This window comes from Actinomadura craniellae, assembly GCF_003289645.1.
Classification (GTDB): Bacteria; Actinomycetota; Actinomycetes; order Streptosporangiales; family Streptosporangiaceae; genus Actinomadura_D; species Actinomadura_D craniellae.
The window spans coordinates 57,672-171,492 of record NZ_QLYX01000012.1; the positions used below are offsets into that span (position 1 = coordinate 57,672).

At 71.5% G+C, this 113,821-nt stretch carries 98 protein-coding genes (2 of these 98 only partly in view); 42 read left to right on the forward strand and 56 right to left on the reverse strand.

The annotated features are described in order from the left end of the window. Window positions 1–692: the 3' portion of a hypothetical protein gene (locus tag DPM19_RS23670; protein WP_146778973.1), read on the forward strand. It extends 94 nt beyond the left edge of the window; 692 of the gene's 786 nt are visible here — the last part of the coding sequence; the start codon falls outside the window, past its left edge; it ends in the stop codon at window positions 690–692. A 65-nt stretch (window positions 693–757) separates the two neighbouring features. On the opposite strand, the gene DPM19_RS23675 is transcribed toward DPM19_RS23670, so the two are convergent. The 5 genes from DPM19_RS23675 to DPM19_RS23695 are packed head-to-tail and all read right to left on the reverse strand — an operon-like array spanning window position 758 to window position 5,804. Next, a complete protein-coding gene (locus tag DPM19_RS23675; RefSeq protein WP_111870208.1) occupies window positions 758–2,551 on the reverse strand; it encodes a gamma-glutamyltransferase family protein in 1,794 nt (597 codons plus the stop codon). Between the two features lie 33 nt (window positions 2,552–2,584). Then, complete coding sequence (locus DPM19_RS23680; protein WP_111870209.1) at window positions 2,585–3,466, reverse strand: PhzF family phenazine biosynthesis protein; 882 nt, start codon at window positions 3,464–3,466, stop codon at window positions 2,585–2,587. Continuing rightward, entirely contained in the window at window positions 3,463–4,362 is a 900-nt protein-coding gene (locus DPM19_RS23685) for an LLM class flavin-dependent oxidoreductase (protein ID WP_111870210.1), read from the reverse strand. Before DPM19_RS23685 ends, DPM19_RS23680 begins: the two co-directional genes overlap by 4 nt. A 12-nt stretch (window positions 4,363–4,374) precedes the next feature. Beyond that, the gene (locus tag DPM19_RS23690; protein ID WP_111870211.1) at window positions 4,375–5,316 is read right to left on the reverse strand and encodes a hypothetical protein; all 942 of its coding nucleotides are present in this window, start codon (window positions 5,314–5,316) and stop codon (window positions 4,375–4,377) included. Further along, window positions 5,316–5,804 (reverse strand): VOC family protein, encoded by a 489-nt coding sequence (locus DPM19_RS23695; RefSeq protein WP_199485252.1) that lies wholly within the window; start codon window positions 5,802–5,804, stop codon window positions 5,316–5,318. The genes DPM19_RS23690 and DPM19_RS23695 overlap by 1 nt, the downstream gene beginning before the upstream one ends. A gap of 572 nt (window positions 5,805–6,376) precedes the next feature. Between DPM19_RS23695 and DPM19_RS23700 the strand changes: the two genes are divergently transcribed. Continuing rightward, window positions 6,377–7,636, forward strand: a complete 1,260-nt coding sequence (locus DPM19_RS23700; RefSeq protein WP_158566873.1) for a glycosyltransferase — start codon at window positions 6,377–6,379, stop codon at window positions 7,634–7,636. Continuing rightward, on the forward strand, window positions 7,633–8,859 hold the full coding sequence (locus DPM19_RS23705) for an MFS transporter (protein WP_111870213.1): 1,227 nt from the start codon (window positions 7,633–7,635) through the stop codon (window positions 8,857–8,859). Before DPM19_RS23700 ends, DPM19_RS23705 begins: the two co-directional genes overlap by 4 nt. An 11-nt stretch (window positions 8,860–8,870) precedes the next feature. On the opposite strand, the gene DPM19_RS23710 is transcribed toward DPM19_RS23705, so the two are convergent. After that, complete coding sequence (locus DPM19_RS23710; RefSeq protein ID WP_325050278.1) at window positions 8,871–9,269, reverse strand: ATP-binding protein; 399 nt, start codon at window positions 9,267–9,269, stop codon at window positions 8,871–8,873. A 128-nt stretch (window positions 9,270–9,397) separates the two neighbouring features. On the opposite strand from DPM19_RS23710, the gene DPM19_RS23715 reads away from it, so the two are divergent. The 4 genes from DPM19_RS23715 (at window position 9,398) to DPM19_RS23730 (ending at window position 11,475) form a co-directional block, all read left to right on the forward strand. Next, on the forward strand, window positions 9,398–10,216 hold the full coding sequence (locus DPM19_RS23715) for a helix-turn-helix domain-containing protein (RefSeq protein WP_158566875.1): 819 nt from the start codon (window positions 9,398–9,400) through the stop codon (window positions 10,214–10,216). Further along, window positions 10,213–10,404, forward strand: coding sequence for a DUF397 domain-containing protein (locus tag DPM19_RS23720; RefSeq protein WP_111870216.1), 192 nt, complete (start codon window positions 10,213–10,215; stop codon window positions 10,402–10,404). The genes DPM19_RS23715 and DPM19_RS23720 overlap by 4 nt, the downstream gene beginning before the upstream one ends. 102 nt (window positions 10,405–10,506) lie before the next feature. After that, a complete protein-coding gene (locus tag DPM19_RS23725; protein WP_111870217.1) occupies window positions 10,507–10,698 on the forward strand; it encodes a DUF397 domain-containing protein in 192 nt (63 codons plus the stop codon). 93 nt (window positions 10,699–10,791) lie between these two features. Then, window positions 10,792–11,475: a hypothetical protein gene (locus DPM19_RS23730; RefSeq protein WP_146778975.1), complete on the forward strand. Its 684-nt coding sequence runs from the start codon at window positions 10,792–10,794 to the stop codon at window positions 11,473–11,475. Between the two features lie 105 nt (window positions 11,476–11,580). On the opposite strand, the gene DPM19_RS23735 is transcribed toward DPM19_RS23730, so the two are convergent. Together DPM19_RS23735 and DPM19_RS23740 are read right to left on the reverse strand one after the other, a co-directional pair. Further along, window positions 11,581–12,762, reverse strand: coding sequence for a cytochrome P450 (locus DPM19_RS23735; protein WP_111870219.1), 1,182 nt, complete (start codon window positions 12,760–12,762; stop codon window positions 11,581–11,583). Between the two features lie 62 nt (window positions 12,763–12,824). Then, the gene (locus tag DPM19_RS23740) at window positions 12,825–13,658 is read right to left on the reverse strand and encodes an SAM-dependent methyltransferase (RefSeq protein ID WP_111870220.1); all 834 of its coding nucleotides are present in this window, start codon (window positions 13,656–13,658) and stop codon (window positions 12,825–12,827) included. Window positions 13,659–13,913: 255 nt separating this feature from the next. Between DPM19_RS23740 and drmC the strand changes: the two genes are divergently transcribed. Further along, a complete protein-coding gene (drmC, locus tag DPM19_RS23745; protein ID WP_233510710.1) occupies window positions 13,914–14,600 on the forward strand; it encodes a DISARM system phospholipase D-like protein DrmC in 687 nt (228 codons plus the stop codon). Between the two features lie 31 nt (window positions 14,601–14,631). Here drmC and DPM19_RS23750 read toward each other — a convergent pair whose 3' ends face one another. The 10 genes from DPM19_RS23750 to DPM19_RS23795 form a co-directional block, all read right to left on the reverse strand. Continuing rightward, window positions 14,632–15,207 carry a hypothetical protein gene (locus DPM19_RS23750; protein ID WP_146778976.1) on the reverse strand — a complete coding sequence of 192 codons (576 nt, stop codon included), beginning with the start codon at window positions 15,205–15,207 and terminating at the stop codon, window positions 14,632–14,634. Further along, window positions 15,188–21,478 carry a fibronectin type III domain-containing protein gene (locus tag DPM19_RS23755; protein WP_111870222.1) on the reverse strand — a complete coding sequence of 2,097 codons (6,291 nt, stop codon included), beginning with the start codon at window positions 21,476–21,478 and terminating at the stop codon, window positions 15,188–15,190. The genes DPM19_RS23750 and DPM19_RS23755 overlap by 20 nt, the downstream gene beginning before the upstream one ends. 389 nt (window positions 21,479–21,867) lie before the next feature. Next, window positions 21,868–22,314 carry a nuclear transport factor 2 family protein gene (locus DPM19_RS23760; protein ID WP_111870223.1) on the reverse strand — a complete coding sequence of 149 codons (447 nt, stop codon included), beginning with the start codon at window positions 22,312–22,314 and terminating at the stop codon, window positions 21,868–21,870. Between the two features lie 30 nt (window positions 22,315–22,344). Then, complete coding sequence (locus tag DPM19_RS23765) at window positions 22,345–23,223, reverse strand: TIGR03619 family F420-dependent LLM class oxidoreductase (protein WP_111870224.1); 879 nt, start codon at window positions 23,221–23,223, stop codon at window positions 22,345–22,347. A 92-nt stretch (window positions 23,224–23,315) separates the two neighbouring features. After that, window positions 23,316–24,059, reverse strand: a complete 744-nt coding sequence (locus DPM19_RS23770) for a copper homeostasis protein CutC (RefSeq protein ID WP_111870225.1) — start codon at window positions 24,057–24,059, stop codon at window positions 23,316–23,318. 7 nt (window positions 24,060–24,066) lie between these two features. After that, entirely contained in the window at window positions 24,067–25,008 is a 942-nt protein-coding gene (locus tag DPM19_RS23775; RefSeq protein WP_111870226.1) for an asparaginase, read from the reverse strand. Between the two features lie 23 nt (window positions 25,009–25,031). Continuing rightward, the gene (locus DPM19_RS23780; RefSeq protein WP_111870227.1) at window positions 25,032–25,868 is read right to left on the reverse strand and encodes an amino acid ABC transporter permease; all 837 of its coding nucleotides are present in this window, start codon (window positions 25,866–25,868) and stop codon (window positions 25,032–25,034) included. Continuing rightward, the gene (locus DPM19_RS23785) at window positions 25,865–26,509 is read right to left on the reverse strand and encodes an amino acid ABC transporter permease (protein WP_111870228.1); all 645 of its coding nucleotides are present in this window, start codon (window positions 26,507–26,509) and stop codon (window positions 25,865–25,867) included. Before DPM19_RS23785 ends, DPM19_RS23780 begins: the two co-directional genes overlap by 4 nt. 19 nt (window positions 26,510–26,528) lie before the next feature. Beyond that, window positions 26,529–27,467, reverse strand: a complete 939-nt coding sequence (locus tag DPM19_RS23790) for a glutamate ABC transporter substrate-binding protein (RefSeq protein WP_111870371.1) — start codon at window positions 27,465–27,467, stop codon at window positions 26,529–26,531. A 30-nt stretch (window positions 27,468–27,497) separates the two neighbouring features. After that, complete coding sequence (locus DPM19_RS23795; RefSeq protein WP_111870229.1) at window positions 27,498–28,226, reverse strand: amino acid ABC transporter ATP-binding protein; 729 nt, start codon at window positions 28,224–28,226, stop codon at window positions 27,498–27,500. Window positions 28,227–28,342: 116 nt separating this feature from the next. On the opposite strand from DPM19_RS23795, the gene DPM19_RS23800 reads away from it, so the two are divergent. After that, window positions 28,343–29,500: an ROK family protein gene (locus DPM19_RS23800; protein WP_233510673.1), complete on the forward strand. Its 1,158-nt coding sequence runs from the start codon at window positions 28,343–28,345 to the stop codon at window positions 29,498–29,500. Between the two features lie 159 nt (window positions 29,501–29,659). On the opposite strand, the gene DPM19_RS23805 is transcribed toward DPM19_RS23800, so the two are convergent. From DPM19_RS23805 to DPM19_RS23815, 3 genes are all read right to left on the reverse strand, one after another. Further along, window positions 29,660–30,253 carry a hypothetical protein gene (locus DPM19_RS23805; RefSeq protein WP_146778977.1) on the reverse strand — a complete coding sequence of 198 codons (594 nt, stop codon included), beginning with the start codon at window positions 30,251–30,253 and terminating at the stop codon, window positions 29,660–29,662. Further along, complete coding sequence (locus DPM19_RS23810) at window positions 30,253–31,461, reverse strand: DUF2515 family protein (RefSeq protein ID WP_146778978.1); 1,209 nt, start codon at window positions 31,459–31,461, stop codon at window positions 30,253–30,255. The genes DPM19_RS23805 and DPM19_RS23810 overlap by 1 nt, the downstream gene beginning before the upstream one ends. 427 nt (window positions 31,462–31,888) lie before the next feature. Continuing rightward, window positions 31,889–33,037: an NDMA-dependent alcohol dehydrogenase gene (locus DPM19_RS23815; protein ID WP_111870232.1), complete on the reverse strand. Its 1,149-nt coding sequence runs from the start codon at window positions 33,035–33,037 to the stop codon at window positions 31,889–31,891. A gap of 466 nt (window positions 33,038–33,503) precedes the next feature. Here DPM19_RS23815 and DPM19_RS34940 point away from each other — a divergent pair, with 466 nt between their 5' ends. The 4 genes from DPM19_RS34940 to DPM19_RS23830 all read left to right on the forward strand — a co-directional run bounded on the left by DPM19_RS34940 (window position 33,504) and on the right by DPM19_RS23830 (window position 37,584). Further along, window positions 33,504–33,761: a hypothetical protein gene (locus tag DPM19_RS34940; RefSeq protein ID WP_146778979.1), complete on the forward strand. Its 258-nt coding sequence runs from the start codon at window positions 33,504–33,506 to the stop codon at window positions 33,759–33,761. Window positions 33,762–33,992: 231 nt separating this feature from the next. Then, on the forward strand, window positions 33,993–35,405 hold the full coding sequence (locus DPM19_RS23820) for a family 2B encapsulin nanocompartment shell protein (protein ID WP_111870233.1): 1,413 nt from the start codon (window positions 33,993–33,995) through the stop codon (window positions 35,403–35,405). Window positions 35,406–35,436: 31 nt separating this feature from the next. Beyond that, window positions 35,437–36,270: a geranyl diphosphate 2-C-methyltransferase gene (locus DPM19_RS23825; protein WP_111870234.1), complete on the forward strand. Its 834-nt coding sequence runs from the start codon at window positions 35,437–35,439 to the stop codon at window positions 36,268–36,270. 87 nt (window positions 36,271–36,357) lie between these two features. Beyond that, window positions 36,358–37,584, forward strand: a complete 1,227-nt coding sequence (locus tag DPM19_RS23830; protein WP_233510674.1) for a family 2 encapsulin nanocompartment cargo protein terpene cyclase — start codon at window positions 36,358–36,360, stop codon at window positions 37,582–37,584. A 71-nt stretch (window positions 37,585–37,655) separates the two neighbouring features. On the opposite strand, the gene DPM19_RS23835 is transcribed toward DPM19_RS23830, so the two are convergent. The 5 genes from DPM19_RS23835 to DPM19_RS23855 are packed head-to-tail and all read right to left on the reverse strand — an operon-like array spanning window position 37,656 to window position 44,175. Beyond that, window positions 37,656–38,315: an isochorismatase family protein gene (locus tag DPM19_RS23835; protein WP_233510681.1), complete on the reverse strand. Its 660-nt coding sequence runs from the start codon at window positions 38,313–38,315 to the stop codon at window positions 37,656–37,658. Next, the gene (locus tag DPM19_RS23840; RefSeq protein ID WP_111870235.1) at window positions 38,312–40,183 is read right to left on the reverse strand and encodes a hydantoinase B/oxoprolinase family protein; all 1,872 of its coding nucleotides are present in this window, start codon (window positions 40,181–40,183) and stop codon (window positions 38,312–38,314) included. Before DPM19_RS23840 ends, DPM19_RS23835 begins: the two co-directional genes overlap by 4 nt. Window positions 40,184–40,185: 2 nt before the next feature. After that, a complete protein-coding gene (locus DPM19_RS23845; RefSeq protein WP_111870236.1) occupies window positions 40,186–42,258 on the reverse strand; it encodes a hydantoinase/oxoprolinase family protein in 2,073 nt (690 codons plus the stop codon). A 46-nt stretch (window positions 42,259–42,304) separates the two neighbouring features. Beyond that, window positions 42,305–43,513 carry a CaiB/BaiF CoA transferase family protein gene (locus DPM19_RS23850; protein ID WP_111870237.1) on the reverse strand — a complete coding sequence of 403 codons (1,209 nt, stop codon included), beginning with the start codon at window positions 43,511–43,513 and terminating at the stop codon, window positions 42,305–42,307. Then, entirely contained in the window at window positions 43,510–44,175 is a 666-nt protein-coding gene (locus DPM19_RS23855; RefSeq protein WP_111870238.1) for a GntR family transcriptional regulator, read from the reverse strand. Before DPM19_RS23855 ends, DPM19_RS23850 begins: the two co-directional genes overlap by 4 nt. A 123-nt stretch (window positions 44,176–44,298) precedes the next feature. Here DPM19_RS23855 and DPM19_RS23860 point away from each other — a divergent pair, with 123 nt between their 5' ends. Next, complete coding sequence (locus DPM19_RS23860; RefSeq protein ID WP_111870239.1) at window positions 44,299–45,237, forward strand: hydroxymethylglutaryl-CoA lyase; 939 nt, start codon at window positions 44,299–44,301, stop codon at window positions 45,235–45,237. Window positions 45,238–45,334: 97 nt separating this feature from the next. On the opposite strand, the gene DPM19_RS23865 is transcribed toward DPM19_RS23860, so the two are convergent. The 3 genes from DPM19_RS23865 to DPM19_RS23875 are packed head-to-tail and all read right to left on the reverse strand — an operon-like array spanning window position 45,335 to window position 46,820. Beyond that, the gene (locus DPM19_RS23865) at window positions 45,335–45,952 is read right to left on the reverse strand and encodes a Uma2 family endonuclease (protein WP_158566876.1); all 618 of its coding nucleotides are present in this window, start codon (window positions 45,950–45,952) and stop codon (window positions 45,335–45,337) included. A gap of 58 nt (window positions 45,953–46,010) precedes the next feature. Next, window positions 46,011–46,505, reverse strand: coding sequence for a PIN domain-containing protein (locus DPM19_RS23870; protein ID WP_111870241.1), 495 nt, complete (start codon window positions 46,503–46,505; stop codon window positions 46,011–46,013). Window positions 46,506–46,508: 3 nt separating this feature from the next. Then, a complete protein-coding gene (locus DPM19_RS23875; protein WP_111870242.1) occupies window positions 46,509–46,820 on the reverse strand; it encodes a hypothetical protein in 312 nt (103 codons plus the stop codon). Between the two features lie 207 nt (window positions 46,821–47,027). Between DPM19_RS23875 and DPM19_RS23880 the strand changes: the two genes are divergently transcribed. Continuing rightward, a complete protein-coding gene (locus tag DPM19_RS23880; RefSeq protein WP_111870243.1) occupies window positions 47,028–48,518 on the forward strand; it encodes an aldehyde dehydrogenase family protein in 1,491 nt (496 codons plus the stop codon). A 396-nt stretch (window positions 48,519–48,914) separates the two neighbouring features. After that, the gene (locus DPM19_RS23885; protein WP_111870244.1) at window positions 48,915–49,394 is read left to right on the forward strand and encodes a hypothetical protein; all 480 of its coding nucleotides are present in this window, start codon (window positions 48,915–48,917) and stop codon (window positions 49,392–49,394) included. 142 nt (window positions 49,395–49,536) lie between these two features. Here DPM19_RS23885 and DPM19_RS23890 read toward each other — a convergent pair whose 3' ends face one another. Both DPM19_RS23890 and DPM19_RS23895 read right to left on the reverse strand, forming a co-directional pair. After that, complete coding sequence (locus DPM19_RS23890) at window positions 49,537–50,730, reverse strand: cytochrome P450 (protein ID WP_199485253.1); 1,194 nt, start codon at window positions 50,728–50,730, stop codon at window positions 49,537–49,539. Window positions 50,731–50,969: 239 nt separating this feature from the next. After that, window positions 50,970–52,826 (reverse strand): substrate-binding domain-containing protein, encoded by a 1,857-nt coding sequence (locus DPM19_RS23895; RefSeq protein ID WP_111870245.1) that lies wholly within the window; start codon window positions 52,824–52,826, stop codon window positions 50,970–50,972. Between the two features lie 258 nt (window positions 52,827–53,084). Between DPM19_RS23895 and DPM19_RS23900 the strand changes: the two genes are divergently transcribed. Next, window positions 53,085–53,525, forward strand: a complete 441-nt coding sequence (locus DPM19_RS23900; RefSeq protein WP_146778980.1) for a luciferase domain-containing protein — start codon at window positions 53,085–53,087, stop codon at window positions 53,523–53,525. A 226-nt stretch (window positions 53,526–53,751) separates the two neighbouring features. After that, window positions 53,752–54,924, forward strand: coding sequence for an amidohydrolase family protein (locus DPM19_RS23905; RefSeq protein ID WP_111870247.1), 1,173 nt, complete (start codon window positions 53,752–53,754; stop codon window positions 54,922–54,924). 146 nt (window positions 54,925–55,070) lie between these two features. Here the strand turns inward: DPM19_RS23905 and DPM19_RS23910 are convergent, their stop codons facing one another. Next, entirely contained in the window at window positions 55,071–56,555 is a 1,485-nt protein-coding gene (locus tag DPM19_RS23910) for a CoA-acylating methylmalonate-semialdehyde dehydrogenase (RefSeq protein ID WP_111870248.1), read from the reverse strand. A gap of 172 nt (window positions 56,556–56,727) precedes the next feature. Between DPM19_RS23910 and DPM19_RS23915 the strand changes: the two genes are divergently transcribed. Further along, window positions 56,728–57,888, forward strand: coding sequence for an aromatic ring-hydroxylating oxygenase subunit alpha (locus tag DPM19_RS23915; RefSeq protein ID WP_111870249.1), 1,161 nt, complete (start codon window positions 56,728–56,730; stop codon window positions 57,886–57,888). Window positions 57,889–57,909: 21 nt separating this feature from the next. Here the strand turns inward: DPM19_RS23915 and DPM19_RS23920 are convergent, their stop codons facing one another. Then, complete coding sequence (locus tag DPM19_RS23920; RefSeq protein WP_111870250.1) at window positions 57,910–59,412, reverse strand: aldehyde dehydrogenase family protein; 1,503 nt, start codon at window positions 59,410–59,412, stop codon at window positions 57,910–57,912. Window positions 59,413–59,670: 258 nt separating this feature from the next. On the opposite strand from DPM19_RS23920, the gene DPM19_RS23925 reads away from it, so the two are divergent. The 5 genes from DPM19_RS23925 to DPM19_RS23945 are packed head-to-tail and all read left to right on the forward strand — an operon-like array spanning window position 59,671 to window position 66,759. After that, window positions 59,671–60,897 (forward strand): cytochrome P450, encoded by a 1,227-nt coding sequence (locus tag DPM19_RS23925; RefSeq protein ID WP_199485254.1) that lies wholly within the window; start codon window positions 59,671–59,673, stop codon window positions 60,895–60,897. 57 nt (window positions 60,898–60,954) lie between these two features. Further along, window positions 60,955–62,205: a metal-dependent hydrolase family protein gene (locus DPM19_RS23930; RefSeq protein WP_111870252.1), complete on the forward strand. Its 1,251-nt coding sequence runs from the start codon at window positions 60,955–60,957 to the stop codon at window positions 62,203–62,205. Beyond that, on the forward strand, window positions 62,202–65,702 hold the full coding sequence (locus DPM19_RS23935) for an indolepyruvate ferredoxin oxidoreductase family protein (RefSeq protein WP_111870253.1): 3,501 nt from the start codon (window positions 62,202–62,204) through the stop codon (window positions 65,700–65,702). The genes DPM19_RS23930 and DPM19_RS23935 overlap by 4 nt, the downstream gene beginning before the upstream one ends. Further along, window positions 65,699–66,409: an EthD domain-containing protein gene (locus DPM19_RS23940; protein ID WP_111870254.1), complete on the forward strand. Its 711-nt coding sequence runs from the start codon at window positions 65,699–65,701 to the stop codon at window positions 66,407–66,409. The genes DPM19_RS23935 and DPM19_RS23940 overlap by 4 nt, the downstream gene beginning before the upstream one ends. A 29-nt stretch (window positions 66,410–66,438) precedes the next feature. Beyond that, a complete protein-coding gene (locus tag DPM19_RS23945) occupies window positions 66,439–66,759 on the forward strand; it encodes a DUF4286 family protein (RefSeq protein ID WP_111870255.1) in 321 nt (106 codons plus the stop codon). Window positions 66,760–66,772: 13 nt separating this feature from the next. Here the strand turns inward: DPM19_RS23945 and DPM19_RS23950 are convergent, their stop codons facing one another. Then, window positions 66,773–67,111, reverse strand: coding sequence for a hypothetical protein (locus tag DPM19_RS23950; RefSeq protein WP_146778981.1), 339 nt, complete (start codon window positions 67,109–67,111; stop codon window positions 66,773–66,775). Window positions 67,112–67,185: 74 nt separating this feature from the next. After that, window positions 67,186–68,664, reverse strand: coding sequence for an aldehyde dehydrogenase (locus DPM19_RS23955; protein WP_111870257.1), 1,479 nt, complete (start codon window positions 68,662–68,664; stop codon window positions 67,186–67,188). Window positions 68,665–68,830: 166 nt separating this feature from the next. Between DPM19_RS23955 and DPM19_RS23960 the strand changes: the two genes are divergently transcribed. Next, window positions 68,831–70,471, forward strand: a complete 1,641-nt coding sequence (locus tag DPM19_RS23960) for an N-acyl-D-amino-acid deacylase family protein (protein ID WP_111870258.1) — start codon at window positions 68,831–68,833, stop codon at window positions 70,469–70,471. A gap of 105 nt (window positions 70,472–70,576) precedes the next feature. Further along, complete coding sequence (locus DPM19_RS23965; RefSeq protein ID WP_111870259.1) at window positions 70,577–71,797, forward strand: cytochrome P450; 1,221 nt, start codon at window positions 70,577–70,579, stop codon at window positions 71,795–71,797. A 60-nt stretch (window positions 71,798–71,857) separates the two neighbouring features. Here the strand turns inward: DPM19_RS23965 and DPM19_RS23970 are convergent, their stop codons facing one another. The 4 genes from DPM19_RS23970 to DPM19_RS23985 form a co-directional block, all read right to left on the reverse strand. Then, entirely contained in the window at window positions 71,858–73,060 is a 1,203-nt protein-coding gene (locus DPM19_RS23970) for an amidohydrolase family protein (RefSeq protein ID WP_111870260.1), read from the reverse strand. 82 nt (window positions 73,061–73,142) lie between these two features. Beyond that, window positions 73,143–73,985 (reverse strand): SDR family NAD(P)-dependent oxidoreductase, encoded by an 843-nt coding sequence (locus DPM19_RS23975; RefSeq protein ID WP_111870261.1) that lies wholly within the window; start codon window positions 73,983–73,985, stop codon window positions 73,143–73,145. 35 nt (window positions 73,986–74,020) lie between these two features. Then, the gene (locus DPM19_RS23980) at window positions 74,021–75,205 is read right to left on the reverse strand and encodes a thiolase family protein (RefSeq protein WP_111870262.1); all 1,185 of its coding nucleotides are present in this window, start codon (window positions 75,203–75,205) and stop codon (window positions 74,021–74,023) included. Beyond that, window positions 75,202–75,633: a Zn-ribbon domain-containing OB-fold protein gene (locus DPM19_RS23985; protein ID WP_111870263.1), complete on the reverse strand. Its 432-nt coding sequence runs from the start codon at window positions 75,631–75,633 to the stop codon at window positions 75,202–75,204. The genes DPM19_RS23980 and DPM19_RS23985 overlap by 4 nt, the downstream gene beginning before the upstream one ends. Window positions 75,634–75,758: 125 nt before the next feature. Here DPM19_RS23985 and DPM19_RS23990 point away from each other — a divergent pair, with 125 nt between their 5' ends. The 5 genes from DPM19_RS23990 to DPM19_RS24010 all read left to right on the forward strand — a co-directional run bounded on the left by DPM19_RS23990 (window position 75,759) and on the right by DPM19_RS24010 (window position 81,918). After that, a complete protein-coding gene (locus tag DPM19_RS23990; protein ID WP_111870264.1) occupies window positions 75,759–76,721 on the forward strand; it encodes an LLM class flavin-dependent oxidoreductase in 963 nt (320 codons plus the stop codon). 8 nt (window positions 76,722–76,729) lie between these two features. Continuing rightward, window positions 76,730–79,006, forward strand: coding sequence for a CaiB/BaiF CoA-transferase family protein (locus tag DPM19_RS23995; RefSeq protein ID WP_199485255.1), 2,277 nt, complete (start codon window positions 76,730–76,732; stop codon window positions 79,004–79,006). A gap of 19 nt (window positions 79,007–79,025) precedes the next feature. Next, the gene (locus tag DPM19_RS24000; RefSeq protein WP_111870266.1) at window positions 79,026–79,457 is read left to right on the forward strand and encodes a nuclear transport factor 2 family protein; all 432 of its coding nucleotides are present in this window, start codon (window positions 79,026–79,028) and stop codon (window positions 79,455–79,457) included. 91 nt (window positions 79,458–79,548) lie between these two features. After that, window positions 79,549–80,778, forward strand: a complete 1,230-nt coding sequence (locus tag DPM19_RS24005) for an amidohydrolase family protein (RefSeq protein WP_111870376.1) — start codon at window positions 79,549–79,551, stop codon at window positions 80,776–80,778. 51 nt (window positions 80,779–80,829) lie between these two features. After that, window positions 80,830–81,918 carry a zinc-binding dehydrogenase gene (locus DPM19_RS24010; protein WP_111870267.1) on the forward strand — a complete coding sequence of 363 codons (1,089 nt, stop codon included), beginning with the start codon at window positions 80,830–80,832 and terminating at the stop codon, window positions 81,916–81,918. 10 nt (window positions 81,919–81,928) lie between these two features. On the opposite strand, the gene DPM19_RS24015 is transcribed toward DPM19_RS24010, so the two are convergent. Then, window positions 81,929–82,315 (reverse strand): nuclear transport factor 2 family protein, encoded by a 387-nt coding sequence (locus tag DPM19_RS24015; RefSeq protein ID WP_111870268.1) that lies wholly within the window; start codon window positions 82,313–82,315, stop codon window positions 81,929–81,931. Between the two features lie 148 nt (window positions 82,316–82,463). Between DPM19_RS24015 and DPM19_RS24020 the strand changes: the two genes are divergently transcribed. Further along, entirely contained in the window at window positions 82,464–83,675 is a 1,212-nt protein-coding gene (locus tag DPM19_RS24020) for an amidohydrolase family protein (RefSeq protein WP_111870269.1), read from the forward strand. Between the two features lie 58 nt (window positions 83,676–83,733). Here DPM19_RS24020 and DPM19_RS24025 read toward each other — a convergent pair whose 3' ends face one another. Both DPM19_RS24025 and DPM19_RS24030 read right to left on the reverse strand, forming a co-directional pair. Next, entirely contained in the window at window positions 83,734–83,922 is a 189-nt protein-coding gene (locus tag DPM19_RS24025) for a ferredoxin (RefSeq protein WP_111870270.1), read from the reverse strand. A 44-nt stretch (window positions 83,923–83,966) separates the two neighbouring features. Further along, complete coding sequence (locus DPM19_RS24030) at window positions 83,967–84,782, reverse strand: SDR family NAD(P)-dependent oxidoreductase (protein ID WP_111870271.1); 816 nt, start codon at window positions 84,780–84,782, stop codon at window positions 83,967–83,969. Window positions 84,783–84,992: 210 nt separating this feature from the next. On the opposite strand from DPM19_RS24030, the gene DPM19_RS24035 reads away from it, so the two are divergent. Continuing rightward, window positions 84,993–86,699: an N-acyl-D-amino-acid deacylase family protein gene (locus DPM19_RS24035; protein WP_111870272.1), complete on the forward strand. Its 1,707-nt coding sequence runs from the start codon at window positions 84,993–84,995 to the stop codon at window positions 86,697–86,699. A gap of 209 nt (window positions 86,700–86,908) precedes the next feature. Here DPM19_RS24035 and DPM19_RS24040 read toward each other — a convergent pair whose 3' ends face one another. Together DPM19_RS24040 and DPM19_RS24045 are read right to left on the reverse strand one after the other, a co-directional pair. Continuing rightward, window positions 86,909–87,790 (reverse strand): alpha/beta fold hydrolase, encoded by an 882-nt coding sequence (locus tag DPM19_RS24040; RefSeq protein WP_111870273.1) that lies wholly within the window; start codon window positions 87,788–87,790, stop codon window positions 86,909–86,911. A 148-nt stretch (window positions 87,791–87,938) separates the two neighbouring features. Beyond that, the gene (locus tag DPM19_RS24045) at window positions 87,939–88,622 is read right to left on the reverse strand and encodes a TetR/AcrR family transcriptional regulator (protein ID WP_111870274.1); all 684 of its coding nucleotides are present in this window, start codon (window positions 88,620–88,622) and stop codon (window positions 87,939–87,941) included. Between the two features lie 394 nt (window positions 88,623–89,016). Here DPM19_RS24045 and DPM19_RS24050 point away from each other — a divergent pair, with 394 nt between their 5' ends. After that, on the forward strand, window positions 89,017–90,387 hold the full coding sequence (locus DPM19_RS24050; RefSeq protein WP_111870275.1) for an ABC transporter substrate-binding protein: 1,371 nt from the start codon (window positions 89,017–89,019) through the stop codon (window positions 90,385–90,387). Between the two features lie 67 nt (window positions 90,388–90,454). Here the strand turns inward: DPM19_RS24050 and DPM19_RS24055 are convergent, their stop codons facing one another. Beyond that, the gene (locus DPM19_RS24055) at window positions 90,455–91,672 is read right to left on the reverse strand and encodes a CaiB/BaiF CoA transferase family protein (RefSeq protein WP_111870276.1); all 1,218 of its coding nucleotides are present in this window, start codon (window positions 91,670–91,672) and stop codon (window positions 90,455–90,457) included. Window positions 91,673–91,990: 318 nt separating this feature from the next. Between DPM19_RS24055 and DPM19_RS24060 the strand changes: the two genes are divergently transcribed. Then, the gene (locus DPM19_RS24060; protein WP_111870277.1) at window positions 91,991–92,920 is read left to right on the forward strand and encodes a metal-dependent hydrolase; all 930 of its coding nucleotides are present in this window, start codon (window positions 91,991–91,993) and stop codon (window positions 92,918–92,920) included. Continuing rightward, window positions 92,917–94,041, forward strand: a complete 1,125-nt coding sequence (locus DPM19_RS24065) for a hypothetical protein (protein WP_111870278.1) — start codon at window positions 92,917–92,919, stop codon at window positions 94,039–94,041. Before DPM19_RS24060 ends, DPM19_RS24065 begins: the two co-directional genes overlap by 4 nt. A gap of 59 nt (window positions 94,042–94,100) precedes the next feature. Here DPM19_RS24065 and DPM19_RS24070 read toward each other — a convergent pair whose 3' ends face one another. Beyond that, on the reverse strand, window positions 94,101–94,748 hold the full coding sequence (locus DPM19_RS24070; RefSeq protein ID WP_233510687.1) for a TetR/AcrR family transcriptional regulator: 648 nt from the start codon (window positions 94,746–94,748) through the stop codon (window positions 94,101–94,103). 67 nt (window positions 94,749–94,815) lie between these two features. Continuing rightward, the gene (locus DPM19_RS24075) at window positions 94,816–95,319 is read right to left on the reverse strand and encodes an isochorismatase family protein (protein WP_199485256.1); all 504 of its coding nucleotides are present in this window, start codon (window positions 95,317–95,319) and stop codon (window positions 94,816–94,818) included. A 303-nt stretch (window positions 95,320–95,622) separates the two neighbouring features. Between DPM19_RS24075 and DPM19_RS24080 the strand changes: the two genes are divergently transcribed. After that, window positions 95,623–95,829, forward strand: coding sequence for an MbtH family protein (locus DPM19_RS24080; protein WP_111870281.1), 207 nt, complete (start codon window positions 95,623–95,625; stop codon window positions 95,827–95,829). A gap of 119 nt (window positions 95,830–95,948) precedes the next feature. Here DPM19_RS24080 and DPM19_RS24085 read toward each other — a convergent pair whose 3' ends face one another. The 3 genes from DPM19_RS24085 to DPM19_RS24095 form a co-directional block, all read right to left on the reverse strand. Further along, window positions 95,949–97,763, reverse strand: a complete 1,815-nt coding sequence (locus DPM19_RS24085) for a PhoX family protein (RefSeq protein ID WP_111870282.1) — start codon at window positions 97,761–97,763, stop codon at window positions 95,949–95,951. Between the two features lie 218 nt (window positions 97,764–97,981). Beyond that, the gene (locus tag DPM19_RS24090; RefSeq protein WP_111870283.1) at window positions 97,982–98,659 is read right to left on the reverse strand and encodes a response regulator transcription factor; all 678 of its coding nucleotides are present in this window, start codon (window positions 98,657–98,659) and stop codon (window positions 97,982–97,984) included. 82 nt (window positions 98,660–98,741) lie between these two features. Beyond that, on the reverse strand, window positions 98,742–99,962 hold the full coding sequence (locus DPM19_RS24095) for a sensor histidine kinase (RefSeq protein WP_111870284.1): 1,221 nt from the start codon (window positions 99,960–99,962) through the stop codon (window positions 98,742–98,744). Between the two features lie 281 nt (window positions 99,963–100,243). Between DPM19_RS24095 and DPM19_RS24100 the strand changes: the two genes are divergently transcribed. Further along, on the forward strand, window positions 100,244–102,445 hold the full coding sequence (locus DPM19_RS24100; protein WP_111870285.1) for an MMPL family transporter: 2,202 nt from the start codon (window positions 100,244–100,246) through the stop codon (window positions 102,443–102,445). A 97-nt stretch (window positions 102,446–102,542) separates the two neighbouring features. Here DPM19_RS24100 and DPM19_RS24105 read toward each other — a convergent pair whose 3' ends face one another. Then, window positions 102,543–103,271, reverse strand: a complete 729-nt coding sequence (locus DPM19_RS24105; RefSeq protein WP_158566877.1) for an alpha/beta fold hydrolase — start codon at window positions 103,269–103,271, stop codon at window positions 102,543–102,545. A gap of 143 nt (window positions 103,272–103,414) precedes the next feature. Here DPM19_RS24105 and DPM19_RS24110 point away from each other — a divergent pair, with 143 nt between their 5' ends. Beyond that, window positions 103,415–103,867: a nitroreductase family deazaflavin-dependent oxidoreductase gene (locus tag DPM19_RS24110; protein WP_111870287.1), complete on the forward strand. Its 453-nt coding sequence runs from the start codon at window positions 103,415–103,417 to the stop codon at window positions 103,865–103,867. Between the two features lie 117 nt (window positions 103,868–103,984). Here DPM19_RS24110 and DPM19_RS24115 read toward each other — a convergent pair whose 3' ends face one another. The 4 genes from DPM19_RS24115 to DPM19_RS24130 all read right to left on the reverse strand — a co-directional run bounded on the left by DPM19_RS24115 (window position 103,985) and on the right by DPM19_RS24130 (window position 109,643). Next, a complete protein-coding gene (locus DPM19_RS24115) occupies window positions 103,985–105,181 on the reverse strand; it encodes a cytochrome P450 (RefSeq protein WP_199485257.1) in 1,197 nt (398 codons plus the stop codon). A 279-nt stretch (window positions 105,182–105,460) separates the two neighbouring features. Beyond that, window positions 105,461–105,937, reverse strand: coding sequence for a (2Fe-2S)-binding protein (locus DPM19_RS24120; protein ID WP_111870288.1), 477 nt, complete (start codon window positions 105,935–105,937; stop codon window positions 105,461–105,463). A 12-nt stretch (window positions 105,938–105,949) separates the two neighbouring features. Further along, entirely contained in the window at window positions 105,950–108,244 is a 2,295-nt protein-coding gene (locus tag DPM19_RS24125; protein WP_111870289.1) for a molybdopterin cofactor-binding domain-containing protein, read from the reverse strand. 151 nt (window positions 108,245–108,395) lie between these two features. Continuing rightward, entirely contained in the window at window positions 108,396–109,643 is a 1,248-nt protein-coding gene (locus tag DPM19_RS24130; RefSeq protein WP_111870290.1) for an oxygenase MpaB family protein, read from the reverse strand. 196 nt (window positions 109,644–109,839) lie between these two features. On the opposite strand from DPM19_RS24130, the gene DPM19_RS24135 reads away from it, so the two are divergent. The 3 genes from DPM19_RS24135 to DPM19_RS24145 all read left to right on the forward strand — a co-directional run bounded on the left by DPM19_RS24135 (window position 109,840) and on the right by DPM19_RS24145 (window position 113,210). Next, a complete protein-coding gene (locus DPM19_RS24135; protein ID WP_111870291.1) occupies window positions 109,840–110,490 on the forward strand; it encodes a TetR/AcrR family transcriptional regulator in 651 nt (216 codons plus the stop codon). Window positions 110,491–111,319: 829 nt separating this feature from the next. Beyond that, a complete protein-coding gene (locus DPM19_RS24140) occupies window positions 111,320–112,405 on the forward strand; it encodes a sensor histidine kinase (protein WP_111870292.1) in 1,086 nt (361 codons plus the stop codon). Beyond that, window positions 112,398–113,210 carry a response regulator transcription factor gene (locus DPM19_RS24145; protein ID WP_111870293.1) on the forward strand — a complete coding sequence of 271 codons (813 nt, stop codon included), beginning with the start codon at window positions 112,398–112,400 and terminating at the stop codon, window positions 113,208–113,210. The genes DPM19_RS24140 and DPM19_RS24145 overlap by 8 nt, the downstream gene beginning before the upstream one ends. Here the strand turns inward: DPM19_RS24145 and DPM19_RS24150 are convergent. After that, on the reverse strand, window positions 113,163–113,821 hold the 3' portion of the coding sequence (locus DPM19_RS24150; RefSeq protein ID WP_111870294.1) for an aldo/keto reductase. The gene runs 304 nt beyond the window's last position; only the last 659 of its 963 coding nucleotides appear in the window; its start codon lies beyond the right edge, outside the window — the gene reads right to left on this strand; its stop codon occupies window positions 113,163–113,165. The two genes, DPM19_RS24145 and DPM19_RS24150, sit on opposite strands and share 48 nt — an antisense overlap.

The following is a 113,821-nucleotide window of genomic DNA, read 5'->3' on the forward strand; positions in this document are numbered from 1 at the left end:
GGACCGCCCTGGAAGGCGCGCTGCGCCGCCTGCCGGCACTCCACCACGACTGCGCGAGCCGGCTCGGCGGCTCGCCCTCGCCCCCCTGGCGGGAGATCCCCGGCGGCCCGCGACCGGACATGCCGTTCAACACCGCCGCCGCCGACTGCCGCTCGGCCATCGTCGGCGTCCTGTCCTCTTGGTCCGCCCTGGTCGCCGACGAGCGCGGGGTGGCGCCACCACGCCGGGCGGCCCCGCACCTCGGCACGTTCCTGCGCCGCCACCTGGACTGGCTGGCCCGCCACCCCGGCGCGGGCGACTTCGCGGCCGAGGTGGCCGCCCTGGAACGCGCGGCCCACCGGGTGACGAGCCCCGACCCCACCCGCCGCCTCCCCGTCGGCCCCTGCGTCGAGCCCCGCTGCACCGGCTCGCTCACCGCCCTCGTGACCCGCGACCGGCACCGCCCGGCGGAGATCCGCTGCGACGCCGACCCCGCCCACACCTGGACGGGCCACGAATGGCTCGCCCTGGGCGACCGGCCGACCGAGGCCCCTCGCTGGCTCAGCCCCGCCGACATCGAGTGCCTGTGGGACATCCCCCGAGGCAGCGTCTACCGCCTGGCCAGCGAACAGCGCTGGCGCAGGCACCGCCGCGCGGGCCGCGCCTACTACGCCGCGGCCGACGTCCAACGCACCCTGGTCCACCGCCACTGACCCCGGCCCGCGCAGCGGATCGGCCCGGCTCCCCAAGAGCCGGGCCGATCCCTCCAGCGGGCCGTTCAGTGCGCGACCGCGTACGCCTGGGCGCCGCGGGGGCTCGCCGCGGCCAGGGCGCCGCCGTCGGGGGTCGGGCCGGCCATGCAGACCTTGCCGAGGGAGTAGGGCTCGGCGTCCTCCACCTCGTGCCCGCGGCGGCGCAGTTCCGCCAGCACCGCGGGGTCCCAGCCGCGCTCGGCCACCAGGGAGCGCGGGCGGGAGCGGCGCGGCGTGAACGACGACGGGACGTGGTCGGTGTGGAAGGCCGGCGCCTCCACCGCGGCCTGCGGGCTCATCCCGAAGTCGACGTGGTTGAGGAAGGCGTGCAGCGTCCACTGGTCCTGCTGGTCGCCGCCGGGCGTACCGAACGCCAGGTGCGGGCGGCCGTCCCGGAGCACCAGGCTCGGGCTCAGCGTGGTGCGCGGCCGCTTGCCGGGGGCGAGCGCGTTGGGGTGCGCGGCGTCCAGCCAGGCCATCTGCCCGCGGGTGCCGAGCGGGAAGCCCAGGCCGGGCACCACCGGGGAACTCTTCAGCCAGCCGCCGCTCGGCGTGGCCGCCACCATGTTGCCCTCGGCGTCGGCGGCGGTGACGCAACAGGTGTCGCCGCGCGCCGCGGTCCGCCTGACCACCATCGGGATCCCGTTGTCGAGCTGTTCCAGCCAGCCGTGCTCCCGCCGCCGCGCCACCCCCTCCGGGACCCGCGGCAGCCGCGCCGGCAGGCCGCCGGGCCAGCCCGGCCGCAGCCGGCCGGACGCCTCGGCGCCGACGAGCGTGCGGCGCCGGGCCGCGTACCCGCGGTCGAGCAGCTCCGCCAGCGGGACGTCGGCGTGCGCCGGGTCGCCGTACCACGCCTCGCGGTCGGCGAACGCGAGCTTGGTGGACTCGACGACGGTGTGCAGGTGGTCGGCGCTGCCGAACCCCATGCCCGCCAGGTCGAACCCCTCCAGCAGCGCGAGCTGCTGGAGGAAGACGGGGCCCTGCGACCACGGGCCGGGCTTGTGCACCACGTGCCCCCGGTAGTCGAAGGAGCACGGCTCCTCGACGGCGGGACGCCAGGTCGCCAGGTCGTCCCCGGTGAGCAGCCCGCCGTTGCGCCGACCGGTGGCGTCGATCATCTCGGCGGTGGCCAGGAACTTGTCGACGGCCTCGGCGACGAAACCGTCGTAGAACGCGGTGTGGGCGGCCTCGATCTGGGCCTCCCGGTCGTCCCCGGCCGCCCGCGCCGCGGCGACCAGCCGCCGGTACGTCCGCGCCAGCACCGGGTTGCGCAGCCGCTCGCCCGGCGCCGGGGCCCGCCCGTCCACCAGGTAGGTGCGCCCCGACTCGGCCCACTCGGTGCGGAACAGCGGGGCCATCGCCTCGATCATCGCGGCGGCCTTGGGCAGCACCGGGTAGCCCTCCTCGGCGTACCTGATCGCCGGGGCGAGGACGTCGGCGAGCCGCAGCCGGCCGTGCCGCCGCAGCAGCAGCAGCCACGCCCCGACGGCGCCGGGGACGCAGGCCGCCAGCAGGCCGGAGCCGGGAACGGCGTCCAGGCCGCGCTCGCGGAACCGCTCGATACCGGCGGCCCGCGGCATCGGCCCCTGCCCGCAGATGACCTCGACCTTCTCGCGCCGGGCGTCGTACACCATGATCGGGACGTCCCCGCCGGGGCCGTTGAGGTGCGGTTCGACGACCTGGATCACGAAGGCGGCGGCCGCCGCCGCGTCGAACGCGTTCCCGCCGCGCTCGGACATCGCCAGGCCGGCCGCCGAGGCCAGCCAGTGGGTGCTGGCGACCGCCGCGCGGGTGCCGTGGAGTTCGGGCCGGAACAGCATGGAAGACCGCCTCTCGTCTCGGGTCGTCTCGGGTCATCTCGGGCCGGGAACGGTGCCGGGGTGCGCCGGCAGGACGAGGTTCCCGCGGACGGCCGGGACCACCCGCCCGGTCACGGAGGCGGTCACCGACCCGTCCCCGCCGATGGTGAGCGCGCAGTCCAGCCGGGCCGGCCGGCCCATCTCGGCCCCCTGGTCGATGCCGTAGCCATGGGTGCCGGCGTCCGCCGGAAGCGCGCCCTCGGCGACCAGCCAGAGGCCGAGCCCGAGGGCCACGCCCGCGCAGGCCGGGTCCTCGGGGATGCCGTAGCCGGGCGCGAACAGCCGCCCGTGCGCGGTCCGCCGGGCGGCGTCCCAGCCGAACACGAAGACGTCGGGGAGGTCCAGCCGCGCCATCCTCCCCAGGTCGGGCCGGGCGGCTCGCACCGCCTCGTCCCGGACCGGCAGGTAGTGGAACAGCGGGCCGAAACCCGCCGCGCGCGCGGTGCCGGCGAGGTCCGCGCGGGCCAGCCCGGTGGCCTCCAGCAGCGGTTCCGGGTCGATCTCGCCGCCGGGCCGCGGCCCGGCGGCGGACATCGTGGCGCGGGTCCGGTCCGCGGACAGCCGGTGCAGCCCGGGGCCGCACTCCTGCACCACGTCCCCGGCGGGCAGCAGCCCGTCGCGGACCAGCGTCACCGCGGTCCCGATGCAGGAGTGGCCGCCGAACGGCGACTCGCCGCCCGGGGTGAAGATCCGGACCCGGTGCGTCGCGCCCGGCGCCGCCGGTGGCAGGACGAAGGCGGTCTCGTCGGTGTCGAGCGCCGTGGCGACCTGCCGCATGCGCTCGTCCGACAGGCCGCGCGCGTCGGTCACGACCCCCAGCGCGCTGCCCGCGCACGCGCGCTCGGCGAACATGTTGACGATGGTGAAGCGGATCATTTCGCACCTCCCTGCGGGCGCACCACGGTGGCGGCGACCTCCTCCAGCACGTCGAGGCTCCCCTGGTAGGGGAACTCCGGCCGGGGCCAGTGCACGGCGAGGTCGGTGAAGCCGGCCCCGGCGAACAGCCCGGCCGCGTCCCGGTAGGTCTCGGCCGAGTCGAGCACCCCGCCGACGGCCGCGTCGGTGATCAGCAGCCGGTCTAGTTCGGTGGGGTCGCGGCCGGCGGCCTCGCACGCCGCGTCGACCGCCGCGTTCTGCTCCTTCAGCAGCGGCAGCGCCTGGTCGTAGCGCTCGGCCTCGAACGCGTTGGGCTTCCCGCTGGTCACCCAGATGTCGGCGAAGCGGGCCGCCAGGGCCATGCCGCGGGGCCCGGTCGCCGCGACGGCGAGGGGCACCCGGGGGGACTGGACGCAGCCCGGCTCCATGCGCACCCCGACGGCCCGGTAGTGGACGCCCTCGTAGGAGGTCACCGGCCTGCGCAGCAGCCGGTCCAGCAACTCCACGAACTCGGCGAACCGGATGCCCCGCTCGCGCGGCGACAGCACGGCGTCGCCGCGGATCTCGGCGTCGTAGCCGACCGGCGACCCGGCCCCCACCCCGCAGACCAGCCGGCCCGCGGAGATGTCGTCCAGCGTCATGAGCTCCTTGGCCAGGTTCACCGGATGCCGGAAGTTGGGGCTGGCGACGAGGGTGCCGAGCTTGATCGTCGAGGTGGCGGTGGCCGCCGCCGTCAGCGTCGGGACGGTGGCGAACCAGGGCTTGTCACCGAGCCACCGCCACATGAGGTGGTCGTAGGTCCACGCGTGCTCGAAGCCCAGCCGCTCGGCGGCCGACCAGATCTCCCGGGCCCGGCTCCAGCGGTGCTCGGGCAGGATCACCACGCCGTGACGCATCTCGTTCGCCTCCTACGTGTGGGCGGGCACGAGCCCCGCGGCGGTCTCCCCGACCCGGGAGAGGATCTTGAAGAGGCCGTACTCGCAGGCGATCACCTCGTCTTGGCCGTACTCCGCCGGCATCCGGGGGACGCCGTGGCCCAGCGGGTAGAGGTCGTTGGCGGCGACGTCCAGGGCCACCGCCCGCAGCCGGCGCAGCAACTGGTCGACGATGCGGTCGGCCCGGGTCGGGGCCCGCAGCGTGAGGAAGTAGTTGTCGTAGAGGACGGCGGTCTTGGCGGAGCTCTTGACCGACGTCTCCGACATGGACTGCTGGAGCAGCGACCGCCCGCTCGGCACGAGCTTGGCCGCGATGCCGTCATGGATCGTTTTGTGTGTTTCCACCGCGGCGCGCAGCCCCGCGGCCTCCGGGCCGTCCGTCCACGGCTGCGGGCGGCCGCGGAACAGCGCGCGCACCGGGCCGAAGTCCGGGGCCCACGTGCCGCTGAAACCCGGGTGCTGGAGGAACATGCTCGGCCTGATCAGGCCCGTGTAGACCGGGCGCGGGCAGGAGCCGGTGTAGAGCAGCATCGCGCAGTACCCGTGCGTGTAGGCGGTGAGCGCGTCCAGCTCGGCGGCGCTCGCCTGGCCGCGCTCGGCCACCGGCTTGATCAGCCGCCCCATGAGCTGCCAGACGGCGAAGGTGAGCTGGTGGCCGGTGATCCAGCGGAACCAGAACAACCGGTCGTAGGACTGGAACGGGTCGGCCTCCACCGGGGTGTCCCAGGCGCCGGTGAACGCCCGCAACTCCCGGCAGACCGCCGCGAAGTCGCCCTGCGGCGGGTCGCCCGCGGCCAGCGGCGCCATTCCGGGGACGGGCAGGGTCAGCGGTTCCAGCGCGTAGGGGAAATCGCCGAAGTCCCAGGACTCCAGGCTGGTGCGTTCGGTGAACGTGGTGTCGAGTCGGATTCCCATCAGTCGCCGCCCGGAATATAGGTGAACTCGAATTCCAGGCCGTTCACGTCGAGGACGTAAAGGCTCTGCACGCCTTCGGCATCGGTCACGATGTCGGTGGGCCCGTCGGGGCGGGCGAACGCGTACCGGCCGGAGCGGAACAGCTCGATCCACCGCTCGCGCACCTCGTGCAGTTCCGCCGGTGAATCCACTTCGACGCACACGTGCTGGAACAGCGTCCCCCATCCGTCGGGGAGCGTGCGGGTGTGGCCGTCCCGGTCGAACAGGTGGAAGCGGACGCCGCCCGCCTCCACCTCGACCAGCCGGCGGATGCCGGGCAGCCGGCTGAGCGTCAGCTCAGAGAACCGGTCCAGCGACCAGTTCGGCTCGGCCCCGAAGAAGTCCCGGTACCAGGCCAGGCAGTTCTCCAGGTCGGCGGTCTGGATTCCCAGATGGTGGAATCCGAGGGCGACCTTCTCCCGGCCGGGAAGGGTGGATGTCTCGGGCACGGCAAAGCCTCCTCACATCAGATTGAGGTCCATTGCCCAGTGCGGGAAGTCCGGCCGGGACTTTCGCTCGATCGATCAACCGGGATCAGAAAACGAAGTCACGAATACGGCGGACAGTAGAAGAAACTACCTTCGCCCGCCCCGGCCTTCAACCGGGGTGACTTCAGATGATTCATAGCCTTCCGTCAGGCGAACGTTAAACGCCGCGCGGCGGCTGATTTTCGGGGCGGCCGGCTCCCGGGACCGTCCCGCCGCCTCCGCCGCGGCTCCGCCCGGCCGGTCGAGCCGGCTCGGGCGCGGTCGTTCGCGGGGCTCCGGCGGCGGGTGCGATCGACCCTCCAGCGCCCCTCGTCACGACTGTCTACATAACGGTATTGGACATCTCCAAGACGGGAGGGGGCAAGGAATAGGACGATCTGTCCGGGATACGTTTCGGTACCGGTGATTCACCAGAGCGTGTGGGCCACGCCCACGGGCCGCTCAGGATGAGCCGGTTCCCGGCGCTGATCTCGATGTCCCTCCGGTTGACCCCGGTGCAGACCCGACCACGAAAGCGTGGAATGAACGACCCCATGCGCGTACTGATCGTCTCTGACAGCTATCCGCCGCTCCCGGACGGGGTCGCGCAGTCGACCGCCGCGCTGCTGGCGGGCCTCACCGAGATAGGGCACCAGGCGGCCGTCGTCGCCCCCTCGCACCGGAACACGGCGAACGACTCCCCGCGGGTCCACCGCGTCCGGTCGGTGCCCGCCGTGATCGCCGACTACCCGCTGAGCCTCATCACCCCCCGCGGCTTCCGGCCGCTGGGACACCGCTTCCGACCGGACGTGGTCCACATCCAGACCCTGGCCCCGCTCGGGTTCGCCGCCGCGGTGTACTGCCGCCGGTACGGGGTGCCCGCGGTCCTCAGCTGGCACACGGACGTGATCGAGTACCGGACGGCGCACCGGGCGCTGAACTTCGCCATCCCCGCCCTCCACGGGCTCTGGAACTGGCGGGAACGGCCCGGGCGCACCGCCGCCGAGGTGGGGGCGGTCGCGGCGAAGTCGCTGGCGGGCCGCGACGTCACCCCCGAACACGTGCGCATGCTCGACTCGGCCGTCGGCTTCTTCGACGAGGTCATCGTCCCGTCCCGCAAGTGCCTGCTGCGCCCGCCGCTGCACGAGACGGACCGCCCGGCCGCCGTCATCCCCACCGCGGTCGCCGGTGACGTGCCGATGACGGCCGCCGACCTCCCCGCCTACCAGGCCGCCCAGGCGAAACTCGACCCGGCCCGGACGACGATCGCCTTCGTCGGCCGCCCGTCCCCGGAGAAGGGCCTGGAGGATCTGTTCGAGGCGCTGCAACGCTTCGTGCTCCCCGCCCACCCGCGGATCCAACTGGCCGTCATCGGCTCCTACCGGGGGGACGAGCGCTACCGGCGGCTCGCCACCGAGATGGGCCTGGAGGACACCGTGCGGTTCCTTGGCGCGCTGCCGAACTCCGTGGTGCGGGCGCTGCTCCGCGACTGCGCGCTCCTCGCGCACCCCTCGCTGACCGAAACGCAGGGCATCGTGCTCACCGAGGCGGCACTGGCCGGGATCCCCGCCATCGTCATGGACACCGACCTGGGCGAGACGGTGCGGCACGGCGAGACCGGCATCGTCGCGGAGACACTGGAGTCCTTCGGCCACGGGATCACCGGGCTGCTGTCGGACGAGCCGCTGCGGCAGAAGCTGGGCGACGTCGCCCGCGAGCAGGCGCTGGCCTACACCCCCGCGGTGTTCGCCGGCCGGGTGGCCGAGGTCTACCGTTCGGCGTTGGCCGCGAAGAGACCGGGCACCGCCCGGTGAAACAGGCCGAGGGGGTGGCGGCCCCCGCGCCCTTCCGGGTCCGGGGGCCGCGGGTGCTGTCCCTGGTGACGGCGAACGTCGGCGTCGTGGCGGTCTTCTACGCCGGGCTCGCCAACCTCCTCCCGCGCAAGATCGAGGAGATCGCCGGGGCTTCGGACAAGGTCGTGGTGCTGGGCCTGGTGACGGCGGTCAGCGCGGTGGTCGCGATGCTGTCCAACGTGGCGGTGGGCTGGGCGTCGGACCGGTGGCGCACCCCGCTGGGCCGGCGGCGGCCCTGGATCATCGCCGGGTCGCTGGTCGGGGCCGCGGGCCTGGTGGCGGTGTCCGTCCAGGAGACCGTCCCGGGGATCTTCGTCACCTGGGCCGTCACCCAGGCGGGCACCAACTGCGCGCTGGCCGCCCTCTCGGCCTTCATCCCCGACCACGTCCCCGCCCGGCACATGGCGGAGGTCTCGGCCCTGGTCGGGCTGGGGCAGGTGATCGGGATCGTGCTCGGCGCCGGCTCCCTCGTTCTGACGGAGGACGACACCGGCGGCGGGTTCGTCCTGCTCGCCGGCCTCTACTTCCTGCTGCTGCTCCCGTCGGCCATCTCGCAGTCGGACGGGCACGCGCCCGCACCGGTGCAGGCGGGCCCGGACCGGCCGGCCGCCCCCGGGAGGTCCTACCGGGACTACTGGCTGGCCTGGTCCACCCGTTTCATCGTCACCTTCTCCAACGCCATCGCCTTCCTGTACCTGTTCTACTACCTGACCGACGTGCTGGAACTGCCCGACGCGACCCGGCGTCAGGGCCTGCTGATCGGCGTCGCCGCGGTCTTCCTGATCTTCAGCACGCTGCTCGGCGGCAGGCTGTCCGACCGCTCGGGCCGGCGCAAGGTCTTCGTCGTCTGGGCGATCCTGCTGATGACGGTCGCGGCGTTGCTGCTCGGCGTGCTGCACACGTGGAACACCACGCTGCTCGCCGCCGCCGTGCTGGGCCTCGGCTACGGCGTCTACCTGTCCGTCGACCAGGCGCTCTGCGTCCAGACGCTGCCGAACCCCACCACGTACGCCCGCGACCTCGGCATCATGAACCTGGCGAACGCCGCCCCCCAGACGGCGGCCCCCCTGGCGGCGGCGGCGATCCTGGCCACCCCGTTCGGGTACTCCGGCCTGTACATCGCCGCCGCGCTGATCAGCCTGCTCGGCATCGTCTTCGTGTTCCCCATCCGCGGGGTGCGCTGAGGGGTGCGTCCTCAGGGGACGAGGCGGGCCCAGGTCCACTTGCCGCCCCTCGGGTCGCGGGTGCAACCGCAGGCACTGGTGAGGGACTGGACGATGAGGAGGCCACGGCCGCCGTTGTCGTCGTAGGCGTCCTCGGCGAGGTCGAGGGTGTCCAGGGTGAGTTCGACGGCGGGCCGGGGGCGGGGCAGCCGGGGGCTGGAGTCCCAGACGGCGACCACGACGTCCCCCGCTTCGCGGGCGAGCCGGAACCGGATCTCCCTGCGCGGGGTCTCTTTGACCGCATTAGTGATCAATTCAGTGACGACGAGAAGTGTGTCGTCCAAAATGCGAAAACAGTCCCATTTGCGAAGTCGTTGGTCGGTAAGGGTGCGCGCCAGTCCGGCAGCCGCCGGCGATCCGAGCAGGGACATGAGCAGGGCGTCAGTCGTTGTGGCCACCGATGTACCGTCCTTGGCGAGTTTCCGATTTCCTCACCAAGAGTGACGGGTTGGTTCTAGGGTTTACCTGTTGTCGTAACAGCGCCAAACAAGGAGTGCAAATGCCCATCGTTCGCGATCCCCTCAATCCCAAGATCTCGATGTGGCACTTCCTGGCCTTCTATCTACGCTTCTGGCGGGAGAAGGAAGAGCTGTCACTGACGCAGTGCGGGAAGATCATCAGCGTGGCCCGCTCGACTGTTTCCAACATGGAGGCCGGCAGGCAGCGCCCGCAGGACGACCAGATGCGGGCACTCGACGAGAGGTACGGAACGGGGATCCTGTTCCAGTTACTGCTCTGGTACGCCCGCATGGCACACGACCCCGACTGGGGCCGCCAGCTCGTCAAGTACGAGGAACAGGCCAACCTGATCAAGATGTACCACGGCCAGGTGGTCCCCCTGGTACTCCAGACCGACGACTACACCTGGGCGTACGTTAAGTCCGGCACCCCTAAGGACTTCGAAGCGGAGATGGCGGAGAGGATCGCCCGGAAGAACAATGCCTTCCTGAGCAGGAAAGACTCCGTCGAGATCTGGGCCGTGATCGATGAGAGCGTGCTCGCTCGGGTCGTCGGTGACAACCAGGTGATGCGGGGGCAGCTTGAGCATCTGCTCACGGTGGCGGACATGCCCCAGGTGATTCTGCGGGTCATCCCGTTCTCCTCGGGCGCGCACCTGGGCGTTGACGGGTCTCTGCAAATCCTCAGTTTGGAGACTCGCGACATTGCCTACTCCGGGGCGCAGAACGGTGGACGGCTGATCGAAGGGCCGATCGAGGTGAGAGAGCTGTCCGTTAAGTACGATCGCATAGGTGCAAAGGCTGCCTCCGAGGAAGCCTCTCGCGACATCATCAAGCGGTACCTGGAGCGATACTCATGACCGTGCAGTGGCGTAAAAGTTCTCACAGCGGCGGAGCGGACGATCAGCACTGCGTTGAGGTGGGGCGTCTCGTGCGGGGGGTCGGGGTCCGGGATTCCAAGAATCCGTCCGGCGGTCATCTCACCTTGACCGCCACCCAGTTCTCCGCTCTGCTGGACCAGATCAAGCACACCTCCCCAGCCCCCTGACCTCCCCGCCTGCCATTCCACGCCCGCTCCTGGCCGGACCCGGCCAGGAGCGGGCGAACGCCGCTCTTCGTGCGAAGCGCACCGGCACTTACGCTGGTGCGCATGACCGTGCAGTGGCGTAAGAGTTCCCACAGCGGCGGAGCGGACGACGAGCACTGCGTCGAGGCGGGACGTCTCGCGCCGGGGATCGGGGTCCGGGACTCCAAGAACCCGTCCGGCGGTCACCTGACCTTGACCGCCGCCCAGTTCACCGCTCTGCTGGATCGGATCAGGTACGGTTCCCCGCCCTCCTGACCCCACCGCCGTCGGTGCCCGACTGGCGAGGTCCGCCCGTCCCGCTGCAAAGATTCGTGATCTTTCGGGCCTGCTGCGTCTATGCTCCGCCTCATGTCCCTGCTGCGCAGGCCGAGAGGCCGGGTGGACGTGCCCTTCGCCGACATCGCCGACCAGCTGGCGGACCTCACGACCGCCCGGCTGGAGGAGACGGCTCTCGTAGAGGGGCGCTGGCGCCGCCCTGTCGAGATGCGGCTGACGACCCTGGTGGACTTCCGCGCCGGAACCAGGTTCTCCATCGTGGAGACGAACGGCGAACAGTTCGAACAACTGCAGACCGGCGGGCAGGTGTATCACCGACTCACGCAACAGGAGCAGCGTGAGACCGGGCGGATCTGGCGGCAGGTCCCGGTGGAGTGCCCGTACTGCCCGCACTGGGAGCGGCAGTGGGCCGGGTTCATCGTCGCCCTCCGCACCGTTGCCAGACCCGTCGCCCACGCGGTGGAAGCCGGGAACGACCGTTACACCTTCCTCATCCGCCCGCGTAAGAGCGCATCCGATCCGATGCTCGCCGAGCTGTACAAACATCTGCGGTATCACTACACAGCCCGGGTGATCTACGACGTCTGGCTGGACGCCGAGGGCCGGCTGACGGGCTTCCGGGAAAGCTGGACCATGCTCCGATTCGGACGCTGGGAGGGCAGCCTGCGCTCGGTCGTCGTCGACTTCCGGGAGTTCGGAACGCCCGTGGAATTCAGCGCCCCGACCCCGGACGAGGTCCTGCACGACTCCGCCTGACGTCCACCCCGGGCCCCACCCATCCTCAACGATCACGCGAGCAAGGGGTGGAGGCGGGCGTTGGTGGTACCGCCGGGGGCTGTCGGTCTCACTTGGAGACAGGCCTCAGGTCCAGGTGAGGGGGAGGGTGTCGAGGCCGATGACCTGGCCGGAGTGTTCGGTGACGGGGGCGCCGTCGGGGATGCGGTAGTCGGGGATGCGGGCGTGCCACTCCTGGAGGGCGATCTGGAGTTCCTGGCGGGCCAGGTGGGAGCCGAGGCAGCGGTGCGGGCCGGCGCCGAAGGCGATGTGCTTGTTGGGGGAGCGGTCGAAGTCCACCGCCTGCGGGTCGGGGAAGGCGCGCGGGTCGCGGGTCGCGGAGCTGATCGGGAGCAGCACCATGTCGCCGGCCTTCATCGGGCAGCCGTGGAACTCCACGTCCCGGGTGACCTTTCGGCCGGGCAGCACGAGGGAGTGGGCGCGCAGCAGTTCCTCCACGGCGGCGGGGACGACGCCGGGGTCGGCCGCGATGCGCGCCCGGTCCGCGTCGTGCCGGGCCAGGTGCCAGAAGGAGTAGGAGAGCGCCGCGGTGACGGTGTCCAGCCCGGCCAGGAAGAGGAGGACGCACAGGGACAGCAGTTCCTGGTCGGTGACCGGCCGGCCGTCGATCTCGAAGTCCAGGGCGGCGCTCACGATGTCGTCCTGCGGGGCGCGCCGCCGCTCGGCGATGAGCTCGGTGAAGCACGCCGCGACCTCGCCCATGGCCGCGCGCCGGGCGTCCAGCCACTGCGGGGAGGGCGGCTGGTGCAGGATGGTGTACTCCCAGCCCAGGAACTCCTGGAGCCGTTCGGTAGGCAGGCCCATGGTCTCCAGGAAGATCGTGGTCGGGAACACCCGGGCGAAGTCGGTGACGAAGTCGCACGAGCCCCGCTCGGCGAGCTCGTCGACGAGCCGGGCACAGCGCCGCCGGATCTGATCGCTCATGGCGGTGGCCCGGGCCGGGGTGAACAGCGGGCGCAGCAGCCGCCGCCAGGTGGTGTGCTCGGGCGGGTCGAGCATCACGGGGATCCACTGGTAGGGCGGGTCGGCGTCCAGCACGGTGATCGCCCGGCTGGAGAACAGCTCCGGGTCCTGGTACGCCGCCAGGATCGCGTCGTGCCGGGTGAGCACCCAGAACCCCTGCCCGGCGTCGCTGCGGAACGCCGCGTGCCGCTCGCGCAGCTCGTCGAGGTTCGCGTGCGACGTGCCCGCCGCCTGCTCGCCCGAGACGGGAGTGAAGTCGATCGTCGGGATCGGGTTCTCGGGCATGGGGCCCTCCTCGTCCGCCGGGCACGCCCCGGGTGGTGGATCGGATCGCTGGTGGTACCGGGTCAGGGCAGGCGGCCCACACCGCACAGGAACCAGATCGGCAGGGGTCCCCGGCGCGGCTTGGGCGGCGGGGCGACGGTCGCCCCGAACGGTGTCTCGGGCCGCCAGTCGGGCAGCGGGACGAGCCCCGGCTCGACGAGCTCGAACCCGTCGAACAGGTTCATGAGCTGCGCCCGGTCCCGCAGGGTCATCTGCGTCGTGGCGCCGACCCGCCGGTAGACCTCGGCGCCCCGCTGGGCCGTCTCGGCGTCCTCCTGGGCGGTGATGTGCGAGATGACGAGGTGGCTGCCGGGCGCCATCCGCTCCTGGAAGCGCGCCACCACCCCGGCGGGCTTGTCGTCGTCGGTGAGGCAGTGCAGGGCCGCGACGAACAGCACCGCCACCGGCCGATCCAAGTCGATCAGCCGGCGCAGCTCCGGGTCGTCGAGGATGTCGTCGGGCCGGCGCATGTCCGCTTCGACCACGGCGGTCTGGGCGTCGGTGGCCAGCAGCGCCCGGCTGTGGATGAGCACCACCGGGTCCCGGTCCACGTACGCCACGCGCGCGTCGGGCGCCGCCCGCTGCGCTGTTTCGTGCACGTTCTCCCGGGTGGGCAGGCCGCTGCCCACGTCGATGAACTGGCGGATCCCGGCGCCCACCAGGTACCGGACGGCCCGGCCGAGGAACGCCCGGTTCTCCCAGGCCAGCCGGGGTGTCTCCGGCGCGACGGAGAGGACCTGCTCCGCCGCCTGCCGGTCGGCCCGGTAGTTGTCCTTGCCGCCGAGGTAGTAGTCGTAGATGCGGGCGGTGTTCGGCGTGGCGACGTCGACGCCGGGTGGTGCCTGCTCGCCGTCCACGATGCCTCCTCGGCCGTCCTGCCGCGCTCCATGTTGCGCTGCCCGAAACAGTGCGCAGGGTCGCCCCTGTGTGAGGAGCGGTTGGGCGCCGACATGGCGCAATTATATGCCTATCAAGTTGGTTTTTTCGTAGCTTACTGACTTGCATGCGGGAGACTTGGTCGCCCCGGAGGACGGCCAGACCGGGTCGGTTCGTCATTTGAACCGGTTTGAGGCGACCGTCGCCGAACACGGATACGGCTGAGGCCGCCCCGGCTGCGCACCTTCGCCGAACGCTTCGAGCAGCAGAGGTTTTACCGGCTCCGGCAGTGCGTGCCGGACTTTCCCGACGAGGTGAACGCCATCGTCAACGCGGCGTTCGACGAGGACGACCTCTCGGCCCACGCGGCCGCCGCCTACCTGCGCGGCGTGGCGATGGCGCTCGCCCACCAGGAGGCGGCGGTACGGATCGAGACGGTGTGGAGCGGGCCGACCAGCCACGCGGTGCCGGTGCGCGCCACGGCCCGGGTGCTCACCGAGATCGTCGGACGCGCCGCCCGCGAGCTGCTGCTGATGACCTACTCGGCCAAGCCCCACCCGCCGCTTCAGGAGGCGCTCGCCGCCGCGGTCGCGCGGAAGGTGACCGTGCGAGTAGTGGTGGAGACCTTGCAGGGAGCCGGGAGCGCGCTCTCGGGGGAGGAACCGGCGGTGGCCTTCCACGGGCTGGGCGTGGAGCTGTGGCACTGGCCGGTCGGGCGGCGCGCCGAGGCGAAAGGGAAGATGCACGCCAAGCTCGCGGTGGCGGACCGGCGGGAGCTGCTGGTCTCCAGCGCGAACCTCACCCAGGCGGGAGTCGAGAGCAACATCGAGGCCGGCCTGTTCGTCCGCGGCGGCACCGCCCCCGAACGGGCGGCCGAGCATTTCGACGCCCTGCGGTCGGCCGGGGTCCTGGAACGGATGTGACCGGAGAGAACGTGCCGTATGGAGATCGACGTCAGGGGCATTCGTAGATGTCGGTGATCGACCATTCTGCAGGAAAAGGGTCGAGTAGCGGGCATGTGAATTTTTCACCGAGGACATCGACGAGAAATCTGGTCATGGAACCTTGGTAGTGCCACCAACCCCAGACGTTGTCTCCGATGACCACCGTCCACATTTCGGGGTTCTCGTGAGTGAGCCAGAGGCATTTCTGGGCGTTTACTGTCACACCCCATGAAAGCAGCCCGCCGGGTTCGGGGTAGATGGTGTAGTCGACGCGGATCGTTGGGTCTGCGGGTATGACCGTTGCTGTCTCGGGGTCATAGCCTCCCGCGAACTTCTGCGTGCGCTCCAGGTACGAGTTGACGTCCTCGGCCTGCGGCCTCCTGCCAGAGAGTAAGTTCCCCGATGCTGATGCTGGATGGTAGATGAAAAGAAACTCATGGATATCAAGCGCCGTATAGCGTTCGGTCAGAGCCTTGTAGTCGGAGGGAAAGACGATCCCGTGTTCGGTGGCGATCGTGTTCCAGTCCGGCTGAACCGGAGTAACGGTCGGTGGGCCGATGATCCGTTCAAGCGAGGCAAGGGTCATCATGGACCACCGTAAGTGTTCGATCCTGGGTGTTCGGGATGCAGACGTCCTCGAAATAACCGTCCGTTCCCTGGGCAATGATGTGGATCTTGTTGGGCATGGGGTATTCCTTGCTGGGGAACGCCCCGACCCAGTTCGCGCCGCCCGCGGTGTCCACGGTGGGAGTCTGCGGGGCGTCCAGATCAGAGTAAACGGGTATCGCGTAATAATATATTTCTTCGCCTGAACTCTCGATATGCCTGGCGATTTGACCTTCGAATGGGTTCTGGAGATTATTGTTGGAGTATCCGAACTGTGTGACTAGATTGGAGAATATTCTTTTTCCTCCGAATTGCTTTCCGATAAGGTGGCCTCGCTGGAAGATGTGATTATTGTCAGATCCCGGTGTATTTCTGGTTGGCCAAGAACTGGGCACCTTCCATTCTGGCCTGTAGGTCCTCAGGGGCCATCCGGGAGGTTTGCGATCGCCCGCAGTCTGTCCGTCTTCAGGAAGGGGGCGGCACAGTTTGGCCCGTGCGCCGGTGCGTCGGCCATATTGGCCAATCGAGCCGTAATCCGGGTTATTGCACACCTGCGTGCCCAAGTTTCCCCGCGGGATGTGGAAGCGCTGATACCACACGCCTGGTGGGCAGGGCCCGCCGCAGGCCGTGTTGGCATGGACGCCGGCACTTCCGTCATGGGCGAGGCGGGTTGGCCCGTAGGTCGCCAGGAAACCGCCAGTCAGCCGATCATAGATTCCGGACTGGGGTGTGGCCGAGGGCGTGCGCATGCCGCCGCTGACGAAGCGTCCTTCGTTGCTGAGGTTGTGAGCCTCCCAGGCGATGGGGCCCACCCGGGTACCGATGCCGAGGTCGGGAATTTTCTTGACGAGTGTGTCGCGCCCGCCGCCATCGCGACGCAGCGGGAAATAGGCGATCGTAGTTCCGTCAGGGGATATTTTCGGGAGGATGGGGTTTTCGTAGGTCGGGTGGTTCGGTTCGAGCGTGGCTGCCACTTCGTACGTTCCCGTACTGATACGAGCCACCCGCATTTCTGATCGCAGGGCGCCACCACTGGAGACTGCACTGCTGTAGGTGATCAGGTCGCCGTCGGCGTCCATGCTCAGGGAGAAATTATGGAAAGTCCCGGGGCCCCGGTTGACAAGGGTGTAGTCGCCACCACGTTGGGCGTGGAACATTTGATACTCGGGGATCCCTCCGGGGTAGTAAACGAGGTAAGCGATGGAATCCCCGGTGTCGCTCAGGCTGATGGAGACGTACGGATAGGCGTGTGCGCTGCCGTCCATGACCAGCCAAGCGCTATTTCCGTCCACGTCGTTGACGATGAGGTCACCGTCGGTGGTGCCCGCCGACGACAGCGTGACGTAAGCGACGCTGGTGCCGGCCCGGGCGCCCTCGTAAGTGACGTAAGCGAACGACAGGGGATCGACAGGTGCCGGCGTGCGGCCGTCGGCCTGACGTGAGGCGAGCACGAGCTCGCCGGTCTCCATGTCCTTGCGGAGGATGTAATAGGCGCTGCTGTTAGGGTCGGCGGCCTCTGGCGGCATGAGGTTGCTGTTGCCGGTGGTGAGGAAGAAGACGTACCTGCCGTCCGCGGAGATGCTGGATATGTAGTCCTGGGAGTTGCCGGTGCTGTCAGGGATGCCGTTGACATCGACGGCGGCGTTGACGGCGCCGCCCTCGGGAGAGAGCCCCTGGTTCGGAGTGACGGTGGCGGGCGGGGACGGAGGCCCGGAGCCGCCGGCGTTGGTGGCGTAGACGCGCACGTCGTAGGAGACACCCGCCTCCATGTAGGGCAGGTCGAAGGTCCGGGCCGAGGCCGGGGTGTTGCCGGTGACCTCGGGGTGTTCCGGCTCCCGCGGGGTCGCCACGATGGTGTAGCCGGTGATGCCGACCAGGGTGTCGGCGGGGGGTTGCCAGCTCACATGGGCAGCCAGCGGAAGGGGCGTGGCCCTGACGTCGGTCGGGGCTTCGGGAATGTTCGGGTCTACCACGATCTGGGCCTCGGCGTCCGGATCCTCCAGCCCGCCGCTCTGAGCCGTGGCGCGGACGACGGCGACGCCGGGGGTGTCGGAGACGTAGACACCGTTGTCGTCGATGCTTCCCGGGCCGGAGACGATGTTCCACCGCACCTGCGGCTGGGGGATGCCGAACGCGGCGGCGTTGAAGTCGACCGCGCGGCCGCGCAGGGTGCGGGCGTGGGCGGGTTCGATCACCAGGCCGCGGAAGGGCCCGTCGGCGCTCAGCAGGGTGACGGAGAAGTCCCTGGAGACGCCGGCGGGCGTGCACTGGTCGAACCAGGAGACGCAGCCGCGGATGGAGGAGTCGGCGCGGACCGTCCACCAGGGGTTGGCGTTGACGTCGGCTTGTGCCGTGACGTGGGAGTTGATTTCGGCGCCGAGCCCGACGGTGCCGGCCAGCGCGACGAAGTGGTCGCCCGTGAGACCGGCGCGGGCGAGGGCCGTACCGTCCAGGATGGGACGGTCCGCGGTGGTTCGGTCCTGGTGGAAGGGCGTCCAACTGGTTCTGAACCCGTCGAGCTGAGCGGCCACGCCGGTGTCGACGTTGGGCTTGGCACCGAACGTCACCTTGCCTGAGGCACGCGCTTCGGCATTGGCGGTCAGGGACGTCGTCAAGGTGATCGGGATGCGTGCTCTGCCCGCCTTGACGTACTTGAGGTGCTTCCATTTGCCGAGGGTGAACTGCTTGCTCCACTTGTCCTGCCGGGTCGCGGTGACCTGGATGTGGCCCGACAGGTTGTTCTGCACGGCAACGCGGCCGGAGATCCTGCCGGCGCGGATCCGCAGGTTGTAGACCAGCGTGGGCCGCAGGATCAAGTCGGCGTCGAAGCGTCCGTGGGAGCCGATGCTCTGGTGCAGCGGGAAGTGCAACGGCGGGCCGAGAGGTGTCTCCGCCCTGCGCTTGCCCGCTCTGGGGGGTGGGGCGAGGAAGCCGGCGGCCCCGGAGACGTCGTTCCTGTCCAGCGTGACCTGGCCGGTGAAGTCTCCGTCAGTGATGAAGTCGGTCAGATTCGCCTGGGTGGTCGTGATGACGGTGCGGGTCCCGACCGTGCTGACCTTGACGATCTTTTTGAGTAGGCCTTCCGGCGCGGCCGGAGTCGCGGGGGCGATCAGGATCTGCCCGGCGGTCAGGTCGGTGACCTCGGCGGGTGGGCTGCTGAACACCAGCGTGCCGTCGCTACGCACGGCGGTGAGTGTGTTCGCGGCGGGCACCGACAGGTTCCGCGGGGTGGCCTTGGCGGTGAGGCGGAGGTGGATCGGCTGGGTCGCCTGGCTGGCCGGTCCCGTGCCGGCGGAGTTCCGGGCGGTCACGGTGAAGGTGTAATCGGTGTCGGGGTCGAGGCCGGTGAGGGTGCCGGTGCAGTTCGGTTGCTGGGGGTCGCAGTCGTTCACCGTCACGGTCCGTCCTCCGGGGGAGGCGGTGACGATGTATTCGGTGATCGCTGCTGTTCCGGGATCGGCGGGCGGCTGCCAGGAGATCTCGGCCTGGCCGGCGGCGACGGCGGTGGCCTCCAGGTTGGTCGGCTGGCCGGGAACGCGATCCGCGGCGGGCGTGACGTTGGGCGTGGTGGCGGCGGTGCTGGTGCCCCGCCGGTTGATGGCGGTCAGCCGCAGCGTGTGGGCGGTGCCGTTGGTCAGCCCGGTCAGCGTGGCCTCCGTCGCATTCCCGGGCACCGTGACCTCGGCGCCGCCGGGATCGGCGGCCAGCGTGTAGCCGGTGATCGGCGAGCCTCCGTCCTGGGGAGGCAGCCAGCGCACCGTGACCCGCCCGCCGGACGGCAGGACCTGGAGGACGGTCGGCGGCAGCGGGGCGATGGCCGGGCGCGGGGCGACCTTGGCCGGCAGCGACGCAGGTCCCGCCCCGTTGGCGTTGGACGCGACGATGGTGAAGGTGTACTCGGTGCCGTTGTCCAGGCCGTCGATGGTGGCGGTCCTGGTCTCGGGCGGGGTGTCGACCGTGCGGTTCCCGGGCTGCACGGTGATCCGGTACCTGGTCACCGCCCGGGCACCGGTGTCGGGCGGGGCCCAGGCCAGTTCCACCTCGCCATCGTCGGCGACGGTGTCGGTGATGAACGGGCGGCCCGGTACGGGTGACTCCTGTGGCGTCACCGTGTTGGACACGGTCGACCAGGCGGACTCGCCTGTGGCGTTGGTGGCTTTGACGCGGAAGCTGTACTGCGTGCCGTTGTCCAGACCGGTGAAGGCGGCCCAGGTCTCGCCCGCCGTGGTGACGCTGTCCCCCGACGTGACCTCGGTGACGGTGTACTTGGTGATCGGTGAGGTGCCGGTGTCGGCCGGAGCCGTCCAGGTGATGCTGGCGCTCCTGTCCGCAGCCGATGCGATCACGTTCGTTGGTGCTCCCGGGACGCGTCCCGGCACCACGGCCGCGGAGGGCTGGGACGGGTCAGAGCCGCCCACGGTGCTGGTGGCGACGACTGTGAAGGTGTAGGAGGTTCCGTTGGTCAGGCCTGGTACCTGAGCCTGCAGGGCGGGGGCGTTGACAGTGACGGACGCGCCGCCCGGGCTGGCGGTGACGGTGTAGCTGGTGATCGGTGAGCTGCCGTCGGCGGGTTTCTGCCATCGCACGGTGGCGGTGGCGTCCCCCGGTGTGGCGGTGACGTCCGTGGGCGCTCCCGGTCTGACGTTCCCTGGGGCAGGGGTCACCGGGGCGGACGCGGCCGAGGGGGCCGATGTGCCCGCGACGTTGGTCGCGGTCACGGTGAAGGTGTAGGCCGTGCCGTTGGACAGCCCGGTGAAGGTAGCCTCGAGCGTGGATCCGTCGGTGGTGACCCGGGCGCCGCCGGGACTGGCGGTCACCGTGTACCCGGTGATCGCGGCGCCGCCGTCAGAGGCGGGCCGCTGCCATTGCACCGTCGCGGACCTGTCCCCACCGGCGGCGGTGACGCTCGTCGGGGCGCCCGGAGGGCCGGGCGTGGTGAAGTAGGTGAAGGTGTCGACTGAGAGGTTGACCGTGGCGGATCCGGTGTTCCGCACGGTGAAGGTGCCGTCGGGCCCGAGCTTCACCGGTACGAAGTTGGCCCAGGTGCCGGCCTGGAAGGCGATGGATCCCCCGCCAGGGACGTTGGCCTGGCCGGTGGGATGGACCCGCAACAGGCCGCTGGCGGTGCTGCTGGCGGCGCTGAGGTTGACGCCCACCGCGCCGACACCGGTGGCGGGAACGCCCGCCTTACCGCGCGGTGCCACCACGTAAGTCGCGCCGGCCGCGACCGGCGTGCTGTTGACGATCCTGGACGGCGTGACGGGCGTCGCGGCGGACGCCGCGACCGGAGCCGACGGGTCCGCGAAGTAGCCGGTGACGTCGGCGTACACCGTCAGTGGCGTGGAGCCGTAGTTCCTGATGGCGACCTTCCCGTCGGATCCCGGCGGGACGATCACCAGATTGGAGAGGAAATCCGGGGGACGGTAGTTGATGTTGCTGGCGGTCGGCGCGGTCGTCCCTGACGGGTAGGCCATCACCTGGCCTGATCCCGTGCTCCTCACGACCAGAGTGAAGGCGACATGGGCGACGCCGGTGGCGGGGATACCGCCGACGCCCGTTGCGGTGAAGGCGGCGCTGGAGTTCGCCGGTATCGTCTGGCCGCCGATGATCCGCGCGGTGGGGAGCGGGACGTAGTTCGAGCCCGCCGCGGTCCCCGCGGTCGTGAAGTAGCCGTGAATGTCGATGTACACGGCGACCGGGACAGTTCCGGTGTTCCTCACCTTGATATGACCGTCGGTGCCGACCTTGAGCATCAGCAGATGGTCCTCCCACACGCCCGACCGGTACCGCGCTCCCGTTACTCCGGGGGCGGTGGCCTGCTCGGACGGGTAGGCGATGATGCCGCCCGTCCCGCCTGTGCCGGCGATGGCGAAGTTGACTGCGACGGTCGATACCCCTGTGGCCGGCACCGATCCCACATCGGTGACTTTCACTGTCGAGGTGGCGCCGGCTGCGATCGTCACGTTGCTCAGCACCCGGACCTTGAGGCCACCCACGTACTGGCCCGTCCCTTCGGCCAGCTTGGCTGATGGAGCAGGTGCCGATGGCACGTTCCCAGCGCGGGGACGTGAACTCTTGGAAGGCTTGGGAGTGAGCATCGAGGCGGGCGGTTGCAGTGGCTCGGGACCCTTGACGGTCTGCGTGCTTCGAGGTTTCGGCTTCGGCTCCGCCAGGGCGGGATTCCCTGACACCACCAGCAGTGAAGGCATCGTCATCACCAGTACCAGTGCCAACGACCAGCGGCCGAGCATCTGCCCTCCCTAACGCACGTTCGGTGGGACCTTGGTGACAGAAGCGGGACAAGCCACTGCGACAAAAGAGGCATATGCAGCTTGCAGGGAGAAGCTACGTAAATGTTTGAAGATCGGAAAGGGGGTGGGGCTTGGCCGGGAGCGGATGGGAGCCATTCATCCAGCTCACGGTCGGCTGTCCATGATCGGTCAAGGGCAGGGGTTGCGAACGGCGCCGCCATGAGAGCTCGTTATTGAACGCTATGGACAATTACGTCTTGGGTGGACACCTCTTCGTGGCTGTCCCTTGGCAACGACCTTCAGGGGAGCGGCATGTGATCTGGCCGGGGCATGGAGCCCTGAGTCGATAAATCCGCCCGCCGGCTCGGGCGGTACGGCTGGCGTCGGAGCTACGGCCTGGTCATGGTGGCCAGGGCGCGGTCCGGGTCCCAGTGGGCGCGGAGCGAGGTGATCAGGCCCTCGTCGTCGACCGTGTAGATGATTACGCAGTCGACCGTCATGGTGCCGCCGCCGTTGAACGTCATGGCGATGGACGCGACGTTGGCGCAGCACGGGCCGTTGGCGAAGGAGTCCGTGACCTGGAAGCGGAACTCGCTCACCACGCCGAAGTGGCCGTCCCAGAACGCCTCGATCCCCGCGCGGCCGCGGTGACCCTTGCCCTCGGGGTCGAGCATCGAGGGGCCGACCGGGTCCTCGATCAGGGCGTCGGGGGCGAACAGGGCGAGCCAGTCCGCCTTGCGGCCGGCGGCGACCGTGGCCATGGACCGCTGCCCGGCCCGGCGCGCGGGGTGGTCGGCGTCGGGGGCGTCCCAGCTGATGGCGGGGGAGTCGATCATATGGAAAATGTAACCTGTTCTCGTTTCTGGTCAAGGGCCGACTTTGGCGATCACCGACTCGGCGAAGCGCTCCAGCTTCTCGATCTTCTTGGCCAGCGGTTCGGTGTCCGGCCCCTTGATGTACGGCATCCGGAACCCGACGATCAGGTCGGTGACGCCCTTGTCGGCCAGCCGCTTCACCCCGTCCACCGAGTAGGCGTCCAGGGAGATGGCGTGGATCTCGAAGGGGCGGTCGGCGGTGCCCTCCTCGGCGCGCAGCGCGGCCAGCCGGGTCAGTAGCGCGTCCAGTTCCTCGGGGCCGCCCCCGCCGTGCATCCAGCCGTCGCCGAGCCGGGCGGCCCGGCGGAGCGCCGGCTCGCTGTGCCCGCCGACCAGGATCGGGATCGGCTCGGTGGGGACCGGGGACATCTTCACCGGCGGCAGGTCGTAGCACTCGCCGTGGTACTCGAAGTAGCCGCCGCCCGTCAGGCCGCGCAGGATCTCGATGGCCTCGTCCATCCGCTTTCCGCGGCGCGCCCACGGCACGCCCATCGCGGTGAAGTCCTCGGGCCACGGGCTGAGGCCGACGCCGAGGCCCAGCCGGTTGCCGGTCAGGTGGGCGATCGAGCTCGCCTGCTTGGCGACCAGCACCGGCGGGCGGACGGCCAGCTTGAGCACGAACGGCGTGAACCTGATCGTCGAGGTCACCGCCCCCATGGCCGCGATCAGGGTGAACGTCTCGATGAAGCTCTTGTCCTCCAGGAACTCCCGGCTGCCGTCCGCGGTGTACGGGTAGGTCGCGTCCGACTCCTTCGGGTAGATCAGGGAGTCGGCCACCGCCATGCTCGTGTACCCGGCGGCCTCGGCGGCCCGGGCCAGCGGCAGGTGGTAGGAGGGGTCGGTCATGGCCTCGGCATAGGTGAACCGCATGACACCGGAGCCTAATAGAACCTGTTCCATTTTTATATGGGGATGTGGCGCGGGGTCCCGGCGCCGGGACCCCGCGCGCCCCCGATCGCGGCTCAGCCGGCGGCGCGGATCACCGAGGCGATCCCGCCGGTGGTGGTGACGAGCCGCTGGTACTCCGGCCGCCGCAGCTCGCCGCCCATGAACGGGTACGGGTTGCGGAAGACGGCCGGGCTGGCCTCCTCGCTCAGCGCGGCGAAGTGGAACTCCCGGGCGCCGGTGGCCGCCACGACCCGGGCCGCGTTGCGCGCGTTGAGGCCGCCGCCGGGCATCACCGCGATCCGGTCGCCCGCCTGCTCGACCAGCCGGGCGATCAGCGGCGCGCCCTCCAGCACGCTCACGTCGTGGCCGGAGGTGAGGACCCGGTCCACGCCGAGGTCCACCAGGGTCTCCAGCGCGGCGAACGGGTCGGCCGTCATGTCGAAGGCCCGGTGGAAGGTGACCGACAGGCCGCCGGCCGCGGCGACGAGCCGCCCGGTGACGGCCTCGTCGATGTCGCCGTCGGGGGTCAGCGCCCCGACGACCACGCCGTGCACCCCGGCCTCGCGAAGCAGGGCCACGTCGTGCTCCATGGCCGCGATCTCGTGCGCGTCGAAGATGAAGTCGCCGCCGCGCGGCCGGACGATGACGTGCACCCGGATCGACGACACCGCCGCGAGCGCGGCACGGATCGTGCCCAGGCTCGGGGTGAGCCCTCCCTCGAACAGCGCCGCGCACAGCTCCACGCGGTGCGCGCCCGCCTTCTCGGCGGCGATGGCGCCCGCCACGCTGTCGATGCAGATCTCGTAGGTGAGGCTCACGGAACTTCTACTTCCCTTCGGTGACGCGGATCTCGCCGACCGGGCGCCCGCCGCCGAGGACCGGGACGGTGCCCAGCGGCTCCGCTGGGGTGGTGTCGGCGCCGAGCGCGGCGAGCGCGCGCAGCGCGATGGCGGTGGTGGCGCGGGGGCTGCCGTCGATGACCTTCACCGCGACGGCGTGGCCCTGCGCGGTGGCGGCGATGAGCACGCCCTCGGCGCCGCCCTTGGCCACGGAGCCGGGCAGCGCCCGCATGAACTCGGTGTTGACGTGGCCCGTCCCGGCGACGTACTCGGGGTGGGCGCGCATCGCGTCGGCAACCGCGCGGCCCGGCCCGCCCGCCGCCAGGACGAGTGACTGCGCGGCGCGCGCCAGGCCGGCGAGGGTGAGCCCGAACAGCGGCGCGCCGCAGCCGTCCACGGCCACCGGGGCCGGCTCCTCGCCCGCGGCGTCGCCCAGCGCGGCCCGGACGCCCCGCTGCAGCGGGTGCCCGGGGTCGAGGTAGTCGCCGGTGGGCCAGCCGGCGGCGACGCAGGCGGCGAGCATGGCGGCGTGCTTGCCCGAGCAGTTCATCCGGATCCGCGACTCGCCCTCGCCGGCCCTGATCAGCGCGGCCCGGGTGGGCGCGTCCTCCGGCCAGGCCGGCGGGCACTGCAGGGCGTCCGCGCCGAGCCCGGCCGCGGCGAGGATCGCCGCGGTGGCCGCGACGTGGAAGTCCTCCCCGGTGTGGCTGCCCGCCGCGATCGCCAGGTGCTCCCCGGCCAGCGGCGCGCCCGCCGCCAGGCAGGCCAGCGCCTGGAACGGCTTGGTCGTGGACCGCGGCAGCACCGTGGCGTGCACGTCGCCGCGGGCGTAACCGAGGGTGCCGTCCGGGGCCAGCCCGGCGACGCTCCCGTAGTGGCGGCTCTCGACGAAGCCGTTGCGGACGACCTCGGCCAGCACGTCGTACATCTCGTTCCTCGAAGGTGTGGGGGTCAGGAGGAGGTGGTGGCGGCCCGCGCCGGGCGGGTTCGCTGCCGGGCCTCCAGGGTCCGGGCGATCTTGGCCAGCGTCGCGTTGATGACCAGGTAGATCAGCGCGATCACGATGTAGGTCTGGATGAGCAGGTGGTTGTAGTTCGCCAGCACCTTGCCGCTGTAGAGCAGCTCGGCGTAGCTGACGACGTACCCGAGCGAGGTGTCCTTCAGCAGCCCGGCCGACTGGCTGACCAGCGACGGCAGCACCCGCCGCGCCGCCTGCGGCAGGACGATCAGCCGCATCGCCCGGCCGCGGGTCAGGCCGACCGCCAGCCCCGCCTCCAGCTGGCCGCGCTCCACCGACCGGATGCCGGCCCGGAAGATCTCCGCGAACGCGGCGGAGTTGGACACCGTCAGCGGCACCACGAGCTTCCAGAACAGCGGCAGGTCCACGCCGTACCGGGGCAGCGCGAACAGCACCACGTACACCAGGAGCAGCGCCGGGATCGTCCGGACGACCTCCACGTACGCGGCGCAGGGCAGCCGCAGCCACCGGGACGGCGACATCCGGCCGAGCGCCAGCGCGACGCCCGCCGCCGCGGACAGCGCGATGGCCACCACCGCGGCCTGCACGGTGGAGCGCAACCCCTCCAGCAGGTAGCGCCACATCGGCCAGGTGCCGTACGGGCGCCAGCGGTCGGCCGCGAGCTGGCCGTTGTCGGCGAACTGCCGCAGCGCCAGGGCGACGAGCGCAACACCCGCCAGGACGGCGAGCGCGGTCGCGATCCGGATGCGCCGGCGGGCCCGCGGCCCGGGCTCGTCGAACAGCAGGCGCGCGGCCGGGAGGTTCTTCATCGCAGGATCGCCAGCCTTCGTTCGAGCGTTCCGGTCACCAGGCCGAAGACCGCCGACAGCGCCATGTAGGCCAGACCCGCCGTGACGAAGATCCAGATCGGCTGGGCCTCGGCGAGGTTGACCCGGTTCGCGGCGGCGGTCAGCTCGACCACGCCGACCGCCGCGGCGAGCGCGGTGTTCATCAGCGTCATGATCGCGATGTTGCCGAGCGGCTGGATGACCGTCCGCAGCGCCTGCGGCAGGATCACCAGCCGCAGCGACTGGGTGAAGGTCAGCCCGAGTGCCCGGGCGGCCTCGCCCTGCCCCGCCGGTACCGCGTTGATCCCCGAGCGGATCGCCTCGGCCGCGTACGCCCCCTGGTAGAGGGCGATCACGACCACCGCCGTGGTGAACAGCCCGGCGATGACGCCGACCTCGGGCAGCCCGAAGACGGCCAGCACGAGCCAGACCAGCAGCGGCACGTTCTGCAGCACCTCGACGTAGGCCATCCCGGCGGCGCGCAGCACGCGCACCGGGCTGACCCGCAGCGCGGCCACGACGACTCCCGCCGCGAGCGCGCCCGCCAGGGACAGCAGGGTCAGCCCGACGGTCAGCAGCAGGCCGTCGCCGAACTCGGCGAGGTGGTCGGTGATGACGTTCATGGCAGGGCGAGGCCGGGGGTCACTCGGAGCCCGGGGCGGACCCGATCGCCGGCGGCTGCGGGGCCTCGCCCTGCACGACCGTCCCGATCGAGTTCTTCCACACCTTGGCCCACAGGCCGGACGCCTGGATCTGCTTGAGCCAGTCGTTGACGAACGCCTTCATCTGCGCGTCGCCGTGCTTGAGGCCGATGCCGTACGGGTCGCTGGTGAACGGCTTGCCCTGGATCTGGACGGTCGGGTCCTGCTTGGCGGTGGCCAGCAGCAGCGCCTCGTCCTGCACGTACGCCTGGCCGCGGCCCTGCTTGAGCGCCTGGACGCACTCGGGGTCGGTGCCGAACGTCACGATCTTGGCGTCCGGGGCGGCCTGCTTGATGGCGGGGATCGCCGGGGTGTTGGCGCCCGCGATGACCGTCTTGCCCTTGAGGTCGGCGGGGGCCTTGATGCCGGTCTCGTCCTTCTTGGTGGCGATGACCAGGCCGGAGCTGTAGTACGGGCCGGCGAAGGCGACCTGCTTGGCGCGTTCCGGGGTGATGCTGTAGGTCTGGAACACCACGTCCACGGTGCCGTTGGCCAGCAGCGCCTCGCGGGTCTCCGACGCCGAGTTGACGATCTTCACGTTCGGCTTGCCGATGATGTACTTGGCCAGCAGCCGGCCGAAGTCGGCGTCCAGCCCCTCGACCTTCTTGGTGGCGGGGTTCTGCTGGGACAGCAGGGGGGCGTCCAGCGAGCCGCCCACGATGAGCTGCCCGCGCTGCTTGATCTTCTCCATGGTGGAGCCGGGGATCAGGCTCGCGGCGACCGGCGCCGCGGCGACCAGGTCGTCGGCCGGCGCGGTACCGCCGGCGCCGGGCACGGCCGGGTCGGCGTCGTCGCTGGAGCAGGCCGCCAGGCCGGTCAGCGCCAGCGCGGCGACCGCGGCGACCGCGGCCCGGCGCACCCCCGTGGGGACAAGCGTCATGATCATCAACCTTTCTCGGGTGTTGCGTCGCTAGTGGCTGAGGACCTTGGCCAGGAAGTCCCGGGCCCGGTCGGTGGCGGGGGAGGCGAAGAACTCCGCGGGGGTGCCGGTCTCGACGACTTCGCCGTCGGCCATGAACACCACGCGGTCGGCGACCTGGCGGGCGAAGCCCATCTCGTGGGTGACGACGACCATGGTCATGCCGTCGCGGGCCAGGCCCGTCATGACGTCCAGCACCTCGCCGACCATCTCGGGGTCGAGCGCGGAGGTCGGCTCGTCGAAGAGCATCACCTTGGGCCGCATGGCCAGGGCGCGGGCGATCGCCGCGCGCTGCTGCTGGCCGCCGGAGAGCTGGGCGGGCAGCTTGCCGGCCTGGTCGCCGATGCCGACGCGGTCCAGCAGTTCCCGCGCCCGCCGCTCGGCCTCGGCGCGGGAGTCGCCGCGCACCTTCGTCGGGCCGAGCGTCAGGTTCTCCAGGACGGTCTTGTGGTGGAAGAGGTTGAACGACTGGAACACCATGCCGACGTCCGCGCGCAGCCGGGCCAGCGCCCGGCCCTCGGCGGGCAGCGCCGCGCCGTCGACGCGGATCTCGCCGGAGTCGGGGGTCTCCAGCCGGTTGAGGCACCGGCACAGCGTGGACTTCCCGGACCCGGAGGGGCCGATCACCACGACCACCTCGCCCCGGGCCACGTCCAGGTCGACGTCGCGGAGGGCGGTCTGGTCGCCGAACCGCTTGTGCAGGCCGCGAACCGCGATCATAAGGTCATCCACGATCTAACTTCCTTTGATTTCGAAGTCAAACGGGACGATAGAACGTCAAATCAACGTAAGTCAACGTATTGATGAAGTAAGTTGGTCCGTGCTATTCATCTGGGGTGCGCACCAGCAGAGACGACGGACCGGCCGCGCTGCTCCGGCTCGTGGCCACCGGCCAGGCCGAGTCGCGGGCCGAGCTCGCCCGGCTCTCCGGGCTGGCCCCCTCCAGCGTCTCGCTGCGGGTCGAACAGCTCATCGAGGCCGGCCTCTTCGCCGAGGAGGGCGCCGGGGCCTCGCGCGGCGGGCGGCGCCCCCGCCGGCTGCGGCTCGCCCGCCAGGCGGGCGCCTTCCTCGTCGCCGACCTCGGCGCGCACCACGCGCGGCTGTCGGTCGTGGACCTCGCCGGCGCCCCCCTCGCGCTGGACGAACTGGCGTGCGACATCGCCGTCGGCCCCGAGGAGACGCTGACCGCGGTCATCGCCAGCCTCCGCTCGCTCGCCCACGCGCACGGCCTGCGGGACGTCCCCGTCCGCGGCGTCGGCATCGGGCTGCCGGGCCCCGTCGACCCGGCCACCGGGCAGGTCGTCTCACCCTCGCGGATGCCCGGCTGGAACGACTTCCCCGTCCGCGACTTCGTCGCCGACCACGCCGGCGTCCCCGCCCTGATCGAGAACGACGCCAACCTCATGGCCGTCGGCGAGCACCGGCACTCCTGGCCGGCGCTCGACAACCTCATGGTCGTCAAGCTCGGCCGCGGCATCGGCTGCGGCGTCATCGTGGACGGCCGGCTGCACCGGGGCCGCGGCGCCGCCGGCGACATCAGCCACGTCCGGATCCTGTCGGAGGCGACCGTCGACTGCTCCTGCGGGCACCCCGACTGCCTGGAGGCGCACGCCAGCGGGGCCGCGCTCGCGGCGGCGCTCGGCGCGCACGGCATCGAGGTGGAACGGCCGGCGCAGATCGTCGACCTGGTGACCGACGGGGTGCCGCAGGCCACCAGCGCGGTGCGCACCGCGGGCCGGCTCATCGGCGATGTGCTCACCGGCCTGGTGAACTTCTTCAACCCCGACGCGCTGGTGATCGGCGGCAGCCTCTCGGAGGCGGAGACCCTGGTCTCCACCATCCGGGGCGTCATCTACGAGCGCTGCCTGCCCCTGGCCACCCGCAACCTGGAGATCGCCACCTCCCGCGCCGGGCGCGACGCCTGCATCCTCGGCGCGGGCCACCTCCTGCTCGACCGGTCCGACGCCTGGATCGACCACATCCTGGACCGCTGACCGGCCGTCCCGCGTGCGGGGACGTCACGACCAGCGGGCCCCGACCCTGGGCCGCGCGCCGGGACGTCCCGCGCACGGGGACGTCACGCCGAGCGCGGGCCGCTGACCGAACGGGAACAGGGACGTTCCGCGCGCGGGGACGTCACCCGGCGCGGCGGCTCAGCCCTGGCGGGGCCAGACGAAGGACAGGTTCACCACCACGGGGCGCTTGTCGTCGAAGGAGTTGAGCACCTCGATGGCGGGGGCCGGGCCGTCGGGCCCGCCCAGCGGCCTGCTGTGCGGGTCGCCGGTGAAGGCCGTGTCGGACAGATCCTCCCGGCCCTTGCGCCGCTGCTCCATGCGCCGCTGGTACCAGGCGTCGATGTTGCGCAGGTCGACGGCCCACTGCGCGCCGAGCCGCTTCGCCTGGGCGTAGGCGTCCTCGGTCGTGGTGGCCTTGTAGAACAGGTCGAGGTTACGGACGGTCTCGTCCTCGCGCCGGCCCATGACCCGCTCGACCCGGCCGTCGAAGCTCCGGCCGGCGGGCAGGGTGAGGCGCACCCGCACCCCGCCGGACATCTCGAACGCGGACAGCTTGTTGGGCCAGCGCACGTTCTTCGTGGTGTGGCCCTTGCTCAGGTCCCAGTCGAGCCCGCCCCGGACCGGGCCGCCGGGGGTGGGGGTTCCGGCCGCCTCGCCGCCGCCGTCACAGCCGGTCGCGGAGACCGCCAGCAGCCCGGCGAGCAGCGGGGCGCACAGTGCGCGGAGGTTCATCAGCACACACCGTCCTCGGGGTCGTAGCCGATGGGGATCAGCCGGGACTCGTCCGCGAGTTCGTGCGGTGGCCGGCCGATCTCCTCGCGTATCCGGTCGGGTTCGTGTTCCAGCAGGTACTGGTAGCGCGGCAGCATGTCCTCGGTGATCCATTTCCAGCGCGAGTCGAACGTGGCGATGTTGCCGGTCGCGAACGGGGCGCGCACCGTGATGTCGCCCAGGCTCTGGCAGGGGCCCCACGGGGTCAGGCAGATCTCGTCCGGCAGGTTGATGGTGCCCACCTCGTTGACCACCTCCCGGAACGGCTTCCCACCGGGGATCGGCGACTCGGTGGTCTGTCCCATCATGTACGTCATGGCCAGCCCCACCAGCCCGTGGTGGCCCTTCATCTCGTCGTAGTCGTCCTGCAAGATGATCTTCTGTTCCCGGTAGAGCAGCGCCTCGTTGCCGTTCGCGATGCGCTCGGGGTCGCCGGACGCGATGTCCTCCCAGGCGTCCAGCTCGGCGCGCGGCAGCTGGCCCGCCGCGGCCAGCCGGCGCATCTCCTGGATGCCGCCCCGGTCATAGGCCATGTGCTGCCAGCCGAGGTCCCGGAAGATCTGCTTGTGCATCGAGACGAACTTGTCCTCGAAGAACTCGAACTCGGCCTCGGTGGCCCCGACGAGGGCGTCGAGCAGGACCGCCGGCATCTGGGGGAAGTGCCGGCGCAGGATCTGCTCCCGGACGTCGCGGGACGCCTTCCGTAACACGTGCATGTCCTGCATGCCGCCGTAGACGTGCCCGCCGGCGAGCGCGGCCATGCCCGCCCACTGCAGTTCGGGATGCCGCATGTACAGGTCGGAGTAGTACTCGTAGACCGTCACCACGTTGTGGTCGTTGCACGACAGCCCCCGGCTGGTGTCCCAGTCGTCGCAGTGCAGCCCGAGCTCGCGGCAGAGCATGTCCCAGTAGTCCTCGGGGTCGGGCGCCGGCGACCCGACCGGGGTGGGACTGTGCGAAATCGGGGTGACGCCCGGCGTCTCGCATCTCCCGTTGGTGAGGACCTTGCCGACACTGCAGGTGAGGGCGGAGGTGACGCGCTGGCCTATCCCGGTCTGGCCGACGCCGACGAGCGTCCCGGCTAACAGGACGATGACGGCGATGTACGCCAGTGCCGATTCCCCGCGATCTCCCCGATCTCCCCGGGTGCCTGTTCGTGACAATCCCATGAAGAAGAGTTTTCTTTTGGGTGTCCTGAGGGGCCAGGGTCCTGGGCCCTATCCCGGTCCTTTGTCTGGGCCCTGTCAAGGGCCCATCAATTCAAGATCGAGTTTTTCTCTGAGCCGGGAATCGCATGTTTTGGCTGTATGGCCACAGTAGGGGGCGGAAGTGCGCGGGGCTGCTGGGAGGTTCTGCTCCTGGCTTTGGAGCCGGTGTTGCTGGTGCCGATATTCGGAGTGTCAAAGCTGGTCATTTGCTAGATCGCAAATCGTGGCCGACTGTTTGTTGTGTTTTAAGCCATTGGTGTGCTGCGGGGTTGTCAACGGGAAACGGCCTGGCGTTCGACGGGGCCCGCCGGTAGGGCGGGCCCCGTCGTCGTCGAGCCGGGCTGCGGCCGGGACGGCCACTCCTTCCGCCCCGGCCCCGCCCGCCGGCTCAGTAGGTGATCAGACCGCGGATGTTCTTGCCGTCGCGCATGTCCTGGTAGCCCTGGTTGATCTCGTCCAGGGTGTAGGTGGTGGTGATCAGCTCGTCGAGCTTGAGCCGGCCGTCCTGGTAGAGGTGCAGCAGGCGCGGGATGTCGCGCCGGGGGTTGGCGTTGCCGAAGATGCAGCCGACCAGTTCCTTGCGCATCATCGACAGCTCGAACAGGTTGAGTTTGACGTCCTCTTGGGTCATCGGCGCGACCGCGGTGACGACCCCGCGGCCGCCCTTGGCGACCATCGACATCATCGGGGCGATGAGGTCGCCGGTGGCGACACCGGTGGCGAGGATGGCCTTGTCGGCGTTGGCGCCCCAGGTGAGCTCGCCGACCATGGCCATCGCCTCCTCGATCGAGGCGGCGGAGTGGGTGGCGCCGAACGTCGAGACCGCCTTCTCGCGCTTCCACTCCACCGGGTCGACCGCCACGACATGGCGGGCGCCGGCCATGGCCGCGCCCTGCACGGCGTTCATGCCGATGCCGCCCACGCCGATCACCACGACGGTGTCACCGGCCTGCACGTCCGCGGCGTTGACGGCCGAGCCCCAGCCGGTGGTGACGCCGCAGCCGACGAGGGCGGCCTTGTCCATCGGGATCCACTCGTCGATCTTGACGCAGGACGACTCGTTGACGACGGTGTACGGGGAGAACGTGCCCGTGCAGCACATGGTCCCCAGGTCCTTGCCGCTCTTGGAGTGGTGCCGCGCGGTGAAGTCGCTGATCTGGCGCCCGGCCAGCAGGACGGCGCCCAGGTCGCACAGGTGCTGCTGGCCCCGTGCGCAGGAGGGGCAGCGGCCGCAGGCCGGGATGAACGACAGGACGACGTGGTCGCCCTCCTGCAGCGTCGTGACACCGGGGCCGACCTCGACGACCTCGCCCGCGCCCTCGTGCCCGCCGATGACCGGGAACTGCTCCAGCGCCACCAGTTCCGCGAACTCCGGGGGGACGACCATGTCGCCGGTGACCATGTGCTCATCGGAGTGGCACATGCCCGACGCGGCGATTTTGATCTTGACCTCGCCGGCCTTCGGGTCGTCGAGTTCGATGTCCTCGATGCTCCAGTCGGTGTGGGATTCCCACAGGATCGCTGCTCGGGTTTGCACTGGTGCCTCCTCGGGTCGAGAGGTGGGGGGGAACGAAGGTTCGGCTCGCGCCTACCGAAGCTGTTCAAGGAGGCCCGAGCCTGCCCCTGACTCGGGCACCCGTGACAGATCCCGGCGAACACGCTCATGTGCGAGGGTCGCCCATGCCGTGTTCCTCACCGATAAGACCGAATCCGTTTCTAGCTATTAGTACTAGAATCTAATTCGGAAAGCTATGGGTTACAGGTGCGGTTCGGCGATCATGCCGGGCCCGCATCGCATCGTCGTCCGGCTCCGCATCGTGGCTCCGGGGGTGCCGTCGCATCCGGCTCGGTCAGCCCGTGCGCAGTGGTTGATCGGTCATCGCGTGTCCTCCCGGCCGCCGGAACCGCGGGCCCCGGTCGGGTGCCCCCTGGGCTCTCGCACCATGCCCGGAGGGTACTCCCAACCTGGAGAAGTCTCCAGGCTCCTGTCCTGCCCACCGGGAGTGATCGTTGCAGCGCTCGAAGCGGGGCTCGCCGTGGCGGCCGCACCCGCCTGGTGCGGCGGTTTCCGCGCCGTCCTGCCGGGCGAGGGAAAGGCGAGAATTCGGTTTTATCGGTTTTTGGTGTGGCGGGCTAAGGGTTATATCCTATTTGTGGTGATTAAAGTGGTGCGTCATCTTTGCGGGGTGGGCCTGGGTGCGCCCGCAGGTGATTCGCGAAGTTCGCAGCTCATGGCCGGTGGCGGCGAGGTTCTGGATTGATCTGCATATGTGGAGGAATGTCTATTTGTGGCATTCCTGCCGTTCGGGTCGATCGCTTGACTCGACCTATCCCTGCCGTGACAATTTCCCTAGCGGGGCGTTTGTTTTCTGTGGTGATCGGTTCCTTTTCCGGGGCGAAGCCTGGCGGTTAGTGTCCACTTCCGTGACGCCGGGTGTTCGTCGCGTGACCGTTCGTCCTGGCCTGGGAAACCCGCCAGAGGGGAGTTCTGCATGACCGGAGAGGCCACCGCCCAGTCACCGGACGACCAGGGCCGGCTGAGCCTTGGCACGCGGGCGGCGCAGCAACTGGCCACCACCGCCAAGACCGTGCCGCAGATGCAGGGCGTCACCCCGCGGTGGCTGCTGCGCAAGCTGCCGTGGGTCGACGTCCCCGGCGGGACCTACCGGGTGAACCGGCGGCTCACGCTGACCGCCGGGCGGGGCCGGGTCGAGTTCGTCCAGACGGGCGCCGACGACGTGCGGATCATCCCCGGCACCCTCACCGAACTCCCGCTGCTGCGGGGCTTCGCCGACCCGGCACCGCTCGCCGCGCTGGCCGGGCGGTTCGCGCCCCGCGACTTCCGGCCCGGCGACACCATCGCCGCGGCCGGGTCCCCGGTGGCCGAGGTGCTCATCGTCGCGCACGGCCGGATCGAGCAACTGGGGACGGGCGAGTACGGCGACGCCCAGAGCCTCGGCGTGTTCGTCGGCGGAACGCATCTGGGCGACGGGGCGCTGCACCGGCCCGACCCGGTGTGGCCGCACACCTACCGGGCCGCGACCGCCGGCACCCTCCTGGCGCTGCCCTGGCCGGACCTCCAGCGGCTCCTCGACGAGGCGCCGGAGCTGCGCGCGCACATCGCCGCCCGCGCCGCCGCGGCCGGCCGCCCCGCCAACCGCAAGGGCGAGGCCGAGATCGCGCTGGCCTCCGGGCACCACGGCGAACCGGTGCTGCCGGGCACGTTCGTCGACTACGAGCCGGCCCCGCGGGAGTACCAGCTGGGGGCCGTGCAGACCGTCCTGCGCGTCCACTCGCGCGTCCACGACCTGTACAGCGAGCCGATGGACCAGGTGCGGGAGCAACTGCGGCTGGCCGTCGAGGAGGTCCGCGAGACCCAGGAGTGGGAGCTGCTGAACAACCGCGAGTTCGGGCTGTTGCACAACGCCGACTACGACCAGCGGATCAGCACCCGGACCGGCCCGCCGACCCCCGACGACATGGACGACCTGCTCACCCGCCGCCGCGGCACCCGGATGTTCCTGGCCCACCCCAGGGCCATCGCCGCGTTCATGCGCCAGTGCAGCCGGCGGGGCCTGTATCCCGGCTCCCTCCAGGAGGACGGGCACGCCCTGCACGCCTGGCGAGGGGTCCCGATCTTCCCCTGCGACAAGCTCCCCATCAGCGAGGCGAACACCACCTCGATCGTCGCGATGCGGCTCGGCGAGGACGCGCAGGGCGTCATCGGCCTGTACCGCGCGGACCTTCCCGACGAGTACGAACCGGGGCTGAACGTCCGGTTCATGGGCATCGACGAGCACGCATTGATCAAGTACCTGGTCTCGGCCTACGCGTCGGTCGCGGTCCTCGTGCCCGACGCGGTCGGCGTCCTGGAGAACGTCGACGTCGCTGCGACCGGCGAATGAACAAACCCCCGCATCCGGAAAGGGATCGAGCATGACCATCGTCAGCAACTACCAGAACGACGTGGCCAACTACTGGAACGCCGAGCGCAACCCGGTCAACCTGCGGCTGGGCGACGTGTCGGGGATCTACCACCACCACTACGGCATCGGCGAGGCCGACCGGTCCGTCCTCGACGCCGCCCCCGAGATCCGCGAAGAAGCGATCATCACCGAGCTGCACCGGCTGGAGAACGCCCAGGCCAACCTGCTGCTCAGCCATCTCGGCGGCATCCGGCCCGCACACCGCCTGATGGACGCCGGCTCGGGCCGGGGCGGCTCCAGCATCATGGCCAACGCCGCCTTCGGCTGCCAGGTCGACGGCATCTCCATCTCCCAGTCCCAGGTGGACTTCGCCAACGACCAGGCGGCCCGGCGCGGGGTGGCCGACAAGGTCCGGTTCCACTTCAAGAACATGCTCGACACCGGCTTCGAGACCGGGGCCTTCCAGGCGATCTGGAACAACGAGTCGACGATGTACGTCGTCCTCGACGACCTCTTCGCCGAGCACTCCCGGCTGCTCGCCCGCGGCGGCAGGTACGTCACCATCACCGGCTGCTACAACGACGTGTACGGGCTCCCGTCCAAGGCGGTCTCCGCCATCAACGCCCACTACGTGTGCGACATCCACCCGCGCAGCGCCTACTTCCGCGCCATGGCGGCCAACCGGCTCGTGCCCGCCAGCGTCATCGACCTGACCGCCGACACGATCCCCTACTGGGAACTGCGCCGGAACGCCGCGGTCGCCACCGGCATCGAGGACACCTTCCTGGAGGCGTACCGCGACGGCAGCTTCCAGTACCTGCTCATCGCCGCCGACCGGGTCTGAGACCGCACGGCCGCCGGATCCCGCACACGTCCCTCCCCGGAGCGCCCTCGGGGCGGAGCCCGACCAGAGAGCAGGTGGACAAGACTGATGCCCACGACACACCACGGACCGTGCGGGGCCGGCGGCAGGCGTCCCCTGCCCGCCGCACCGGCGGACGCGTGGCGGGGAACGCCGCCCGGACCGACCGGCCTGGGGACCGCCGCGGCGCTGGTGCCCGCGCACCTGGCCGCCGCGCGTCCCAGCCGCGACACGGTCGTCCCGCTCCCCTCCGGAGCGCGGCCGGGCTCCGTCCGGGGCGGTTCGGTCTACGTCGAGCGGTCGTGGGGCGACGGGTCGCACACCCCGCTCTACTGCCCGACCCCCGAGCGCATCGACGACGGCCTCGCCGAGGTCGTGGACGCTCTGCTGGTCTCCTGGGCGCGGGAGTGCGGGTTCGAGGAGCACGAACTCGACGCGCTGGGCAAGGCCAGGTTCGGGCAGTTGGTCACCCTCGCCCACCCCGACACCGACGACCCCGACGCCCTGCTCGTCGCCGCGCAGATGAACGCGGGCTGGTGGGCGGCCGACGACTACTACGCCGACGACACCGCGCTGGGGGCGGTGCCGGCGCAACTGCCGCAACGGCTCGCCCTGGCGATGTCGGCGATGGACCCCGTTCCGCCCGCCGGCGACCTCACCCCGCCGCTCCAGCAGGCCCTGCAGGACGACCTGGTCCTGCGGATGCTCGACTCGGCCGTCGCCCACCTGCGCCGCCACGCCACCCCCGCCCAGGTCCAGCGCATCTGCTACTCGACTTTCGCGATGTTCGTGAGCTGGACCGCCTACGCGGCCTGGCGGGAGGCCGGCGAGCACCCGCCCGCCTGGGAGTATTTGGCGGCCCGCCAGCACGACAGCTTCTACACCTCCATGACCCTGATCGACGTCGTCGGCGGCTACGAGGTCCCCGCCAACCTCTACTACGACCCCGGGGTCCGCAACGCCGCCTTCCAGGCGGGCACCGCGAGCGTGATCGTCAACGATCTGCACTCGGTGGAGAAGGACGCCGCCGACGAGAAGCCGGTCTGCAACCTGGTCCTGCTGGTCGCCGCGGACCAGGGCTGCTCCGTCCAGGAGGCGACCGAGATCGTCGTCGCCCTGCACAACGACATCGTGCGCGACTTCGAGGCCGCCCACCGCAAGCTGGCGGCCATCCCCTCCCCGGAACTCCAGCGGTTCCTGCGCGGGCTGCGCGCCTGGATGGGCGGTGGCGTCGAATGGCACGCCACCAACCCCCGCTACGCGCAGCAACCACAGGCCGGCACCGCCACGGGATGACCGGGCGGGGCCGGTCCCCGCCGCGGTGCGGACGAGGCCGTCCCGCGCCCGGCCGGTGCGGGACGGCCTCCCTATGGCGGCGTGCCCTTCAGCCGGTCGATCGTCTCGGCCTCGTCGTAGACCTCCGCGTACTTGGCCGCCAGGTCGAAGAGGCTGCTGTGGTGCGGCCGGGGGTCCCGGTCGCCGACGGCCTGGCGCACGACCACCGGCAGGTAGCCGTGCGAGATGGCGTCCACCGCGGTGGCGCGCACGCAGCCGCTCGTGCTCACCCCGCAGATCACCAGGGTGTCGATGCGCCGGGCGGCCAGGGTGGCCGACAGCGAGGTGCCGAAGAAGGCGCTCGCGTACTGCTTGACCAGCACCAGTTCGTCCGGGCGCGGGGCGACCTCGGGCATGATCTCCCCGAGGTCGCCGCCGGCGTCGGCCACGAAGTGGCGCAGCGCCGCCACCTTGCGGAAGAACAGCCCGCCGTCCACCCCGCCGGGGCCGTAGGAGACCCGGGTGTGCAGCACCGGCACCCCGCCGGTGCGGGCCGCCTCGACCACCCGGGCCGCCGACTCCAGGCAGTCCCGGCTGCCCATGTACAGCTCGGCGCCGGGCTGGAAGTAGGCCCGCACCATGTCGATGACGATCACCGCGGGGGAGGTGCCCCACTCCAGGGTCCGGCCGAACCCGGCCGAGGCGTAGTCCCCGGCCAGGTCGTCCGCACCGGGGCGGGCGGCGTCGGTCACGACGGCACCGGTGGCCTGGGCGCGGGCAGGCCGGTCTCGGCCTCGCAGTTGGCGATGATCTCCGCCAGCGGTGGGCCCATGTTGAAGACGGGCAGGTCGGCGGGCCGCTCCGCGCGCAGCCGCTCGCGCAGCCCGGCGGTGGCCGCCTCGTTCAGCGCGCCGTCCGGCGACACCACCACGCCGTAGCGCCGGGCGCCGTCCGGTGACACCAGGCCGCGGCGCACCTCCAGGGCGACGAGTTCCGGGTCGCGGGCCAGCGGGTCGCCCCAGCCGCCGCCGCCCCAGGTGACGAAGTGCAGCACGTCACCCCGGGCCACCGGCACGTCGTGGACCTTGCTGGGCAGCACCTCGACGGTGCCGTCCGCCCGCTCGATCCACTTGCGGCCCCGGGCGCCGGGGTCACCGCCGTTGACACCCCACGGGTAGGTGAGCCAGCGGTCGTCGTGGATCGCGATGGTCCCCGGCTCCAGGAACCGGTAGGTCACGTCGACCCCGTTGCCGCCGCGGTGCAGCCCGACACCGCCGGTGTCCGGCACCGTCTCCCAGCGTTCGATCCGCAGCGGGTAGTAGGACTCCAGGTACTCGCAGGGGATGTTGACGAACGAGGGCCACAGGGAGTGCCCGTCCGGGCCGTCGCCGATGGGCCGGCCCGGGATGCCGCCGAAGCCGATGGAGTAGAGCTGGAACCACTCGCCCTTGCGGTCGCCGTCGGCGTAGTGGCCGGAGTACATGAAGTGCGGGGAGGACGAGAAGCCGGCCGCGTTGAGCAGGTCGGGCGTTTTCTGGCCGAGCAGCCCGCCGAACAGGTCGAAGATCCGGCCGACCCCGTGGTTGCGGGCGTTGAGGGCCGCGGGGAACTCCGGCTTCCAGAAGCTCTTGTCCGGGATGTGCACGTCCACCAGCGGGTAGAAGCCGTCGTTCCACAGGATCTGCGGGTCGGCGACCGTGATCATGTAGATCCCGAAGAACATCCGGGCCAGGTTCGCGTTGATGTAGTAGTTGATCGGCCCGGGGGACTGCGGGTCGCTGCCGCTGAAGTCGAGCAGCACCTTGTCGCCGGTGCGGGTGAGCGACAGCGTGAGCTTGTACGGGCCGTTCCCGACGCCGTCGTCGCAGATGTAGTCGGAGAAGCTGATCGTCTCGCCGTCCTCGAACAGCGTGGTCAGCAGCACCTTCATCGCCTGGTAGTTGCGGTCGAGCAGGGCGTCGAGCGTGGACAGGTAGGTGTCCGCGCCGAACCGGGCGCACAGTTCCTGGATCCGGCGCGAGGCGGTGCGGCAGGCGGCGACGATGCCGTTGAGGTCGGCCCGGTTCCAGTCCGGCTGCCGGACCTGGTTGAGGATGATGTTCAGCGCGTCCTCGTTGAGCACCCCCCTGGCGTAGAGCTTGAACGGCGGGATGATCACGCCCTCTTCGAAGATCGTGTGGGCGTCGGTCGGCATGGAGGAGACGGTCTTGCCGCCGACGTCGGACATGTGCCCGAACATCGACGCCCAGCCGACGACCCGCCCGGCCACGTACACCGGCATGACCACCAGCCAGTCGTTGGCATGGCTGATCGCGCCGTCGCAGGAGTAGGGGTCGGAGGTGAGCAGGACGTCGCCCTCCTCGATCGTGCCGTCGAACCGATCCAGCAACGCCGGGATCGACAGCCCGAACTGCCCGACCACCATCTTGCCCTCGGGGTCGGCGATCAGCGGGAACTCGTCGTGCTGCTCGCGGATGCCGGGGGACAGGGCGGTGCGGAAGAGCACCTCGTCCATCTCGTGCCGGGCGTTGCGCAGCGCGTTCTCGATGATGTCGACGGTCACCGGGTCGACGTCGACCCGGGCCCGCGGTTCCTGGTTGCTCTCGATGATCTGTGCCATGGTCAGGCCTCCGGACGGATCAGCAGGCTGCCGCCGACGTGCACCGTCGCGGCGTGGCCGGGCAGGACGAGGGTGGTGGAGTCCATCTCGGTGACGATCGCGGGACCGGGGATCACGTCGCCGGCCCGCAGCAGCGTCCGGTCGTAGACCCGCGTCTCGGTCTCGGCGCCGTCCACGTACAGGAGGGTGGTGCCGGTCGCGGCGGCCGCGGGGTCCCCGTCGCCCTCGGGCAACCGGGCGGCCTGGACGTTGGGGCGCGGGCCGCTGACGGCGGCGCGGGCACTGACCAGCTCGTGCTCGTTGCCGAGCAGGAAGGAGAACAGCCGCTCGTGCTCGGCGTCGAACACCTTCCCGAGCGCGGCCAGCCCGCTGCCCTGCCCGTCCGCCGCGAGGTCGAAGGTGCCGATGTCGACCGGCACCGGGATCTCGAAGCCCTGCCCGTGGTAGCGCAGGTCCACCTGGAAGGTGACGGTGTGGTCGGCCCGCGGCACGCCCTCGGCCTCCAGCGTCGCGGCGGCCGTCTCGGCGAGTTCGGTCAGGATGCCGTGCAGCTCGGCGTCGGTGAGCTCGGAGAACCGCCGGATGTAGGTCCGCGCCGCCTCGTCGCGCAGGCTGGTGGTGGCGTCGCCGTAGGCGCACAGCACGCCCGGCGACGGCGGGATGATGACCGGCCAGGCGCCGGTCAGCCGGCCGAGCGCGTTGGCGTGCAGCGGCCCGGCCCCGCCGAAGGCCACCAGCGCGAAGTCGCGCGGGTCGAAGCCCTGCTGCACCGAGACCAGCCGGAGCGCGCCGAACATGTTCTCGTTGACGATGTCGATGATCCCCTGCGCGGCGGCCTCGACGCTGGGCAGCCCCATCGCGTCGGCCACCGTCGCGACCGCGGTCCGCGCCGCGGCACGGTCCAGGGTGATCTCGCCGCCCGCCAGCTCGGTGGGCAGGTAGCCGAGTACCACGTTGGCGTCGGTCACGGTCGGTGCGGTGCCGCCCTTGCCGTACGCGGCCGGGCCGGGTTCGGCGCCGGCCGACTGCGGGCCGACCCGCAGCGCCCGGGTGAGCTCCGGGACGTGCGCGATCGAGCCGCCGCCGGCGCCGACCGTCCGCACGTCCACCGACGCGGCCCGCACGGTGAGGTCGCCGACGTTGGTCTCCCGGCCGATCCGGGCGGTGCCGCCCTGCACCAGCGCCACGTCGGTGGAGGTGCCGCCCATGTCGAAGGTCAGCAGGTCGCTGAACCCGGCCTGGCCGGCGGCCCAGATCGCGCCGGTGACGCCGCCGGCCGGTCCGGACAGCAGCAGCGACACCGGGTTGTCGGCGGCCGTCGCGGCGCTGGCGAGACCGCCGTCGCTGCGCAGGATGTACAGGCCGCCGTCCACCCCGCCCTCGGTGATCTTGGCGGCCAGGTTCTCCATGTAGCGGGCGACCTGCGGCTGGACGTAGCCGTTGGCCACCGTGGTGATCGTCCGCTCGTATTCGCGCAGCTCGGGCAGCACGCTGGAGGAGACCGAGATCGGCAGGCCGGGCAGTTCCTGCGCGGCGATCTCGGCGATCCGCCGCTCGTGGGCGCCGTTGGCATAGGAGTTGATCAGCGAGATCGCGAGCGCCTGCACGCCGTTGCCGGCGAGCCGGCGCAGCCCGGCGCGGAGGTCGTCCTCGTCCAGCGGGGTGATGACCGAGCCGTCGGCGCCGATGCGCTCGACCGCCTCGATCGTGTTCTCCAGCGCGGCGAGCGGCTCGGGCTTGGGCCAGATGATCCAGCCGGCCAGCCCGCCGGGGACGTAGGACCGGGCGATCTGCAGCACCTGCCGGAAGCCGCGGGTGGTGACCAGCCCGACCCGGGCGCCCTTGCCCTCCAGGATCGCGTTGGTGGCGACCGTCGTGCCGTGCAGCACCTGCCCGATCTCGGCCGGGGAGATCCCGGCCGCCGCGGCGGCCTTGCGCATTCCGGCCAGGACGCCGACCGACTGGTCGTGCGGCGTCGAGGGCGTCTTCGCCCGGAAGGTTTGCCCGGTCTCCTCGTCGATGAGAAGGATGTCCGTGAACGTCCCGCCGACGTCCACACCCAATCTGTAGCGCACAAGGCCTCCTGTTCCACAGCGCCCGCCGGTGCTGCCGTTCTGCCTGCTAGATCACTCCGGTGGAGTGCAGGCGCTTGATCTCCTGGTCGTCGAGGCCGAGCAGGCCCCGGTAGATCTCGTCGTTGTGCTGGCCGAGCGCCGGCCCGGCGCCGCGCACCGAGCCCGGCGAGGCCGACAGCTTGGGGAACACGTTCTGCATGGCCAGCTCCCCGAAGTCGGGGTGCGCGACCTTGACAATCGCCTCGCGGGCGGCGAAGTGTGGATCGTCGAACATGTCCTTGGCCTGGTAGATCCGGCCCGCCGGGACGCCCCCCTCGTGCAGGGTCGCCAGCAACCGCTCGGCCGGGAGGGTGGCACTCCACTCGGCGATCAGCGCGTCCAGCTCGGCCATGTTGGCGCCGCGGGCGCTGTGCGTGGCGTAGCGCTCGTCGGCCGCGAGCTCCGGCCGGCCCATGACGGCGGCCAGCCGGGTGAACACCGTGTCCTGGTTGGCGGCGATGAGGATCGAGTCGCCGTCAGCGGTCGGGTAGACGTTGCTCGGCGCCACGTTCGGCAGCACCGGGCCGGTGCGTTCCCGCTGGTAGCCGGCCTGCTGCCACTCGGGCAGCATCGACTCCATCATCGCCAGCACCGACTCGTAGATCGCCGCGTCGACCAGCTGCCCCTTGCCCGACAGCGTGCGCTCGTGCAGCGCCACGAGGGTGCCGATGCCGGCGTAGGTGGCGGCGAGGGAGTCGCCGAGCGAGATGCCGGCCCGGGACGGCGGCTGGTCGGGGTCGCCGGTGACATGGCGGATGCCGCCCATGGCCTCGCCGATCGAGCCGTACCCGGCCCGGCCGGAGTAGGGGCCGGTCTGCCCGAAGCCGGTCACCCGGGTGACGACCAGCCGCGGGTTGATCTCCCAGAGCCGTTCGGGGGCCAGGCCCCAGCGTTCCAGCGTGCCGGGCCGGAAGTTCTCCAGCAGCACGTCCGACTCGGCGAGCAGGCGCCGCACCAGCTCCTGGCCTTCCGAGGTGCGCAGGTCGCAGGTCACCGACTTCTTGTTGCGGGCCACGACCGGCCACCACAGCGACTTGCCGTACGGTTTCTCCCGGCCCCACTGCCGCATCGGGTCGCCCTTGCCCGGGTCCTCCAGCTTGATGACCTCGGCGCCGAAGTCGCCCAGCAGCTGCCCGCAGAACGGGCCGGCGAGCAACTGTCCCAGCTCGATCACTCGGACGTCCCGCAGGGGCAGCGGGCGAGGGGCCTCGGTCATGGTTTCTCCTCCAGAGGGGTGGCTGCCGGTACCGGGCGCGGCCCGAGCAGGGACGCGCGCGCGGACAGCAGATGTGCGTGCATCACGGCCTCGGCCCAGTCCGGGTCCCGGGCGCGCAGCGCGGCGACGATCTCCAGGTGGTGGTTGACGCTGCGCCGCATCGCCGCCTCGTCGAACGCGTGCAGGGTCCGGATCAGGACCGAGGCGTGGATCAGCGAGCTGACCGTGCCGGTGAGCACCGGGCTGCCGGCCAGGTCGTTGAGGGTGGAGTGGTACTGGGCGTTGAGGCGGTACACGTCGTCCAGCCGGCCCGCCTCGGCGTGCTCCTTGTGGGCGATGGCGATGTCGTTCAGCCCGTCGATGTCGGCGTCCGAGGCCGACTGGGCGGCGGTCCGGGCCGCCAGGCCCTCCACGTGCGCCCGGATCTGGAAGATCTGGTCCAGGTCCTGCCGGGGGTACTCCACCACCCGGGCGCCCTTGTTCGTGATGATCTCGACGAGGCCCTCGGCCGACAGCCGCCGCAGCGCCTCCCGCACCGGGGTGCGGCTCAGCCCGAGCCGTTCGGCGAGGTCCACCTCGCCGAGCCGCTCGCCCGGGGCGTACTCGCCCCGGAGGATCCGCTCCCGCAGCGCGTCCACGGCGCGGTCGCTTGCCGCTGTCATCCGCCCTGCCCTTCGCTGATGAGATGTGTACATTTAGTAGGAGTCCGCGGGGATTGACAAGGGTTGATGTGAATATTTCTTAGGCATTGCATACATGTTGCCTTCCTTGGTAGACAGGGGCCCATGGTGGCGAACACGGTCCGCGCAGGTGTGGAAATCATCGAGGTCGGCCCGCGCGACGGGCTCCAGAACGAAGCGGTCACGGTACGCACCGACGCGAAGATTGCATACATCCAGGCGCTGATCGACGCGGGGGTCACCCGGATCGAGGCGACCAGCTTCGTGCACCCCCGGCGGGTACCGCAGATGGCCGATGCCGAGCAGGTGATGGCCGGGGTGCCGCGCCTGCCCGGGGTCGGCTATGCCGGCCTGGTGCTCAACCGGCGCGGGCTGGATCGCGCGCTGGCCGCCGGCGTCGACGAGGTCAACGCCGTGGTGGTGGCGACCGAGACGTTCTGCCAGCGCAACCAGGGCATGTCCGTGGCCGAGGCCGTGCGCTCCTTCGGCGAGATCAGCCGGGGCGCGCGGGACGGCGGCCTGAAGGTCACCGCGACCATCGGGGCGAGCTTCGGCTGCCCGTTCGAGGGCGAGGTCGGCCCGGACCGCGTCGCCGAACTGGTCCGCCAGTGCGCCGACGCCGGCGCCGGCGAGATCGCGCTGGCCGACACCATCGGCGTCGGGGTGCCGGCCGACGTGCACCGCCTGGTCGAGGCGGTACGCGAGGTCACCGACCTACCGCTGCGCTTCCATTTCCACAACACCCGCAACACCGGGTACGCCAATGCCCTGGCCGCCATCGCCGCCGGCGCGTCCGCCCTGGACAGCAGCTGCGGGGGCATCGGCGGCTGCCCGTTCGCACCGGCCGCCACCGGCAACATCGCCACCGAGGACCTGGCCTACATGCTGCGCCGGTCCGGCCTGGACACCGGCCTGGACCTGGACCGGCTCATCACCGCCGCCGCCCTCATCGAGGGCGAGCTGGGCGCGCGGCTACCCGCGCTGCTCGGCCGCGCCGGCGACTTCCCCGGCGAACTGTCACCCGAGCGCGACGGCGGATCCTGAAGCAGCGGAACTCCGGCGGTTCGCCTGTCCCTGACCGGCCGGTACGTCTCGGAGCCACCCTGACGGCCTCGGCGCAGGTCGCCCTGCCGACATGAGGTCATAGCGGTGGGGCGACTTCGAGGTCCTGCCAGCGGATCTCGATGGGAAAGGGGTCGGTGGCGGTGACCGCGACGGGGCCCATGTCGCGGTGCGTGGTGCCGATGTGGGTGTAGGGCTTGGACCCGCCGGTGAGCGCGTACCGCTCGATGACCACGGCGCCGACCTTGTCGAAGCTGACCAGCCAGTAGTGCGGGATGCCGGCGTCGGCGTAGTCGCTCATCTTGTGCACCCGGTCCCGCCGCTCCGACCAGGTGGACAGCACCTCGGCGACGATCACCACGTGCTCGGCGGCCAGTTGCTCGAACTCCGGCAGGCAACGATGCAGCACCGCGTCCGGCTTGCGCGCCGTGGGCGGCACCTCCCACAGCAGGACGTCCACCTCGGTGTTCGTCTCGTAGCAACTCGCGCTGCCGGTGCGGCGCATCTCGGTCACCGCGGCCCGCTCCAGCGCCAGTGACAGCCGGGTGCCGACCTTCTGGTGGTCGCGGCCACGCTGCTCGCGCGGGATGACGTACCCGTCGACGATCTCCAGATCACGCCGGACCTCCTCGTCGATGTCGAGGAACGTCTCCCAGGTGATGGGCGCGTGCTGCGGTTCAGGCCAGACGACGGTCACGGTATCGATGGTCCCAGGCTCGACGGGCGGGGCGCACCTGATCCTAGATCTGGGAGATTCAGCGTGTGCGGCGGGTGTGGCGGCGCATCCCGTCCACTTTCTGGCGGAAGACCTCCGGGGTGACGATCGGGGTTCCCCGCCAGGGGGACATCGAGATGAGATCGGCGTCGTTGCTGACGACCAGCAGGGCGCCCACCTCGGCGGCGAGGTCCAGGACCAGGTTGTCTTCGTGATCGGGGCAGTCGTGGACCGTGCGGGGTGGGTCGATCACCTCGCCTCCGCTCTGCTCGACGATCGCGTCCAGCGCGGCCAGGTAGGCGTCGACCCGATCCTGCTCCCACTTGAACAGCTGCGACAGGACCCGGTCGGTGTTGGACAGGATGTGCGGGGAGAGCCACAGCGAGAACTCGGCTGCGTCGTTGGCGACGCCGACGCAGTCGGCCGAGGCGTTGCCCGAGGTGGGCGGTGGTGAGGGCCAGGAGCGGAACGGGCTGTTCCCGCTCGCGGCGGCCGTCACCAGCACGTTGACGTCATAGACGATGGGTACCGACATGGGTCAGGAGCCGTCCTTGCCCTTCAGGAACTCACGGACCCGGTCGGGGACGTCGGCCGGCTCGATGCCGAGTTCGGCGGTGCGCTGCTGGCCGTACGCCTGGAGCTCGCGCAGCTGCTCCGCAATCATGATCGACTTCATTACGCGGTAGGTAGCGCGCAGGTAGGCCGACCGGTTCCCATCACCGAAGTACTCGACGAGCTCGTCCAGCGTGGGACGGTCCTCGGCCTGGACGGAGAACCCCAGCGTCTGCGCCTGGCGCCGGCCGGGACGGCGGGAGCTCCTGGTCTTGTGCCCCTTGGTCTCTGCTGCCATACACCGATCATACTTCCGGGTCGCACTTAGAATGCAACTTGTTGCACTCAATCTGCTTTCTAGGGGCGAACACCACCGGCTGCTGTGGGGTTGCGTTCATGTGAACTCGGTCGTCTGATGGTTATGACCAAGCTCTGGCGGTTCTGGGTGTTTGGGTGCCCGTTCGCCGGGGCCCTACCGGGCAGTCCGGATTGGGGATGACTCTTCATGTCAACGGCGACAGTGCAGGAAGCGATCGACGGCTTCGTGGCGACCCCGCGGCGGATGTTCATCGGCGGGCAGTGGGTGGAGGCGGTCTCGGGCCGGACGTTCGCCACCCCGGACCCTGCCACGGGGGAGACCCTCGCCCATGTCGCGGAGGGGGACGCGGCCGACATCGACCGGGCCGTGGCCGCCGCGCGCCGGGCGTTCGAGGAGGGGCCGTGGTCCCGGATGACGGCGTCCGAGCGCGGCCGGTTGATCTGGAAGATCGGCGATCTGATCCTCGAGCACACCGACGAGCTGGCCCGGCTGGAGTCGCTGGACAACGGCAAGCCCTTCACCGTCGCCCAGGCCGCGGACGTGCCGCTGGCCGCCGACCTGTTCCACTACATGGCCGGGTGGGCCACGAAGATCGAGGGCAACACGATCGACATCTCGGTGCCCTACATGCCGGGCGCGTCCTTCCACTCCTACACGCTGCGCGAGCCGGTCGGCGTCGTTGGCCAGATCATCCCGTGGAACTTCCCGCTGCTGATGGCGGCCTGGAAGCTGGGGCCCGCACTGGCCACCGGCAACTGCGTCGTCCTCAAGCCCGCCGAGCAGACACCGCTGACCGCGCTGCGGCTCGCCGAGCTGATCGCCGAGGCCGGGATCCCGGACGGCGTGGTCAACGTCGTGCCCGGATACGGGGAGACCGCCGGAGCGCGGCTGGCCGCCCACCCGGGGGTGGACAAGGTGGCCTTCACCGGCTCCACCGAGGTCGGCAAGCAGATCGTGCAGGCGGCGGCGGGCAACCTGAAGAAGCTCACGCTGGAACTGGGCGGGAAGAGCCCCAACATCGTCTTCGAGGACGCCGCGGACGGCGCCGTGGCGGGGGCGGCGAACGCCATCTTCTTCAACCACGGCCAGTGCTGCGTCGCCGGGTCGCGGCTGTTCGTGCACCGGAGCCGGTTCGACGAGGTCGTCGAGGGCGTCGCCGACATCGCCAAGACCATCAAGCTCGGCCCGGGCCTGGACCCCGGCACGCAGATGGGCCCGCTGGTCTCCGACGAGCAGTTGCGCCGGGTCACCGGTTACCTGGAGTCGGGCCGCGTGGCGGGGGCGACCACCGTCGTCGGCGGCGGGCGGCACGGTGACCGCGGCTACTTCGTCGAGCCGACCGTGATCACCGGCACCCGCGCCGACATGCAGATCGTCCGTGAGGAGATCTTCGGGCCGGTCGTGGTGGCCGAGCCGTTCAGCGATCTGGACGAGATCGCGGCACAGGCCAACGACACCGAGTACGGCCTGGGCGCGGGCATCTGGACCCGCGACATCTCCAAGGCGCACGCGCTGGCCAAGAAGATCCGCGCGGGCACCGTCTGGATCAACTGCTACAACGTTTTCGACGCGGCCCTGCCGTTCGGCGGCTACAAGCAGTCGGGCTGGGGCCGGGAGATGGGCCACGAGGCCCTCAACGCTTACACCGAGGTCAAGGCCGTCACTACGCAGCTGTGATCCACCCGGCGGGTGGGAGGCGCCGGTCGCGGTGCCTCCCACCCGCCGTCGGTTTCGCCGGCCCGGTGCGACTTACGGCTGTTGCCGGCTGAATTTTTCTGTTTGCATTTTTCCGCTATACCGATCTTCGGTATCGAAGTGATCTTTGTATGTGGCGGGTTCCGGTGCGGGGCGGGCACAACTTCTGGCATTACATCAGTGGATGTGCCTAGTCAAGTGGCATTTTTGTAGGCAGTAGAGCGATTTGGTCGTGCTGAGACTACTTTTTGTGCATTGACGCCAAAAAGGTCATTGCCTACCTTCGAAATAGAGCGCGCTCCATTCCATGCATGGACTTCCCGCCCCGTTACCCGGGCGCCAGGAATGGCGCCCACCGTCCCCGAAATGAGGACTCCCATGTCCCGTGCCACGAAACTGGCCGTGACCGCCGTGATCGCCGCCGCCGCCGTCGCGGTGCCGGCCTCGCCCGCCATGGCCTGGACGGCCGGTCCCGTCTCCGCCGCCCTCTCCGGGCCCATGATCATCGACGCGGGCATTCCCGCCTCCTGCACCTCCGCCACGTACGGCGGAAGCATCACCGCCGCAGGTGATCTCACCATCACCTCGGCCACCGCCGAGTGCGGCGTCGCGATCACCCCCTCGCAGCTGCCCTGGAGCGGCAGCCTCACCGGCGGCGTCGCCACCATCAGCGGCTACCGGGTGAGCGGCATGGGCTGCACCTACGGCGGCAGCCTGGTCGGCAGCTACGTCAGCGAGGACGAATCCTTCCCGGTCACCGTCACCTTCACCGAGCAGACCGTCAGCAGGGTCAGCGGCCACTTCCTCTGCCCCTCCTCCGCCACCATCACCGCCTCCTACGTCTTCACCCAGCCGTGATTCCGAGGCCGGTCCCGGGGTGAGTCCAGGCCGGCCTCGCGCCGTGGCCCCGGCGGCACCCGCCGGGGCCACGGCGCCGTCCGGTACGGCACGCGAGCCGTACGGCCGGCATCGGCGGCAGGACGTGCGCGGCGCGGGCGGGTCAGCCGATGGTGATCGGCAGGGTCTCCCAGCCGCGGACGGTCGAGGTCTGCGCCAGCTTCGTGTTGTCCCAGTCCACGTCCCACCGCGGGAACCGGCGCAGGATCTCCTCCATCGCCACCCGGCCCTCCAGCCGGGCCAGCGCCGCACCCAGGCAGTAGTGGACGCCGAGGCCGAAGGTCAGCTGCTGGTTGAGCTTGCGGTGGATGTCGAACCGGTCCGGGTCGGCGTAGCGGCGCTCGTCCCGGTTGGCCGCCGCCACGATGAACAGGAGGGCGCTGCCCTTGGGCACGGTCTGGCCGTAGAACTCCACGTCCTTGGTGACGTAGCGGGCGATGGAGGGGCCGGGCGGTTCGAGCCGCAGGATCTCCTCGATCGCGTTGGGGATCAGCGACGGGTCGTCCACGAGCTCCTGGCGCTGCTCGGGGTACTGGGCCAGCACGGACCCGATCCACCCGATGAGCCGGCCCGTCGTCTCGTTGCCGGCGCCCGCGACGACCGTGACGTAGGTCAGGACCTCGTCCCGGGTGAGCGTGCGCGTCACGCCGTTCTCGTCCTCGAACTCGGCGTTCAGCAACTCGGTCATCAGGTCGTCGGAGGGGTTCTTGCGGCGCCAGTCGATGTATTCACCGAACATCTCGTTGCTGAGGATCGCGCCGTCCCGCAGATCCATCTGCCCGCCGTCCTCGGTGCGCAGGCTCTCGTCGGCCGAGTCGCGGAGGGCCGCCTGGTCGGCCTCGGGGATGCCGAGGAGCATGCCGATCACGCGCATCGGCATCTCGGCGCCGACGGCGGCGACGAGGTCGAAGCGGTCCGTGCCCACCAGCGGGTCGAGGGTGCGCGTGCAGAACTCCCGCACCCGGGGTTCCAGGGCGGAGATCCGGCGCGGGGTGAAGACGCGGGCCAGCAGCCGGCGGTGGATGTCGTGGATGGGCGGGTCCTCGAAGATGAGGGTGCCCGGAGGCAGTTCGATATCGGCCTTGATGATTTCCAGGATTCCGCCGCGGGCCGAGGAGAACGTCTGCCAGTCCGGCAGGCCGCGTTCGATGTCGGCATGCCGGCTGACCGCGTAGAAGTCGTATTTCTCGTTGTAGTAGAGCGGCATCTCCTCCCGCATCCGGCGGTAGATCGGATACGGGTCCTTCGCGAATTCGGATTCGTAGGGATCCCAGTAAACCGGGTTTTCACTGCTCACTTGTCCAGGCCTTCCTCGAACCCCGGCGCGCGATCGGTCGACGCGCACCCCGGCGGCTGCCCGTCCTCGTTGCTGAGCGGTCGCCAAATAATGCTGTGCACTTGCTTAGCACCCGCCGCTTCGGTGGTCAAGGTCACACCAGGTGGCCTGCGGTGTTGAGCGTGCCACGTGCCGGCACGGTCGCCGCGTTCGCACAGGTGGAGAGCATGGTGGCGCGGCGCCGGACCGGAGGGCGGAGATCAGGCCGAGCCGGCCTGGCAGGCCGTGACGAGCAGTGCGCCCGGGGCGAGGCAGGGGAGGGCACCCGCCTGCCGGAGGATCCGCCGGGCGGAGTCGCCCACGAGGAACGTGAGGAACGCCGCGGCGGGGCTGTGGTTCGGGGGCGGCCCGAGGGTGTAGAAGACCTCGGGGGCGACGAACGGGTAGTTGCTCCCCGCCGGGGAGGCGTCCGCCTTGACGCCGTCGAGGGTGAGCACGCGCACGTTGGGGTAGCGGCGGGTGTCCGTGGCGACGTGCAGTTCGGCATAGCCGATCGCGCCGGGGATCTGGTTGACCGCGTCGAGGACCTGCCCCTGGCTGCTGCGCTCGCAGCGGATGCTGCGGGCGGCGGCGCGGAGCTCGTCCTTGCGCTGGCAGTTCCGGGACGACAGCTCCGGCTCGGGCCCGCCGAGCACCTGCTCCTCGAAGATCGTCCGGGTGCCCGAGCCCTCGGTCCTGCTGACCAGCCGGACCGGCACGTCGGCGCCGCCCTCGAACTGCCGCCAGTTGGTGGGGCCGCCGTCCTGGGCGTAGACGGAACGCAGCTCCGCCATCGACAGGTCGGTGACCTTCGTGTCCTTGTGGACGATGACGGCGAAGGCGACCAGGGCGACCGGGAAACCGCGGAAACCTCGCGACCTGATCTCGTCGGAGTCGGGCCGGAGGTACCCGTCGTGCATCGCGATCGTCGAGGCGGCGTTGGCGGCGGTGAGAGCGCGCACCCCTTCGTTCGAGCCGATGGGTCTCACCTCGATGTCCGCGTCCTCGCACAGGGCCTCGTAGCCGCGCCGGACGGCGTCGGCCGTCCGCTCGAAGGCGGTGGAACCGACCAGGCGGAGGGTGCCGCTGAAACAGGTGGGACGGTGCGCCGCGGGCTCGTCTCCGCCGATCGCTCCGCCCACCACGACGCCGGCCACGAACACCAGCGCGGCGGCGGCCACCGCCGCCGGCCTCCGCCCGCGGAGGTCCCACCGCTTCCGATTCCGCAGGGGGGCCTCGACCGGAGGGGACGGCTCGGCGGGCGGCCGGCTCTCGGTTGCCGCCGGGCGGTCGCGCAGTTCCGCGGCCGCGGCCTCGGCGGCGGCGAGCCGCTGCCGCAGTCCGGCCGCCTCGGCCCGGGCCTGGGCGAGGTCGTCCGGCGGGGCGATGCCCCGGAGCCGCTCGTACGCCTCGACCCAGAGCGCGACCTCTGTTTCGGGCAGCCCGCAGGCCGCCGCGAAGTAGCCGACCCTGACGCGTTCCCGGTCGCTGGTCGTGCGCCAGCGGTCCTTCTGGAGCATCGCGCTGATCGTGGCGTCGGGCAGTGTGCCCCACGAGCGCCGCTCGATCTCCGACTGCCTGGGTGGGCCCGCCCAGTCCCGCAGCCGTGCCAGCAACCGGTAGAAGTCCCGGATGTCGCCGGCCTCGGCCAGGTCGGGCAGTTTCCGCTCGGCGGCGAACGTCGGGACGGCCCACGGTTCGAAGGACACGGGATGCCGTGAGGTCAGCCGCCGCCAGGGGACCTTCGCCCGGTGGGTCTCGACGATCTTCGCGGGTTTGCTGCTCCTGTTCCGCTCGAACGCGGCGTTCAGGTCGTCTCCCCGCTCGTCCCACAGGGCCTGCTCGGCCGCGGCCCACGCGTCCCGCGCCGCCGCGGCCTCGGCGCCGTCGACCCCCGCCGCGGTCAGGCAGGCGCTGACGACCTCCCAGGACATCAGCTCGCCGTCCCCGGCCAGCAGCGCCCGGACCGTCACCTCCTGCAGTCCGGTGTGCCGTGCCAGCACGGCGGGCTCGTTCCCGTCCATACAGGCGGCCAGGGCGCGGGTGAAGTCCGCCTTCCGGCCGAGATAGGAGTTCAACGCCCGCTCCGTCCGTGTCCTAATATCCGTACAGGCGTCTACACCGAGGTGATCATCTATCTTGCGGTGCGGACGGGCGCCATGGGTGTGAGTTGTCCGTAAGTTCGCCCTCTAGTGGCCATCTGTACGGTTGGCGGTTCCGCCCGGGTACCTTCCAGGAACGGTTTCGGGCTTCCTGGAAGGAACCAGGAAGCCCGGGAACCCACTAGGACACCGGCTGATCGGTCACCTGGCCCGGTGTTCCGCCACGCTGAGTTCATGAGCCGAGGACGCAGTCACCACTCCGTTGCGTACACCGACCTGGCGATCGAACAATTCCGGGACTGGCCGCTGCACGTGTGCCGTGCCGACTGTTCCCCGGGCCGCGCGCTGGCCCTGCCCGACCTGCAGATCGTCCACTTCCACCAGGGCGACCTGGCCGAAGTCTTCCTCACCCGGCAGGTCGTCTGCCGCATCACCGCGACCCTCACCGACTCGGGCCGGGTCGACATCTTCCCCGACACCGGCTGGGTCCAGGTGCATCTGGACACCGACGGCGACCTCTTCCTTCTCCAGTCCCTGGTCAGCCTGGCCATCCAGGCCAACGAGCTCTCCCGCCGGCCGCATCACCACGCCACCGCGCCCTGCCCCCGCGCCGGTTCCCGCGGCCGGCGGCGTTCGCGGATGGTGGAGGCGGATCTCGTCCTGCACGGTTTCTGACCGGGCGGACGCGCCCTGCCGCGGCGTCCACGAACGTTGTCCGGCCACCCGCCACGAGTCCCCTCCAGCGCTCCGGCGAGGCGCGTGGCCGCCGGCGGCTGAGAGAGTGAGCACTTGCTTTTTATACTCCGCGAGTTTAGTTTCATGGCCACGAGCTAGCCGCGAAGCGCGATGGAACTTCACCTGTGGCCGTCCGCGGCCGCGTGGTGCGGAGAGGTGAGGGCAGATGGTGAAGCTGGCCGACGAGGTGCGGGTCATCGACGCGGACACCCATCTCACGGAACGTCATGACCTGTTCACCACCCGGGCGCCGAAAGGGTACGAGGACCGGGTTCCTCGCGTCGTGGACATCGACGGCTCACCATGGTGGGTCGTGGAAAAGGACCGGCAGCTCGGCCCGGCCCGGGGCGGCGGGGTCGTCAACGTGAACGGCGAGAAGTTCCCGTTCGAGGAGAGCAAGCACAACGGCATCGACTGGGTGCACCGGGCCGCCTGGGACCACGAGGCCCGGCTGGAGTACATGAACCAGAACGGCTTCCACGCCCAGGTCCTCTACCCCAACGCCATCGGCATCGGAGGCCAGGGCATCTCCAACAACGTCCAGGACCCGGTGCTGCGCCGGCTGACGATCGAGATCTTCAACGACTACCTGGGCGAGCTGCAGGACTGGTCGGGCCACCGCTTCCTGCCCATGGCGGTCATGCCGGCGTGGAGCGTGGACGAGTGCGTGCGGGAGGCGCAGCGCGCCGCCGCGGCGGGGTTCCGCGGCGTGAACATGACCTCCGACCCGCAGGAGACCGGCGCGCCCGACCTGGCCAGCCGCGAGTGGGACCCGTTCTGGGCGGCGTGCGCGGACCTACAACTGCCGGTGCACTTCCACATCGGGGCCAGCCTGACGTCGCTCAACTTCTACGGGAAGTACTTCTGGCCGTCCCTGCACCAGAACCTCAAGCCCGCGGTCGGCGGGTCGATGCTGTTCCTGAACAACGCCCGGGTCGTGCTGAACAGCATCTACGCCGGGATCTTCGACCGGCACCCCGGGCTGAAGATGGTCTCCGTCGAGAGCGGCATGGGCTGGGTCCCGTTCATCCTGGAGACCGCGGACTACGAGATCCTGGAGAACGCCCCGCAGCAGGCCGCGGAGCTGTCCCGCAAGCCGTCGGAGTACTTCAAGGACCACTGGTACGCGACGTTCTGGTTCGAGGAGAACCGCGGCGACCTCCAGTCCCTGATCGACAGCGTCGGCGAGGACAACGTCATGTTCGAGACCGACTTCCCGCACCCCACCTGCCTCTACCCCGACCCCTTGACGGCGGTCGAGGAGCGGATGATGTCGCTGCGGCCGGAGACCCGCCGCAAGGTCCTCGGCGAGACCGCCGCCGCCCTCTACCGCATCTGACCCGCCCCGGGGCCGCCCCGGCTCGGCCCCGGGGCGGTCGGCGCGTGCTCGTCCGGCCCGTCGCGTGAGCTCTCACGCGACGGGTTCCGCACGTCCGGCCGCCCCGGCCCGACCCGGACGGCCCGCCGGGCGCGCCGGGCCGGGTGTCAGCGGGTCTGCGGGAAGCCGAGGTCGATCGAGGAGAGGGCGGGGTCGGGCCAGCGGCTCGTGACGACCTTCGTCCTGGTGTAGAAGCTGATGCCCTCCGGGCCGTAGATGTGCTGGTCGCCGAAGAGGCTGGCCTTCCAGCCGCCGAAGCTGTAGTAGCTCACCGGGGTGGGGATCGGCACGTTGACGCCGACCATGCCGGCCTGGACGTCGAACTCGAACCGGCGGGCCGCGCCGCCGTCCCGGGTGAAGAGCGCGACGCCGTTGCCGTAGGGGTTGTCGTTGATGAGCTGCAGGCCCTCGACGTAACTGCCGATCCGGACGACGGTGAGCACGGGCCCGAAGATCTCGTCGTCGTAGCAGCGCATGCCGGGCCTGGCATGGTCGATCAGGCTCGGCCCGAGGAAGAAGCCGTCGGCCGGGACGCCGTCGCGGCCGTCGACGAGCACGGTGGCGCCCTCCGCGGCCGCCCCCGCCAGGTAGCCCGCCACCCGATCCCGGTGCTCGGCGGTGATGAGGGGCCCCATCTCGCTGCCCGGGTCGTCGGCCGGGCCCACCACGATGCCCGGGATGCGGTCGCGGATCTTGGCGACGAGGGCGTCGGCCACCGTGTCCATCGCGAGGAGGACGCTGATCGCCATGCAGCGCTCGCCGGCCGAGCCGTACGCCGCGCTGACGGCCGCGTCGGCCGCCAGGTCGAGGTCGGCGTCGGGGAGCACGAGCATGTGGTTCTTGGCCCCGCCGAGGGCCTGGACGCGCTTGCCGCCGCGCGTCCCGGCCTGGTGGACGTACTCGGCGATCGGGGTGGAGCCGACGAAGCTGACGGCGGCGACGTCGGGGTGCTCGACGATCCGTTCCGCGGCGACCCGGTCGCCCTGCACGACGTTGAAGCAGCCGTCGGGCAGGCCCGCCCGGCGCAGCAGGTCGGCCAGCAGGAGCGAGGCGGAGGGGTCCTTCTCGCTCGGCTTCAGCACGAACGTGTTGCCGCAGGCGAGCGCGTTGGCGAGCATCCACATCGGCACCATCGCCGGGAAGTTGAACGGGGTGATGCCCGCGACCACGCCGAGCGGCTGCCGCACGCTGTGCACGTCGATGCCGGTGGCGGCCTGCTCGCTGTGGCCGCCCTTCAGCAGGTTCGGGACGCCGCACGCGTACTCGACGTTCTCCAGGCCGCGCGCCACCTCGCCGAGCGCGTCCGACAGCACCTTGCCGTGCTCCGCCGACACCAGGGACGCGAGTTCCTCGCGGTGCGCGGCGACGAGCTCGCGCAGGCCGAACATCACCTCGGCCCGCCGGGACAGGCTCGTCGCGCGCCAGGCCGGGAAGGCGGCCTGCGCGACCGCGACCGCGTGATCGACCTCGTCGGCCGACGCGAAGTCCACGGTGGCCTGCTGCGCTCCGGTCGCCGGGTTCCATACCGGGCCGGAGCGGCCGGAGGTGCCGGGAACGGCCTTGCCGCCGATCCAGTGCGAGATCCGCCTCATGCTGCGCCCTCTCCTTGGGTGTGCTGCCGGAGGTGCCGTGCTCGCGGCGTTCGCACCGGGCTCGGTGCGACCTTCGACATATCGCTGAGAATATGGTTTTCTCATAAAGTAGAGCAAGCGTTCACTCTCTAGTGCCCCAGCGGAGCGGCCATCGGCCGGGAGGAGGACCACCGTGGACAGGGAAGCCCTGGAGCGCAGCCTGGCACGTCGGCTGCTCGACCACATCGAGCAGCGCACGACGGACCTCGCCGACGAGGTGATGGAGCTCTCGACCGACGTCTACTCGCGGGAGTACCACGACCGGGAGGTCGAGGTCCTGTTCCGGGACCAGCCACTGGTGCTCTGCCTGTCCGGGGCCCTGCCCGGGCCGGAGACGTACCGCACCGTCGACCTGCTCGGCACGCCGATCCTGCTCACCCGCGACGCGGGCGGGAAGGTGCGGGCGCTGGCGAACGCCTGCCGGCACCGGGGGGTGCGGGTGGTCGACGGGGCGGGGACGGCCAAGCGGCTCACCTGCCCCTTCCACGCCTGGACCTACGAGCTGTCGGGCGAGCTCACCCACGTTCCCACCGAGGACGCCTTCACCGGGATGTGCAAGGAGGACAAGGGCCTCGTCGAGCTGCCGGTCGCCGAGGGGTACGGGCTGATCATCGGCCGCCTGCGCCCGGGGCCGCCCCTGGACGTCGACGACTACCTCGGCCCCGGGCTCACCGACGAGCTGGCCATGTTCGACTTCGCGGACTGGGCGCCGCACGGCGAGCCGCACGTCCACCCCGTCCAGGCCAACTGGAAGGTCACGCTCGACACCTTCCGGGAGAACTACCACTTCAAGGTCCTGCACCGGCGGACGCTGGCGACCTACGCGCACGGCGGCGTGCTGACCTTCGACGCGTTCGGGCCGCACCTGCGCAACTGCTCGGCGCTGAAGTCCATCAAGGCGCTGCGCGACCTCCCGGAGGAGCGGTGGGACGACGCGGCCCAGCACTTCAGCTACCAGTACGCGCTCTTCCCCAACACCAGCCTGACCTTCGACAGCCGGCACATCGAGCTGTGGCAGATCCTGCCGGTCGACGAGACCACCTCGGAGGTCGTGCACACCTCCTACTTCCGGCCGGACCTGAGCGAGGAGGAACTGGCGAAGGCCGTGGAGATGGCGCCGTGGATCTGCGAGACCGTGGTCGACGGGGAGGACTTCTGGGTCGCCGGCCGCACCGAGCCGGGCGTCCGGACCGGCCTGCTCGACACGGTCGTGTTCGGGCGCAACGAGCCGGCGCCCCAGCACCTGCACCGCGGGTTCGCCGCCGCCCTGGCCGCCGCGGCGGAGCGCGGCTGACCGGGCGGCGGCGGGCGCCGCTCAGGCGGTGTCGATCCAGACCGACTTGACGTTGAGGTACTCGTCGAGCGAGTGCTCGCCCATCTCCCGGCCCCACCCGCTCGCCTTGTAGCCGCCGAAGGGAACGGCGGGGTCGAAGAGCAGCATCGTGTTGACCCACACCGTCCCGGCCTGCAGCTCCTGGGCGATCCGGTGCGCCTTGCCGACGTCCCGGGTCCACACGCCGCCGGACAGCCCGAAGTCGGTGTCGTTGGACCGGGCGGCGACCTCCTCCAGGGTGTCGAACGGCAGCACGCAGGCGACCGGGCCGAAGATCTCCTCCCGGGCCACCCGCATGTCGTCCCGCACGTCCGTGAGGACGGTGGGCGCCACGAAGTAGCCCCTGGCCAGGTCCCCGGTCTCGATGCGGTGGCCGCCCGCGGCGGTGTGCGCGCCCTCCTCGCGTCCCACCGCCAGGTAGTCGGTGACGCGCGCCAGCTGCCGCGCCGACACCACGGGCCCGATCCGGGTCTCCGGGTCGAGGCTGTCGCCGACCTTCAGGTTGCCGGCGAACTCCGCGACGGCGGCGACGAACTCGTCGTGGATGGGGCGTTCGACGTAGATGCGCGTGCCCGCGCAGCAGATCTGGCCGGAGTTGGAGAACACCCCCATGGCCGCGCCGGGGACGGCCTTCGCCAGGTCGGCGTCGGCGAACACGATGTCGGGGGACTTCCCGCCGAGTTCGAGCGACATCCGCTTCAGGTTGCCCGCGGCGGCCCGGACGATGCTCTGCCCCGTGGCGGTGGATCCCGTGAACGCCACCTTGTCGACGCCGCGGTGCTCCGCGAGCGCGGCTCCGACGGGGTCGCCGTATCCGGTCACGATGTTGACGACGCCGTCGGGGAAGCCGGCCTCGCCGATCAGCTCGCCCAGCCGCAGGGCGGGCAGGCTCGCTTCTTCGGAGGGCTTCAGCACGACCGTGCAGCCGGCGGCGAGCGCGGGCGCGATCTTCCAGATCGCGTTGCTGATGGGCCGGTTCCACGGCACGATCGCGGCGACCACCCCGACCGGTTCCTTGAGGGTGTAGCTCAGCACCGACCCCGGGATCGAGTTGGGGATGGTCTCGCCGTGGATCTTCGTCGCCCAGCCGGCGAAGTAGCGCAGTACCTCCGCCTCCCAGGCCGGGGCGGGCTTGGTGCGCCGCCGCCCGATCGGCGAGCCCATGTCGAGCACTTCCAGGAGCCGGAGCTCCTCGTAGTCGGCCTGCACCGCGTCCGCGAGCGCCCACAGCAGGCGCTGGCGCTCGCGCGGCGCCATTCGCCGCCAGGGGCCGTTGAACGCCGCCCGGGCGGCGGCGACGGCGTGGTCGACGTCCCGGGTGTCGGCCTCGGCGAGTTCGGCGATCACCTCGCCGGTCGAGGGGTTGACGCTCGGGAAGGTCTTGCCGGACGCCGCCGCGACCCACCGGCCGCCGATCAGCAGGTTCTTGGGGCCGCCTGCGAGGAAGGACGACGTCGGCGTGTCGGGGCGGGTGCGGGGTGACATGGGAACTCCTCGTCGGATGGCGCCGAGCAGGTCACGGATGACGTCACTGTAACGACGCCCGTGCCAAGATAAAAGAGCGTTTACTTATTAAGGAGGGAACCCTGCGGTCGCGGACCTGGTGGGGTGCGGAGCGCGGGTCCGGAGCGCGGGGTGGTGGCGCGTTCCAGGCATCTACGGCGCTAGAAAGTGATTGCTCACCTTGTTATAGTGCGACCGGTTGGCGAGATGGGCTGTATGTCGGAATTGGATGGGGAAGTGATGGAGAAGTCCACACCGGAATCCGGCGCCCTGCCCGACGACTGGTGCCTGCGCCATTTCGACCATCTGTCCCCCGACCTGGCCGCCACCATGCCGGACACGATGGCGCGCATGCGAGAGCTGTGCCCCGTGGCCCGCAGCGAGGAACACGACGGCTTCTGGGTGGTGTCGACGTACGAGGACGTCCTCGGCGTCGCACAGAACTGGGAGGTGTACAGCTCCGCGCACGGCCTGGGGGTGTCCAAGGCGCCGACGGTCGTCCGCAACCTCCCGGTGCAGGCCGACCCGCCGGATCAGCGCATCTTCAAGCGCCTCATCAACCCCTTCTTCACGCCCGCCGCCGTGGCGCCGTGGGAGCGGCCGACCCGCGAACTGGTGACCCGCCTCATCGACGACTTCATCGAGGACGGTGGCTGCGAGTTCATGGACGCCTTCGCGCGCCCGCTGCCCAGCCTGACGTTCTTCGACCTCGCGCTCAACGCGCCCGCCGACGACCTGGAGAAGGTCGCCTACCTCGCCTCGAAGTCATCAGTCCCCGACGACCCGGAGGCGCGCGAGTGCTGGCTCGGCCTCTACCAGTGGATCAAGGACTTCACCCGGGCGAGGCGCGGCGGGCCGGAGCACGGCGACGTCGTCGACGCCGTGCTGAACGCGCGGATCGACGGCCGTCCCATCACCGAGGACGAGATCATCGGCACCGTGCAACTGCTCATCCTCGGCGGCCTGGAGACGACGGCCGGCGCGCTGGGGCTGATGGTCGCCCGGTTCTGCGCCGAACCCGAGATCCCCGCGCTGCTCCGCGCCAGGCCGGAGCTGATCCCGAGCGCGATCCAGGAACTGCTGCGGCTGGAGCCCTCCTTCGTCTCCGTCGGCCGCACCGCGATGCGCGACGCCGACCTCGGCGGCCGCCAGGTCAAGAAGGGCGACAAGGTCCTGATCCACTGGGCCTCGGCGAACCGCGACGCCGGCGAGTTCACCGACCCCGACCGGTTCGAGCTCGACCGCGAGCGGAACCGGCATCTCAGCTTCGGCGCCGGCCCGCACCGCTGCGCGGGCTCCAACCTCGCCCGGCTCAACCTGCGGGTGGCCCTGGAAGAACTGCTGCGGCGGCTGGACGACATCCGGCTCCGGGACGGCGCGAAGATCGAATACCACCGCGGCCTGACCCGCTCGCCGCTCAGCCTGCCGATCACGTTCACCCCCGGCCCGCGGCTGGGGCCCTCCTAGCGCTCATCCCGTACCGGTTCGTTCAGGTTTGCTCAGGTTCGATCAGGGAGGTCGCAGATGGCCGGCCGGACACTCCTGCAGAACGCCCGCGTGCTCACCTGCTCCGGTGACACCGGAGAGAGGCCGCGGGACGGCGACGTCCTGATCGAGGGGGACCGCATCGCCGAGGTCGCGGCCCACCGCATCGACGTCGACCCGGCGTCCACCCGGGTCGTCGACCTGCACGGGGCCACCGTGCTGCCCGGGCTGGGCGACGCGCACGTGCACATCAGCTGGCCGCTGGACTTCGTGTTCGACCACGCCGCCATCGCGAAGACGCCCCCCGGCAGGCACATGCTCGACGTCGCCGCCGTGGCGCGGACGTTCCTGGAGAGCGGCTACACCTCCATCATCGGCGCGGGGGTGACCCAGCCGCTCGACGACCTGCTCGCCAAGGACGCGATCGACCGCGGGCTGATCCCGGGCCCGCGCATCGTCCCGAGCGGCCCGATGGTCGCCGAGCAGGGCGGGCTCGGGGCGGACGGAGGCCTGATGGACGTCGTCGCGGACGCCAGGGAGCTCCGCGAGGTCGTCGCCCGCCAGTGCGACACCGGGGTGCGGGCCCTGAAGCTGTTCATCTCTGGCGACGGCGTGGTGCCGCAGTTCCCGTCCGACGACGTGTACATGAACGACGAGATGCTGGCGGCCGCCGTCGAGGAGGCCGACCGGCACGGCGCGTTCATCACGGTCCACGCCCGCGGGTCGGCGAGCGTCGCCATGGCGGCGCGCACCGGGGTCAGGATCGTTCACCACGCCTGCTTCCTCGACGACGACGCGCTGAAGGCGCTGGAGGCCCGGCGCGACGACATCTGGGTGTGCCCCGGGCTGCACTACCTGTACGCGATGGTGAGCGGCCACGCCGAGCCGTGGGGCATGACGCCGGAGAAGATCGAGGCGTCGGGCTACCACGAGGAGTTCCGGTCGCAGGTCGAGGGGCTGCACCGGCTGCGGGAGTCCGGCATCCGGATCCTGGCCGGCGGCGACTTCGGGCACCAGTGGACCCGGCACGGCACCTACGCCGCGGAGCTGCAACGGTACGTGGAGCTCGGCGGCATGACGCCGGTGGAGGCGATCCACACGGCCACCCGCAACCTGGGGCCGGCCGCCGGGTCCGACACCGGGCAGGTCCGGCCGGGGTACCTCGCGGACCTGCTCATCGTCGACGGCGACCCCGCCGCCGACGTGACCGTCCTGCAACGGCCCGACCTGCGCCGGGCCGTCATCAAGGACGGGAAGTTCGGCTACGTCAACCCCGAGGTCCATCCGTGACGGACACCGCGAAGACCCCGGCGGGGACGATCCTGTCCGGGGTGGACACGCTCGCCCGCCTGCTCATCCTCCGGCAGGAACTCGACGCGCGGGACGGGCTGAAGACGGCCACCATGGTGTCCGGATACCCCGGGTCACCGCTGGGCGGCTTCGACCTGACCGTGGAGCGCCTGGGCGACCTCCTCGCCGAGCACCGGATCGTCCACCGGCCGGGGCTCAACGAGGAACTCGCCGTCGCGACCGTGTGGGGCAGCCAGATGGGCGCCGCCATCGAGTACGACGGCGTGGACGGCGTCGCCGGCGCCTGGTATGGGAAGGGCCCCGGGCTCGACCGCTGCGGCGACGCGCTCAAGCACGCGAACGCGATGGGCGCGGGCCCCAACGGCGGCGCCGTCATGTTCTGCGGCGACGACCCTGCGTCCAAGTCGTCCACGCTGGCGTGCGACAGCCAGCACGCCTTCGAGGACGCCTGCGTCCCCGTGCTGTACCCGGGGAACCAGCAGGACGTGCTGGACCTGGGGGTACACGCTTTCCGGATGTCCCGGTACGCGGGCACCTGGACCGGGCTGAAGGTCGTCACCGCCGTCGCCGACGGGGTCGGCACCGTCGATCTCGACCCCGCCCGGCACGCCCCGAGCGACCCCGCCGGCGTCGTCATCGACGGCACCCCCTGGCGGCACCGGCCACTCGCGATGATCGGCCCCCATGCCGTGCCCGGTCAGGAGGCGCTGGTGGTGGAGCACCGGCTGCGCGCCGCCCGGGCCTACGCGCGGCACAACGGGCTCGACCGGGTCGCCGGCGCCGACCCCAGGGCGCGGCTCGGCGTCGTCTGCGCCGGCAAGACCTACTTCGACGTGATCCAGGCTCTCGCCGACCTCGGCGTCCCCGCGGCGGAACTCGCCGGCGCCGGAGTGCGGATTTTGAAGCTCGGCATGACCTACCCGCTGGTGGAGGAGACGGTCCGCGAGTTCGCCGAGTCGGTCGGGGAGCTCGTCGTGATCGAGGAGAAGCGGCCGTTCGTCGAGACGCAACTGCGCGGCATCCTGCACGAGGCGGGCAGCCGGGTCCCGGTGTCGGGCAAGCGCGACCGGGCCGGCCGGAGCCTGGTGTCCTCGACCGGCGAACTGGACCCGGGGGCGGTCGCCGCGGTCCTCGCCCGGCTGCTGCCCGACCTCGCCCCGCGCCGCGAGCCGGCGCCGCAGCGGACCGCGCTGCCGCTGGTGCTGCCGCCCCGGCCGCCGGGGTACTGCAGCGGCTGCCCGCACAACCGGTCCACCGTCGTCCCGGCGGGCGCGCTGGTCGGCGGCGGCGTCGGCTGCCACGGGATCATGTACTTCGAGGCGCGCCACCAGGACCTGCGGAGCCTCCCGCCGACCCCGATGGGCGCCGAGGGCGTCCCGTGGATCGGCCTGGCGCCGTTCGTCGCCGAACCGCACCTCATCCAGAACCTGGGCGACGGCACGCTCAGCCACTCCGGGACGCTGGCCGTCCGGGCGGCCGTCGCCGCCGGGGCCGACATCACCTTCAAGATCCTCTACAACGAGGCCGTGGCCATGACCGGCGGCCAGGAGGTCACCGGGCTGATGGACGTCCCCGCGATGACGCGGGCGCTCGAAGCCGAGGGGGTGCGCCGGACGGTCGTCTGCGCCGAGGACCCCCGGCGTTACGGCCGCCGGGCCCGGTGGGCCGCCGGGGTCAAGGTGCTGGGCCGCGACCGGCTCCAGCAGGTGCAGGAGGAATTGCGGGACGTCCCCGGCGTCACGGTGATCATCTACGACCAGCGGTGCGCGGCCGAGGCCCGCCGGCTGCGTAAGCGCGGGCTGCTGCCGGAGCCGCCCCGCCGGGTCGTCATCAACGAGGCGGTGTGCGAGGGGTGCGGCGACTGCGGGGTGCAGAGCAACTGCCTCTCGGTGCTGCCGCACGCGACGGAGTTCGGCGAGAAGCGGCAGATCCACGACCCGTCCTGCAACCGCGACTACACGTGCCTGGACGGCGACTGCCCCTCGTTCGTGACCATCAAGCCGAAGCGCCGCGGCCGGCGCGCGGCGCCCGAGCGGGTCACCGCGCGGCCGGCGCTCCCCCCGGGGGAACCGCCCCCGCCCGAGCTCCCGCCGGTCGGCGACCGGTACGGCGTCTACTTCACGGGGATCGGCGGTACCGGCGTCGTCACCGCGAACCGCATCATCGCGGCCGCGGCCGAGGCCGCGGGGCTGGTGGTCGGCGGCATGGACCAGACGGGCCTGTCGCAGAAGGCGGGCGCGGTCGTGTCGCACCTGCAACTGGCGGGTGACCGGAGCGCCCTGGGCTCCGCGACCGTGAGCGGCGGCGGCGCCGACCTGTACCTGTCCGGCGACATCCTGCAGGCCGCCGGTGCGCACCACCTCGCGAAGGTCCGGCCCGGCCGCACGGTCGCCGTCGTCGACCGGCACTTCACCCCGACCGCGAACATGTTGCAGAGCGACGCCGCGCCACCCGACCTGGCGAGCCTCGAACAGGCGGTGGCGGAGCGGGTCGGCGCGGGCCGCGCCGTCTTCCTCGACTCCCGGCGCATCGCCGAAGTGGTCTTCGCCGAGCACCTGCTCGCGAACGTGGTCCTGCTCGGCGCGGCCTTCCAACTCGGCGGCCTGCCGATCCCGCTCGCGCACCTCGAGGCGGCGATGCGGCGCCAGGGCCGGGCGGCGGACGACAACCGCGCGGCGTTCACCTGGGGCCGCTGGGCGGCGCACGACCCGGCCGCGGTCGAGGCGGCCCTCGCCGCCGCCGAGCGCGGTGCCGGCGGGGGCCCGGCCGACCCGTTCGACCCGTCGCCCGGCGCGCTGGCGACGGCGGCCCGGCTGGTCACGGGCCGCACCCTGCCGCCCGCGCTCGGCGACCTGCTCACCCGGCGCGCCGCGCAGGCGATCGACTACCAGAACGTCCGCCGGGCCGAGCGGTTCCTGGACCTGGTGGAGCGGGCGGCGGCGGCCGACGACACCGGGCACGGCTGGGCGCTCACCGAGGCGGTCGCCGGGTCGTGGTTCAAGCTGCTCACCTACAAGGACGAGTACGAGGTGGCCCGGCTGCACCTCAACGTCGACTACGACCGGGTGGCCCGTGAACTCGGGATCGAGGGGCCGTACTCGGTGACGTACCACCTGCACCCGCCCACCCTCCGCCGGCTCGGCCTGAAGCGGAAGCTGCCGCTGGGCAAGCCGTACGAGCTGGGGTTCCGGGTGCTGCGCCGGCTGCGGTGGCTGCGGGGAACGCCGGTGGACGTCTTCGGCTGGGATCCCGACCGGCGCACCGAACGGGCACTCGTCGGGGAGTACGAGCGGCTGATCGGCGAGACGCTCGCGCCGTCGTCCGCCCTGCCCTACGACGTGCGGGTGCGTGTCGCCGCGTCACCGATCTCGATCAAGGGCTACGGCCCGATCAAGGAGGCGGCCGTGGCCGCGTGGCGGGACGAGGTCGCCGGGCTCCGGCGGCGAGAGCCGGTCGCCGCGGGGCCGGACGAATGATCAAACGGATCCGGTTCGCCACCCGGCGCGGGGACGTGCCGCCCGGGACCTTTCCGCGGGTCTGGACGAGCGTGGTCGCCGCCGCGGCGGACGCACCGCCCGGCGTCCGGCCGGCGCGCGTCGCGGTGTGCACGAACCTGCGCGAGTTCACCGGCCCCGCCCCGCGCCACGACGGGATCGGCGTCGAGTGGTTCACCGACGCCGGGCACCTGCACCGGTTCGCCGAGTGGCTGGACACCCCGCCCGGGCGGGCGCTGACGCTGCGGGCCGGCGGCGTGCTCGACCGCGCGCGGAGCCCGGTGGTCGTCGCCGACGAGTCCGTCCTGCGGGGCGCGGACTGGCTGGGGCGGCGCTGGCGGGACGGCGGCGACAGGCTCAAGCACATGGCCCTCGCACGGCGGGCCGACGGCCTGACCCCCGCCGAGTTCTCCGCGCGGTGGCGCGGCCACGCGGGCCGGGTCGGCGCGGCGGGCGCGGTGGCCATCCCGGAGCACGCCCGGGGGTGCGCCTACGTCCAGAACCACCCGCACCCGCGGAGCGGCGGCGAGTGGGCCTACGACGCCGTCAACGAGGTCTACTTCGACGACGGGGCGGACCTGCGGGCGCGGATCGAGTGGTTCCGCGAGAACCTTCCCGAGCCGGGCGGCGACGGGCTCTTCGGCCGGTCGTGGTTCCTGGCCGTACGAGAACGGATCGTCTCCGCCTAGCCGCGGTGACCGAACACGGAAGGCGGCTCATGCGAAAAGGCCTCATGGTCGTGCAGTCCGGTCCGATCGAGCCCGCACGCGAGGACGAGTACAACGACTGGTACGACAACACGCACCTGCCCCAGGTCCTCGCGGTGCCGGGGTTCGTCGCGGCCCGCCGCTACCGGGCGCGTTCCGGGGCCGATCCGGCGCTGCCCGGGTACCTGGCGATCTACGAGATCGAGGCCGACGACCTCACCGATCCCGTCAAGGAGTTGCGCGCCCGCTCGGCCGCGGGTGAGATCCGGCAGAGCGGCGCGGTACGGCTGGACCCGCCGCCGGTCGTCACGCTCTACGAGCTCATGGAGTGAGGGCGGGCCCGGGTCAGCGGCTCATGGCGACCAGCCGGCGCGCGACGTGCACGTTCGCCCCGGCCAGCATCATCGGCAGCGCCGTGGAGCTCTCCAGGGCGGTGCCGAGCACCCCGTCGTGGAACTGGCGGGCCTGCACGCCGTACGGTCCGACCACCAGGGCGATCGGGCCGCCGGGTGGTTCCCCGCCCGGCGGTGGTTCGGGGAAGCACCAGGTGAACGGGCCTTCGGGGGTGGTGAAGCGCAGCTCGATGTACTCGGCCCGGGCGGGGCAGGGGTGGACGAGTTCGAGCGTGGCCGGTATCAACGAATCCGTCGGCTGCGGAGCGCATCCGGAGGGCGCATGCGACATGATCCCACCAATCAAGTAAGCGTTCACTCATTTAGAATGTAACACCGATCGGTGCCGTGGGCCAGTGGGCGGGCTCAGGAACGGGCGGCCGGCGAGCGGAGCGCGGCGGGCAGCCCGATGCTCTTCGTCTCCAGGAAGCTCCGCAGCCCCTCCGGGCCCAGTTCGCGTCCCAGCCCGGACATCTTGAACCCGCCGAAGGGCACCGCCGGGAACGGGGGGTAGCTGCCGTTGATCGCGATGCTGCCCGTGCGCACCCGCCGGGCGACCCGCAGCCCCCGCGCCGGGTCGCCCGTCCACACGCCGCCCGAGAGCCCGTAGGGGGAGTCGTTGGCGATGCGGACGGCGTCGTCCTCGCCGTCGTGGGGGATGAGGCACAGCACCGGTCCGAAGATCTCCTCGCGGGCCACCCGCATGGAGTTGTCCACGTCGGCGAGGATTGTCGGCGCGACGTACCACCCCTTCGGCAGGTGGTCGGGCCGGCCGCCGCCGGCCGCGACCCGGGCGCCGGCGGCCACGGCCAGGGCGATGTAGCCCTCCACCCGGTCGCGCTGGCGCTCGGCGACGAGCGGCCCGACCAGGGTCGCCGGGTCGTGCGGGTCGCCGACCGGTATCGCCGCGGCCGCCGCCGCGGCGGCCTCGACCGCCTCGGCGTACCGGGCCCGCGGCAGTAGGACCCGGGTGTGGGCGCCGCAGACCTGCCCGGACAGGTGCATGGCCCCGCCCACCAGCGTGGGCATGACGCCGGCGACATCGGCGTCGTCGAGGACGACGGCCGCCGACTTGCCGCCCAGTTCCAGGGAGACGCGCTTGACCTGGTCGCCGCACAGGCTCATGATCCGCCGGCCGGCCGCCGTCGATCCGGTGAAAGCGATCTTGTCCACGCCGGGGTGCGTCACCAGGTGCTCGCCCGCCGCGCGGTCGCCGGGCACCATGCTCACCACGCCGGCCGGGACACCGGCCTCCGCCAGCGCCTCGGCCAGGATGAAGTTGCTCAGCGGGGCCTCGGGCGGCGGCTTGACGACCACGGTGCACCCCGCCGCCAGCGCGGGCGCGGCCTTCCAGGAGGACAGGGTGACCGGGGCGTTCCACGGGACGATCGCGCCGACCACACCGACCGGCTCGCTGGTCACCAGGCCCGTGCGGTCGCCGGCGACCACCTCGCGCTCGAACTCGAAGGTGCGGATGAGATCGGCGTAGTAGTCGAACGTGGCGGCGACCATCCCGGTCTGGGCGCGCGGTGCCTGGCTGATCGCGCAGCCCATCTCGTCCACGGTGACCTGGGCGATCTCGGCCTCGCGCTTGCGCAGCACCGCGGCGGCGCGGGCGAGGATCGCGGCCCGCTCGCCCGGGGCCAGCCGCGGCCAGGGGCCGTCGTCGAACGCCGCGCGCGCCGCGTCGACCGCGCGGTCGATGTCGGCCGGCGTGGCGACGGGGACCTCGCCGACGACCTCTTCGGTCGAGGGGGAGATGACGCCCAGCCGGTCGCCGCCGGCGGGCGGTGTCCAGGCGCCGCCGATGAAGAACTCCCGCCGGTACATCAGCCGGTCGTCCACGCCGCCTCCCGCGCTCGCCCAGGGGCCTCAACCTAGCATGGTGAGTGAACGCTCGCTATGCTGAGGAGTACGTGCACAAGGACGCGAACCCTGTACGGGGCGGCCCACCGCGGCCACCGTGGCACGACGGCTTGTGGAGCCGTGCCCCCTACCGATCGGAGTGTCGATGGATCTGCTCCTGCGCCGGGCCCTGGTGATCGACGGCACCGGCGAACCGGCCCGGGCCGCCGACGTGGCCGTCGCCGGCGACCGCATCTCGGCGGTCGGCGCCCCCGGCGAGCTCGCGCCCGGCCCCGGCACCGAGGTCGTCGACCTGGACGGCCTGGTCCTGGCCCCCGGCTTCATCGACGTCCACACGCACTACGACGCGCAGATCCTCTGGGACGCCGACCTCACCCCGTCGAGCTGGCACGGCGTGACGAGCGTCGTCATGGGCAACTGCGGGTTCGGGGTCGCGCCGACCCGCCCGGAACACCGCGACATCATCGTGCGCACCCTCGAAAACGTCGAGGGGATGTCGATGGAGGCGCTCGACGCGGGCATCGACTGGTGTTTCGAGACGTTCCCCGACTACCTTGCCGCCATCGACCGGCGGCGCAAGCGCCTCAACGTCGGCGCCTTCATCGGGCACTCCCCGCTGCGGCTGTTCGTGACCGGCGGCGAGGAACGGCCGGCCACCCCCGCGGAGATCGACACCATGCGCGGCCTCGTCCGCGAGGCCGTCGCGGCCGGCGCCATCGGGTTCTCGACCTCGCGGCAGCCGGCCCACCAGGGCGCCTACGGCCGGCCCGTGCCGAGCCGGTTCGCCGAGACCGACGAGATCTACTCGATCGCCGAGGTGCTCGGCGAGCTGGGCAAGGGCGTCATGCAGGTGTCCATCGGGCCAGGGATGTTCGTCGACCAGTTCTCCGAGCTCGCGGTGCGCTACGGCATCCCCGTCACCTGGACGGCACTGGTGGCCCGGGCCGACAAGCCCGGCGCCGCGCTGCGCACGGTCGAGCGCGGCGCCGCGCTGCCCGGCGAGGTCTACCCGCAGATCGCGTGCCGCCCGATCGTCATGCAGATCGGCATGGCCGACCCCACCCCACTCGGCGAGATCGACGTCTGGAAGGAGGTGCTGGCCGTTCCCCGCGGCGAGCGTGCCGGCCTCTACCGCGACGCGGACTGGCGGAAGCGGGCGCGCCCGGCGACGCTCGACGCCTGGAGCCACCGCTGGCCCAAGACCAGCGTCGAGGAGACCCGCGCCCACCAGGACGTGGTCGGGATCCCGCTCGACCGGCTGGCGGCCGACCGGGGCACCACCCCCTTCGACCTGATGCTCGACCTGGCGCTGAGCGACGACATGGCCACCCGGTTCCGGATCGTCCTGGACAACGACGGGGACGCCGAGGTCGGCGACCTGCTCGCCGACAAGCGCACGCTGCTCGGCCTGTCCGACGCCGGGGCGCACGCCACGCAGCTGTGCGACGCCTGCTACTCGACCCACCTGCTCGGGCACTGGGTGCGCGAGCGCGCGGCCCTCTCGCTCGAAGACGCCGTCTGGCGGCTGACCGGGCACCCCCACCGGGCGTTCCGCATCGCCGACCGCGGCCTGGTGCGGGCGGGCTTCCACGCCGACCTCGTCGCCTTCGATCCCGCCACCGTCGGGACCACCCCCGTCGAGCGGGTACAGGACCAGCCCGGCGGCGCCGACCGGCTCGTCGTGCGCAGCACCGGGGTCGAGCACATGTGGGTCAACGGGGTGGCGACGCGAACCGGCGGAAAGGACGTCGCCGGAGCCGCCCCCGGACGACTCATCCGTGGCTGACCTTCCCAGCCGGATCCCAGCCGGAGAAACTTCGCGACGGTGGGCTTCGCCGCAGCCCCCGCGGCATTCGGTACGACCCCCACCACCTGTCGAGGAAGAGATCTGATGGAGACGAGCGAGCCGACCGGACCGATCACCGACGAATGGATCGAGCAGCACTTCGATCACCTCTCGCCGGAGCTGGCCCGGGAGTTCCACCCCACGCTGGCCCGCGCCCGGTCGCGCTGCCCCGTGACCCGCAGCGACCAGTACGGCGGGTTCTGGGTCACCACCAGGTACGAGGACGTGCTGCGCATCGCGCAGGACTGGCAGACGTTCAGCTCCGAGCTGGGCATCACGGTGCCCAACAACGGGCCGACGATGAAGATCCTGCCGGTCACCATCGACCCGCCGCTGCAACGGACCTTCAAACGGCTGATCAACACCCAGTTCACCCCGGCGAAGGTCGGCCCGTGGGAGGAACCCACCCGCGCGCTGGTGAACCGCCTCATCGACGCCTTCATCGAGCGCGGCGAGTGCGACTTCATGGCGGACTTCGCCCGCCCCTTCCCCGGCCTCGCGTTCTTCGACCTGGCGCTGCACGCCCCCGCCGACGACTTCGAGGAGGTCAACGGCTACGCGATGCAGGCGGCGCTGCCGCACCTGCCGGAGTCACGGGAGAGCATGATGAAGCTCGCCCGGTGGATCGGCGCGCTCGTCGAGCGGCGGCGCGCGGAGGGACCGCGGGGAGACGTGGTCGACGCGGTGCTGGGCGCCGAGATCGAAGGCCGGCCCATCACGACCGCGGAGGTCGTCGGCACCGTCCAGCTCCTGGTGCTGGGCGGCCTGGAGACCACCGCCGGGGTGCTGGGCGCCGCGATGCTGCGGTTCTGCGCGCAGCCGGAGATCCCCGCCCTGCTCCGCGAGCGGCCGGACCTGATCCCGGCCGCCGTCGAGGAACTGCTGCGTCTGGACGGCTCGTTCATCTGCATCGGCCGGACGACCCGGCACGACACCGAGATCGACGGCCACCAGGTCAAGGCCGGGGAGCCGGTCATCCTCTACTGGGCGTCGGCCAACCGCGACGAGGTCGAGTTCCCCGACCCCGACACCTTCGACCTCGACCGCACCAGCAACCGGCACATCGCCTTCGGCGCCGGCCCGCACCGCTGCGTCGGCTCCAACCTGGCCCGGATGAACCTGCGGGTCGCCCTGGAGGAGATCGTCCGCCGGCTCGACGACATCAAGCTCCGACCGGGCGTCGACATCGGCTTCCACTCCACCTTCAACCGGGCCCCGCACACCGTCCCGATCACCTTCACCCCGGTCGCCCGAGACGGCGGGTGAAGTTGGGCGAGGACGCCGACGCCCCCCGATGTGCGCGTCGGCGTCCTCGGGTCTGCGGGGTCAGTTCCGGACCGGGGGCTCCAGGTTGTAGAGCTTCGTGGCGGTGTGCTGGAGGACCTTGCCGATGGTCTCCTCGGGGAGGCCGCCCAGCGCCTGCTCCATGACCACGCGCGGGCTCGGCGACTCCGAGGCCGGGCCGGGGGAGAGGCTGGTGGCGTGCGGGAAGTCGGTCTCGAACATGAGGTTGTCCTGGAGCTGGTCGATCACCGCGCGCACCGACTGCCGCTCGAACCAGAACATGCCGTAGATCTGCCGGCGCATGTACTCGCTGGGGAGCATCCGCTCCGGGAACTCCTTGTGGGCGCCGACGTTCAGCCACTGCCAGTCCATGCTCTCGCCGAGGAACGGCAGCCAGCCGGCGCCGTTCTCGACCGAGACGAACTTCAGGTCCGGGTACCGGTGGCAGACGCCGCTCAGCACCACCTCGGCGACGTTCTGCGCGTTGCCGAGCAGGACCAGCGCGCTCTCCCGGGTGAAGTCGAGCTTCTTGGACTGGTCGACCGCGCCCTTGAGCTCGTCGTCGGTGGCGAGGAAGCCCACGTGGAAGTTCATGCTGAGGCCCATCTCCTGGGCCAGGCCCAGCAGCGGCTCCCAGTAGTCGTCGATCAGGCGGGGGAATCCGGCCTTGTCGTAGCGGGCGGCGAACAGGACGCCCTTGTGGCCCATCTCGTGGGCGCGCTTCATCTCGGCGACCGACTCGTCGATGTTCCAGAAGGGGAGCATGGTCATCGGGATGAGTCGCCGGGAGTCGGCCGAGCAGAACTCGGTGATCCAGTCGTTGTAGGCCCGGACGCATTCGGTCGCCAGTTCGCGCGGCATCTGGTTGAGGAACCGGTGGCTGTGGAACCCCAGGATGTTCGGATACATCACCTGGTAGTAGACGCCCACCTGGTCCATGTAGGCGAGGCGTTCCTTGGGGTCGATGGCGGCCGGCAGCGCCTCGGAGAGCTTCTTGGGGTGGGAGGGCGGCCACTCCGGCCAGCCGGCCTGGGCGAAGGCGCCCACGCCGTACAGCTTCTTGTCGCCGATGTACCAGTAGTCCTCCTGCCGCCGTTCGTGGTAGCGCACGTGGGGGACGAGATCGCCCCACTTCGACGAGATGCGCGACGTCCACAGATCGGCGGGCTCGATGATGTGGGAGTCGACGTCGGCGACCGCGTACCGCTCGCAGAGAGCGACCTCGGTCGTGTCCTGGTCAGCCATCCGCGCGGGCTCCTTCTGGCTCGTTAGAGAGTGCTCACTTACTTATTTACCTTAGGTGTGCCACGGGCGATGCGCAACAGCCTCACTCGCCGGGCTCGGGCACGCCGCGCAGGTGCGAGGCCATCATCAGCGGGGTCACGCTGAGCACGCCCGACTCCACCGGCAGGGTCGCGCCCGTGATCCACCGCGCCTCGTCGCTGGCCAGGAACGTCGCCGCCCAGGCGACGTCCCAGCCGGTGCCGGGCGTGCCGAGGAGGCCCGCCTCGGAGCGCATCGTGTTCATGAACTCGGCGCGGGCGCCGGGCGCGGAGACCGACAGCACCATCGGCGTGGTGATGTGCCCCGGCGCGACGGCGTTGACCCGGATGCCCTGGCGGCCGTGCGAGTACGCCATGTCGACCGTCATGGCGATCAGCCCGCCCTTGGCCGCCGAGTAGGCCACGGTGCCGTCGCCGCGCAGCGCCGAGATCGAGGACACGTTGACGATCGACCCGCCCCCCTGCCCGGCCATCACGGGCACCGCGTACTTGGACGCCAGGAAGGCGGTCCGCAGGTTGATGTCCATGGCCTGGTCCCAGGCGTCCTCGTCGGTGTCGACGACCGTCCCGAGCGCCGCGCGGCCGATGTTGTTCACCAGGATGTCGACCGTCCCGAACGCGTCGACGGCCGCGCGGACCATCGCCGCGCAGTCCGCCGCCCGGGTGACGTCGGCCGCGAACACCTCGGCCTTGCCGCCCTCCTCCTCGATCATGCGCTGGGTCTCCTCGGCGCGCTCGGGGTACAGGTCGGCCAGCAGGACGCTCGCCCCCTCCCGGGCGAGCACGACCGCGGTCGCCTTGCCCGTGCCGATCCCCGGTCCCGGCGTCGAACCGGCGCCCGTCACGATCGCGACCTTGCCCTCGACCCGCCCGGCGCGCTCCACCATCGCGTTCTCCCTTCCTCGTGCGAACCGTGTGCCGTTCACCAGCGCGTCAGCAGTGCCGCGCCCGCCTCGAAGCCGCCGACATTGGTCACCGCCGCGACCTGCGCGCCCGCGACCTGCCCGTCGCCGGTCTCCCCGCGCAGCTGGCGCACCGCCTCGGCGGTGTGGCCGAAGGCGGCGTGCAACCGGCCGCCGGACAGCTGGCCGCCCCAGGTGTTGAGCGGGAGGTCGCCGCCGAGGGCGATCCGCTTGCCGCCCTCGACGAACGCGCCGGCCTCGCCGACCTCGCAGAAGCCCATCGCCTCCAGCCACCAGACGACCTCGATGGTGAAGCCGTCGTAGAGTTGGGCCACGTCCACGTCGCCGGGGCGCAGGTCGGTCCGCGCCCACATCGCGCGGGCGGCGCCGTGGCCGACCCGGCCCATGTCCTCCCACTGCTCCCAGGACGGCCGGCCCTCGACCACCCCCGCCATCGCCTCGATGCGGACCGGCGACCGCAGGTCGGGCGCCGTCTCCGCGGCCGACACGACGATCGCGGTGGCGCCGTCCACGGGGACGTCGCAGTCGTACAGGCACATCGGCGTAGAGATCATCCGCGATTCGAGGTACTCCTCGACGGTCAGCGGTGACCGGTACACGGCGTCCGGGTTGCGGGCGGCGTGCGCCCGCTGCGTCACCGGGATCCACGCGAGCTGCTCGCGGGTCACCCCGTACTCGTGCATGTAGCGCGCGGCGTACGGGGCCACCTGGCAGACCGGCGACAGCATCCCGACGGGGAGCAGCCAGGCGAGCGGGCCCTCGGCGACCGGTTTGGTGGACCCGTAGGCCGGGCGCCCGCCGGCGGCGCGGCTCGCGCTGCCCTCCTTGACGGTCCGCCAGATCACGACGTGGCGGGCCTGGCCGGTGGCGACCGCCTGGGCCGGCCCGTAGAAGGGCAGCGCCATCCCCTCGACGAGCCCCTGCCGCCAGGTGGTGGTGATCCGCAGCGCGTCCTGCACCTCGTAGAGGTTCCCGTTGGCGTAGCCGGGCAGGTTCGCCGCGCCGCCGCCCGGGAACATGGCCAGGCCGTCGATGTCGTCGAGCGTCAGCCCGGCGTCCTCGACGGCGGCGAGGACGGCGTCGATGGTGAGCTGGAGGCCCGAGCGGCCGAGCCGGCGCCCGATGGCCGACTGGCCGATGCCGGAGATCACGGCTCGCCGCTCGAACAGGTCGGTTCCCCTCACGCCGCCGCCCCGTCCGCGGGGGAGACGGCCACGAAGCTCGGGATGGCGAAGCCGCCCGGCCCGGGTTCGAAGCCGATGTCCACCGCCATGCCGATGGCCGCCCGCTCCGGCGGGCACCCCCGCAGCCGGCCCGCCACCCGCACCCCGGGATGGCCGGGGAACTCGACGAGGACGACGGCGTACGGCACCGGGAGGTCGGGGAGCCAGCGCTGGTGGTTGACGGTGAGGCTGTAGACCCGGCCCCGGCCGGTGATCTCGACGGGGACCGGCGTCCTGGCCCGGCAGGAGCGGCATATCCCGCGCGGCGGGAACGACTCGGCGCCGCAGGACGAGCACCCCTCGACGACCAGGCGGCCCTCCTTGGCGGCGGCCCAGAACGCCTCGGTCTCCTCGGTGACGGCGGGCGGTATCCCTACGGTTGCGTCCATCTTCCCCTTCCCGCGCCACGCAAGAGAGTGTTCGCTCACTATACCTCTACCGTAAGAAAGTGAGCCTTTGCTATCTTCGGGCCGTCGGCGCCGTCCGGCGTCGGCGCTCTCGCGAAGGAGGCGGGGTGTCCGACGATCGCATCATCCTCGGGGCGGCGGCGATTCCGGAGCCGGACAAGGACTGGCTGGCGGCGGTCGAGCGCCTGCCGATCGCGTCGGTATGGCAGGGCGGCCACGTGCTGCCGCCGAGCCAGACCGGCGAGGCGATCACCCGGCTGGCCCTGATGACCGCCTGGACCGAACGGGTGCGGGTCGGTACCGGCGTGCTCCCGCTCCCGCTGTACCAGCCGGTGGTCGTGGCCAAGCAGCTCGCCGACCTCGACTCCCGCTCCGGCGGCCGGGTCTCGGTCGGCCTCGGGGTCGGCGGGGAGTTCCGCCAGGAGTTCGAGGCGGTCGGCGTGCCGCTCGACGAGCGCGGCGCCCGGACCGACGAGGCGATGGAAGTGCTCCGGCTGCTCTGGCGGGGCGGGCCGGCCCGGCACCGCGGCCGGTTCTTCCGGCTCGACGACGTGGAGCTCCGGCCGGTACGGCCGCCCGGGGCCGGCGCACCCGGGATGCGGCCGGGTGGCCCGCCGCTGCTGGTGTCCGGCCGCAAACGGCCGGCCATGCGCCGCGCCGCCCGGCTGGGCGACGGGTGGATGCCGTACCTGGTGTCGCCGGACGCGTACGCCCGCTCGGTGCGCGCCATCGAGGAGGAGGCGTGGGAGGCCGGCCGTGACCTGGCCGGATTCGAGTGGATGATGTACCTGTACTGCTCCATCCGCCGGGACGGCGACCGCGCCCGCGACGACGTCGCCGGGTTCCTCGGCTCCGCCTACGGTGACAAGCCCGGCGCCATGCTCGACCGCATCGCCCCGGCGGGCACGCCGGAGGAGGTCGCGGCCCGGCTCCAGCAGTACGTCGACGCCGGCGTCCGGCACTTCGTCATCGCCCCGGCCGCGCCCGCCGACACGCTGGAGGTGGTCACCCTCGCCGCCCGGGAAGTGCTGCCGAGGCTGTCCCTGCCGGTCCGGGGCGGGACGCCGTGATCGCTCCTGTGTCCAGGCTGCCGTTCGCCGGGCTGTCCGTCGTCGAGGTCGCGGTCGGCGCCGGCGACCTCGGGCTGGGGGCGGCCGGGGGAGTGCCGGGCATGCTCCTGGCCGACCTCGGCGCCGACGTCGTCCGGGTGGTGGGCGCGGAGCCGGTGCCCATCGACCGGGACGTGCCCTGGGGCCGGGCGTGGCACCGCGACAAGCGCCTCGTCGCCACCGACGACCGGGACGAGGTGTTCGCGCTGCTGCGCTACGCGGACGTCGCGCTGGTGTACGGGCCGGAGGCGCTCGTGGAGGCGCGTGGCCTGGGCTACCGCGACCTGTGCGCCGCGAACCCGTCGCTGGTCTACGCGCGCTGCCGCCCCAGCCGGACGGCCGCGGGGACCGTCGAGGACTACGGCCTCCTGGTGGAGGCGAACGCCGGACTCTGCACCCAGCTGGCCGGCCACCGGCCCGGCCCGATCTTCGTCGACGTCCGGGCGTCCGGCATCGGCACCGCGTCGCTGCTCGTCGTGTCCGTGCTCGCCCTCCTGGGCCGCCGGGCCCGGACCGGCGCCGGCGGGTGGGCCGAGACCTCCCTGTACGACGGGATGCTCGCCACGCTCGGCTGCATGATCGGCCGCTCCGAGCGGGCCGCGCCCGAGATCGAGGGGTACTGGGAGAAGGGGTCGACCTTCCCGAACTTCCTGTACCGCTGCGCCGACGGCGAGCTGATCCAGGTGTGGTTCGGCGGCAAGGGGATGTACCGGTCGCTGATCGAGGTGCTCGGCGACGAGCCGAGCGCCCAGGGCTACTACACCGACCAGATGACCGGGAAGCTCGGCGAGCGGGCCGCCCGGTGGACGTCGTTCTTCGCGACCGAACCGCGCGACGTCTGGATCCGCCGGCTGCGGGAGGTGGGCGTGGCGTGCGAGCCCGTGCTCGGCCCCGGCGAGGCGCTGGCCGATCCCCACCTGGCCGAGATCGGGCTGGCCGTCCCGCGCGCCGACGCCGGTCACCGCGACGTGGTGGTCGGCTCGCCGATCTCGATGCGCCCGCTCGGCCCGCGGGACGGAACGGCGGCGCCGCCCGGAGCCGCGAGCGGGGACCTGCTGGCCGGGGTCCGCGTTGTGGACTTCTCCGCGTTCGTGGCCGGCCCGCTCGCCGCCGAGGTCCTCGCCGACCTCGGCGCGGACGTCATCAAGATCGAACCACCGGAGGGCGAGGCGATGCGCGCCGCCGCGTACGCCGTGGCGGCGTGCCAGCGGGGCAAGCGCAGCCTGGCGCTGGACATCGGCGCGCCGGCGGCCCGGCCCGTCGTCGAGCGGCTGCTGGCCGGGGCCGACGTCGTCCTGCACAACTTCCGGGTCGGGGTGGCGGAGCGGCTCGGCATCGACGAGGAGACCGTCGCCCGGCTGAACCCGGACGCGGTGTACTGCCATGCCAGCGCGTTCGGCGCCACCGGCCCCCGGGCGGCCCTGCCGGCGAACGACGCGCTCATGCAGGCGGTGACCGGTTTCGAGCGGGCCGTCGGCGGCGCCGGCAACGATCCGCTGGCCGCGACCTGGATCCCGCTGGACATGGCGGGGGGCTGGGTCGCCGCCGTCGGCGTGCTGGCCGGTCTCTACGCGCGGTCGGCCGGCGGTCGCGGGCAGCACGTGGTGACGAGCCTGCTCGGCTCCGGGATGCTGCTGCAGAGCGGGGTGTTCGAACGCGATGGCGAGCTGGTCCGCGGTCCCGAACTGGACGCGCGGCAGACCGGGTACGGGCCCGGCTACCGCCTCTACGAGGGCGGCGACGGCCGGTGGTTCGCGCTGGTCGTCCCGGACGAGCCGGCCTGGCGGCGGCTGGCCGCCCTGGTGCCGGACGGGTCGCTCCCGGAGGTGTACGCGCCGCTGCGCGGGGGTGCCGCCGACGACGCCGCCCGGCGGGCGGAGGCGGTCCTCGAAACCGCGTTCGCGGCCGGGCCCGCGGCCGGGTGGGTCGGCCGGCTGCGCGGTGCGGGGCTGCTCGCCGAGCTCGTCGAGCCGCTCGACCGGGACGGTTTCCGGCGCGCCGTCCTCGACGACCCGGTGAACCGCGTGCTCGGCCGGGTCGTGTCCTACGAGACCGCCGACTGGGGGCGCTTCGAGCAGATCGGCCCGCTGCTGCGGTGCGGCCCGGCGGCCGGCGGCGGTCCGCGGCTGATGCTTCCGGGCGTCGGCGAGCACAGCGTGGAGATCCTCACCGAGCTCGGGTTCGGCCGCGAGGAGATCGACGCGCTGCTCGCCGCGCAGGTCGCCCGGCAGATGAAGTCCGACTGACCGTGAGGAGCGAACAGGCATGACCGGGATCGCGCGGGACGGGGCCGTGCAGCTGGTGAACGAGATGGCGCGCCGGTTCCGGGCCGGCGACCATGACGGCGCGTTCGACCTGCTGCATCCGGAGTTCCGCATCCAGCAGCCGGAGTCGCTGCCGCACGGGGGCTGGCATCACGGCCGGGCCGGCATGGTCGCGATGGGCGCGGAGTTCGCGCGGCACTGGGACCGCGCGATCGGCGAACCGCGCGTCCTGGACTGCGGCGGTTCGGCGGCGGTGCAGATCACCACGCAGACGTGGACGGCGAAGTCCTCGGGCCGGGCGGCGACGGTCGACGTTGTCGAGCTGTTCTCCGTCGCGGACGGGCGCATCGCGGAGATCAGGGTCTTCCAGCAGGACACGCACGCGCTGCTGGCCACCTTGGACGAGCCCGGGGCCGGCCGGTCCGCGCCTTGACACGCCGAAGCAGCCGGTGGAACATTAGTAACTGGGCACTCACTTTCTTAGCGTTCGATTCCGTCGACGAGGCCCCTCGGAGGTTGCGGTGGTGGAGTACCCGCTGATCGATGCCGACGGGCACTACTACGAGCCCGACGACTGTTTCTCCCGGCACATCGAGGCGCGCTTCAAGGACGAGACCGTGCGCGTCGAGCGGGGCGCCGACGGCCTGGGGCGCGTCTTCCTCCGGGGCGGGCGCACCTTCATGAGCGTGATGCCCGGCGACTACGCCTCCGCGCCCGGCGCCCTGGAGGGGCTGTTCGCCGGCGGGGTCGCCGACGGCTTCACCCACCGCGAGGTGATCAACGCCAGGGACTACCCGGAGTTCACGCAGAAGCCCGCCCGGCTGGCCCTGCTGGACGAGCAGGGGCTGGAAGCGACGATCATGCTGCCCACCCTGGGCGTCGCGGTCGAATACGACATGCGGGACGACGTCGAGCTGACCTATGCCAGCCTGCGGGCGTTCAACCGCTGGCTGGAGGAGGACTGGGGGTACGGCGACGACGGCCGGATCTTCGCCGTGCCGATGCTCTCCCTGCTCGACATCGAGCGGGCCATGACCGAGCTGCACCGGGTCATCGACGCCGGCGCCCGCCTGGTGCACCTGTGCCCGGGGCCGATCGGCGGCCGCTCACCGGCCGACCCGCTCTTCGACCCGTTCTGGGCGACCGTCGCCGAGGCGGGCATCCCGGTGGTGTTCCACGTGTCGAACAGCGGCTACAACCACTTCTACGGCACCTACTGGTCGGAGAACCCCACCAACCCCTCGCACCTGCAGTCCCCGCTGCAGTGGGCCCTGTGCAACACCGAGCGGCCGGTCGTCGACACGCTCATCGCGCTGACGCTGCACAACCTGTTCGGCCGGCACCCCGACGTGCGGGTCGTCTCGATCGAGAACGGCTCCAGCTGGCTGAAGCCGCTGTTCAAGACGATCGACAAGGCCGCGGCGCTGGGCCGCCGCGGTCCCATGATCGGTGGCAAGCTGCCGGGCGAACCCAGCCGGGCGCTGGCCGAGCACCTGTGGGTCTGCCCGTTCCCCGAGGACGACGTGAACGAGCTCATCGACGCCATCGGCGCCGACCACGTGCTGTTCGGGTCGGACTACCCCCACCCCGAAGGGCTCCGGGAACCCCGCGACTACATCCCCCGGCTCGCCGGCTGCAACGCCGAGATCACCCGGAAGGTGCTGCGCGGGAACACCGCCGGGCTCCTCGGGCTGCCCGACCGGGCGCCCGCATCGCCGGTGCGGCTGCCGGAACCCCGTGCCGGCGGGCGCTGACCGCTCGCCGAGACCCCGCTCCCCGCCGGACCGGACCCGAAGGATGCAGCAGTGAAAGTCGCCGTCGCGTACGAGGCCGGTCGGCCTCCCGTCCTCGAGGACCTGCCGGTCCCGAGCATTGGCCCGCGGGATGTTCTGGTGCGCATCAGCGCCAGCGGCATCTGCCACACCGACCTCAACGTGATCGACGGGTTGTCGGCGCTGCCGCTCCCGATCGCGCTGGGCCACGAGGGGTGCGGGGTCGTGGCGGAGGTCGGTCCCGAGGTGCGCCGGACCCGGCCCGGTGACCGCGTCCTCACCTCGGTCACCCCCGCGTGCGGGACCTGCAAGCGGTGCCTCAACGGCCTGTCCAACCACTGCGTGCTCAACCCGGTGGTCAAGGCGATGCCCCGGTTCGATCTCGGCGACGGCCGGTGGGCCCCCGCCGTGTGCGGCTGCGGGACGTTCGCCGAGGCCATGGTGGTGCACGAGGCGTCGGTGGTCCCGGTGGAGACCGACCTCGCCGACGAGGAGCTGGCCCTCCTCGGCTGCGGCGTCACGACCGGCCTCGGGGCCGCCCTCAACACCGCGGCCGTCATCCCGGGGTCCAGCGTGGCGGTGGTCGGCTGCGGCGGTGTCGGCCAGGCGGTGATCCAGGGGGCGCGCATCGCCGGCGCCGCGACCATCATCGCCATCGACCCGGTGCCCGGCCGGCGCGCCGTGAGCGTCCAGGCGGGCGCCACGCACACCATCGACCCGGCCGAGGGCGACCCGGTCGAGCAGGTGCGGGCGCTGACCGGCGGGGAGGGCGTCGACTACGCCTTCGAGGTCGTCGGGCGCCCCGAGCTCATGGGGCAGGCGTTCGACATGGCACGCGTGCAGGGCACGGTGACGCTCGTCGGGATGCCGGCCGTGGGCGAGACCCTGACGCTGCCGGCGATCCAGGCGGTGTTCTCGGGAAAGCGGCTGGCGGGGTCGGTCGTCGGCGGGGCCCAGGTGCTGCGCGACTTCCCCAGGTTCATCCGGCTCGCCGAGGCGGGCCGGCTGGATCTCGGCTCGATGGTCTCCAAGCGCATCAAGCTCGACGAGATCCAGGACGGCATCGACACGGTGGCCCGGGCTGAGGGCGTGCGGACCGTCATCGTCCAGGCGTCTTCCTAGGCCCGGGCCCTCACCCCATCGAGTCGTGGGAGTAGTGGCACCGCCACTCGACCACCTGGCCCGTCGCGTCGACGCGCATGGAATCCGCCCCGCGCCGGACGGTCCCGTCGGGGGCCCGGCAGGTGTAGACGAGGACGACCGCGTCGGTGCCCGCGTAGGTCGCCTCCAGCGTGTACCGGATGCCCGGGGTGCGCCGCAGCGCGTGGTCGACGTAGGAGCGCAGTGCCGCGTACCCCTCGATCGACGCCTTCGCCGGGTCGCCGGTCAGCCGCGGGACGAACGGGGAGCTGAAGACGACGCCGGGGGCGAACGGCTCCATGATCGTGGCGAGGTGGCCGGCGTTCCACCCCTCGTCCCAGTGCCGCCGCAGCTTCTCCACCATCGCGTCGTCGAGCATCCGACCACCTCTCGATCCGTTCGCCCGGCGGCCCGTACCGGCCCGCCGTGCCGATTGCCTCTGGCGTCCGGGGAACCGGCTACGTACGATGATAGTGAGCGTTCGCTTTCATGTCTCCGCCTTCCGGCGAGGCGGTTGGGAGATTCTCATGTCGTTCACCTGGTTCATCTCGGTCGATGACCACCTCATCGAGCCGGCGCGGTTGTGGCAGGAACGGCTGCCGACGCGCTGGCGGGATCGCGGCCCCCGGATCGTCCGCGACGGAGACTCGGAGTTCTGGGTCTACGAGGACCGTCAGATCGTCACCACCGGCCTGAACGCCGTGGCGGGCAAGCGGCGGGAGGAGTTCTCACCGGAACCGATCACCTATGACGAGATGCGGCCGGGCTGCTACGACCCGGCCGCCCGCGTGGCCGACATGGACCAGGGCCACGTCCTGTCCTCGATGCTGTTCCCGTCCTTCCCGCGGTACTGCGGCCAGGTCTTCCACGAGGCCAAGGACAAGGAGCTCGCGCTGCTGGGCGTGCAGGCCTGGAACGACTTCATCCTGGAGGAGTTCGCGGAGGCCTACCCGGGCCGGTTCATCCCGATGATGATCATCCCGCTGTGGGACCCGGTCGCCGCCGCGGCCGAGATCGAGCGGACCGCCGCCCGCGGCGCCAAGTCGATCGCGTTCTCGGAGAACCCCACCAAGCTGGGGCTGCCGTCGATCCACACCGACCACTGGGACCCGGTGCTGCGCGCCTGCGACGAGACCGGCCTGGTCGTGTCGATGCACGTGGGGTCGTCGTCCAACCTGATCCGCACCTCCCCGGACATGCCGACGCTGGCGTTCATGGCGTACTCGGCCGCGGCCAACCAGGCGGGCACGCTGCTGGACTGGCTGTTCAGCGGAAACTTCGAGCGGTACGGCAACCTGAAGATCGCCCTCTCGGAGGGCTCGATCGGCTGGATCCCGTACTTCCTGGAGCGGGCCGAGCAGGTCGTCGACAAGCAGCGGTTCTGGGCGTCCCGCTTCGACATCGACATGAACGCCTCGCACGAGCGCGGCGAGGCCAAGGGAGCGGCCCGGTTCGACCTGGACACCGACATCCGCCGGCTGTTCAAGGACCACGTCTACGGGACCTTCATCGAGGACCAGGCGGGCCTGCGCCTGCTGGACATCATCGGCGAGGACAACGTGATGCTGGAGTGCGACTACCCGCACTCCGACTCGACCTGGCCCGACACGATCGAGATGGCCAACAAGTGGCTCGGGCACCTGCCCGAGGACGTGCAGCACAAGATCACCGTGGGCAACGCGGCCCGGGTCTACGACTTCACCCCGGCCGACCCCGCCACCATCATCACCGCGTCCTGACGCCCTGCGCGCCGCCGCCCCGCTTCACCTCCGGCGGGGCGGCGGAGTCGCCGCACGGTCAGTTCGCGGTGATGGCGCGCTCGGGGCAGTTGGCCACGGCGCTGGCCACCTTGGCTTCGAGACCGGCGGGCACCTCGGCGACCAGCACCAGCCCGTGCCCCTCCTCGTCGAGGGAGAACACCTCCGGGCAGATCTCCCAGCAGCGGGCGTGCCCCTGGCAGCGGTCCGGGTCCACTGTGACCTTCATCGGCCGTCTCCTTCGTTCGGGCGTCTCGGGCGTCTCGGTATGGGTCAGAACGTGGCCGACAGGGCCCACGGGCCCTCCGGGAAGGGCTGGCCGAGCAGTTCCATGCTGTAGGCGACGCGGCCGGTTGCGGTTCCGGGCGGCGCGCCGCACAGCGCGAGCGCGGCGTCCGCCATGGTGTCGTCGTCCTCGACCGGGGCGTTGTCGGGGGTGTGCGGCGAGACCACGGCCACCCCGGGCGTCATCACCAGCCCGGACGTCCCGAGGGAGTTGACGCTCACGCCCGAGCCGTGCACCTCGGCAGCCAGGCCCGTGGTGAGCCGGTCGAGCGCCGCCTTGCACATCCCGTACGGCACGCAGCCGTCGCTCGCCCAGTCGGGGTACGGCGGGCCCATGGGGTGGCGCGCCTGCTTGGAGGTGATGTTGAGCACCCAGCCCCGGCCCCGCTCGACCATGCCGGGCACGGCCAGCTGGCACAGCCGGAACGGGGCGTGGACCATCATCTGGAACATCAGCGCGTAGCGGCGCGGGGGGATGTCGAGCGCCGGGCCGTAGAAGTTCACGCCGGCGTTGTTCACCAGGGTGTCCACCGGGCCGAGCGCCGCCTCGGCCCGGGCCACGATCGTCTCGACGTCATCGGGCGAGGTCAGGTCGGCGGGTACGGGCACGGCCCGGCCGCCGTTCGCGCGGATGCGCTCCACGACCTCTTCGAGCGACCCCGGAAGCGATGACGAACCGGGGGTGACCGTCCGCGCGACCAGGGCGACCGCCGCGCCCTCGGCGGCGAATCGCTCGGCGATGTACTGCCCGATCCCGCGGCTTGCACCGGTGACGAGTGCCACGCGGCCGTCCATGGATCCCATGAGCACTCCCGAAGCCCGAAGTGTGCGGTCGGGGCGGGTGCTCCCGAACCGGAACCACTTTAGCAAAGTGAGTGCACACTCTCTCTGGCTGCTCGGGTGACGCGGACGATGCGGGCGGCTATGGTAAGTGAGTGAACGCTCTGTTGTGTCCCGGGGTGTGCCGGGGACGGCACCGCGCCCGCCACCGTTCCGGCCGGAAGGACGTGAACCATGCATGACATCGTGATCCGCAACGGCGAGGTGGTCGACGGGACCGGAGCGGCTCCGGTGCGGGCCGACGTCGCCATCGACGGCGACCGCGTCACGGCCGTGGGCGAGGTCGACGGCCGCGGCCGGCACGAGATCGACGCCGCCGGCCGGTTCGTGACCCCCGGTTTCATCGACGTCCACACCCATCTCGACGCCCAGCTCTTCTGGGACCCGGCGGCCACCCCGTCGTGCCACCACGGCGTCACCACCGTCGTGATGGGGAACTGCGGGGTCACCTTCGCGCCCGTCCGCCCCGGGCAGGAGGGCTACCTCGCCGCGATGATGGAGTCGGTCGAGGACATCCCGGCCGACTCCATCATGGCCGGGCTCGACTGGGGCTGGGAGACCTACGGCGACTACCTGAAGGCCCTGGGCCGGCGCGAGTTCGGGGTGAACGCCGGCGGCCTGATCGGGCACTGCGCCCTGCGGCACTACGTCATGGGGGAGCGCGGCCTCGACGAGGCGCCCGCCACCGACGACGACATCACCGCCATGGCGGCCGTCGTGGCCGAGGCCATCGACCACGGCGCCCTCGGCTTCTCGACGTCGCGCACCTTCATGCACACGGTGCCCGACGGCCGGCCGGTGCCGGGGACCTTCGCCCTGCCGGCCGAGCTCGGCGCCATCGCCGACGTGCTCGCCGCCCGCGGCCGCGGCACCTTCCAGGTCGTCCCCCGCATCGGCGAGCGCGACGGCGCCGAGCGCCGGAACTCCATCGCCGAGATGGACTGGATGGAGCAGGTGAGCCGCGCGTCGGGCCGGCCGCTGGCGTTCTCCATCATGCAGAGCGACCGCCGCCCCGGCCTCTGGTCCTGGGTGATGGACCGGGTGGCCGAGGCCCGGGGCCGCGGCGCCGACGTGCGCCCGATGACGGCCGTCCGGGGCAGCGCCATCGTCTACGGCCTCGTCGGCCGGACGCCCTACGACACGCTGCCGGCGTGGTCCGAGCTCATGGCCGAGCCGTTCGCCGCCCGCCTGGCCGCGCTGGGCGACCCGGAGCGGCGGCGGCGCCTGGTGGCGGAGGCGGAGCGGCCCGCCGAGACGTCCGGCCCGCTGGCGCCCAAGGACCCGGCCAAGCTCTACCTGATGCCCCCGGGGTCGGCCGACTATGACGTGCGCGCCGAGAACAGCCTGGCCGCCGAGGCCGCCCGGCGCGGCACGAGCCCGGCCGCCGCCTTCCTCGACTACACCGTGGAGACCAAGGGCCTGGGCCTGCTCTACTACCCCGTGCTCAACCAGGACCTCGACGCGGTGGCCCAGATGATCACCAACCCCGATGTGGTGATCGGGGTCGCGGACGCGGGCGCGCACGTGGCCCTCACCATGGACGCCGGCAACTCCACCTACTTCCTGAAGCACTGGGTGCGCGACGAGGGGCTGCTCGACATCGGCCCGGCCATCAAGAAGCTCACGCTCGACGGCGCCGACCTCTTCGGGCTCGCCGACCGGGGCGTGCTGCGGCCGGGCTCCTTCGCCGACGTGAACGTCCTGGACCTCGCCGGCCTCTACCTGCACACGCCCGAGATGGCGGCCGACTTCCCGCTGGGGGCGAACCGCTTCGTCCAGCGCGCCCGCGGCTACGACTACACGATCGTGAACGGCACGGTCGTCGTCGCCCACGACGAGCTGACCGGGGAGCGTCCCGGACGCCTGGTCACCCACGCCTGACCGGGACGGGCCGGCCGAGCGCACCCGGCGAACCCCGGACGCGGCCGGGCCGGTCGCGGGCCCGCCCCCGCCGGGCCGGTGATTGTTCCGCCCGCCTCCGCGGCCGGAAGGGCCTCGTCACGTCTCCGCGGTCAGGGGGATCTCGGTGCTCGCCCACCCGTGCAGGATCGGTGATCGCTCCGCTTGCCTCCGCGGCCGGAGGGACCTCGTCACGTCTCCGCGGTCAGGGGGATCTCGGTGCTCGCCCACTCGTGCAGGATCGGGGCGAGCAGGGGCCAGCGCACGAACAGGCCGGCGGCCCGCCCCGCCGTGCGGGCCGCCTGCCGCTCCCGCCACTCCGTGTCGCCCCACGGCGGTTCGACCAGCCGGGCGCGCGGCAGCAGCCGGGCGACCTCCTCGGACGTCTCGCGCCGGTGGTGGATGTCGCTCGCACCGCTGCGGAACACCAGGGCGGGCAGGTCGAAGGCCCGCGCGTCCGCCGCGGGCAGGCCGGGGACCAGTTCGTCGCCGCAGGGGCAGTAGGCGGCCAGCCACCGCTCGAACGTCGCGACGAACTCGGCCGGGTCCGTCTCCATGAGCCGCCGCCGGTTGCCCGGGTTGCGGTCGATGACCTCGGCCCACTCGGGCAGCGCGGCGACGGCCTCCATGCCGCCCTCCCACGCCGCCCTGATCGAGCCGGAGCAGTAGTGGTGCCCGATGGACACCAGGCCGAAGACGCCACCGCTGATCCACCACAGCGCGACGCCGGCGGCCACGTCGCGCCGGCGCACGGCGGTGAGCAGGGAGATCCGGGAGCCGCCGGACCCTCCCGCGAGCACCGCGGGGGCCAGGTCCAGGTGGGACAGCAGCGCGGCCAGGGTGTCGGCCTGCATGGCCGACTCGGAGGAGCCGGTGAGGCACACGTCCGACTCGCCGGTGTTCGGGCGGTCCCAGATGAGCACCTGGTTGCCGCGCTCGGCGAGCGCGGTCGCGAGTTCCCGGACGCCCGGCGAGTCCTTGCTCTCCCGCCCGCCGGGTGTGATGGCCCAGGGCCGCCCGTCGCCGATCACCTCGTAGCCGACCGTCAGACCGTTCACCCTCGCCGTCGCCATGGGCCGGACGTTACTACGAAGCCAACTATAAGGAAACGCTCACTCATTAGTCAGAGCGTTCATTGGCGACGCGACTTCCCGCCGGCGCGCCGAGCCCTGCCTCGAAGCGAGGCCGCGGGAGGGTGCCGGCCTCGCTTCGGGGCACGGGCTAGCGTCGCTTGCGCGTCGGTTCGAGTGGCGGGAAGAAGCCCTTGACGGTGCCCTCGCTGATCAGGGACACCGCGCGGTGCCGGTCGAAGCCCTTACCGTGGTGGCTTTCGAGGGCCAGGATGAACGCGATGCCCATCACCGCGCGGGCCGAGATGTCGGGCGACTCGAACGGGAACCCGTACCGGTTCTCGACCTCGCGCCAGGCCTCGGCCAGCCGGTCCATGGCGACCGCGAAGTTCTCCTGGAAGAACCGCCGGGCCACCTGGGGGTCGCCGAAGAGCACCAGGCCGAGCAGCGGCAGGATCTCCTCCAGCGTCGAGATGAGCTGCCGGTAGAGCCCGGTCATGGTCCGCAGCTGCAGCTCGGGCGTCATCGGCTGGTCCCGGTCGACGGTCGCCGTCGCGGCGACGAGGTCGTCCACGGCCTGCTTCAGCGGCTCCACGACGGCCTCGTAGAACAGCTGGTCTTTGCTCTCGAAGTGGCGGTAGATCACACCTTCGCTGATGCCGCTGTGTTCGGCGATCACCTTGATGGTCGTGCCGCTGATGTCACCGGTCTCGGTGAACGCACGCCGCGCGGCGGCCAGAATGGAACTCCTGCGAGCCTCGGCCGTGAGGCGCCGGCGCGGTCGCGGTGCCGCGGGCTCGGGCTCGGGCGGCGAGGGGGCGGCCGGACTGGTCACGACGTCTCCCCGCTACTGGAAGCCCGCATAGTAAGTGTGCGCATACTCTCATACTAGTTGGTGTAATGCGATGAAGCCGCCAACTCTGTTCCGCACATGCCTGGTTTTGCGGCTCCCCGGCCGTGGCCGGGGGAATCCGTGCGCTCCGGGCTCCTCCAGCGCCCGTTCATAACCATCTTCTCTGTAGTCGAGAACCATCTTTCCTGATGAGTGCAGGTCTGGGGCTGTTGGAGGGTGTAGCACTACCGGTCTACGCGAGTGTTCGGCGCGATTGATCAAGGCGAATGCGGCACATCCAGGGATCTTTGATTCTCCTCTGGCGCATACTTGATTCTCGCCCATGTAGAAAGTTAGCATTCACTCACTCTTCGGGGGAGTATCGAGGAGGAACTCCGTGAAACCGAAAACCAGTGTGGTCGCCCTCGTGGCGCTGGCCCTGCTCGCCGCCGGATGCGGTCGCAGCGGCTCCGGCGCCGAGGAGGAGCCCACCGGCGGCGCCGGGCAGGTCGTGTCGGGAGACTTCGGCGACCTCAAGGACGTCTGCGGGCCGGGCAAGGTCACGAGCTCACCCGCACAGGGCGTCACCGCGAGCCAGATCGAACTCGGCGTCTTCAGCGACGTCGGCTTCACCAAGAACCCCGAGTACCTCGACACCGCCAAGGTGTTCACGTCCTGGTGTAACGCCGCGGGCGGCATCAACGGCCGCAAGCTCGTCGCCAACATCCGGGACGCCAAGTTCATGGAGGTCCGCCAGCGGATGATCGAGTCCTGCCGGGAGGACTTCGCCCTCGTCGGCGGCAGCGCGGGGCTGGACGGCCTGGGCGTCAAGGACCGGCTGTCGTGCCTGCTGCCCGCCCTCCCGGCACAGGTGGTGCAACTGGAGAACAACGGTTCGGACCTGCAGCTCAGCCAGATCGGGGGCGCGTCCTACAACCGCTACACCGGTTACTTCTCCTGGCTGGTGAAGGAGGCCCACCCGTCCTCGGCGGGCGCCGTCGGCATCGCCGTCGGCGACTCCCCGGCCACCAAGGTCCTGGGCGCTCAGACCAAGGAGACCTTCGAGGCCATCGGCGGGAAGGTCGTCTACGAGGGCCTCTTCCCGGCCCAGGGCGTCACGAACTGGGCGCCCTACGCCCAGGCGGTCAAGAGCAAGGGCGTCAAGGGCCTGGTGTTCTTCGGCAGCTTCGCCGACCTGGCCAAGCTCGCGCAGGCCCTCACCAACATCAACTACAAGCTCGACTGGATCGACGCCAACAGCAACTCCTACGGCCCGGCGTTCGTCAAGCTCGCCGGCACGTCCCTGGACTTCCAGAACGCCCTGGCCGACCTCAGCGGGGTGTACCCGCTGGAGAACGCGTCCGCGAACCCGGCCACCAAGCAGGTGCTGGACCTGTTCGCCAGGTACGCCCCCAAGGGGCAGGTCACGCTGCAGGCGGTGCGCGCCTTCTCGTCCTGGCTGCTGTTCGCCAAGTCGGCCAAGGCGTGCGGTGACGCGCTGACCCGCAAGTGCCTCTACGAGACGGCCCGCAAGGAGGCCGCGTGGACCGGCGGCGGCCTGATGGCCCCCGTGGACTTCACCAAGCAGGACGCGCCCCTGTCCTGCTTCAACGTCGAGAAGGCGTCGTCGCAGGGCTGGAAGCCGGCCGACTTCAAGCCCAACCAGGGTGCGTACCGGTGCGGCGCCCCCGCGCACAAGTTCACCGGCACCTACATCAAGCCCGTCACCCTGGCCGACGTCGGCAAGAGCATGAACGATCTCAAGTGACCCGTCCCTGACGGGAACCTGCTGGCGGCCTGGGCCTGACCCGGGACGAGCGGCGCGGCGACCGGGATCAGATGACCCCGTCGTCCCTGAGCGCGCCAAGCTCGTCCCAGGTCAGGCCCAGTTCCAGGAGCACGGCCTCGGTGTGCTCCCCGTGCTCGGGGGCGCGCGCCGGCCGCCCGGGCCGCCCGTCGAACCGGGCCGGTGCGGCGACCATGGGCAGCGGGGGGCCGCCGCCGAGGTCGACGTCGGCGAGGTAGCCGTTGGCCCGGACCTGCGGGTCGTCCGCCAGCTCGTGCGGCTGCAGCGAGGGCGCCCAGGTGCCCGCGAAACCGGCGAGCACCTGCCGCCACGCCGCGAAGTCCCGCTCGGCGAAGACGCCGTCCAGCCACTCCACGCAGGCCCGGGCGTTCCGCCGGCGCGCGGCCAGGTCGGCGAAGCGGGGGTCGGCCGCCATCTCCGGCCGGCCGAGCGCCGCGCACAGCTCCGGCCAGTGCCGGTCGGGGGCGAGCATCTGCAGCACGATGAACCGGCCGTCGGCGGTGCGGTACGCCTGCATCAGCGGGTTCGCGGCCTCGTGCCGGTCGGGGGTTCGCCGGACCGGCCCGGCCCCGTCGATGCAGGCGTTGACCAGGTCCATCTGGATCTGCCACATGCCCGAGGCGAGCAGGGAGGAGTCGACCACGGACGGTTCCCCCGTCGCCAGCCGGCGGAACAGCGCGGTACCGACGGCCGCGGCGACGCCGAGCCCGCCGACCACGTCCCCGAACGCGGGCGGCGGCGGCACCGGCCACGCGCCGGCGGACCCCCGGAAGATCTGCTGCATCCCGCTGCGGGCCCAGTAGGCGCCCGCGTCGTACCCGCCCCGCTCGGCGTCCGGCCCGTGCGGCCCGAAGGCGGACCCGCTCACGTAGATGATCGACGGGTTGTCGGCCCGCACGCCCGCCACGTCGATGCCGAGCCGCTCGCACGCGGCGGGCCGCAGGTTCGTCGCGAACACGTCCGCCGCCGCGAGCAGCCGGGACAGCAGCCGCCGCCCGCCCGGGTGCTTCAGGTCGAGGCCGACCGAGCGCTTCCCCCGGTTCGCCGCCTGGAACTGGACGTCGACGCCGTTGTACTCCTTGTGCAGCCCGGCCGTGACGAGCCCGCGGTACGGGTCGCCGGTCTCGGGGTGCTCGATCTTGACGACGTCCGCGCCCCACTCGGCGAGGACGGCCCCGGCGATGGGGACGAACACGTGCGAGGCGACCTCCACGACGCGCACGCCCGTGAGCGGTCCGGCCGTCATCTCGCCGCCGTTCCCGGCGCGCGGCCCGTCGGATCGGTGGTCGGCTCGCTCGCGGCAGGCACCGGTTCCCTCCTCGGTCAGGTCCCGTCCACGGCGCGGCCGCCGCGGCCCGTCCAGCCCATGATCCGTTACCGGCTCCGCGGCTGTCTGCGCACCGGCGTGACTAGCTTCGCCAGGCTCGTCCCGTCCGGCGGTCCCGGGCCCGCACCAGGGGTCTTGACCATACATATCCACCTATATGTATGGTCAGGGTGCGCGAGCGCATGGCGTCCACCCGGCCTGCCGCCGTGGCCCGCACCGTTACAGGAGGTGAACGGGATGACCGACCTGCAGATCCGCAGGATCCAGTTCGAGTTCGACTCGTCGGTTCCCTTCCAGTGGAACCGCGCCAATCCCGACTTCGGGCTGATGGCCAACGCGATCGGCGTCCTCGCCATCGCCTTCGAGAAGTACATCGTGGCCGTCACCCGCCAGGCGATCCCGCTGCTCACCGATCCCGCGCTCGCCGAGGAGGCCGAGGCGTTCCTGCGGCAGGAGGCGCAGCACGCGCGGGCGCACCGGCTGCACATCAACGCCCTCATCGAGCAACACCCCGGGCTGCGCGCGACCCTGGACGAGGCCGTCGCCGACTACGACCGCCTGCGCGAGCGGGAGCCGCTGGAGTACCACGTCGCCTACATCGCCGCCCTGGAGGCGACGTTCACGCCCCTGTTCAAGATGATGCTCGACAACCGGCAGAGCCTGTTCACGAACGGTGACGACCGGGTGGCGTCCCTGTTCGCCTGGCACTTCGTCGAGGAGATCGAGCACCGCAGCTCCGCGCTGCTGATCTACCACGGCCTCATCGACGACCCCCGGTACCGCACCCGGGTCGCCCGCCGGGTCTTCGCCCACGCGGTGAGCGTCTACGCGGGCATCATCGAGGGCTTCGAGCGGCACGTCCCCCTCGCGGACCGGCTCGTCGACACCCGCCGGATGCTGCCCAGGAGCATCTGGCTGCGCGAGGTCAGCGCGCGGCTGCCGCTGCTGCGCCGGCGGCTGACCGCCGACCAGTACCCCACGGCCTTCCAGCAGGTGCCCATAAGGCAGCTCTGCACGACCCTGGTCCGCCTGCTGCTCTCCCAGGCGCCCCGGCACAGGCCGGTGAACGAACCGTTGCCGGCCTGGGCGGACACCTGGTTCGACGCCTACGGCAAGGGCACGGACATGACCCGGTTCGAGGGCACGCCACTGGGGAGCGGCAGATGAGCGGCCCGTGCGACGCCGCCTTCCGCACCATGGCCGAACGGCTCGGCGGCATCTCCTGCGACGCCGACCCGGTCGGCACCGTCCGGGCCCCCTGGAACCTGGACAACTGGACCCTGCCCGTGGTCGAGACGCTCATGATCGGTGGCGCGCTGTTCGCCCTGGTCCACGCGGTGCGGCTGTGGCGGCGGTCGGGGAACCCGGCCGCCCTGGCCTTCTGGGGCGCGGCCGTGGCGTTCGTGCTCATCCTCGAACCACCGCTGTACTTCCCCCGGCAGTTCGGCATCGGCGAACACCTCGACGTGCTGTTCGTGCACAACGTGTTCGGCGTCCAGTTCCTCTACGACCGGATGCCGCTCTACATCGTCGCGCTCTACCCGGCCTCCTTCTACCTGGCCTGCTCGCTGGTCTCCGCGCTCGGGGTGTTCCAGCGGCACGGCCGGGTGCTCGGCGCCGTGTGCGTCGGGTTCGTCAACCACTGCTTCTACGAGATCTTCGATCACCTCGGGCCGCAGCTGCGCTGGTGGGCCTGGAACACCGACGCCGCCGTCAACGGCCCGATGCTCGGCTCGGTGCCACTGGTCAGCACCGTGATCTTCGGGATCATCGCGCCCGGGCTGCTGGCGTTCTGGTGGCGGCTGCTGATCGCGGAGCCGGCCGAGCGCGGCGCGCTCGGCGGCGGCCGGACGGCCGCCGGCACCGTCGCGGTCGCGGTCCTCACCACGCTTTCCCTGCCGGTCCTCAGCGCCCCGGTGTCCTACCTGACGCTCGCCGGAAACCCGAACGACACCGTCATGTCCGTCGTGCTCTACGCGGCCGTCGTGGTCGTGGGGGCGGTCGCCCTGCCCGCCCTCGCCCGCCGCGCGGACACCGCTCCCGCCGTGACCGGCGACCCCTCCGCCCACCGTTACGCCCTGCTGCACGGCGGGGTGTACCTCGCGGTCTTCGCCGTCCTGTGGGCCGCGTCCCTGCCGGACCTGCTGGCCGCCGAGCACGGCGTGACCGGGAACGGGAACCCCGTCGGCAACCCCTTCTACGCCGCGGGCTGCGCGGTGGTCTGCGGGTGGGTGCTCGTGCTCGTCCGGGCCCGCGCCGGACGCCCGGTCGCGCCGGTCGCCGGCTGACGGACGCGGTCACGGCCGGTGCGAACCGGCGGTGGCCGCCGTCCGGCTGCCCCGGGCGGTCAGCCGTCGGGGACCGGTACCCGACGGGCGTCCGCCCGGACCGTGATGCAGGGGGCCAGCCAGCGCATCAGGTAGTCGCGCAGGCCGGCACCGGTGCGGCGCGGCGTACCGGCGTCCATCACGAAGGACTGCATGGTGCGCAGCATCTGCTCGACCAGCTCGTCGAGGTCCGCCGGGCCGAAACCGGCCGCGGGCCAGTCGACGGGGAACCGCTCGATAAACCCGCGGCCGAGCGCCAGCGCGTGCTCGGAGGTGATGCCCCCCGCGACCGCGCTGCCCCGCTCGGCGGACAGCAGCAGCCCGACGTAGGGTTCGGACGGCAACTGTTCGAGGGTGAACGCCACGCCCTCCACCACGACCTCGGCCGGCGTGCCGCCCCGCCGGGACAGGTGCCGTTCGATGCGGTCGAGGAAGGGGTCCACGGCGTCGAAGGCCGTGGCCACGAGAAGCTCGTCGGTGTTCGCGAAGTACCGGTAGATCGTCTGCCGTGTCACGCCCAGCCGGCGGGCGACCTCCGCCAGGCTCGTGTCGGTCCCGGACCGGTCGATGCACGCGCGCGTCGCCGCGAGGATCCGCCGGACGGCCTCGTCGTCGTCCCCCGGAAGATCACCGGACCAGCCGTGGCGCCGCACCCCGCCCCCTTCCACCTCGTACCGACTGTACTGAACGGCGGGGCGGTCACGGCTGCTCCGGGGCACCGGCCCACGACGGCCTTCAGCCCGCCGCGACCGGCCGCCCTGCCGGCGGCGGGGCGAGGGGCAACATGGACAGGACACGATCGGTGGTGAGGGCCATGGTGCAGCGTCCGGCGGCGTAGGTGGTGGCCGAGAGATGGTGGTCGGCGGAGAGGTCGGCGGTGGCGTCCGCGACGAAGAACACCTCGATGTCGCGCATGAACGCCTCGCGGGCCGTCATGAGGCAGCCGAGGTGGGCGTAGATCCCGGTGATGATGAGCTGGTCGCGGCCGAGGTCGGCCATGACCCTGGCCAGCGGGGTCTGCTGGAAGTCGCCGTAGACGACCGGGATCCCGAGCGTGGCGCAGTGCGAGCGCAGCGCGATGATGTTGGTGACGAGTTCGGGGATCGGGGGGACGTCGCGGGCGAAGGCGTCCGCGAAGTGGTTCTGCAGGTCGTGGATCAGCAGCACGGCACGGGAGGGGTCCGCGGTCCAGCCGATGCCTCCGGCGGCGCCGGTCACGGCGGCCACGCTCTTGCGCATCATCTCATCCCTGATTAGATCTGCCTAAGTTAGGTTAGGCATACCTATATTTCAGGGGCGACGGGTGGTCGTCAAGGGTGTTCAGGCTCACTTGACAGGCGCGCCGTCTGGTTGGATCTTAGGTAAGCCTTGCCTAAGTAAGGCGTCGTCTGTGTCGCGCGTCGGCCGGCCGTGTCCGCCGCGCGGCCGGTATCACGGCAGGAGACTCCGGGAACCCTCGCTCTCAGGGCAGGGGAGTCGAGGGTTCCCGGTCCCGCCGGCCGTGATCGGGGCCGTCGTTGCCGACATCCTCGGAGGAACCCGATGAGCAGCCCGTTCGACGACGCCGACGGCGTCTTCCTCGTGGTGGTCGACGACGAGGGACGGCACTCGTTGTGGCCGCTGTTCGCACCCGTCCCCGCCGGGTGGACCACTGTCCACGGGCCCGCCGGGCACGAGGACTGCCTCGACTACGTCCAGCGGTCCTGGACCGGCCTGGGCCCGCTGAGCCCGCGATGGGGGCGGGCGTGACCGGCACCCCCGCGCCGTTCCGCCGCCGCGCAGGCACGCCCCCACGCCGTGGGCCTGTGACACCGCTCCCGCCCGGCCCGGCGTGTCGCCCTGCCGGGTCGGACGGGAGCGGCGCGCGGTCAGCCGCCGATCACCCCGCCGTCCTTGCGGGTGATGACGATCGTGGCCGAGCGGGGGCGGCCGGTGGGGCTGAAGTCGGGCCAGTTCGAGCTCGCCCGCGGGTTGTCGGGCGTGCCCGAGTCACCGGGGTGCTGGATGTTCACGAACAGCGACCGGCCGTCCGGCGTGGCGGTGATGCCGGTGATCTCCGAGCGCGGCGGGCCGACCAGGAACCGCCGGATGTCGCCCGTGCGGGTGTCGGCCGCCAGCATCTGGTTGTTCTGCGGGGCGCCGTTGACCATCGGCTGGGTGCCGTCGGTCTGGATCCACAGCCGCCCGGCGGCGTCGAACCAGAGGCCGTCGGGCGAGCCGAACGCCTGGTCCGGGGGGACGGTGGCGCCGCTGGCCTGGTCCCCGGCGAGCAGGAAGATGTCCCACTCGAACGTCTTCGCGCTGGGGTTCCCGCCCTCGTCGATCTTCATGATGTGGCCGAAGCGGTTGTTCAGCCGCGGGTTGGCCGCGTTCACCGACTCGGTCCGGGCCGTGTTGTTCGTGCAGGTGAAGAACACCGCGCCGGTGCGGGGCTGCACCGTGCACCACTCCGGGCGGTCCATCGGGGTCGCGCCCACCGCGTCGGCGGCCAGGCGCGCGTGGATCAGCACCTCGGCCTGGTCGGCGAACCCGTCGGCCTCGGTCAGGCCCGGCCGGCCGTGCACCAGCGGCAGCCACGTGCCGGAGCCGTCCTCCTCGAACCGGGCGACGTACAGGGTGCCCCGGTCGAGGGGGCTGCGCCGGTGCCTGAGCGCCTGGTGGATCGGTTCCGCGCCCACGAACTTGTAGAAGTAGTCGAACTGCGTGTCGTCGCCCATGTAGACGACGGCCTCGCCGTGCCTGCCGCGCACGACGACGGCGTTCTCGTGCTCCATGCGTCCCAGGGCGGTCCGCTTCTTCGGCTTCGACGAGGGGTCGAAGGGATCGACCTCCACCACCCAGCCGAACCGGTTGTACTCGTTCGGCTCCTTGCGCATGTCGAACCGGGAGTCCGTGGTGTACCAGGGGTACGGGCTCTCCGACCCGATGCCGTAGCGGTCCTCGGCCGAGCCGGCCGGCGGCGGCTGCTCGCCGTAGTAGAAGTACTTGTTGATCGTCTCCTCGCAGGTCAGGTACGTGTTCCAGGGGGTCGGGCCGCTGGCGCAGTTGTTCAGGGTGCCCAGCACCCGGACACCGCTGGGGTCCGCGCTGGTGCGCAGCAGCCGGTGGCCCGCCGCGGGACCGGTGACCTCGGTGGGGGTGGTCATGGTCACCCGGCGGGCGAACCTCGACTCGACGATGCGCCACCGGTCGTCGCGGTGGTTCTGCTCGATCTCGATGACCGACACGCCGTGCGCGGCGAGCGACTTGGCGGTCTTCTCCGCCGACCAGTTGGCCCGGCCGTCGGTGTGCAGCAACTGCTCGGTGGTGCATTCGTGGTTCACGCAGAGCAGGCCGGAACGCCCGCCGCGGAGCGGGAAGAACCACATGCCGTCGTGGTGGTCACCGGCCTGCCGGGCCTGCTCCGCCGCGCTGTTGCCGGCGTTCTCGGCGAACGCGGGCCCGGACGGCTCGATCGGGTGGCCCCAGGGGAAGAGCACCTGGTACTGGTACCCGGGCGGCAGCATGACCTGGTCGGCGACACTCGGCGGGATCGCCGGGAACCCGAGCAGCCGCGGCTTGCCGTGCCCCCCGTGCCCGCCTCCCGGCCGGGTGGCGGCCGCCGCCTCGGCCGGGTTCGCGGCGCCGAAGAACGACGCGGTGGCGGTGGCGAGCCCGCCGGCCAGCACCGTCCTGCGGGACATGCGGCGCTGGACCAACTCGGAGATCGAAGGTGAAGCAGCGTTGTCGGGATGCACAGATGGTCTCCAGCCATGAGCGTGGACCGCGGGTTCGCCGAGGTCAGAAGCGCAGTAACGCTAGAGAGGTGAGATGTCCCGATCTTCACCTGAATGTGAACGAAAGCGTAAGTTCACCTGCTCGCCGTGCCCGGCCACGCCCAGAGGTGTGCCCGGGCGAGAGATCAGGAGCCGATGTCGCGGTCGCCGGCCTCGATGAGCCCGCTCTCGTAGGCGAAGATCACGACCTGGGTGCGGTCGCGCAGGCCGAGCTTGGTGAGGATGCCCGACACATGTGACTTGACGGTCGCGGCGCCGATGAAGAGCTCCTTGGCGATCTCCGAGTTGCTGGCGCCCCGCGCGATGGCCGCCATCACCTCGCGCTCCCGGTCGGTGAGGCGGTCCAGGCGGCCCGCGGCGGCGGCGTTGACGGTGCGGCGCTCGGTGAACTGGCCGATGAGGCGCCGGGTGATCGACGGGGCCAGCAGCGCCCCGCCGTCGGCCACGGTGCGGACGGCACTGGCGAGCTGGTCGGTGGGGATGTCCTTGAGCACGAAGCCGCTCGCACCGGCGCGCAGTGCCTTGAAGACGTACTCATCGGGGTCGAAGGTGGTCAGGATCAGCACCCGGACGTTCCAGTCGGCGGCGGCCAGGATCCGGGAGGTCGCCTCCAGGCCGTCCATGTCGGGCATCCGGATGTCCATGAGGATCACGTCCGGACGGTGCCGGCGCGCCACCTCGATCGCCTCGACCCCGGTTCCGGCCTCGGCGACGACCTCGATGTCGTCCTGGACCCGCAGGATCATGGCGAAGCCGCCACGGACCAGCGCCTGGTCGTCGACCACCGCGACACGGATGCTCACGAGGTTCCTTTCTCGCCCGGCGGCTCGGCGGCCGGGGAGCACATCCGCCGGATCGGGGCTTTCGCCGGGCCCGTCGTCTCGCTCACTTCGGCTCGCCTCCGGTGGGCAGGTGGGCGACGACGTGGAACCCGCCGTCCGGGCGTGGCCGGGCGTCGAGGGTGCCGCCCAGCAGCAGCGCCCGCTCCCGCATCCCGATGATCCCGTGCCCCCGGGTGCCGTTCGGGGCGACGCCCGGGCCGGGTAGGGCGGCGGGACCGCCGTCGAGCACCTCGACGACGAGCCCGCTCCGGTCGGCGCCGAGCCGCACCTCGGCGCGCGCACCGGGCCCGGCGTGCTTGAGCACGTTGGTGAGCGCCTCCTGGACGATGCGGTACGCGAACAGGTCCACCCGGGCCGGAAGCCCGGCCGGTGTCCCGTCCGCCGCCAGCGACACCTCCACTCCGGCCGCGCGGATCTGCTCGACCAGCCGGGGGAGGCCCGTGAGGCTGGGCTGCGGGCCCAGCCCGTCGAGGTCGGTCTCCGGCCGGAGGACCCCGAGCAGGTGGCGCAGCTCGTCGAGCGCCTGGCGGCCCGCCTCCTCCACCGCCCCCATCGCGCGCAGGGCGCCGTCGGGATCCGCGGCGGCCACGGCCTTGGCCGCACCCGCCTGCACGGTCATGAGGCTCACCCGGTGGGCGACCACGTCGTGCAGTTCGCGCGCGATGCGGGTCCGTTCCTCGGCCACGATCCGGCGGGACTCGGCGGCCTGCTCCCGCCGCGACTGGATGATGCGCTGCTCGCGCAGCCGGAAACGGTGCCCGACGTACCACGCCCCGAACATGAAGGCGCTGCCGTAGATGACGGCCTCCTGCCACGGGGCCGGGTCGATGAGGCCCTCGACGTTGAGGACCAGGAGGGCCGCGGCGACTCCCACCTGGGCCCGCCGGTCTTCGGTGGAGTACCGGCCCGCGCTGTACAGGGCGATGATCGTCACCACCCCGGTGAGGTCCTTGTCGGCGAGGCCGCCGAGCGTCACGGCCCAGGCGGCCACCGCCACGCCCACCACCGGCAGCGGTGCGCGCCGGCGCCAGTACAGGGCCGCGGCGGCCACGGCGAACACCGGTACGGCGGCGACCGGGATGTCGTCGAGGGGACGGATGGCCAGCTCGTCGCCGGGCGCATCCATCACGAACACCGTCGCCAGGAAGACGGCGAGCGCGAGAGCGGCGTCCGCGGCGCGCGGCCAGCGGGCGAAGGGGCCCCGGAACAGGCTCGGGGCGTGCCCGAGAGGGGTCCGGGCGGGCGGTGCCGTACGGTTCACCATCGCTCCACGGGGGGATATGAGGCGGCCCGCCGTGAACTCGGCGGCGGGAACGGCCCCACCGTAAGCCAGGCCGTACGCGCGGTCATCCGCCTGCAGGCGGAGGCGGGCTCCGCCGCCCGGGGGGAACGGCCCGCACCGGCGGCCGAACACGACCCGCCGCGCGGCGGAAGGCCGGCCCGTCCACGGGCGGGCGACCGCGCCAGGTCCCGGCATGCACGGTTGAACACGGCGCCGTCCCCGGCGCACCCGCCGTCCGGACGGACCACCGAAGGAGCACCGTCATGCATCGCATCATCCGTCGTATCGGCGCCGCCAGCGCGCGCAGACCGTGGGCCACGATCGGGATATGGGTGGCCGCCACCCTCATCTTCCTGGGGTCGGCGGGTGTCGCCGGCGGCACGTTCGTCGACGACTTCGTCGCCCCCGGCAGCCAGAGCGAGCAGGCGATGGAACTGCTGGAGGAGCGCTTCCCCGAAGCGGCCGGCGGCAGCGCCATGGCGGTGTTCGCCGTACCGGAAGGGCAGCGGCTGGAGCGCCACCGGTCCGCCATCGACGCCGCGGTCGCCCGGATCGGCGGCGTGGAGCACGTGACCGCGGTGGCCGCTCCGTTCGCCGCCGGCACGGTGTCGCCCGACGGGCGCGTCGGCTTCGCCGAGATCACCTTCGACGTGCCGGCGACGGAGCTCGGCCCGGACTCGATCGCCGCGATCGGCGACGTGTTGCAGCCCGTGCGGGACGCCGGCATCACGGCGGAGGTCGGCGGTGACGCGGCGTTCATCAACGCCGAGCCGATAAGTTCGGGCACCGAGGCGGCCGGCGTGCTGGCCGCGCTGGTCGTGCTGCTCGTCGCGTTCGGCACGGTCGTCGCCGCGCTGGTTCCGGTCGCGCTCGCCCTGCTGACGGTCGCCGCCGGCATGGGCGGCATCATGCTGCTGGCCGGCGCGATGGACGTCTCCGGTGCCGCGCCGACCATCGGCGCGATGATCGGGCTGGGGGTCGGCATCGACTACGCCCTGTTCATCATGGCCCGCTACCGCGAGAACCGGGCCGCCGGTCAGGACAACCCCACCGCCCTGTCGGGCGCCATGGGGTCGGCGGGCTCCGCCGTCCTGTTCGCCGGCGGCATCATCGTCGTGGCGATGGCCGCCCTGTCGCTGACCGGTCTGGGCTTCCTGATCTCGGTCGGCCTCAGCACCGCGCTGGTCGTGCTCTTCGCCGTGGCCACCGCCCTCACGCTGCTACCGGCGGTGCTGACGCTGCTCGGTGACCGCATCGACGCCGGGCGGCTCATCGGCCGCCGGCGCCCCGCCAGGCGGGCGAAGGACGCGAGGGACGCGAAGGACGCGAAGGACGTGGAGAACACGGCCTGGTGGCGCTTCGCGCACCGCGTCTCGGGCCGGCCGTGGCCGTACCTGATCGTCGCGTCGGCGGCGCTGTTCGTGCTGGCGGCCCCGGCGCTGTCGATGGAGACGGGTTTCCCGGACGCCGGTGACGACTCGACGAGCACCACGCACCGGCGCGCCTACGACCTGCTGGCGGAGGGCTTCGGTCCGGGCTTCAACGCCCCGCTGCTGCTCGTCGCCGACCTGCGCGCCCCGGGCGTGGACGCCCAGGACATCCCCGCACTGTCCGCGCGCGTCGCCGCCGACCCCGGCATCGCCATGGTCGGCGAGCCGCGTACCTCTCCCGCCGGGGACGCGGTCGTGCTGCCCATGATCCCCACCACCGCGCCCACGGACGCCGCGACGTCCGAGACCCTGGCCCGCGTCCGCGACCTCGTTCCCGCCAACGTGTCCGTGTCGGGCCTGACCGCCATGACCGACGATCTCACCGAGCAGCTCAGCGATACCCTGCCGATCTTCATCGCCGCGATCCTGGTCGCGTCGTTCCTGCTGCTGATGGTGGTGTTCCGGTCCATCGTGGTGCCGCTGAAGGCGGCCGTGGTGAACCTGCTGTCGATCGGCGGCGCGTACGGCGTCGTGGTCGCCGTGTTCCAGTGGGGCTGGTTCAAGGACGTGTTCGGCCTGGAGGGGACGATCCTGATCGCGTCCCCGCTGCCCACGATCTTCTTCGCGGTCCTCTTCGGCCTGTCCATGGACTACGAGGTGTTCCTGCTCTCCCGGATCCGGGAGAGCTACGACGCCACGGGTGACACCGTCGAGTCGGTGGCCCGCGGCATGGCCGGCACGGGCCGCGTGATCACCTCCGCCGCACTGATCATGACGGTGGTGTTCCTCGGCTTCGTCGCCAACCCGTCGCCGCTGGTCAAGATGCTGGGCCTGGGGCTGGCGACGGCGATCGTGCTGGATGCGACGATCGTCCGGATGGTGCTGGTGCCCGCGGCCATGGCCCTGCTGGGCCGGGCCAACTGGTGGCTGCCCCGCCGGCTCGACCGCCGGCTGCCCCACCTCGGCCTGGAGGGCGCCGGCGACGTCCCGCGGCGGCCCGAACCGGAGCCCGCCGCCGTGTCCGGCCGAGGCTGACGCGGCGGCCTCGCAGAGGTCGGCCGGGCCCGGTCCGCTCCCAGGACCGGGCCCGGCCACGGTCGTTCCGTCGAGCGGACATCGGGCGAGCGCATGGTCAGTGCTCCGCCCGTTGCACGAACGCGGTGACCGCCCGCGGGAAGAAGAGGCGGTCCGGCCGGAACACGTCGTGCGGAGCCTCGGGGACGACCACGACCTCGACGTCCGGCCGGACGTCGCGGTAGCGGGCGATGTCCTCGTCCGTGAGGATCCCGCCCCGGCCGCCGGGCCGGGCCACCAGGAGCGGGCACGGCAGGGACCCGAGACCGTCCCACAGCTCCCGCGGCGTCGAGTGCGCGGCGAGCTGGTCGAAGACGTGCCGCGGCATGCGGTCGCTCATCGGCCGGCCGCGGAACGTTGTCTGCCATTGCGACTCCACCAGCGACGGGCTCAGCCGCACCTCCATCGCGCGGTAGTCCGCGATGGCCAGCGACGCCACGCGCTCGGGGCACGACAGCGCCAGGTCCAGTCCCCAGGTGGTGCCCCGCGAGAAGGTCACCAGGTGGAACCGCTGGATCCCTTCCTCGTCCAGCACCGCTCTCAGATCCGCGGCGTGGTCCGCCGCCGTATAGCCCGAGGGTGGGGCCTCGCTGCCGCCGCGACCGCGCACCTCGACGACCAGGAGGCGCCGGGGGGCGAAGAACTCGAGCATCCCGCCGTATTCATCGGCCGTGTCCGACAGGCCGGGCGAGAACAGCACTGGCAGCCCGACGGGATCGGCCGGCGCGTTGTCCAGGTACCGGATGCGCGGTCCGCTGCGAGCGGTCCAACCTGCTTTGAAGATCACCCGACCGAATATCCCATCCTGGGGTTGTTGTGCCGATCACCACCCTGGGGTGAACCGGCGCGGGGCCGGGTCCGCGCTTGCGCCCGGCGGATGCGTTTTGGTAGAGCGGTTGCGCCACCCCACCGGATGAAACGAGTTCTGTCATGACCGAAGGCAGTTACCTGCGGCCCGACCTCAGCCTGGCGGGCGCCGAGCACGTCCGCCGCTACCAGGAGACCGACGGGGAGGTCGGCTACCGCTGGAACGGCGCGCACATCCTGCTGCTGACGACCACCGGCCGGAACAGCGGCCGGCCGCGCACCGCGCCGCTCATCTTCGCCCGTGCCGGGGACGACTATCTGGTGGTCGCGTCGAAGGGCGGTGCGCCGACGCATCCGGCGTGGTACCTCAACCTGCGGGAGAACCCGCAGGCGCGCATCCAGGTGCGCGCCGAGCGGCTGAGCGTCGTCGCGCGCACCGCCGGGGAGCAGGAGAAACCACGGCTGTGGAAGATCGTCAACGAGGTGTGGCCCCCTTACGACGACTACCAGGCGCGGACGGACCGCGACATCCCGGTGGTCGTCCTCACCCCGGTGCCCCGCGACGAGGCCGGGTGAGGCGACGGACCGGAACGCCACGACCGGCCGGCACGGCGGGTCGCGGAGCCGGCGGCTCTCCGGCGGTCCGGCGCCCGCCGGCCCGGCCGCCCGGCGGAACGGGCTCCGGGCCGCCGGTCAATGACCGATCACGAGCGGCAGGGTCTCCCAGCCGCGGACGGTGGAGGTCGGCGCCAGCTTGGCGCCGGCCCAGTCGACGTCCCAGTCCGGGAAGCGCTTGAGGATCTCCTCCAGTGCGATCCGCCCCTCCAGCCGGGCCAGTGCCGCCCCGAGGCAGTAGTGGGCGCCGAGGCCGAAGGTGAGCTGCTGGCCGGCGCGGCGGTGGATGTCGAAGCGTTCGCCGTCGGGGTAGCGGGCCTCGTCGCGGTTGGCGGCGGCGACGAGGAACAGGATGGCGCTGCCGGCCGGCACCGTCGCACCGTGGAACTCGACGTCTTCGGTGACGTACCGGCCGACGAACGGGCCGGGGGGTTCGAAGCGCAGCAGTTCCTCGACCGCGCCGGGGATCAGCGCGGGGTCGGCGGCGAGTTCGCGGCGCTGGTCGGGGTGGCGGGCGAGGGTGGACCCGGCCCAGCCGATGAGCCGCCCGGTCGTCTCGTTGCCGGCGCCGGCGACCACGGTGACGTAGGTGATGACCTCCTCGCGGGTGAGGGTGCGCGTCACGCCGTTCTCGTCCTCGAACTCGGCGGTCAGCAGCGTGGTCATCAGGTCGTCGGAGGGATGGTCGCGACGCCAGTCGATGTAGTCGGCGAACGTCTCGTTGGTGAAGTGCGTTCCCGCGCTGTAGTCCATCGGCCCGCCGGCCTCGGTGCGCAGGCTCTCGTCGGTGGTGTCGCGGATGGCCGCCTGGTCGGCCTCCGGGATGCCGAGCAGCATGCCGATCACCCGCATCGGCATCTCGGCGCTGACCTCGGAGATCAGGTCGAAGGACCGCTCGCCGACCAGCGGGTCCAGGGTGCGCGCGCAGAACCGGCGCACCATCGGCTCCAGCGCGGCGATCCGGCGGGGGGTGAAGACGCGGACGAGCAGCCGGCGGTGCACGTCGTGCAGCGGGGGGTCCTCGAAGATCAGCGTGCCCGGCGGGATCTCGATGCCGGACTTGATCAGTTCGAGGACCGCGCCCTTGGCGGAGGAGAACGTCCGCCAGTCCGGCAGGCCGCGCTCGCAGTCGGCGAACCGGCTGACCGCGTAGAAGTCGTGCTTGTCGTTGTAGTACAGCGGCGCCTCCTCCCGCATCCGCCGGTACGTCGGGTAGGGGTCCGCGGTCAGGGCCAGGTCGTAGGGATCCCAGTAGATCGCGCCGTCGGTACTCACCTGCGTGCCTCCAGGGCTCGGGCGGAGGAGCGTCGACCGCCGTGTCGGCCGGATCGTGCGCTGCGAGCTGTCACGTGCTGGGGACGGGCGCCGCACCTGCGGCCGGGGCTGATGGCGCCGGCCGGTAAGGGCAATGCGCGTATTCGATCACGCAGCATAGCGATATCGGAGCACGAGATAATGCATGAATTTATGGCCGATATCGGTCGGCACGCGAGCGGAATCCGGTCCAGGAAACCCCTGGACCGGATTCCGCAGCCCCCGGGCGCGGAGGGGGCGTCACATCTTCGTGGCGGCGGATTTGATGGCTTCGCGGATCCGGGCATAGGTGCCGCAGCGGCAGATGTTGCGGAGCTCGTCCAGGTCGGCGTCGGTGATCTCGCGGCCTTCGGCGCGGGCCTGGCGGACCTTGGCCACGGCGGACATGATCTGGCCGGGCTGGCAGTAGCCGCACTGGGCGACGTCGTACTCCAGCCAGGCCTCCTGCATGGGGTGCAGGTCGCGGCCGACGGTGCCGGGCAGGCCCTCGATGGTGACGACCTCGTCGTCCGGGCCGAGCTGCGCGACGGGCACCGAGCAGACGTTGACCGCCTTGCCGTTGACATGGGAGGTACAGGCCTGGCAGACACCGATGCCGCAGCCGTACTTGGGGCCGGTGACGCCGAGCAGGTCGCGCAGCACCCAGAGCAGGCGGACGTCGTCCTCGACCTCCACAGTGATCTTCTTGCCGTTGAGACTGAAGGAGTGGGTCGGCACGTCAGGGCTCCTCTAGAAGGCGCGGTCCAGGCCGTCGGTGGGGGACTGGGGGGTGGACGGCTGCAGCGGGAAGGGCTCGAAGCCCAGGGTGGAGTGGTTGAGGGGGAAACGGGTCGGCATGGTCCCCGTGGCGCGGGCGTACGCGCAGGCCACGGCGGCCAGGGACGGGGCCACCGCCAGCTCGCCGGCGCCGCCGGGCTCGTCGCCGGTGGGCGGCAGGACGATGACGCGGGTCTGCGGCGGGGTGTTCCACTGCCGCGTGTAGAAGTAGTTGTCCCAGCTCCCTTCGAGCGGGATGCCGTCCTTGATGTGCAGGCTGGCGGTCAGCGCCATCGCGATGCCGTCGTTCAGGCCGCCGATCATCTGCGCCTCCAGGCCGCGCGGGTTGATCGGCAGCCCCGCGTCCACCACGACCAGGGCGCGGGTGACGCGGGGGCCGGCGACGCCGTGCCGGATGGGGCGGTTGACGGTCTCGGGGCGGCAGTCGAGCTCGACGAGGACCGCGCAGGCGGCCCGGTACTCGGCGTGCAGGCCGATGCCCTGGGCGACGCCGTCGGGCAGGGCCCGCCCCCAGCCGCCCTCGGCGGCCGCCCGGTCCAGGGCGGTGCGCAGCCGCCCGTTCTTCAGGTACTCGCGGCGGAACTTCACCGGGTCCTTGTTCATCGCGGCGGCGAGCCGGTCCACGACGAGTTCCCGCGCGCACACCAGGTTCGGCGAGTAGACGTTGCGCATGCTGCCGGTCTTGAACTTCAGCGGGACCTCGGTCAGCGTCTGCTTGGTCGAGCCGAAGTTGTAGGGGGACGACTGGCTCAGGATGAAGAACACCTGGGAGACGATCGGGTTCCCGACGACCGGCAGCTTGGCGGCGTTGGCGGTGACGATGTCGCCGAACCCGTGGCTGAAGCTGGTCTCGACGTTGACGTGCCGCTGCTCGTAGCTGAGCACGTCCCCGCCCCGGTAGGTGGCGCGGATGCGGGAGACGCACATCGGGTGCGCGCGGCCCTGCCGGACGGAGTCGGTCCGCGACCACGACAGCTTGACCGGCTTGCCGATCTTCTTGGAGATCTCCGCGGCCTCCACCGCGGCGTCGGTGTGCAGCCGCCGCCCGAACGAGCCGCCGCCCTCCACGACGTGCACCTTGACGGCGGTCACCGGAAGGCCGAGCAGCCCGGCGATCTGGTTCTGCGCGTCCCCGGGGACCTTCAGGCTGGACCAGATCTCGGCGCGGTCGGCCCGCACGTCCGCGATCGCGACCTCCGGCTCCAGCGGGGAGTTGGAGGCGAACATGAAGGTGAACTCGGCGTCGATGGACTTGCTGAACAGCGGCGGCCCGGCCGGTGACGGCACCGCCTTCTTGAGCTTCGCCAGCACGGTGTCGTCGGACTCCCCGGCCACCGGCCCCGGCCGCCAGGTCACGTCCAGCGCCCGGAGCGCGTCGATGCACTGGCCGAACGTCCGGCCGCGCACGGCCACCCCGTGCTTCAGCACCACGACGTCGGTGATGCCGGGCATGGCCGTCACGGCGGCGGCGTTGCGGACGGACGCCACCGTGCCGTCGATGGTCGGCGGGCGCCGCATCATCGTCGGCAGGGCGTTCGGGACGTCCAGGTCCATGGCGAACGTCTTGCGGCCCGTCACGGCGGCGAGGGCGTCCACGCGGTTCGCCGGCCTGCCGATGACGGTGAACTTCGCGGGGTCCTTCAGCGGTACCAGGACCGGAATCACGTTGGTGGTCGCGGCAGCCTTCGCCAGCGAACCGTAGCTCGCCCGCCGGTCGCCGTGGATCACGAAGCCGGCCTCGGTGGTCACCTTGGCGGCGTCCACCTTCCAGGCCCGCGCGGCGGTCTCGACGAGCCGCCGCCGCGCGACCGCGGCGGCGGTGCGCACCGGGGTGTAGAGCGAGCGGACGGACGTGGACCCGCCGGTGAACTGGTTGAACAGCAGCTCGGGGCGGGCGTCGGAGAGGGTGACCTTGACCTTGTCCAGCGGCAGGTCCAGTTCCTCGGCGATCAGCATCGCGATGGCGGTGGTGATGCCCTGCCCCACCTCGGCCCGGGGGAGCGCGTACGACGCGGTCCCGTCCTCGTGGACCTGGACGGTGACGAGCCCGGCGGTCGGCGACGCTGCGATCTTCACCAGGTCGCCGACGTCGAAGATCTCCTCCAGCTGGGGCAGGGACGGGACGTCCGCCGCGGCCGGGTCACCGGTCCACTGCACGGCAACCGCCAGTGTCGGCGCCGTGACCAGGTAGCCGAGGAAGTGCCTGCGCCGCAGCCCCTCGTCCGGTTCGTTCGATTCGTGTTCCATGGCGGTCCTCCCGGCGGTCCCGTCCTACCTTTGCGCCGATCCGTCCCGGGGCGGGCCGGATGGCGGCGCTCGGGCTCGGAACCTGACGGATTCCGAGCCCGAGATTCGTTGCGGAGTCCCCGGCCACGGCGTGCGTGGCCGGGGCCGTTGGTTACGGGAAGTTCGGGTTGTTGGCGACGGGGATCTCGATGCTGATCGGGAAGTCCCCCTCGGACAGGACGAGCAGGGCGCCCAGGCGGAGGATCTCGTCGAAGGCCCAGTAGACCTTCTGCAGGATCCCCGGCGCCCTCTCCAGCGAGAGCAGTCCCTCACGGACGGCGATGAAGGGCTCCCAGGCGATCTCGAAGACCGAGTCCCAGAACGGGTCCTTGCGGATCTTCAGCCAGTTGGCGATCTCGTCGCCGAGCACGTAGCGGGTCAGCGAGCCGAGGATGGGCTTGGTGAGGAGGCCTCCGTCGAGGAAGGAGCCGAGGTTGAGCAGCATGTCGGCCAGCTTGATGCCCTCGGGCGTCGGGGCCAGGATCGGGGTGAGGACCTGCGCGGCCTGGGAGTTGGCCTCGCTCCACGACTTGGGGATGTACTCGTCCTTGATGCCGAGCATGTGCGCGGCCAGCTGCCAGGAGTGCAGGAAGGCCTCGGACTCGGCGGCGGGGATCGGGATCTTCCACTTGATCAGGTTCTGCATGACGGTCGTGGGCAGGCTGTGCCAGGTGACCATCATGTCCGCCTGGCTGATCGGGATCTCCTCGTCGGCGACCTTCGACCAGGCCGGGGACTTCGGCAGCAGGTTGCGCACGCCCGCGTGCGCCAGCCGGGTCTTGACGCAGGTCACGATCATCGAGCCGTCGGGCTTGTAGGCGTCGTCGGTCCCGATGTCGTACCCGAGCTTGGCGGTCTTGGTGATGCGGTCCTTCATGTCCGCACCGCCCTTGGAGTAGTAGACCGCGCGCGCCTCCCGGGGGATGACCGTGCTCATCATCCCGCTGGCGAAGCCGTAGGTGACGCCGAGGTAGAGACCCCGCTTCTCGTTGAAGTTGACCGCGGTGGCGAGCTTGCTTTGGTCGGCCCAGGACGGCATCTGCCTGGCCCGCTCCATGAATTCCCGCAGGTCCGCGGGCAGCCCGGCCGGCAGCGGCTGGCCGTTCTTGGTCCAGGTCCGCAGCAGCTTGTTGACCTGGGGCACGACGCCCCGGTCGAGCAGCGAGCCGACCAGTTCGTCGGCTTCGGCGTCCCACACCTGGCGCGGGTCGGCGCCGGCCCCCGCGCCGGCCACCGAGCCCTCCGGAGACCAGGTCCACAGCATGCCCGCCCCGGCGGGCGATGTGACGCCGCCCAGCGCACCTACCGCGCCCAGCGTTCCCCCCGCCACCAACACGTTGCGCCTACTGGGTTTCTCCATGCTTCGTTCCTCCTCGGGCAGAGCGCGCCCTCTTGATACTCTGATACACGGAGGGTGTCTGTGTATCATTGGCGCTTCGTCAATAAGAGCACACCGTGTCGGTCGTCACAAGCCCTCTTGTGCTGACGGCTGTGAGCGCCTACGGCAGAATCAGTCGTCTCAGGAGGAGACCGTGGAACCTGCGTTGCCCTTCCTCATGCCGATCTCGGGCCAGGAGTCACTCCTCGAACGCGCGTACATCGACGCCGTCGAACAGGTCGACGACACCGACGAGACCCGGGTGCGCGTGCTCGACGCGGCGTACGAGCAGTTCTGCCGCCTGGGTGTGCAACGGTCCACCATGGAGGACGTGGCCCGCCGGGCCGGGATCTCACGGGTCACGCTCTACCGGCGGTTCGCCACCAAGGACGCGCTGGTCGCCCAGGTGGTCCGCCGGGAGTTCCGCCGGTACTTCGACCAGTTCCTCGTCGAGATCCAGGAGGCCGAGACCGTCGCCGACCGCGTGGTGCTGGGCTTCGTGAGCTCGCTGCGCGCCATCCGGAGCAACCCGATGATCGGCGGCCTGATCGACACGGAGCCCGACCTGCTCGTGTCCTCCATGATCAACGACGGTGGGCGGACCCTCGCCACCGTGCGGCAGTTCCTCGCCGGCCAGCTCCGCCACGAGCAGCACGCGGGCAACGTGCCGGAGGACCTGGACGTCGATCATGTGGCCGAGCTGATGGTCCGGATCTCCGCCTCCTTCCTGGCCATCCCCAGCCACCTCATCGACCTCGACGACGACGAGCAACTGGCCGCGCTGGCCCGGCGATTCCTCGTGCCCATGCTGGAACCGCCGGCTCGCTGAATCGGCCGCTGACACCGGCCCCGGGAGCCCGGGCTCGGTGGAATCATTTACGAGTGCTCGCATATTGCATAACGCGACACGATTTTCGGCGCCCCTGACCGCTCGGTGCCTCCGTTGGTAATACCTGCGCCTCACAGGGGCTGGTGTGTAAGGTGAGACACCTTGGGTATGGGCGGGCCGTCCGTACTGTGATGCATGTCACCGGGTCGTGAAGAAATGGCCGGTGATGGGTTGGCGGTTGGCTGTGCCATACCATCCGGGCCTCTCTGACTGGTGGTTTCTCCGGTCGGTCCGGGTGCGACGCTAAACATCTGCTAGAGCGATGCTGGAAGAGCGCGCTCGGGCGGGGCAAGTGCGGCGGGGGAAGTGGCCGCTCCTGGTCGTCCCCTGGCATCCGTCCGGTGCCGGGGGCGTGGGCGCTGCGAGGGGTTTGCAGGTGGCGGGGCATCTGCCGGCCGGACGCCTAGTTGAATAATCAATGGTTCGGGGGTCTGGCCGCGGGGGCCGGTGTTCACGGAACCATGCCGGGTCAATTGCAGTTATATTTGGGTGGGGGCTGCCGGGCCGAGTGGCCTGGTGATGCGGGATAGGTCTCCTCGCCGATGTCGTCGCTGGATCAAACGGGTGACTGTATGTCCACGAGACTACTCAGCGTAGTCTTTTCCGTTTTACTCCCGAGCGTGCCTAACGTAACGAGCTTGCTACGTTCCGTCCCATCTCGTCGTGGTGCGGCTATTCAAATGCGCCGAGATTGTCTCGTTTCCCGAGTTGAGTGGTCCGCCAGCGTTCTCTCGAGACAGGGAATATCGTGCCGAAAAGAATTCCTGAATTGCAGGAGTGGACCACGCCCGACCTGGCGACCCTCATCGAGATGGACCGGGCCAATCTGCTGGCACGTTACGGGCGTGCGATGGAGACCGCCGAGGGGCCCGTCGCCACTGAACCGGCGGCGCTCAGACGGGTGGCGGCGACCGCGGACCAGGTTCTCACCGACGTGGTCGAGAGCCTGCGCGCCGACCGGGTACGGGTAGCCGAGAGCTACAAGATCGCCGCTTCTGAGGAGGAGGACCGGAAGGCGGCCGACGAGCCGCATCCGCGGGAGTCGCTGGTGGCGGGCTCGACCATGTTCGACATGGTTCTGCGGAAGCTGATCGGCCATCTCCGCGTTGACGAGGAGTCCGCCCAGGGCGTCATCCTGGCGATCGTGGCCCTGCACCAGAGCCTCATGATGCGGCTCTCGGAGGAGTTCATCGCCTCCTCCGGCCGGCTGCTCAGCGACGTGCACGAGGCCCAGACCAGCGAGCGGGCACGGATCGCACGCGAGATCCACGACCGGGCCGGGTTCTGGCTGAACACCGCCTCCCACCAACTCGAACTGCTCGACGCCGCCGCGGAGCAGTCGCTGATCTCCGGCCGGGAGGCCGAGCGGCTGAAGAAGGTGCGCGAGGCGGTCGGGAACGTCGTCCACAGCCTGCGGGAGGTGACGTCCGAGCTGCGCCTGCAGGAGCCGATGAAGAGCCTGGAGACCGCGCTGCTGATCGCGCTGTCGGCCCTGTCGAACGACGAGGTGACGCTCCGGGTGAACATCAACGGTGACGAGGCCTGGGCGCCGCACACGGTCAAGGACGAAACGTTCCTCATCATCCGGGAGGCGGTCCGCAACGCGGTCGTGCACGGGCGCTCCAGGCTCGTCGTCGTCGGCGTGCACATCGCGCCCCAGGAGCTGCGGGTCTTCATCGACGACGACGGCGGCGGATTCGACGTGGCGAGGCGTGGGGTGTCGGGCGGTCTGGGCCTGTCGAGCATGCGCGAGCGGGCCGAGCTCATGAACGGGACGCTCACGGTCTCCAGCGTTCCCGGGCGGGGAACCCACGTCGAGCTCTTCGTGCCGCTGCCCGGGCAGGACGATGCCTGAGACCACCCGCACGGCGATTCTGATCGTCGACGATCACGTGCTGGTCCGCGACGGCGTGCGCGAGATCCTCGAGGCGCAGGAGGACATGCGGGTCGTGGGGGAGGCGGGCGACAGCCCGACCGCCGTCGCGCTGGCCGCCGAACTCCGGCCGGACGTCGTCCTGCTCGACATCGAGATCCCGGGGGAAGGCGCCATCACGAACGTGGGCCGGATCCGGGAGGTCTCGCCGGAGTCCGCCGTGGTCATCCTCAGCATGTTCGAGGGGCCGCGGCTGCTGCACGAGCTCATGGAGGCGGGAATCCGGGGCTACCTGCTCAAAACCGTCACCCGGCAGGAACTGGTGGCCGCCATCCGCAGCGTCGCCGGGGACGAGCACCGGGTCGTCTTCTCGGTCTCCAAGGAGAGCCTCACCTACGTGCGCGGCCCCGCGGAGGAGACCCTGACCGAGCGCGAGCGCGAGATCCTCCAGCTCACCGCCGAGGCGCTGAGCAACAAGCAGATCGCGTCGCGGCTGTCCACCACCGAGGCCACCATCAAGCGGAACCTGCGCGCCATCTTCGGCAAGCTGGGGGCCGTTTCGAGGATCGACGCGGTGAACAAGGCCGTGGCCGCCTCCCTGATCGTGGGGGTCACCGGGTCCGCCGCGCAGTCGCGGCCGGTCGATCCGGCGCACATGCCCGGACGGAGGGAGATCGGGCACCGCTACGTCGCGACCGGCACCGACCATCCGGGGCCCGCCGGGCGGGGGCGGTTCCGGTCAGGGAGCACCGAACGCGGGCGCGCGCCCGGCGACGGCCCCCGGTGAGAACAGCAGCCGCAGGGCTTCGCGGTCCTCGGCGGTGAGGTCCACCTGGGCGGCGTTCATCTCCACGTGGACGGGGTTGCGGGTGCTCGGGACCGGCAGGACGCCCGGCCCCTGGCTCAGCAGCCAGGCCAGGGCCAGCCGCGCGAAGCCGATGTCCAGCCGCGCGGCCACGTCCCTGGCCGCCCAGAGCAGCTGCCGGTTCGGCTCGATGTTGCCGTGGTGGAACCGGGGGTCGGAGCGCCGCAGGTCGCCTTGGGCGAGCCGGTCGACCGAGGTGATCGCACCGGTGAGGAAGCCGCGGCCCAGCGGGCGGCAGGCGATCAGCGGCACGCCCAGCTCCCGGGCGACCGGCAGCCGGTCGAGCTCGGCGCTCCGTTCCCACAGCGAGTACTCGACCGCCAGGGCGGAGATCGGGTGCACGGCATGCGCGCGTCGCAGCTGCCCTGCCGACGCGCCGGTCAGGCCGATCTGGCGGATCTTGCCGGCGGTGACCAGTTCGGCCAGCGCTCCCACGCTCTCCTCCACCGGCCGGCGCGGATCGACGCGGGCGAGGTGGTACAGGTCGATGCAGTCCACGCCCAGCCTGCGCAGCGAGGCCTCGCAGGCCCGGC

Excerpts from the sequence above, each read along its gene's own strand:
- DPM19_RS23675 (WP_111870208.1), bottom strand. The coding sequence starts at position 2,551 with ATGCTGTTCCGGCCCGAACTCCACGGCACCCGCGCGGCGGTCGCCAGC.
- DPM19_RS23680 (WP_111870209.1), bottom strand. The coding sequence starts at position 3,466 with ATGATCCGCTTCACCATCGTCAACATGTTCGCCGAGCGCGCGTGCGCG.
- DPM19_RS23685 (WP_111870210.1), bottom strand. The coding sequence starts at position 4,362 with ATGCGTCACGGCGTGGTGATCCTGCCCGAGCACCGCTGGAGCCGGGCC.
- DPM19_RS23690 (WP_111870211.1), bottom strand. The coding sequence starts at position 5,316 with ATGGGAATCCGACTCGACACCACGTTCACCGAACGCACCAGCCTGGAG.
- DPM19_RS23700 (WP_158566873.1), top strand. The coding sequence starts at position 6,377 with ATGCGCGTACTGATCGTCTCTGACAGCTATCCGCCGCTCCCGGACGGG.
- DPM19_RS23710 (WP_325050278.1), bottom strand. The coding sequence starts at position 9,269 with ATGTCCCTGCTCGGATCGCCGGCGGCTGCCGGACTGGCGCGCACCCTT.
- DPM19_RS23715 (WP_158566875.1), top strand. The coding sequence starts at position 9,398 with ATGCCCATCGTTCGCGATCCCCTCAATCCCAAGATCTCGATGTGGCAC.
- DPM19_RS23720 (WP_111870216.1), top strand. The coding sequence starts at position 10,213 with ATGACCGTGCAGTGGCGTAAAAGTTCTCACAGCGGCGGAGCGGACGAT.
- DPM19_RS23725 (WP_111870217.1), top strand. The coding sequence starts at position 10,507 with ATGACCGTGCAGTGGCGTAAGAGTTCCCACAGCGGCGGAGCGGACGAC.
- DPM19_RS23730 (WP_146778975.1), top strand. The coding sequence starts at position 10,792 with ATGTCCCTGCTGCGCAGGCCGAGAGGCCGGGTGGACGTGCCCTTCGCC.
- DPM19_RS23735 (WP_111870219.1), bottom strand. The coding sequence starts at position 12,762 with ATGCCCGAGAACCCGATCCCGACGATCGACTTCACTCCCGTCTCGGGC.
- DPM19_RS23750 (WP_146778976.1), bottom strand. The coding sequence starts at position 15,207 with ATGACCCTTGCCTCGCTTGAACGGATCATCGGCCCACCGACCGTTACT.
- DPM19_RS23755 (WP_111870222.1), bottom strand. The coding sequence starts at position 21,478 with ATGCTCGGCCGCTGGTCGTTGGCACTGGTACTGGTGATGACGATGCCT.
- DPM19_RS23760 (WP_111870223.1), bottom strand. The coding sequence starts at position 22,314 with ATGATCGACTCCCCCGCCATCAGCTGGGACGCCCCCGACGCCGACCAC.
- DPM19_RS23765 (WP_111870224.1), bottom strand. The coding sequence starts at position 23,223 with ATGCGGTTCACCTATGCCGAGGCCATGACCGACCCCTCCTACCACCTG.
- DPM19_RS23775 (WP_111870226.1), bottom strand. The coding sequence starts at position 25,008 with ATGTACGACGTGCTGGCCGAGGTCGTCCGCAACGGCTTCGTCGAGAGC.
- DPM19_RS23780 (WP_111870227.1), bottom strand. The coding sequence starts at position 25,868 with ATGAAGAACCTCCCGGCCGCGCGCCTGCTGTTCGACGAGCCCGGGCCG.
- DPM19_RS23785 (WP_111870228.1), bottom strand. The coding sequence starts at position 26,509 with ATGAACGTCATCACCGACCACCTCGCCGAGTTCGGCGACGGCCTGCTG.
- DPM19_RS23790 (WP_111870371.1), bottom strand. The coding sequence starts at position 27,467 with ATGACGCTTGTCCCCACGGGGGTGCGCCGGGCCGCGGTCGCCGCGGTC.
- DPM19_RS23795 (WP_111870229.1), bottom strand. The coding sequence starts at position 28,226 with ATGATCGCGGTTCGCGGCCTGCACAAGCGGTTCGGCGACCAGACCGCC.
- DPM19_RS23805 (WP_146778977.1), bottom strand. The coding sequence starts at position 30,253 with ATGAACCTCCGCGCACTGTGCGCCCCGCTGCTCGCCGGGCTGCTGGCG.
- DPM19_RS23810 (WP_146778978.1), bottom strand. The coding sequence starts at position 31,461 with ATGGGATTGTCACGAACAGGCACCCGGGGAGATCGGGGAGATCGCGGG.
- DPM19_RS23820 (WP_111870233.1), top strand. The coding sequence starts at position 33,993 with ATGACCGGAGAGGCCACCGCCCAGTCACCGGACGACCAGGGCCGGCTG.
- DPM19_RS23825 (WP_111870234.1), top strand. The coding sequence starts at position 35,437 with ATGACCATCGTCAGCAACTACCAGAACGACGTGGCCAACTACTGGAAC.
- DPM19_RS23830 (WP_233510674.1), top strand. The coding sequence starts at position 36,358 with ATGCCCACGACACACCACGGACCGTGCGGGGCCGGCGGCAGGCGTCCC.
- DPM19_RS23840 (WP_111870235.1), bottom strand. The coding sequence starts at position 40,183 with ATGGCACAGATCATCGAGAGCAACCAGGAACCGCGGGCCCGGGTCGAC.
- DPM19_RS23850 (WP_111870237.1), bottom strand. The coding sequence starts at position 43,513 with ATGACCGAGGCCCCTCGCCCGCTGCCCCTGCGGGACGTCCGAGTGATC.
- DPM19_RS23855 (WP_111870238.1), bottom strand. The coding sequence starts at position 44,175 with ATGACAGCGGCAAGCGACCGCGCCGTGGACGCGCTGCGGGAGCGGATC.
- DPM19_RS23860 (WP_111870239.1), top strand. The coding sequence starts at position 44,299 with ATGGTGGCGAACACGGTCCGCGCAGGTGTGGAAATCATCGAGGTCGGC.
- DPM19_RS23870 (WP_111870241.1), bottom strand. The coding sequence starts at position 46,505 with ATGTCGGTACCCATCGTCTATGACGTCAACGTGCTGGTGACGGCCGCC.
- DPM19_RS23875 (WP_111870242.1), bottom strand. The coding sequence starts at position 46,820 with ATGGCAGCAGAGACCAAGGGGCACAAGACCAGGAGCTCCCGCCGTCCC.
- DPM19_RS23880 (WP_111870243.1), top strand. The coding sequence starts at position 47,028 with ATGTCAACGGCGACAGTGCAGGAAGCGATCGACGGCTTCGTGGCGACC.
- DPM19_RS23885 (WP_111870244.1), top strand. The coding sequence starts at position 48,915 with ATGTCCCGTGCCACGAAACTGGCCGTGACCGCCGTGATCGCCGCCGCC.
- DPM19_RS23900 (WP_146778980.1), top strand. The coding sequence starts at position 53,085 with ATGAGCCGAGGACGCAGTCACCACTCCGTTGCGTACACCGACCTGGCG.
- DPM19_RS23905 (WP_111870247.1), top strand. The coding sequence starts at position 53,752 with ATGGTGAAGCTGGCCGACGAGGTGCGGGTCATCGACGCGGACACCCAT.
- DPM19_RS23910 (WP_111870248.1), bottom strand. The coding sequence starts at position 56,555 with ATGAGGCGGATCTCGCACTGGATCGGCGGCAAGGCCGTTCCCGGCACC.
- DPM19_RS23920 (WP_111870250.1), bottom strand. The coding sequence starts at position 59,412 with ATGTCACCCCGCACCCGCCCCGACACGCCGACGTCGTCCTTCCTCGCA.
- DPM19_RS23925 (WP_199485254.1), top strand. The coding sequence starts at position 59,671 with ATGGAGAAGTCCACACCGGAATCCGGCGCCCTGCCCGACGACTGGTGC.
- DPM19_RS23930 (WP_111870252.1), top strand. The coding sequence starts at position 60,955 with ATGGCCGGCCGGACACTCCTGCAGAACGCCCGCGTGCTCACCTGCTCC.
- DPM19_RS23940 (WP_111870254.1), top strand. The coding sequence starts at position 65,699 with ATGATCAAACGGATCCGGTTCGCCACCCGGCGCGGGGACGTGCCGCCC.
- DPM19_RS23945 (WP_111870255.1), top strand. The coding sequence starts at position 66,439 with ATGCGAAAAGGCCTCATGGTCGTGCAGTCCGGTCCGATCGAGCCCGCA.
- DPM19_RS23950 (WP_146778981.1), bottom strand. The coding sequence starts at position 67,111 with ATGTCGCATGCGCCCTCCGGATGCGCTCCGCAGCCGACGGATTCGTTG.
- DPM19_RS23960 (WP_111870258.1), top strand. The coding sequence starts at position 68,831 with ATGGATCTGCTCCTGCGCCGGGCCCTGGTGATCGACGGCACCGGCGAA.
- DPM19_RS23965 (WP_111870259.1), top strand. The coding sequence starts at position 70,577 with ATGGAGACGAGCGAGCCGACCGGACCGATCACCGACGAATGGATCGAG.
- DPM19_RS23970 (WP_111870260.1), bottom strand. The coding sequence starts at position 73,060 with ATGGCTGACCAGGACACGACCGAGGTCGCTCTCTGCGAGCGGTACGCG.
- DPM19_RS23975 (WP_111870261.1), bottom strand. The coding sequence starts at position 73,985 with ATGGTGGAGCGCGCCGGGCGGGTCGAGGGCAAGGTCGCGATCGTGACG.
- DPM19_RS23985 (WP_111870263.1), bottom strand. The coding sequence starts at position 75,633 with ATGGACGCAACCGTAGGGATACCGCCCGCCGTCACCGAGGAGACCGAG.
- DPM19_RS24000 (WP_111870266.1), top strand. The coding sequence starts at position 79,026 with ATGACCGGGATCGCGCGGGACGGGGCCGTGCAGCTGGTGAACGAGATG.
- DPM19_RS24015 (WP_111870268.1), bottom strand. The coding sequence starts at position 82,315 with ATGCTCGACGACGCGATGGTGGAGAAGCTGCGGCGGCACTGGGACGAG.
- DPM19_RS24020 (WP_111870269.1), top strand. The coding sequence starts at position 82,464 with ATGTCGTTCACCTGGTTCATCTCGGTCGATGACCACCTCATCGAGCCG.
- DPM19_RS24025 (WP_111870270.1), bottom strand. The coding sequence starts at position 83,922 with ATGAAGGTCACAGTGGACCCGGACCGCTGCCAGGGGCACGCCCGCTGC.
- DPM19_RS24030 (WP_111870271.1), bottom strand. The coding sequence starts at position 84,782 with ATGGGATCCATGGACGGCCGCGTGGCACTCGTCACCGGTGCAAGCCGC.
- DPM19_RS24035 (WP_111870272.1), top strand. The coding sequence starts at position 84,993 with ATGCATGACATCGTGATCCGCAACGGCGAGGTGGTCGACGGGACCGGA.
- DPM19_RS24040 (WP_111870273.1), bottom strand. The coding sequence starts at position 87,790 with ATGGCGACGGCGAGGGTGAACGGTCTGACGGTCGGCTACGAGGTGATC.
- DPM19_RS24055 (WP_111870276.1), bottom strand. The coding sequence starts at position 91,672 with ATGACGGCCGGACCGCTCACGGGCGTGCGCGTCGTGGAGGTCGCCTCG.
- DPM19_RS24060 (WP_111870277.1), top strand. The coding sequence starts at position 91,991 with ATGACCGACCTGCAGATCCGCAGGATCCAGTTCGAGTTCGACTCGTCG.
- DPM19_RS24065 (WP_111870278.1), top strand. The coding sequence starts at position 92,917 with ATGAGCGGCCCGTGCGACGCCGCCTTCCGCACCATGGCCGAACGGCTC.
- DPM19_RS24075 (WP_199485256.1), bottom strand. The coding sequence starts at position 95,319 with ATGCGCAAGAGCGTGGCCGCCGTGACCGGCGCCGCCGGAGGCATCGGC.
- DPM19_RS24080 (WP_111870281.1), top strand. The coding sequence starts at position 95,623 with ATGAGCAGCCCGTTCGACGACGCCGACGGCGTCTTCCTCGTGGTGGTC.
- DPM19_RS24085 (WP_111870282.1), bottom strand. The coding sequence starts at position 97,763 with ATGTCCCGCAGGACGGTGCTGGCCGGCGGGCTCGCCACCGCCACCGCG.
- DPM19_RS24095 (WP_111870284.1), bottom strand. The coding sequence starts at position 99,962 with ATGGTGAACCGTACGGCACCGCCCGCCCGGACCCCTCTCGGGCACGCC.
- DPM19_RS24100 (WP_111870285.1), top strand. The coding sequence starts at position 100,244 with ATGCATCGCATCATCCGTCGTATCGGCGCCGCCAGCGCGCGCAGACCG.
- DPM19_RS24110 (WP_111870287.1), top strand. The coding sequence starts at position 103,415 with ATGACCGAAGGCAGTTACCTGCGGCCCGACCTCAGCCTGGCGGGCGCC.
- DPM19_RS24125 (WP_111870289.1), bottom strand. The coding sequence starts at position 108,244 with ATGGAACACGAATCGAACGAACCGGACGAGGGGCTGCGGCGCAGGCAC.
- DPM19_RS24130 (WP_111870290.1), bottom strand. The coding sequence starts at position 109,643 with ATGGAGAAACCCAGTAGGCGCAACGTGTTGGTGGCGGGGGGAACGCTG.
- DPM19_RS24135 (WP_111870291.1), top strand. The coding sequence starts at position 109,840 with ATGCCGATCTCGGGCCAGGAGTCACTCCTCGAACGCGCGTACATCGAC.
- DPM19_RS24145 (WP_111870293.1), top strand. The coding sequence starts at position 112,398 with ATGCCTGAGACCACCCGCACGGCGATTCTGATCGTCGACGATCACGTG.